The organism is Ferrovibrio sp. (genome assembly GCF_017994015.1).
In the GTDB taxonomy this organism is placed as follows: Bacteria; Pseudomonadota; Alphaproteobacteria; order Ferrovibrionales; family Ferrovibrionaceae; genus Ferrovibrio.
Genome location: NZ_JAGOLP010000013.1, coordinates 1 through 86,352 on the forward strand (window position 1 = coordinate 1; position 86,352 = coordinate 86,352).

The 86,352-nt window shown below is 62.1% G+C and carries 78 protein-coding genes, 2 tRNA genes and 1 pseudogene; 30 read left to right on the plus strand and 51 right to left on the minus strand.

Annotated features, from left to right (window positions below; genetic code table 11):
- Window positions 1-81: 81 nt before the first annotated feature.
- On the plus strand, window positions 82-819 hold the full coding sequence (locus tag KBB36_RS09020; RefSeq protein WP_290979045.1) for a response regulator transcription factor: 738 nt from the start codon (window positions 82-84) through the stop codon (window positions 817-819).
- Here KBB36_RS09020 and arfB read toward each other — a convergent pair whose 3' ends face one another.
- The 5 genes from arfB to KBB36_RS09045 form a co-directional block, all read right to left on the minus strand.
- Window positions 820-1,242, minus strand: coding sequence for an alternative ribosome rescue aminoacyl-tRNA hydrolase ArfB (gene arfB / locus KBB36_RS09025; protein ID WP_290979048.1), 423 nt, complete (start codon window positions 1,240-1,242; stop codon window positions 820-822). It lies immediately after the preceding gene.
- A 44-nt stretch (window positions 1,243-1,286) separates the two neighbouring features.
- A complete protein-coding gene (locus KBB36_RS09030) occupies window positions 1,287-2,237 on the minus strand; it encodes an MBL fold metallo-hydrolase (RefSeq protein ID WP_290979051.1) in 951 nt (316 codons plus the stop codon).
- Window positions 2,238-2,274: 37 nt separating this feature from the next.
- Window positions 2,275-3,621 carry a TRAP transporter large permease subunit gene (locus tag KBB36_RS09035; RefSeq protein ID WP_290979054.1) on the minus strand — a complete coding sequence of 449 codons (1,347 nt, stop codon included), beginning with the start codon at window positions 3,619-3,621 and terminating at the stop codon, window positions 2,275-2,277.
- Between the two features lie 3 nt (window positions 3,622-3,624).
- Window positions 3,625-4,182 carry a TRAP transporter small permease subunit gene (locus KBB36_RS09040; RefSeq protein ID WP_290979057.1) on the minus strand — a complete coding sequence of 186 codons (558 nt, stop codon included), beginning with the start codon at window positions 4,180-4,182 and terminating at the stop codon, window positions 3,625-3,627.
- Between the two features lie 96 nt (window positions 4,183-4,278).
- Window positions 4,279-5,334, minus strand: a complete 1,056-nt coding sequence (locus KBB36_RS09045; RefSeq protein ID WP_290979061.1) for a TRAP transporter substrate-binding protein — start codon at window positions 5,332-5,334, stop codon at window positions 4,279-4,281.
- 155 nt (window positions 5,335-5,489) lie between these two features.
- Here KBB36_RS09045 and KBB36_RS09050 point away from each other — a divergent pair, with 155 nt between their 5' ends.
- Both KBB36_RS09050 and KBB36_RS09055 read left to right on the plus strand, forming a co-directional pair.
- Window positions 5,490-6,275: an SDR family oxidoreductase gene (locus tag KBB36_RS09050; RefSeq protein ID WP_290979064.1), complete on the plus strand. Its 786-nt coding sequence runs from the start codon at window positions 5,490-5,492 to the stop codon at window positions 6,273-6,275.
- Window positions 6,276-6,304: 29 nt separating this feature from the next.
- Window positions 6,305-8,023, plus strand: coding sequence for an FAD-dependent oxidoreductase (locus KBB36_RS09055; protein WP_290979067.1), 1,719 nt, complete (start codon window positions 6,305-6,307; stop codon window positions 8,021-8,023).
- Window positions 8,024-8,248: 225 nt separating this feature from the next.
- Here the strand turns inward: KBB36_RS09055 and KBB36_RS09060 are convergent, their stop codons facing one another.
- Both KBB36_RS09060 and KBB36_RS09065 read right to left on the minus strand, forming a co-directional pair.
- A complete protein-coding gene (locus KBB36_RS09060; protein WP_290979070.1) occupies window positions 8,249-9,082 on the minus strand; it encodes an IclR family transcriptional regulator in 834 nt (277 codons plus the stop codon).
- A 48-nt stretch (window positions 9,083-9,130) separates the two neighbouring features.
- A complete protein-coding gene (locus tag KBB36_RS09065) occupies window positions 9,131-11,167 on the minus strand; it encodes an ATP-binding protein (protein ID WP_290979072.1) in 2,037 nt (678 codons plus the stop codon).
- 232 nt (window positions 11,168-11,399) lie between these two features.
- On the opposite strand from KBB36_RS09065, the gene KBB36_RS09070 reads away from it, so the two are divergent.
- Genes KBB36_RS09070 through KBB36_RS09080 form a run of 3 tightly spaced genes read left to right on the plus strand, consistent with a single transcriptional unit; the run spans window position 11,400 to window position 15,972 of the window.
- Window positions 11,400-12,545 (plus strand): efflux RND transporter periplasmic adaptor subunit, encoded by a 1,146-nt coding sequence (locus KBB36_RS09070; RefSeq protein WP_290979074.1) that lies wholly within the window; start codon window positions 11,400-11,402, stop codon window positions 12,543-12,545.
- A complete protein-coding gene (locus tag KBB36_RS09075) occupies window positions 12,542-14,536 on the plus strand; it encodes a MacB family efflux pump subunit (RefSeq protein WP_290979076.1) in 1,995 nt (664 codons plus the stop codon). Before KBB36_RS09070 ends, KBB36_RS09075 begins: the two co-directional genes overlap by 4 nt.
- Before the next feature lie 2 nt (window positions 14,537-14,538).
- Window positions 14,539-15,972 (plus strand): efflux transporter outer membrane subunit, encoded by a 1,434-nt coding sequence (locus KBB36_RS09080; protein WP_290979078.1) that lies wholly within the window; start codon window positions 14,539-14,541, stop codon window positions 15,970-15,972.
- A gap of 2 nt (window positions 15,973-15,974) precedes the next feature.
- Here KBB36_RS09080 and KBB36_RS09085 read toward each other — a convergent pair whose 3' ends face one another.
- From KBB36_RS09085 to KBB36_RS09115, 7 genes are all read right to left on the minus strand, one after another.
- Window positions 15,975-17,024 carry a FecR family protein gene (locus tag KBB36_RS09085; RefSeq protein ID WP_290979080.1) on the minus strand — a complete coding sequence of 350 codons (1,050 nt, stop codon included), beginning with the start codon at window positions 17,022-17,024 and terminating at the stop codon, window positions 15,975-15,977.
- 44 nt (window positions 17,025-17,068) lie between these two features.
- Window positions 17,069-18,451 carry a hypothetical protein gene (locus tag KBB36_RS09090; RefSeq protein WP_290979081.1) on the minus strand — a complete coding sequence of 461 codons (1,383 nt, stop codon included), beginning with the start codon at window positions 18,449-18,451 and terminating at the stop codon, window positions 17,069-17,071.
- Between the two features lie 114 nt (window positions 18,452-18,565).
- Window positions 18,566-19,348, minus strand: coding sequence for a sulfite exporter TauE/SafE family protein (locus KBB36_RS09095; RefSeq protein WP_290979085.1), 783 nt, complete (start codon window positions 19,346-19,348; stop codon window positions 18,566-18,568).
- Window positions 19,349-19,620: 272 nt separating this feature from the next.
- Window positions 19,621-21,030, minus strand: coding sequence for a dihydropyrimidinase (gene hydA / locus KBB36_RS09100; protein WP_290979091.1), 1,410 nt, complete (start codon window positions 21,028-21,030; stop codon window positions 19,621-19,623).
- Window positions 21,027-21,788: an aspartate/glutamate racemase family protein gene (locus KBB36_RS09105; protein WP_290979094.1), complete on the minus strand. Its 762-nt coding sequence runs from the start codon at window positions 21,786-21,788 to the stop codon at window positions 21,027-21,029. The genes hydA and KBB36_RS09105 overlap by 4 nt, the downstream gene beginning before the upstream one ends.
- Window positions 21,785-23,158, minus strand: coding sequence for an amidase (locus KBB36_RS09110; protein WP_290979096.1), 1,374 nt, complete (start codon window positions 23,156-23,158; stop codon window positions 21,785-21,787). The genes KBB36_RS09105 and KBB36_RS09110 overlap by 4 nt, the downstream gene beginning before the upstream one ends.
- Window positions 23,155-24,375: an MFS transporter gene (locus KBB36_RS09115; RefSeq protein WP_290979099.1), complete on the minus strand. Its 1,221-nt coding sequence runs from the start codon at window positions 24,373-24,375 to the stop codon at window positions 23,155-23,157. The genes KBB36_RS09110 and KBB36_RS09115 overlap by 4 nt, the downstream gene beginning before the upstream one ends.
- 46 nt (window positions 24,376-24,421) lie before the next feature.
- Here KBB36_RS09115 and KBB36_RS09120 point away from each other — a divergent pair, with 46 nt between their 5' ends.
- Window positions 24,422-24,706: a hydroxyisourate hydrolase gene (locus KBB36_RS09120; RefSeq protein WP_290979103.1), complete on the plus strand. Its 285-nt coding sequence runs from the start codon at window positions 24,422-24,424 to the stop codon at window positions 24,704-24,706.
- A gap of 3 nt (window positions 24,707-24,709) precedes the next feature.
- Here KBB36_RS09120 and KBB36_RS09125 read toward each other — a convergent pair whose 3' ends face one another.
- The 4 genes from KBB36_RS09125 to KBB36_RS09140 all read right to left on the minus strand — a co-directional run bounded on the left by KBB36_RS09125 (window position 24,710) and on the right by KBB36_RS09140 (window position 28,598).
- Window positions 24,710-25,420, minus strand: a complete 711-nt coding sequence (locus tag KBB36_RS09125) for an ABC transporter permease (protein ID WP_290979106.1) — start codon at window positions 25,418-25,420, stop codon at window positions 24,710-24,712.
- Between the two features lie 115 nt (window positions 25,421-25,535).
- The gene (locus KBB36_RS09130; RefSeq protein WP_290979110.1) at window positions 25,536-26,402 is read right to left on the minus strand and encodes an ABC transporter permease; all 867 of its coding nucleotides are present in this window, start codon (window positions 26,400-26,402) and stop codon (window positions 25,536-25,538) included.
- A 2-nt stretch (window positions 26,403-26,404) separates the two neighbouring features.
- Window positions 26,405-27,451, minus strand: a complete 1,047-nt coding sequence (locus KBB36_RS09135; RefSeq protein ID WP_290979113.1) for an ABC transporter substrate-binding protein — start codon at window positions 27,449-27,451, stop codon at window positions 26,405-26,407.
- Between the two features lie 25 nt (window positions 27,452-27,476).
- Window positions 27,477-28,598 (minus strand): ABC transporter ATP-binding protein, encoded by a 1,122-nt coding sequence (locus tag KBB36_RS09140; RefSeq protein ID WP_290979116.1) that lies wholly within the window; start codon window positions 28,596-28,598, stop codon window positions 27,477-27,479.
- A 210-nt stretch (window positions 28,599-28,808) separates the two neighbouring features.
- Between KBB36_RS09140 and KBB36_RS09145 the strand changes: the two genes are divergently transcribed.
- Both KBB36_RS09145 and KBB36_RS09150 read left to right on the plus strand, forming a co-directional pair.
- Window positions 28,809-30,182: an amidase gene (locus KBB36_RS09145; RefSeq protein ID WP_290979119.1), complete on the plus strand. Its 1,374-nt coding sequence runs from the start codon at window positions 28,809-28,811 to the stop codon at window positions 30,180-30,182.
- Window positions 30,179-30,892 carry an aspartate/glutamate racemase family protein gene (locus KBB36_RS09150; protein ID WP_290979122.1) on the plus strand — a complete coding sequence of 238 codons (714 nt, stop codon included), beginning with the start codon at window positions 30,179-30,181 and terminating at the stop codon, window positions 30,890-30,892. The genes KBB36_RS09145 and KBB36_RS09150 overlap by 4 nt, the downstream gene beginning before the upstream one ends.
- On the opposite strand, the gene KBB36_RS09155 is transcribed toward KBB36_RS09150, so the two are convergent.
- Window positions 30,882-31,592, minus strand: coding sequence for a GntR family transcriptional regulator (locus KBB36_RS09155; protein WP_290979125.1), 711 nt, complete (start codon window positions 31,590-31,592; stop codon window positions 30,882-30,884). The two genes, KBB36_RS09150 and KBB36_RS09155, sit on opposite strands and share 11 nt — an antisense overlap.
- Window positions 31,593-31,794: 202 nt before the next feature.
- Between KBB36_RS09155 and KBB36_RS09160 the strand changes: the two are divergent.
- A pseudogene (locus KBB36_RS09160) lies at window positions 31,795-32,130 on the plus strand (transposase); the annotation flags it as partial.
- A 401-nt stretch (window positions 32,131-32,531) separates the two neighbouring features.
- Here KBB36_RS09160 and KBB36_RS09165 read toward each other — a convergent pair.
- Window positions 32,532-32,608 (minus strand) — tRNA-Arg (locus tag KBB36_RS09165).
- 51 nt (window positions 32,609-32,659) lie between these two features.
- Window positions 32,660-33,595, minus strand: a complete 936-nt coding sequence (locus tag KBB36_RS09170; protein WP_290979129.1) for an ABC transporter ATP-binding protein — start codon at window positions 33,593-33,595, stop codon at window positions 32,660-32,662.
- A 102-nt stretch (window positions 33,596-33,697) separates the two neighbouring features.
- Between KBB36_RS09170 and KBB36_RS09175 the strand changes: the two genes are divergently transcribed.
- Together KBB36_RS09175 and polA are read left to right on the plus strand one after the other, a co-directional pair.
- Window positions 33,698-33,880, plus strand: coding sequence for a zinc-finger domain-containing protein (locus KBB36_RS09175; RefSeq protein WP_290979132.1), 183 nt, complete (start codon window positions 33,698-33,700; stop codon window positions 33,878-33,880).
- Between the two features lie 13 nt (window positions 33,881-33,893).
- Entirely contained in the window at window positions 33,894-36,701 is a 2,808-nt protein-coding gene (polA, locus tag KBB36_RS09180) for a DNA polymerase I (RefSeq protein WP_290979135.1), read from the plus strand.
- A gap of 75 nt (window positions 36,702-36,776) precedes the next feature.
- Here the strand turns inward: polA and KBB36_RS09185 are convergent, their stop codons facing one another.
- From KBB36_RS09185 to KBB36_RS09210, 6 genes are all read right to left on the minus strand, one after another.
- Window positions 36,777-38,048 (minus strand): MFS transporter, encoded by a 1,272-nt coding sequence (locus tag KBB36_RS09185; RefSeq protein WP_290979138.1) that lies wholly within the window; start codon window positions 38,046-38,048, stop codon window positions 36,777-36,779.
- A gap of 128 nt (window positions 38,049-38,176) precedes the next feature.
- The gene (ppdK, locus tag KBB36_RS09190) at window positions 38,177-41,026 is read right to left on the minus strand and encodes a pyruvate, phosphate dikinase (RefSeq protein WP_290979141.1); all 2,850 of its coding nucleotides are present in this window, start codon (window positions 41,024-41,026) and stop codon (window positions 38,177-38,179) included.
- Between the two features lie 7 nt (window positions 41,027-41,033).
- On the minus strand, window positions 41,034-43,103 hold the full coding sequence (glyS, locus tag KBB36_RS09195; RefSeq protein WP_290979270.1) for a glycine--tRNA ligase subunit beta: 2,070 nt from the start codon (window positions 43,101-43,103) through the stop codon (window positions 41,034-41,036).
- 3 nt (window positions 43,104-43,106) lie between these two features.
- The gene (locus KBB36_RS09200) at window positions 43,107-44,000 is read right to left on the minus strand and encodes a glycine--tRNA ligase subunit alpha (RefSeq protein ID WP_290979144.1); all 894 of its coding nucleotides are present in this window, start codon (window positions 43,998-44,000) and stop codon (window positions 43,107-43,109) included.
- Between the two features lie 129 nt (window positions 44,001-44,129).
- A complete protein-coding gene (locus KBB36_RS09205) occupies window positions 44,130-44,423 on the minus strand; it encodes a hypothetical protein (protein WP_290979147.1) in 294 nt (97 codons plus the stop codon).
- A 34-nt stretch (window positions 44,424-44,457) separates the two neighbouring features.
- Entirely contained in the window at window positions 44,458-45,219 is a 762-nt protein-coding gene (locus KBB36_RS09210; protein WP_290979150.1) for a methyltransferase, read from the minus strand.
- Between the two features lie 191 nt (window positions 45,220-45,410).
- Between KBB36_RS09210 and KBB36_RS09215 the strand changes: the two genes are divergently transcribed.
- Together KBB36_RS09215 and KBB36_RS09220 are read left to right on the plus strand one after the other, a co-directional pair.
- Window positions 45,411-46,349 (plus strand): polyprenyl synthetase family protein, encoded by a 939-nt coding sequence (locus tag KBB36_RS09215; RefSeq protein ID WP_290979274.1) that lies wholly within the window; start codon window positions 45,411-45,413, stop codon window positions 46,347-46,349.
- Between the two features lie 109 nt (window positions 46,350-46,458).
- Window positions 46,459-46,535, plus strand: a tRNA-Pro gene (locus KBB36_RS09220).
- A 50-nt stretch (window positions 46,536-46,585) separates the two neighbouring features.
- Here KBB36_RS09220 and KBB36_RS09225 read toward each other — a convergent pair.
- The 9 genes from KBB36_RS09225 to KBB36_RS09265 all read right to left on the minus strand — a co-directional run bounded on the left by KBB36_RS09225 (window position 46,586) and on the right by KBB36_RS09265 (window position 56,833).
- A complete protein-coding gene (locus KBB36_RS09225) occupies window positions 46,586-47,485 on the minus strand; it encodes a DMT family transporter (RefSeq protein ID WP_290979153.1) in 900 nt (299 codons plus the stop codon).
- Window positions 47,486-47,581: 96 nt separating this feature from the next.
- A complete protein-coding gene (locus KBB36_RS09230; RefSeq protein WP_290979158.1) occupies window positions 47,582-48,769 on the minus strand; it encodes an ABC transporter substrate-binding protein in 1,188 nt (395 codons plus the stop codon).
- A gap of 99 nt (window positions 48,770-48,868) precedes the next feature.
- Entirely contained in the window at window positions 48,869-50,056 is a 1,188-nt protein-coding gene (locus tag KBB36_RS09235) for an ABC transporter substrate-binding protein (protein WP_290979164.1), read from the minus strand.
- Between the two features lie 173 nt (window positions 50,057-50,229).
- Window positions 50,230-51,411 carry an ABC transporter substrate-binding protein gene (locus tag KBB36_RS09240; protein ID WP_290979167.1) on the minus strand — a complete coding sequence of 394 codons (1,182 nt, stop codon included), beginning with the start codon at window positions 51,409-51,411 and terminating at the stop codon, window positions 50,230-50,232.
- Between the two features lie 53 nt (window positions 51,412-51,464).
- Window positions 51,465-53,318 carry an AMP-binding protein gene (locus tag KBB36_RS09245; RefSeq protein ID WP_290979170.1) on the minus strand — a complete coding sequence of 618 codons (1,854 nt, stop codon included), beginning with the start codon at window positions 53,316-53,318 and terminating at the stop codon, window positions 51,465-51,467.
- 61 nt (window positions 53,319-53,379) lie between these two features.
- Window positions 53,380-54,156 (minus strand): ABC transporter ATP-binding protein, encoded by a 777-nt coding sequence (locus tag KBB36_RS09250; RefSeq protein WP_290979173.1) that lies wholly within the window; start codon window positions 54,154-54,156, stop codon window positions 53,380-53,382.
- 2 nt (window positions 54,157-54,158) lie between these two features.
- On the minus strand, window positions 54,159-54,917 hold the full coding sequence (locus KBB36_RS09255) for an ABC transporter ATP-binding protein (RefSeq protein ID WP_290979176.1): 759 nt from the start codon (window positions 54,915-54,917) through the stop codon (window positions 54,159-54,161).
- Window positions 54,914-55,990 (minus strand): branched-chain amino acid ABC transporter permease, encoded by a 1,077-nt coding sequence (locus KBB36_RS09260; RefSeq protein WP_290979179.1) that lies wholly within the window; start codon window positions 55,988-55,990, stop codon window positions 54,914-54,916. The genes KBB36_RS09255 and KBB36_RS09260 overlap by 4 nt, the downstream gene beginning before the upstream one ends.
- Before the next feature lie 3 nt (window positions 55,991-55,993).
- Window positions 55,994-56,833 (minus strand): branched-chain amino acid ABC transporter permease, encoded by an 840-nt coding sequence (locus KBB36_RS09265; RefSeq protein ID WP_290979182.1) that lies wholly within the window; start codon window positions 56,831-56,833, stop codon window positions 55,994-55,996.
- A 200-nt stretch (window positions 56,834-57,033) separates the two neighbouring features.
- Between KBB36_RS09265 and KBB36_RS09270 the strand changes: the two genes are divergently transcribed.
- The 3 genes from KBB36_RS09270 (at window position 57,034) to KBB36_RS09280 (ending at window position 58,870) form a co-directional block, all read left to right on the plus strand.
- Window positions 57,034-57,942 (plus strand): MBL fold metallo-hydrolase, encoded by a 909-nt coding sequence (locus KBB36_RS09270; RefSeq protein ID WP_290979185.1) that lies wholly within the window; start codon window positions 57,034-57,036, stop codon window positions 57,940-57,942.
- Window positions 57,943-58,017: 75 nt separating this feature from the next.
- Complete coding sequence (locus tag KBB36_RS09275; RefSeq protein ID WP_290979188.1) at window positions 58,018-58,569, plus strand: PAS domain-containing protein; 552 nt, start codon at window positions 58,018-58,020, stop codon at window positions 58,567-58,569.
- 25 nt (window positions 58,570-58,594) lie between these two features.
- Window positions 58,595-58,870 carry a GNAT family N-acetyltransferase gene (locus KBB36_RS09280; RefSeq protein ID WP_290979281.1) on the plus strand — a complete coding sequence of 92 codons (276 nt, stop codon included), beginning with the start codon at window positions 58,595-58,597 and terminating at the stop codon, window positions 58,868-58,870.
- 51 nt (window positions 58,871-58,921) lie between these two features.
- On the opposite strand, the gene KBB36_RS09285 is transcribed toward KBB36_RS09280, so the two are convergent.
- Window positions 58,922-60,571: a 3-(methylthio)propionyl-CoA ligase gene (locus KBB36_RS09285; protein ID WP_290979190.1), complete on the minus strand. Its 1,650-nt coding sequence runs from the start codon at window positions 60,569-60,571 to the stop codon at window positions 58,922-58,924.
- Between the two features lie 426 nt (window positions 60,572-60,997).
- Here KBB36_RS09285 and KBB36_RS09290 point away from each other — a divergent pair, with 426 nt between their 5' ends.
- Window positions 60,998-61,771 carry a TorF family putative porin gene (locus KBB36_RS09290; RefSeq protein WP_290979193.1) on the plus strand — a complete coding sequence of 258 codons (774 nt, stop codon included), beginning with the start codon at window positions 60,998-61,000 and terminating at the stop codon, window positions 61,769-61,771.
- 84 nt (window positions 61,772-61,855) lie between these two features.
- Here the strand turns inward: KBB36_RS09290 and KBB36_RS09295 are convergent, their stop codons facing one another.
- On the minus strand, window positions 61,856-62,380 hold the full coding sequence (locus tag KBB36_RS09295; RefSeq protein WP_290979197.1) for a thiamine phosphate synthase: 525 nt from the start codon (window positions 62,378-62,380) through the stop codon (window positions 61,856-61,858).
- An 86-nt stretch (window positions 62,381-62,466) separates the two neighbouring features.
- Here KBB36_RS09295 and KBB36_RS09300 point away from each other — a divergent pair, with 86 nt between their 5' ends.
- Window positions 62,467-63,126, plus strand: coding sequence for a YggS family pyridoxal phosphate-dependent enzyme (locus tag KBB36_RS09300; RefSeq protein ID WP_290979200.1), 660 nt, complete (start codon window positions 62,467-62,469; stop codon window positions 63,124-63,126).
- A 41-nt stretch (window positions 63,127-63,167) separates the two neighbouring features.
- Here the strand turns inward: KBB36_RS09300 and KBB36_RS09305 are convergent, their stop codons facing one another.
- The 4 genes from KBB36_RS09305 to KBB36_RS09320 form a co-directional block, all read right to left on the minus strand.
- Window positions 63,168-63,431 carry a hypothetical protein gene (locus KBB36_RS09305; RefSeq protein WP_290979203.1) on the minus strand — a complete coding sequence of 88 codons (264 nt, stop codon included), beginning with the start codon at window positions 63,429-63,431 and terminating at the stop codon, window positions 63,168-63,170.
- Window positions 63,432-63,472: 41 nt separating this feature from the next.
- A complete protein-coding gene (locus KBB36_RS09310; protein WP_290979206.1) occupies window positions 63,473-64,666 on the minus strand; it encodes a CoA transferase in 1,194 nt (397 codons plus the stop codon).
- A gap of 111 nt (window positions 64,667-64,777) precedes the next feature.
- On the minus strand, window positions 64,778-66,352 hold the full coding sequence (gene serA, locus KBB36_RS09315) for a phosphoglycerate dehydrogenase (RefSeq protein ID WP_290979209.1): 1,575 nt from the start codon (window positions 66,350-66,352) through the stop codon (window positions 64,778-64,780).
- A gap of 78 nt (window positions 66,353-66,430) precedes the next feature.
- The gene (locus KBB36_RS09320; protein WP_290979212.1) at window positions 66,431-67,603 is read right to left on the minus strand and encodes a phosphoserine transaminase; all 1,173 of its coding nucleotides are present in this window, start codon (window positions 67,601-67,603) and stop codon (window positions 66,431-66,433) included.
- Between the two features lie 410 nt (window positions 67,604-68,013).
- On the opposite strand from KBB36_RS09320, the gene KBB36_RS09325 reads away from it, so the two are divergent.
- A complete protein-coding gene (locus tag KBB36_RS09325; RefSeq protein WP_290979215.1) occupies window positions 68,014-69,657 on the plus strand; it encodes a methyl-accepting chemotaxis protein in 1,644 nt (547 codons plus the stop codon).
- Between the two features lie 3 nt (window positions 69,658-69,660).
- Here the strand turns inward: KBB36_RS09325 and KBB36_RS09330 are convergent, their stop codons facing one another.
- Entirely contained in the window at window positions 69,661-71,220 is a 1,560-nt protein-coding gene (locus tag KBB36_RS09330) for a UxaA family hydrolase (RefSeq protein WP_290979218.1), read from the minus strand.
- Window positions 71,221-71,308: 88 nt separating this feature from the next.
- On the opposite strand from KBB36_RS09330, the gene KBB36_RS09335 reads away from it, so the two are divergent.
- Window positions 71,309-72,349, plus strand: coding sequence for a LacI family DNA-binding transcriptional regulator (locus KBB36_RS09335; RefSeq protein ID WP_290979222.1), 1,041 nt, complete (start codon window positions 71,309-71,311; stop codon window positions 72,347-72,349).
- Here KBB36_RS09335 and KBB36_RS09340 read toward each other — a convergent pair.
- From KBB36_RS09340 to KBB36_RS09360, 5 genes are read right to left on the minus strand one after another with little or no spacing between them, the layout of a single operon-like run.
- On the minus strand, window positions 72,346-72,825 hold the full coding sequence (locus KBB36_RS09340; RefSeq protein ID WP_290979225.1) for an aromatic-ring-hydroxylating dioxygenase subunit beta: 480 nt from the start codon (window positions 72,823-72,825) through the stop codon (window positions 72,346-72,348). The genes KBB36_RS09335 and KBB36_RS09340 overlap by 4 nt on opposite strands.
- Before the next feature lie 14 nt (window positions 72,826-72,839).
- A complete protein-coding gene (locus tag KBB36_RS09345) occupies window positions 72,840-74,108 on the minus strand; it encodes a Rieske 2Fe-2S domain-containing protein (RefSeq protein ID WP_290979228.1) in 1,269 nt (422 codons plus the stop codon).
- Window positions 74,109-74,118: 10 nt separating this feature from the next.
- On the minus strand, window positions 74,119-75,219 hold the full coding sequence (locus KBB36_RS09350; RefSeq protein ID WP_290979231.1) for an ABC transporter substrate-binding protein: 1,101 nt from the start codon (window positions 75,217-75,219) through the stop codon (window positions 74,119-74,121).
- A gap of 57 nt (window positions 75,220-75,276) precedes the next feature.
- Window positions 75,277-76,065, minus strand: coding sequence for an ABC transporter permease (locus KBB36_RS09355; RefSeq protein ID WP_290979233.1), 789 nt, complete (start codon window positions 76,063-76,065; stop codon window positions 75,277-75,279).
- Window positions 76,040-76,840: an ABC transporter ATP-binding protein gene (locus KBB36_RS09360; protein WP_290979284.1), complete on the minus strand. Its 801-nt coding sequence runs from the start codon at window positions 76,838-76,840 to the stop codon at window positions 76,040-76,042. The genes KBB36_RS09355 and KBB36_RS09360 overlap by 26 nt, the downstream gene beginning before the upstream one ends.
- A 253-nt stretch (window positions 76,841-77,093) precedes the next feature.
- Here KBB36_RS09360 and KBB36_RS09365 point away from each other — a divergent pair, with 253 nt between their 5' ends.
- The 4 genes from KBB36_RS09365 to KBB36_RS09380 all read left to right on the plus strand — a co-directional run bounded on the left by KBB36_RS09365 (window position 77,094) and on the right by KBB36_RS09380 (window position 80,213).
- Complete coding sequence (locus KBB36_RS09365; RefSeq protein WP_290979236.1) at window positions 77,094-77,459, plus strand: non-heme iron oxygenase ferredoxin subunit; 366 nt, start codon at window positions 77,094-77,096, stop codon at window positions 77,457-77,459.
- 6 nt (window positions 77,460-77,465) lie between these two features.
- Complete coding sequence (locus KBB36_RS09370) at window positions 77,466-78,719, plus strand: FAD-dependent oxidoreductase (RefSeq protein WP_290979239.1); 1,254 nt, start codon at window positions 77,466-77,468, stop codon at window positions 78,717-78,719.
- 66 nt (window positions 78,720-78,785) lie between these two features.
- Window positions 78,786-79,574 carry an SDR family NAD(P)-dependent oxidoreductase gene (locus tag KBB36_RS09375; protein ID WP_290979241.1) on the plus strand — a complete coding sequence of 263 codons (789 nt, stop codon included), beginning with the start codon at window positions 78,786-78,788 and terminating at the stop codon, window positions 79,572-79,574.
- 6 nt (window positions 79,575-79,580) lie between these two features.
- Window positions 79,581-80,213: a TRIC cation channel family protein gene (locus KBB36_RS09380; RefSeq protein WP_290979243.1), complete on the plus strand. Its 633-nt coding sequence runs from the start codon at window positions 79,581-79,583 to the stop codon at window positions 80,211-80,213.
- Window positions 80,214-80,220: 7 nt separating this feature from the next.
- Here KBB36_RS09380 and KBB36_RS09385 read toward each other — a convergent pair whose 3' ends face one another.
- Window positions 80,221-80,766, minus strand: coding sequence for a hypothetical protein (locus KBB36_RS09385; RefSeq protein WP_290979246.1), 546 nt, complete (start codon window positions 80,764-80,766; stop codon window positions 80,221-80,223).
- A gap of 36 nt (window positions 80,767-80,802) precedes the next feature.
- Window positions 80,803-81,369 carry a TMEM165/GDT1 family protein gene (locus tag KBB36_RS09390; RefSeq protein ID WP_290979249.1) on the minus strand — a complete coding sequence of 189 codons (567 nt, stop codon included), beginning with the start codon at window positions 81,367-81,369 and terminating at the stop codon, window positions 80,803-80,805.
- Window positions 81,370-81,742: 373 nt separating this feature from the next.
- On the opposite strand from KBB36_RS09390, the gene KBB36_RS09395 reads away from it, so the two are divergent.
- Window positions 81,743-82,270, plus strand: a complete 528-nt coding sequence (locus KBB36_RS09395) for a helix-turn-helix transcriptional regulator (protein WP_290979252.1) — start codon at window positions 81,743-81,745, stop codon at window positions 82,268-82,270.
- A gap of 98 nt (window positions 82,271-82,368) precedes the next feature.
- Window positions 82,369-82,893, plus strand: a complete 525-nt coding sequence (locus KBB36_RS09400; RefSeq protein ID WP_290979255.1) for a hypothetical protein — start codon at window positions 82,369-82,371, stop codon at window positions 82,891-82,893.
- Between the two features lie 64 nt (window positions 82,894-82,957).
- Here the strand turns inward: KBB36_RS09400 and KBB36_RS09405 are convergent, their stop codons facing one another.
- The gene (locus KBB36_RS09405; RefSeq protein ID WP_290979258.1) at window positions 82,958-83,620 is read right to left on the minus strand and encodes a hypothetical protein; all 663 of its coding nucleotides are present in this window, start codon (window positions 83,618-83,620) and stop codon (window positions 82,958-82,960) included.
- A gap of 365 nt (window positions 83,621-83,985) precedes the next feature.
- Here KBB36_RS09405 and KBB36_RS09410 point away from each other — a divergent pair, with 365 nt between their 5' ends.
- The 3 genes from KBB36_RS09410 to KBB36_RS09420 form a co-directional block, all read left to right on the plus strand.
- Window positions 83,986-84,453 carry a helix-turn-helix transcriptional regulator gene (locus KBB36_RS09410; RefSeq protein WP_290979261.1) on the plus strand — a complete coding sequence of 156 codons (468 nt, stop codon included), beginning with the start codon at window positions 83,986-83,988 and terminating at the stop codon, window positions 84,451-84,453.
- 181 nt (window positions 84,454-84,634) lie between these two features.
- Complete coding sequence (locus KBB36_RS09415; protein WP_290979264.1) at window positions 84,635-85,162, plus strand: hypothetical protein; 528 nt, start codon at window positions 84,635-84,637, stop codon at window positions 85,160-85,162.
- A gap of 93 nt (window positions 85,163-85,255) precedes the next feature.
- The coding region (locus tag KBB36_RS09420; RefSeq protein WP_290979267.1) for a YifB family Mg chelatase-like AAA ATPase at window positions 85,256-86,352 on the plus strand (1,097 nt) is incomplete at its 3' end.

An 86,352-nucleotide genomic window follows, 5' to 3' on the forward strand; every position in this document is an offset into this window, starting at 1 on the left:
GGCCGAAAGCCCCGGGCCTGGCCAGGGCAGCATTTTCCGTATTTCACTACCAGTGCCGCCGGCCGAGCCGGCGATGGAGGCATGATGAATACCCAGACCAGCCAGAATAATGGCGTACAGAAAATCCTGGTGATCGACGACGAGGCACCGATCCGGCGTTTCCTGCGCACCGGCCTGTCGGTGCATGGCTACGAGGTGGCCGAGGCCGAATCGGGCCAGGATGGTTTGCGCCAGGCCGCCGCAGCACCACCCGACCTGGTGGTGCTGGATTTGCAGCTTGGCGATATGGACGGCCTGGATGTGCTGAACCGCCTGCGCGAATGGAGCGCCGTGCCGGTTTTCATTCTGTCGGTGCGCAACCGCGAGGTGGAGAAGGTGCGCGCCTTTGAACTCGGCGCCGATGATTACGTTGTGAAGCCGTTCGGCATGGCGGAATTTGTTGCCCGGGTGAAGGCGCTGATGCGGCGGCGCAAGGCCGATGCGGTGGCCGGCGAGCCGGTATTCAATGTTGGCGAACTGGCCATCGACATGGCGCATCGTGTGGTTTCCATGCGCGGCGAGCCGGTGCGGCTGTCGCCCAAGGAATACAAGCTGCTGAGCCAGCTCGCCCTGCATGCCGGCAAGGTGCTGACGCATGACCAGCTTCTGCGCCATGTCTGGGGCGCCGCCCATGCCGAGGACGTGCATTACCTGCGTATCTTCATGCGCAAGCTGCGCCAGAAGATCGAGCCGGACCCGACCCGGCCGCGCTACATCGCCACCGAACTCGGCGTCGGCTACCGCCTGCTCACAGCCGATCAGGGCCAGTTGGTGCGGTAACTAATCGAAGCTGGGTTTGCCCTGGCGCAGCGACTTGACGTTGCCGCGCTTGACCTTGCTGTCCATGCGGCGCTGCTGCGAACCCTTGGTGGGCTTGGTGGCGCGGCGCGGCTTGGGTTTGTGGCTGGCTTCGCGAATCAGTTCACACAGCCGCTCGATGGCCTCGGCCTTGTTACGCTCCTGGCTGCGATAAGCCTGGGCGGTGATCACCAGAACGCCGTCATTGGTCAGGCGCTGGCCGGCCAGCGCCTTCAACCGCAGGCGCACTTCCTCCGGCAGCGAGGGCGAGCCTGCCACGTCGAAGCGCAGTTGCACGGCGGTGGAGACTTTGTTGACATTCTGCCCACCCGGCCCGGAAGCACGGATGAAGCTCAACTGAATCTCGTCATCCTGCAGGGAGATGGAGCGGGTTACCGGAATCATGGCGCATTATCTGCCACGATCCCGGCGCCCTGTCAGCGAAATTCTTAGCCTTGCAGCTTCGACCACATGTCGAGATCGCGCTCGGCGGTCCAGATACGCGGATGATCCAGGCCGCTGGCCTCGTCATAGGCCCGAGCGACGTTGAACGGCTGGCAATGATCGAAGATGGCGAAATTGCCAAAGCGCGGCGCCATGGCGGCGTTGGCGCGATCAAAGGCATCCTTCAGGCTGAGACCCTTGGCGGCACTTTCCGATACCGAACCATACAGCGTGGTGAGGAAATCGCGGGTCAGTGCCAGGCCGTCACGCACCTGATCGGCATGCACCAGGGCATCACCACGGCCGGGCACGATGGCGCGGGCGTTGAATTCCCCGATTGCATCCAGGGTCTTCGGCCAATCCTTGAAATGCGCATCGCCGCAATAGCAGGCGGAATGGTATTCCACCAGATCGCCCGAGAACATCACGCCGGCATCCGGCACCCAGGCAACGATATCGCCGGCGGTGTGGCCGCGGCCAAGATGCATCAGGTCAACCCGGCGCTTGCCGAGATAAACGCTCATCTTGCGCGGAAAGGTCATGCTGGGCCAGGTCAGGCCGGGGATGGTTTCGGCGGCGCGGAACAGACGCGGGAAGCGGCCGAATTCCGAATCCCAGTCTTCCTTGCCGCGTTCCACGATCAGGCTGCGGGTGGCATCGGACGCAATCACCTGCTCGGCGCCATAGGCCTGGGCGCCCAGCACGCGCACGGCATGGTAATGTGACAGCACCACATACTTGATCGGCTTGTCGGTGACGCGGCGGATATGCTCGATCACGCTGCCGGCCATCTTCGGCGTCGCCTGCGTGTCGATCACCATCACGCCATCATCGCCCACGATCACGCCGGTATTCGGATCACCCTGGGCGGTGAAGGCATACAGCCCCTCGCCCATCTGGGTGAAGGACACCACCTTGTCTTCGGTGTCGTTGGTGGAAGCGAAGCCCTTGGCCATGGCTGGTCTCCTTGAGGATTGGGTGTAACGGGACGGGTTATTTACCGAGCAGGTTTTCCGGCAGCCAGAGCACCAGTTCGGGGAAGAAGATGCACAGCACCAGGGCCACAAGCTGGATCAGCACAAACGGGATGATGCCCTTGTAGATCATGTTGATGCTGATTTCCGGCGGCGCGATGCCGCGGATGTAAAACAGCGCATAGCCGAATGGCGGCGTCAGGAACGAGGTTTGCAGATTGACCGCGAACAGGATGGCGAACCACAGCAACACCTGTTCCTTGGGCAGACCAAAATCCAGGCCGGCAATGATCGGCGCCACAATCGGCATGACGATGAAAGTGATCTCCACCCAGTCCAGGAACATGCCCAGCACAAAGATGAAGGCCATGATGATGAACATCACCCAATAGGGATTGACCCCGGCCTCGTCGATGCCGAGCGCATCGGCGATCATGGTATCGCCGCCAAGCTTGCGGAAGATGACGCTGAACACCGTGGCGCCGATCATCACAAACATGATCATCGCTGTGGTCTTGGTGGTTTCATTCAGCACGCCGAGGAACTGCTTGAAGCTGAGTTCGCGCGACAGCAGCGCCAGCACCAGCGCACCAAGCGCACCCAGCGCTGCCGCTTCGGTGGGCGTGGCGATACCGGCGATGATCGAACCCAGCACCAGCAGGATCAATACCATTGGCGCCAGCAGGTCACGCGCCAGGTTCCAGGCCGCCTCACGAATACTGACGCGCGCCGAACGCGGCAGCGGCGGCATGCGCTGGGGCTGGAAGATGGCAACAAAAACCAGATAGACGATATAGAGGCCGCCCAGCATCAGGCCCGGGATCAGCGCGCCGGCAAACAGATCGCCCACCGAGATGCGCATGGTATCGCCAAGCACCACCAGCATGATGCTGGGCGGGATCAGGATGCCAAGCGTGCCGGTAGCGGCAATAACGCCGGTGGAAAGCTGCGGATCGTAGCGGCTTTCCTGCATCGCCGGCAAAGCCAGCATGCCCATCAGCACCACACTGGCGCCGATGATGCCGGTGGAAGCCGCCATCACGATGCCGATCACCGCCACGGCGAAGGCATAGCCGCCCGGCACCGGGCCTAGGATACCGGCCAGCGAACGCAGCAGGCGCTGCGCCACGCCGGATTTTTCCAGCATCAGGCCCATGAACACAAAGAGCGGCACGGCGATCAGCAGCCAGTTGCTCAGAATACCGGAAAAGGTGCGCGACACGCCGGTGGACAGGAACAGGATCGGCACATCGGCCAGGAAGGTGAAGATCACGCCAATGCCGGCCAGTACAAAGGCAACCGGATAACCAACAAAGATGCCGCCCAGCAGGGCGACAACCATCAGCAAGGGCCAGAAATATTCCATCACTTACGCCTCCGCCTGGCGGCCCTGGGCCAGTTCAACAATCGCCCGCAGGCTGCGCGCCACACCAAATATCGTCAGCAGGCCGAAACCGAGCGGCATCACGCCTTTGATGATCCAGGTATCCATCAGGCCGCCATAGCTGGAGCCTTCATTGCTGGTGAAGGCAGACATGGCGAAACGCCAGGCATAGAAGGTCATGATGGCGCAAAACGGGGTGAGCAGCACCACATCGCCAAACAGCCGAACCCACAGCTTGGTGCGCGGCGAAAAACGTGCGGCGAGGAAATCAACGCAGACATGGCTATCAGTGTGCATGGCATAGACGCCGCCCAGCATGGTGATGGCGGCGAACAGATGCCATTGCAGATCGATCATGCCATTCATGGTCATGCGGGGCCCAAGCAAGGGCAGTGTGACCGGCCATTCCACCAGCACATTCATGCGCAACTGCACCATCACCACAGCAATGCAGACGGCGAAGATCAGCACCAGATTGAACCAGCCAACGGCGCGGCCAAACCAGGCGCAGGCGGCTTCAATGGAACGTAGGAACTGGATCATGCGGGCCTCCCGGCGCCAGCCTATATCGGGCCTGGCATAATCGGATCAGGGAATCCGCCGATGCCAGGGAAGCCCCGGCACCGGCGGCAAGCCAGATTACTTGTTACGCGGCAGCAATTGCAGGTCGCCCCAGCGGCCGACCCGCTTGGTGTAGGCGGTCAGCGAGGCATAAGCTTCCTTGAACAGCGCGTCCTTGGTGGCTTCCTCTTCCATCACTTCAGTGGAAGCCTTCTGCAAGGCAGCCAGCACTTCATCGGGGAAACGCTGCACCTTCACGCCCGCCGCCTCGATCTTTTCGATGGCGTCGATCTGGGCGTTGATCTGGTCATACAGATTGAAGGTGATGTTGGCGTTGCAGGCTTCCACCATGATCTGCTGCTGCTTCGGGGTGAAACCCTTCCACACATTCATGTTGATGATGATCGTGTCCCAGCTTGCCGGCTGGTGCCAGCCCGGGAAGTAGTAATGCTTGGCGATCTTCTGCAAGCCGAGGCCGAGATCAAGCTGCGGCGCGGAGAATTCCGCCGCCTCGATACGACCACGCTCCAGCGAGACGAAGATTTCGCCCGCCGGCACCAGCTGCACATTGGCGCCCAGCTTGGCCATCGCCTTGGCACCCAGGCCGGCGATGCGCATGTTGAGGCCCTTGATATCGGCGACCGTCTTGATTTCCTTGTTGAACCAGCCACCAGCTTCCGGCACCACGAGATGGCAGGGGATCACCTTCACATTATGCGGATCATAGGCCTTCTGGATGATCTCCAGACCGCCGCCCTGGAACATCCAGCCCAGGAACAATTCCGGGTTGGGGCCGAACGGCATCGAGCCGACCAGGTTGGCGACCGGAATCTTGCCGGCCCAATAGCCCACCCAGTCAAAACCCATGGCGATCGAGCCATTGCTGACCGCGCCGAACACTTCAAAAGGCGGCACGAATTCGCCGGCACCATGCACCTTGATCTTGATCTGATCGTTGGTCATCAGCGCCACGCGCTCGGCCCATTTGACCGGGCTCTGGCCGATGGACGGGGTTTGCAGGCCAAACACACTCTGCAAATCGATGGACTTGGTCTGCGCCGTGGCGGCAGGCGCCAACGTGCTCAACGCGCCGAACACCGCGGCCGTGGCCGCAGCGAGAATATGCTTCCGCATGGTTTCCTCCCAAAGGTTTCCCACCCGCGCCGCAATGGACTTTGAAAAGACCATTTGCAATCTGGGCTGCGGCTAATATATGTAATAACGAAACGGTTCGCAATACACGAATTCACCTAATGTGAGTTCGACAGAACACAAGGGCGGGAACAGCAATGAACGAAACAACCTCCGGCCTGCTGGCCGGCACTGACTTGCTGAAAGGCGATGTGGCGATCATCACCGGCGCCGCGCAGGGCAATGGCCGCGCCATCGCGCTGGGCCTGGCTGCCGCGGGTGCAGCGGTGGCTCTGGGCGATGTGAATGCGGCTGGTGCCGCTGCCGTGGCCGAGGAAATCCGCGGCCAGGGTGGCCAGGCTTTTGCCGCCGGCCTGGATGTAAGCGACATCGGACAATGCGCAGCCTTTGTGGCCGCCAGCACGGCTGCGCTCGGCCCGGCCTCGATCCTGGTGAACAATGCCGGCATCATCCGTCGTGTGACACTGGACGCGGCGAGCTATGATGCCGATTGGGACGATACGCTGCGCGTCAACCTGACCGGCAGCAAAAACATGCTGCGCGCCGCCCTGCCGCAATTACGCCAGACGCGCGGCCGCGTGGTCAATCTTGGCTCGATCATGTCGTTTGTCTCGGCGCCGCGTAACAGCGCCTACAGCGCCTCAAAAGGCGCCATCCGGCAATTCACCAAGGCGCTGGCGATTGAGCTGGCGGCCGACGGCATCCGGGTCAACGCCATTGCGCCCGGCGTTATCGCCACACCGATGACCGAGGCAACCCGCAGCGACGAGGCCGCCATCAGCCGCTTCATGCAGCACACGCCGATGGGCCGTGTGGGCCAGCCCGATGAACTGGTCGGCCCGGTGCTGTTCCTGGTTTCCCGCCTATCCAGCTATGTCACCGGCACGATGCTGCCGGTGGATGGCGGCTATCTCGCCGCCTGATTTTTTCCGTATTGCAGACGAGGCCCAAGATGAGCGCGAACAAGACCCATTCCTGCGACCTGCTGGTGGTTGGCTCCGGTGCCGGCGGCATGGCTGCCGCCATTACCGCCCGGCTGCATGGCCTGGATGTGCTGGTGGTGGAAAAGGAAGCGCTCTATGGCGGCACCACGGCGCGTTCCGGCGGCTGGCTGTGGATTCCGAACAACCCGCTGGCCAAACGCGAAGGCATGCAGGATAGCCGCGAGGCCGGCCGCACCTATCTGCAACACGAGGCCGGCAATCATTTTGATGCCGCCCGGGTGGATGCCTTCCTGGATAACGGCCCGGCCATGGTGGATTTTTTCGAGAGCAAAACGGCGGTGAAATTTGTGCTCGGGCCGCAATTCTCCGATTACCACCCGAATGCGCCGGGCGCCATCGCGGGCGGCCGCTCGATCTGTGCCGAGCCGATGGATGGGCGCGAACTGGGCGCGCAGATCAAGACTTTGCGGCCGCCGCTGAAGGAGATCACCTTTGTCGGCATGATGATCGGCTCGGGCAAGGAATTGCTGCATTTCTTCAACGTGACACGCTCGGTGGTTTCCGCCGCCTATGTGGCGAAGCTTCTGGTGAAATATGGCCGCGACCTGCTCACCCATGGCCGCGCCATGCGGCTGACCAATGGCAATGCGCTGGCCGGCAGGCTGGCGAAATCAGCCGCCGACCTGGGCATTCCGCTCTGGCTTGAAGCGCCGGCGAAGCAGTTGCTCAGCGAAGCCGGCCGGGTCACCGGCGCTGTGATCGGCACCAAGGATGGCGATGTGACGGTGCTGGCCCGCAAGGGCGTGGTGCTGGCCACCGGCGGTTTCCCGCATGATGCCGAACGGCGCCGGCAGCTTTATCCGCATGCCCCAACCGGCCGCGAGCATTACACGCCCACGCCGCCCGGCAATACCGGCGACGGCATCAAGCTGGCGCGGCCCTTGGGCGCGCAGACCGCCGACGAATTGCCCAATGCCGCCGCCTGGGTGCCGATCTCGCGGGTGCCGAATGGCGACGGCAGCTTTGGCACCTTCCCGCATTTCATCGATCGCGGCAAACCCGGCGTGATCGCCGTGGCGCGCGATGGCAAGCGCTTTGTCAATGAAGGCAATTCCTATCACGATTTCTGCCAGGCTTTGGTGAAAGCCAGCAAGGATCTGCCGCGTGGCCCGGAAGGCGAAGTGGAAGCCTGGCTGATCGCCGATCATGTCACCTTGCGGCGCTATGGCCTGGGCCATGTGAAGCCCTTCCCGGTGCCGCTGGCGCATCAACTGGCGAATGGCTATCTCAAGCGCGGCCAAACCCCGGCCGAACTGGCCGCCGCCTGCGGCTTCGATGCGGATAATTTTGCCGCCACGCTGGCTGACTACAACAAACATGCCGCCAAGGGCGAAGACCCCGCCTTTGGCAAGGGCAGCACCGCCTATAACCGCTATCTGGGTGATCCGAGCGTGACGCCCAATCCCTGCATCGCGCCGGTTTCACGCGGCGCGCTGTATGCCGTGCGCGTGGTGATCGGCGATCTGGGCAGTTTTGCCGGCCTCAAGACCGATGCCCATGCCCAGGTGCTGGATGGCCAGGGCCAGCCGGTGCCGGGGCTGTATGCCGCCGGCAACGACATGGCCAGCATCATGGGCGGCAATTATCCCGGCGGCGGCATCACCCTCGGCCCGGCCATGACCTTCGGCTATATCGCCGGCCGCCATGCCGCAGGTATGGCGGAGTGATGCCTGCATTTCCCATCCCTCACTCGTCATGCCCGGGCTTGACCCGGGCATCCCGTTTTTTTGCAAAGAAAACGTCTGAATTCCCTGGAAAATGAGATGCCCGGGTCAAGCCCGGGCATGACGAGAGGGGGAGGAACCGGGTAGTCGTGGGTCAAGACAGGCGATGACGAGAGGGGGCGGGCAACCGATGCTCCGCGCATACTTTGACTTGGTATCACCTCAGCCTCAGCCGCTATAGCCAAGTTCGGCGGAGAGGCGGCGGGTGAAGGCGAGCAAAGCCTGGGCCTGGCCGCCTTCCGGGCTGACATCCACCTTGGCGGTGGGGCCGATCACGGTGATCACCTGCATGATGCGGCCGGTATGATCGAAGATCGGCGCCGCCAAAGCGCTGACGCCAGGCACCGGATTGTCCACCGTGGTGCATAAGCCGGCGCGGCGCACGCGCTCGAACTCGGCCAGCAACTCCTCTGGCGCCATGTCGCTGGTGGCACTCCAGCCCTTGCGCGAGGTGGCCAGTTCGGCGGCCAACACCGGTTCCACCAGCTTGCGCGGCAGATAGGCGGCAAACACCTTGCCGGTGGCGGTGCCGCTGACTGTGAACAAGCCGCCGGGCCGCACATTGGCGTGAATCTGGTTCGAGGATTCCTGCACCAGCACAATGGTGGGGCCGGCATGGCCCCAAACTGTAATGGTGACCATCAGTTCAAGCTGCTCAGCCAGATCAACCACGGCAGTGGCGGCAAGGCGATAGGGATCAGTGTTGCGCAAGCGGGCCAGGCCCAGATGCAGAGCAAATGGCCCGAGCCGGTAACGCCCGCTGGCGGCATCCTGCTCCACCAGGCCGAGCTTGCGGAAACTGACCAGATAGGCATGTGCCTGACCGGGCGTCAGTTCCGCCGCCTGAGCCAGATCGCGCAGCATCATCGGCTGGCTGGCCAGCACCAGGCTGTTCAACAGCCGGCCGCCGATCTCCACCGATTGCACGCCACGGCCGGCCACCGCCGGCATCGCGATAGCGGCGGCATCCTCTGGGTTATTGTCTGTTTGCGCCCGGCTCATGCGCTTATCTAGCGTGATTGCCGGTAGACTCACAACGCCTTGGTGGAATCAGGGCGAAGCGGCCTGGCGCTTGAGCCGCTGCGCCAGCGCGCCGAGCGCCTGTGCTGCTGCCGGTGCCAGGGTTGGCTTGGCCGGCGCTGCTTCGGGCCACGCCGGCTGGCGCAGATTTGCCCCGCCGGTGCTGGCCTCATCCAATGCCGCCTGCATCGCCGCAACCAGGCTGCCCACTTCAATCGGCTTGGTGACAAAGCCGTTCATGCCCGCTGCCAGGCAGCGTTCGCGGTCGCCGGCCAGCGCGTTGGCGGTAACGGCAACAATCGGCACTTTGGCGCAAGGCTCCGGCATGGCGCGGATAACGCGGGTGGCGGCCAAGCCATCCATTTCCGGCATCTGCATGTCCATCAGCACCAGATCATATTGCCCCTGACGCAGCATGGCACAGGCTTCGATGCCGTTGCTGGCGATGCTGACCTGATGGCCCAGCTGGCGCAGCATGGTGCCCAGGATCATCTGGTTGGTCGGATTATCCTCGGCCACCAGCAGGCTCAGTGCCGGCAGCGGCACCAGCACCGGGCGGCCCGGCTGCACCGGCTGGTCAATCAGGCTGGGCAGGCCCAGGCGCAAAGGCAGGCGCAGGCGGAACACACTGCCGCGCCCCGGCATGCTCTCCACGGTGATTTCACCCTGCATCAGCGCCACCAGCTGGCCACAGATCGCCAGGCCCAGGCCGGTGCCGCCATAGCGCCGGGTGATCGAGCGATCAGCCTGGGTGAAATGGCGAAACAGCAGCGGGCGGATTTCTTCGGAAATGCCGATGCCGGAATCGGCCACGCTGATTTCCAGTTGCGGCGTGCCGTCGCAGGCCACAGCCAAGCCGGCTTCCAGCCGCACCCAGCCGGCCTCGGTGAATTTCACCGCATTGCCGAGCAGATTGAACAGGATCTGCCTCAGGCGGCCAGGGTCGCCGCGCAGGCTGGCCGGCAGCTCTGGCGCCAGGCGACAATCCAGGAACAGGCCCTTGGCCTCGGCGCGACTGCGCACCGCATCGACCACGCCTTCAAGCAGCCGGCGAAGCTCAAAATTGGCGTCGTCCAGTTCAACCCGGCCGGCTTCCAGCTTGGAGAAATCCAGGATGTCGTTCAGCAGATGCAGCAGATGCTCGGCCGAGGCGCGTGCGGTATCCAGCAAAGCCCGGTCGGCCGATGTCATACTGGCACGATCCAACAAGCTGATCGAACCCAGCACACCGTTCAGCGGCGTGCGGATTTCATGGCTCATCACCGCCAGGAATTCGGATTTTGCCGTGGCCTCGGCCTCTGCCCGGCTGCGCTCGGCCAGCAGGCGATGCGCCTCGGTCATGTCGGTCCACACGCTGGTCAGACCGCCATTGCGCGACGGCATCAATTCAATCTGCACCACTCGGCCATCGCGCAGCTTGGCCAGCACCGGCGCCGGCTCGCCGGCAGACGGCCAGGAAAATGCCGCCAGTTGCAGCAAGGCGGCCCGATCATCCTCATCCGCCGCCTCGCCGGCCAGCAGTTGCAGATGGCCGGCAAAATCGGCGCCGGCATGGAAATGTTCGATCAGACGCGGGAAAAAGCTGGAAGCGCGGTTATTGGCAAAGAAAAACCGGCCATCCTGATCGTAGCACAGCAGGGCCTGCTGCAAGGTGGACAAGGCTTCCACCACCGCCGACTCGGTATGCAGCACCTCAGCGGTGACATCGGCCCAGCTTTTGATCACGCCACCATCGGGCAGCCAGTTCACCCTTGAACGCAGCCAGCGCCCGTCACGCTTCTGGAAATCCAGCGGCCCGGTTTGGCCACGATGCCGCGCCACCGCGGCCGTCACCATGTCGTCGAGTCGCGCCGGCGTCATCGTCGCGCCATGATTGACCGTAAAATAGTGCCGCAGATTCTCCAGATAATCCCAGCCGGCATGGATGGTGCCGAGATGCTCGGGAAACAGTTTGAGATATTGCTGATTCCAGCCCTGTAGCCGCTCCTGGGCATCAATATAGCAGGCGGCAACGCCGAGCGTGTCCATTTGCGCAAGCGCAAAGGCGACCGGCTCAGCGATGGGCACGGAATTGCTCATGACACAGACTAAACAGAATGACTTTGCGAATGCCAATTACTTATCGATAAGACGGCCATAAAAATTCGGAAATACAACCGGCGCGGCTACCGTTACGGAAACATCGATTGAAGGGAAATGTTACAAGATTTCCGCGATAATAGGTGGCCCGGCCTGCGAAGGATTCGCAATCCTGGCCCGTGTTAGGCTACAAGTACCCGCCCCCGGAATCAGTGAAATCATGTCCCGCTCAGCCAAATTCCTTGTTCTTGCCCTGCTTGCCGCTGCCGCTGGTGGCGGCGCCTGGTGGTATTACGCCAACCAGTCGCGCAGCATCGTGGCGCCGCGCAGCCAGACCGTGGCGCTGGGCATGGTGGAGGACACAGTTTCCGCCGTCGGCACCTTGCAGCCGCTGAATTACGTTGATGTGGGCACCCAGGTTTCCGGCCAGCTCAAGCAGATTCTGGTGGAGATCGGCGCCAGGGTGGAAAAGGGCCAATTGCTGGCCCAGATCGACCCGACGGTTTATGAGGCGCGGGTCAGCGCCGACCAGGCGCAGTTGATGAATCTGAAGGCGCAGATCGCCGAAAAGACCGTGCAGCAGGCCCTGGCGCAGAAGCAGTATGAGCGCCAGCGCCGCCTGCTGGCCGAGCGCGCCACCAGCGAGGATGCCTTTGACAGCGCGGAAGCCAATGCCAAAGCCATCACGGCGCAGATCGCGGCGCTGAATGCCCAGGTGCAGCAGACCGAATCGACGCTGAAGGGCGACCTTGCCAATCTGAGCTACACCAAGATCTATGCCCCGATGACCGGCACGGTGATCGACATCACGGCACGCCAGGGCCAGACCCTGAACGCCAATCAGCAGGCGCCGATCATCCTGCGCATCGCCGACCTGGATACGATGACGGTGCAGACCCAGGTTTCGGAAGCCGATGTGTCGCGCCTCAAACTGGGCATGCCGGCCTATTTCACCACCCTGGGCCAGCCCGGCCGGCGCCGCACCGGCAGCTTGCGCCAGATCCTGCCCACGCCGCAGGTGGTGAATAACGTGGTGCTGTATTCGGCCCTGTTCGATGTGAGCAACCCGCAGAATGACCTGCTGCCGCAGATGAGCGCGCAGGTATTCTTCATCGTGTCGCATGCCGAGAATGTGCCGGTGGTGCCGATGGCGGCGCTGAAGCAGATGCCGGGCAGCCGCAACCGCTATAGCGCCCGCGTGCTGGAAAACGGCCAGCCGGTGGAGCGTAACGTGGAAATCGGCGCCAATAACCGCATCACGGCGGAAATCCGCAGCGGCCTGAAAGTCGGCGACGAATTGCTGCTGGATCAGCCGCGCGCTGGCGGCGCACCCGGCGGCAACTGGGCGCGGACCCCACGGCTATGACCGCGATGCCGCAGATCGGCCGCGTTGAGACGGCAGCCACCAGCCAGCCGCTGATCTCACTGCGCAACATCACCAAAAGTTTCAGCCGCGGCAGCCTGAGCGTGGAAGTGCTGCATGGCATTTCGCTGGATATCCATCCCGGCGAATTTGTTGCCATCATGGGCGCTTCCGGCTCGGGCAAATCAACGCTGATGAACCTGATCGGCCTGCTCGACCGACCAACCAGCGGCAGCTACCGTTATGATGGCCGCGAAGTGGCCGAACTGGATGCCGATGGCCGCGCCCTGCTGCGCCGCGAGGCGTTTGGCTTCATCTTCCAGCAATATAACCTGCTGCCCGGTTCCAGTGCTGCCGCCAATGTGGAATTGCCGGCGATCTATGCCGGCCTGGGCCGCGAAGCACGCCACCAGCGCGCGGTGGAATTGCTGCAAATGCTGGGCCTGGGCGAGCGGCTGGAGCATAAGCCGACACAGCTTTCCGGCGGCCAGCAGCAGCGCGTTTCGATTGCCCGGGCGCTGATGAATGGCGGCCCGGTGATCCTGGCCGACGAGCCGACCGGTGCGCTTGATTCCAAAAGCGGCGCCGAGGTGATGAAGCTGCTGCGCGACCTGAACCAGCGCGGCCATACCATCCTGCTGATCACGCACGACGCCGAGGTGGCGCGCCAGGCGCGCCGCGTGGTGGAAATCCGCGATGGCGACATTGTATCCGACCAGCAGATTGAGGCCGCCGGGCCGCAGGAAGCCGCCGCCCCGCCACGCCACACGGCCACCAGGCCGCGCGCCGCCGGCGCCAATCTGCTGGAAGCCGGCCGCATGGCCTTGCAGGCTTTGCGCGGCAATCTGCTGCGCACCCTGCTCACCCTGCTTGGCATTATTATCGGTGTGGCTTCCGTGGTGGCGATGCTGGCAATCGGCGACGGCGCCCGGCAATCGGTGCTTGATCGCATCTCGGCGATGGGGACGAATCTTTTGCTGATCCGCCCCGGCGCGCCCAATATGCGGCAATCCGGCGGCGTTACCGCCACCCTGGTGCCGGCCGATGCCGAAGCGCTGAACGGCCTGGCCAACGTGACTGTGGCGGTGGGCGAATATAGCGGCCAGGTGACGGCGCGCTTTGCCAATAACGACTATCTGACCCAGGCCAATGCGGTGGGCGCCGGCTTTGCCCAGGCACGCGACTGGCCGGTGGCGGAAGGTGTGTTTTTCAGCGACGAGGATGTGCGCAATTACGTGCCGGTGGCGGTGCTGGGCCAGACCATCCTGAAAGCCCTGTTTGATCCCGGCATGCCGGCCAGCGATGCACTGGGGCGTTATGTGCTGCTCAACAACATCCCGTTCCAGGTGATCGGCGTGCTGGAAGCCAAGGGCGCCTCGCCGATGGGCACCGACATGGACGACACCATCCTGGTGCCGCTTTCCACCGGCATCCTGCGGCTCTTTGGCCAGCGTTATGTGCGCACCATCACCGTGCAGGTGAAGGATGTGACCCGCATTGATGAAACCCAGGAACTGATCCGGCAAACCCTGATCGGACGCCACAAGGCCGAGGATTTTCAGATCCGCAACATGGCGGCAATCATCCAGACCGCCACCGAGACACAGAACACCCTGACCCTGCTGCTGGGTTCCATCGCCATCATCTCGCTGCTGGTGGGCGGCATCGGCGTGATGAATATCATGCTGGTAAGCGTGACCGAGCGCACGCGCGAGATCGGTGTGCGTATGGCCACCGGCGCCCGGCGTATGGACATCCTGTTGCAATTCAATACCGAAGCCCTGGTGATCTGCATCCTGGGCGGCGCGTTGGGCGTGCTGCTTGGCCTCGGCGCCACCGCGCTTTATGCCGCCTTCGACAAGCCGGTGATCTATGCTGCCGGCCCGGTGCTGCTGGCTTTCGGCTGCGCCTTTTTCACTGGCCTCACCTTCGGCTACCTGCCGGCGCGCAAGGCCGCCGGCCTTGACCCGGTTGTCGCCCTCGCCACGGAATGACCATGCAGCAGCGTTTGTCCCCCTCGCCCAATCTGCGGCGCGTTATGCTCTGCGCCGGCCTGCTTGTTGGCCTGGCCGGCTGCGAGATCGGCGACCCGTTCAGCAAGCCGGCCATCACCGCGCCCGCCGCCTGGGATGCGGCCAGCAATACGGCTTTGGCGGAATGGCCGGATACCAGCTGGTGGCGCGGCTTTGCCAGCGCCGAACTGGATGGCCTGATGCGCCAGGCCGAAAGTAATAACCGCGACCTGGCCGCCGCGCTGGCGCGGATCCGCCAGGCCGAGGCTTCGGCCAGGATTGCCGGCGCTGCCTTGCTGCCCACATTGGGCGCCGATGGCGGTGCCGGCCGCAGCTGGTCGCCCTCAAGCAGCAGCACCAGCAGCACGCGCACGGCCAGCAGCGGCCGCGTGGTGCGCAACAGCTTTGATCTGGGCCTCACTGCCGGCTATCAGGTGGATCTGTTCGGCGGCAACCGCGCCGGCAGCGATGCCGCGCTGGAGCGCCTGGCCGCCAGCCGCTATGACCGCGAAACCGTTGCCCTCACCCTGCATGCCGACCTCGCGACGGCGTATTTTCAGCTTCTCTCGGTGCGCGACCGTATCCGGCTGGCTGAGGATACGCTGCGGAATGCCGAGGATGTGCTGGCGGTGCTGGAACGCCAGCGCCAGCTAGGCGTGGCATCCGAACTGGAAGTGGCGCAGCAGCGTAATTCCGTCGCCAGCCAGCGCGCCACGATTCCCGCCCTGCGCCAATCCGAGCGCGAGACCCTGACCGCTATCGCCTTGCTGCTTGGCCGGCCGCCGCAGGGTTTTGCCATCAGCACCACATCGCTGGATGCGCTGGCCTTGCCGGCGGTGAAAGCCGGCCTGCCTTCCGCTTTGCTGGCGCGGCGCCCGGATATCCGCAAGGCCGAGGCCGATCTGCGCGCCGCCAACCGCGATATCGCCGTGGCCCAGGCGGCACGGCTGCCCAGCCTGGATCTGACCATGGGCGCCGGGCTGCAAAGCAGCGCGCTGCACACATTGCTTCAGCCGCAAAGCGCGCTGTATTCACTGGCCGCTTCGCTGACTGCGCCGCTATTCCAGGGCGGCCGGCTGGAAGGCCAGGAAGACCTCAACCGCGCGCGTTATCAGGAACTGGCCGAAACCTACGGCAAGGCCGCCATCACCGCCTTTGGCGATGTGGAGGACGCATTGACCAGCACGGCCAATGCTGCCGAACGCTACACCTATGCCCGCGAGGCCTTTGACCAGGCGCGCGAAGCCTATCGCATCGTGGAAGCGCGCTACCGCGCCGGCACTGTGCCGTTCCTCAACCTGCTGGATGCGCAACGCACCGTGTTCCAGGCTAATGACGCGCTGGCCCAGGCATTGCTGGGCCGCTACACCGCTTTGGTTGATCTCTACAAGGCGCTGGGCGGCGGCTGGACGGAATAGCCTTACATCGGCTCCGGTTCGCGCGGGGCGATGATGGTTACCGGAACCACCACGGCTTGCGGCACGATGCTGTTAAGCGGGCTGGCAATACCGACCGTGGGATTGATCGGGGTGATCACACCGGTATTGTCAGTGAGCGACAAGCGATCCTGTGCCAGCACCGGCGGTGTGGTCGCGCCGGTATTCTGCATGGCCGTTGTTGAACTGCCCGCCGTAGTGCTGCCCCCCGTCGCGCTGCCAGTCGTCGCGCCACCTGTCGTCGAACCCTGAAGGGTCTGCGCCTGTGGTGACTGGAGTGAACGCACGGAATCAACACCGAGCGCTCTCAGGCTGCCCGTATCGGCGACGGTGTTGAGGAAGCTACTAAAATGATCAGGTGCCAGAGAGACCCCGCCATTCAGAATGTTTGTGAAATGGTCAAACAGATTCTGCGTCGACGATGTCGAATCTGACAGAGCCGAAAACCCAGACGAAGCGGCTACTATAGCCTCGGCCTGCTGGCGCGCAGCATCATCAGAAAGCATGGATGTGCCGAAGCCTGGGCGCATGATGTCCTGGGTTTCCCCGTTTGTCGATGTCACCCGCATTTGTTGACCAAACAGCATGGTGGCGTGGGTTGCCTGTTGCGCAGCCTCAACACTGGCGACGCCGCCACTGATGGCGACCTGGCCTTGTTTGGTGGTAATCAGCGTTGGTTGGACCTTGCTGTTCTTGCCGCCCACCACACGCGCCGAGCCGGCATGCAGGGTCATGGCAATGGCGCCGCCCTTGCCGTCATGGCTGAAACGATCCACCGTCAATGCGCTATTCGAACCGAGCAAAACAGCAGATTGATCGAGAAACAGCACATGCAGCCCGCCCTGCGGCCCGGTGACAAGGCGCTGGCCTACCTGCACCGGCGCGCCAGCCGCCAATGGGGCATTACGGGCGGCAGAGACCACACCGGCCTGCTGTGCCTGGGCCGGGGCTTGAGCGGCGACAAGCAAGGCCATGCCGGCGGCACTGCACAGGCAAAAGCTGCGGATCGGGTTGGATGGCCGGGTCGGTCGCATGATTGGTCTGCTCCCAGAGAAATTCTGAAAAAGGCGGCGCTGCATCAGAAATTATAGACGGCACTCATCATGCCGGTCGTGTTGTTGAAACTGTAATTGCGCAGGTTCGAGTCAACCACGGCATATTCAAGGCCGAATAGCAGGCCCCAGCTTTTGTTCAGGCCGACAAACTGCGTGGCGCCGATGCGCCAATCGCGGTCTGCGCGCGTCACGCCCGGAGCGACGCTGGCATCCGGGCCGTCATAATCGCGCAAGGCGGCGCCGATATAGAGACTGGAAAACCAGTTGGCGCCGGTATCGGCCTGCAACGGATTACGATAGCCGATGGTATAGGTGAGGCGCAGATCGGCGCCGCGATACTGGAAAAAATCACGGTCGGCGACGCGGTCGGTCAGGTTGGCCAGCAAGGCCAGGCTTTGCAGCGGCGCCAATTCCTGCTTGGCGCGCAATTGCAGCCGCCGCTCATAGCCGCTCTGGCCCTGGGCGTTGCTCACATCGGCGCGCTCGGCATAGAAATTGCGCCGAATATCATAGGTGGCGCCGACCAGCGTGGCGCCGTTGCTGAAGCGGTATTCCGCATCCATACCGCCGCCCAGGCCAACCAGATACTGGTTGCCATCCAGCAGATATTCGGTCAGCCCGAGATACGGCCGCAGCAGCAGATGCTTCAGGCCGGCCGGATCAGGCTGAAACCGGATGCCCGAGGTGAGATTGAGCGCCACCAGATCACGCGGATCGGTTTTGCTGCCGTTGCGATCATAATCCGCCGCGCTGCTGTAATGATTGGCAAACAGATTGGCAGTGCTGACCAGGGTGGCGCTATCCTGGCGCTGAAAATCCCATTCATGTTGCAGATTGGCGGCCACGAAGCCATCCAGATCGCTATCCGGGCGTGAACCGGCTGGCACGGTCTGCACCGCGCCGGCCTGCAACAGCGTGTCAGATTGAGAAGCGGCCGTGGGGTTGCTCTGCGCCCGCAGGCCTAGCGACAGGCTGCCGGATAATTTGGGGCCGGGCTGGATACGGCGCTGAATATCTTCCAGCAAGGCCGTGGCCGAGGCACGCAGGCCGGCATCCAGGCGCGGATCGGCCAGCGCCAGGCGCAGATAAAGCCCGGCCATCAGATAGGATTCGAGCCGGTAATAAAGCGAAGCCAGTTCAACCCGCAAGGCCGGCTCGGCATTGGGATCGAGCAATTGGCCTTCCAGCGTGGCAATGGCGCCCTCATAATTGCCCTGCTCCACCTGGCTGCGGGCAACGCTCTGGCGGGCTTGCAGATTGCCCGGCTGGCTCAGCAACTGGCGGAAAGCATCATTCAATTCGGGCTGATTGGCGCCGGCCTGCTGCGCCTGGGCAGTGGCAGGGTTGGCGAGAGAAGCGATGCCGGTGGCCAGCAAGACCACCGCAAACTTGCGCAAATCGCCCATCTCATCCCCACCAGCCTAGCTTGACACAAAACCGGGCCGCTCCTCGGCCAGGCACAACAACACTGCATGCCGACCCTATGGCCTTAATTTTGACCCGTCAACCCGTAGGTTGCATCACGCATGGAGCAATGATTTGGCTAGTAGATAGCCGCCCAGTGCCAACAGCCCGCCAAAAAACCAGCGCCGGAAACTGGCGGCGCTGATGCGGCTGCGCAAGGCTTGGCCCAGCAGCATGCCGCCCAAAGCCGGCAGCAAGGCCAGCAATGCCGCCGCCGCCATGCCATCGCCATAACCGCCGGCGCCGGTGGCCAGCAAAGCCAGGCCCAGCGCGATGGTGGAAACCAGGAAGGACAGGCCAAGCGCCTGCACCAGATCATCCTTTTCCAGCCGCAACGCTTGCAGATACGGCACCGCCGGAATCACAAACACGCCGGTGAGGATTGTCACCAGCCCGGTGGCCAGACCAACCAGCGGCCCGGCCCATATCTCCTGCCCGGGCTGCAATGGCAACTGACGCTGCGCCAGGCCCAGCCCGGCATAGGCCAGCAGGGCCAGGCCGAGCAACGCCGTGGCCCAGGAAAACGCACCGAGCGGAAACCATGCCGCGCCCAGAAATGTGCCCAGCACCACGCCGGCCAGCATCGGCCATAACCGGCGCAAAATGCCACGCAGATCCGGCCCGGCCAGCAATTGCCAGGCATTGGTGACCAGATTGGCCACCAGCAGCAAAGCCGCCGCCTGCACCGGCGCCATGATCAGCCCCAGCAACCCAACCGAAATGGTGGGCAGGCCGAGGCCGATCACCCCTTTGACAAAACCCGCCAGCACCAGCACGGCGGCGATGAACAGGAAAACCGGCGCGGAATAGGCGGGCAACAGGCTGAACAGATCGGTCATGGCCTCGGGTCTGGCTGAAGGAGGAAACAATACGGCAGCAGCCTATCCGAAAAGCCTGACAGAATGCTTCGATCCCGGTCGAAATGGGCGGGGGTTTCCCTCACTCGCTCCAGCACCTAGCGGATCGACATGCGTGCAGAGCATACGGCATCGGCTTCATTTCCTTTAGAAATCCAACGCAAAAGACAAGAAAAGCCCTGCCGTTTGCGACAAGCGGAGAAATGGCTCTGCTTCTGGACGGCCGATCAGTGAGCAGACAGGTATCGCTTGTTTCAGCCGCGAGATTGCGGCCGGGCGCAGGTCAGAAACTGGCCGCGGCCCGTATGACCGACAGGCTTGCCGTCATCCACGATGACTTCACCTCGCGAGATCACTGTGTCCGGCCAGGCCGATATCTCCATCCCTTCATAGGGTGTGTAGTCGACATTGTGGTGCAGCATGGCGTTGCTGATGGTCCGGCTCGTGCTGGTATCCCAGATGACAATATCGGCATCGGAACCAATGGCAATGGAGCCTTTGCGCGGGTAAAGCCCGTATAGCTTCGCGGCATTGGTGGCGGTGAGCGCAACGAATTGTTGCAGCGTGATACGCCCCTTCAGCACACCTTCCGACAGCAGCAATGCCATGCGGGTCTCCAGGCCCGGAATGCCGTTCGGAATTTTTGAGAATGAAGCACCCTCGCCGGCCACCTTCTTGCCGGTCGGCCCGTTCAGCTTAAAGGGCGCATGATCTGAAGAGACAATATCAAAAGTGCCGTTGCGCAGGCCGGCCCAGATCACCTCCTGGTTTGCCTTGTCGCGGGGCGGCGGCGAACAGATGCACATGGCGCCATCATGCCCCGGCCGGTCGAGATTCTCGGCGCTGAGGAAGAGATATTGCGGGCAGGTTTCGGCATGGATGCGCAGACCGCGCGACTGCGCCCAGCGAATCTGCTCAACCGCCTCGCGGCCCGAAACATGCACGATCAGGATCGGCACATCGACCAGTTCGGCAAAGCTGATAGCGCGATGGGTCGCTTCTCGCTCGACCAGCAGTGGTCGCGCCACTGCGTGATACTTAGGCGCGATGCGGCCGGCCAGTTCCAGCCGTTCGGTCAGCCAGGCGATGGCATCGGTATTCTCGGCATGGATCATTGCCATGGCGCCTTCGCGGCGTGCCACGTCCAGCGTCTCAAGAATCTGACGATCATTCAGCTTCAGATCGTCGTATGTCATATAGATCTTGAACGACGTATAACCCTCGCCGATCAGGGCCGGCAGTTCCTGCCCCAGCACCGAAGCCGTGGGATCGCTGACGATCAGGTGGAAGGCATAGTCGATCAGCGCCTTGCCCTCGGCACGCGCATGATAGTCGATCAGCGCCGCACGCAGCGACTGGCCCTTCATCTGGCAGGCGAAGGGAATCACCGTCGTGGTGCCACCGCAGGCCGCCGACAGGGTGCCGGAGGCGAAATCGTCGGCCATCACGGAGCCGTCGCTCATTGGCTGATCGAGATGGCAATGGGCATCAATGCCACCCGGCAGCACCAGGCGGCCAGCCGCATTGATCTCGCGCTGACCAGCGCCGAGCTCCTGTCCAAGTGCGGAAATCACGCCGTTTCGGATACCGAGATCGCAAACCATTGTATCGGCTGCTGTGGCGATGCGCGCATCGCGGATAACAAGATCAAAATTGGCGCTCATGGCGATGCCACATCCTTGCCGCTGATCAGGGTTGCCAATGCCGGCGTCACGCCGGTCACCATCTTGGGATCGGGCCGGCGGAAGCTGCCGGCAGTCGCTTTCCGCAGATTCAGTTGTGCCAGCAATTCGGCCTGTTTCACTGCCGCCGCCACGCCGTCGACAACCGGCACCGGGATGCGGTCGGCTACGATCTGCGCCAGACCGGCCAGCGGCGCCCCGGCGAGAATGACGACATCGGCACCGTCCTGCTTGATGGCGCGCTGCGCCAGATCGATCAACAGGGCTTCTTTTTCCGCCTGCACGTCGCCGATATCGCTGAACGGCCCATCCAGCAGGCTGATGCCAGCCAGTCGTCCGGTCAGGCCGTGATATTCCACGCATTCGCGATACCACGGCCCGAGTGCCGTGGCGAAAGACACGATTGCGAAACGCCGGCCCAGCATGCAGGCAGTCAGCATCGCGGCTTCGGCCAGACCAATCACCGGCACCGGCATCAACTCGCGCGCACCGCCAAGACCGGGATCGCCGAAGGCGGCGATTACCGCAGCGTCGAACTGCCCGACCTGCTCGGCCAGCATTTCCAGCGCCACGCGGCCACCAATAACGGCCTCTGCCCGTGTAGCGATATAAGGCACACCGTAGGATGCCGTAGCGAAGCTCAGCGTCGTCGCTGCTCCAGCCGCAGCCCGCGCCGCGGCGGCAATGCGATCAGTCACCGATTGCGAGGTGTTCGGGTTGATCAGCAATATCCGTGTCATGCGGTCGCTCCGGTCCACAGGCCGCATTCGGCGAAAATAGTTTCCGCTCGGGCGGCGAAATCGAGCAGGAAATTGTCGGCGAAACGCCGAGCGATTATCTGCATCCCGAATGGCAGGCCGGCAGCATCGCGGCCGCAGGGAACGGAAATCGCCGGCACACCGGCTTGATTGAAGATCGGTGTGAAAACAGCATGGTCGCGCGGCGCGGCTGGCCGGCCACCGATCTGCGCCGGGCCAAGTTGCGTCGCTGGCCAGGCCGTGCATGGGACGGTAGGGCAGAGCAGCAGATCAAAATCGCCGAAGAATCGCGCCAGAGTCTTTGCCACGGTCTCGCGCAGCAGCAGCGCGGCTGCGACATCCTGGCCCTGCAGAGTCAGACCGGCCTCGATTTGCCGCCCGATATCGGGATCGAAAAGTTCCGGATTCTGATGATAGCGCGCGCCGTAAAGCGCCGCGAGCCCGGCATATTGCAGCGGCATGAACCCAGCTTCGCCGAGGCCGTCCGGCCAGGCGGGCGATACCTGGGCAATGGACATTCCAGCCGCACGCAGCGCCTCAACAGCATTTTCCACGCCATGGCGTACACTGTCATCGATTGCGACATCGAGACCGAGGCTGGGGCTGAAAGCGATGCGGATGGGATTGCCCGCAAAAGCTGGTGGAAGCGAACAACTGGCCGGATCGCGTGGATCGAAAGCCGCCAGAACAGAGAAAGCCGACCGCAGATCGGTCATACAACGCGCCATCGGCGCGATTACACCATGGCCGAAAACCGGTTCACTGAAGCCGGGGCCGAGTGGGATGGCGCCGGCGGAGGGTTTGAAGCCGACCAATCCACAATGAGCCGCCGGCCTGCGCGCAGAACCGCCGGCATCGGTAGCAAGGGCAAAATCGCCGATCCCAACTCCCAACGCAGCGGCGGCACCGCCAGACGATCCACCTGGCGTCAGCTCCGGCGCCTGCGGGTGTCGTGTCAGGCCGTGCAGCAGATTTGTAGTCATGCCTTTGCAGGCAAATTCCGAACAATTGGTGATGCCGAGATACAGCGCCCCAGCCTGCCGTAGCCGCGCCACCGCCCATGCCTCTTCAGGTGCGATGAAATCGCGGAACAGTAATGAGCCCTGACTGATCTTCTCGCCCGCAACCCAGAGATTATCCTTCACCGTGAAAGTATGCCCATAGAGCGGCATTGGCTGCCCCGCAGCATACGCGTCTTGCAGCCTTGCGGCCTCGGCGCGCACTGCATCCGGGTTATGGCGGATTACGGCATTCAGCGTCGGATTGTGTTGCGCGATGCGCGCGATCATCTGCTCGGCAATGGCGGTGAGATCTGACGAACGAGCGTCGCTCTGAAGGATCGAGGATGTCATGGCCACACCAATTTGCGCAGGGGCCAGGTGCCGACGAGGCAGAGCAGGCCGAGGAATATGAAGGCCGCACCATAGCCGAGGCCGGAAGCGAGCAGGCCGACCAGGAGCGGCGCCAGAACCAGCCCACTATAACTTGCCAGCAGCACGGCACCTGTTGCGGCGGCGACCTGATCGGGTGGAGCATGCCGCGCCACTTCGGCAAGAAAGACACCGTTCCAGCCACTGGCGGTCAGCCCGAAGAGAAAAACCAGCGCAAACAGACCGCTGCCATGCAAATAGGGCATGACACTGCCAACCAGAATCGCACAGATGGCCATTGCCAGGCCCAGCCCAGCAATCACGGCCGCGGGACCACCGAGATACCGCGTCATCCATCCCCAGCTGAGGCGGCCGATCAGGCCACCACCCTGGGCGACCGCCAGTAAAATGCCGGCGGCGACAAAGTCGAGAGACAGTTCCAGCGTGAGGAAGCTGATCAGGAAGGTGTTGAGGCTCATCTGCATTGCGGAATAGCCGAGCGAAGCTGCGGCCAGCCTTCCCAATCCAGCATTCTGCTGCAAAAGCGCCAACCCTTCCTGCCAGCGCATCGTGCGCGCCTGCGTCGCCGCAAAACGCCGCCCAAGAGGCTGGCAGGCAATGGCCAGCAGCAGCGCTGCACTTGCTACCAGCCAGGGGCCGTGGCGCCAGTCGCCGGCCGCCAGTACAGGCAACAGCAAAGAGCCGGCCATAGCGCCGATCTGGTTGCCGGTCTGGCGCAGTGAAAATACCAGGCTGCGCTCCTGTGGCTGCGCAGCCTGCGCCAGGACAGCCGAACTGGCCGGTGTTTCCGGTCCAAAAGCCAATCCCAGCAGGATGGCCGCCAGCAGGAAGCCAATGGGCTGGCCCGCTGCCAGCAGCAGCATCGCCAACATAACGCAGCCGAGCACGGCCTGGGCCAGCCGGATTGGACCAATCCGGTTGCACAACAAGCCACCGAACAGCGAGGTGACGGCGCCAAGCCCGAAGACGATCACGCCATATAGACCAAGAAGCGCCGGCGAGAGTCCGCCCCCGAGATGTGGCGCCAGCACCGGCACGGCGAAAACGGCAAGCGCAACGCAGGCCTGCAGCGCGGTCATCGCCGCCAGCGGCGACCCAAGACGGCGCCAACGCGACATGATATTCTGTTCAACAGACATAGGGAGAGGTACGATGTCCATTAACAAGGCTGGCGGCATTTCGATTCATGCCGTCGATGTGGCAGCGGGGCGGCCAGCGGATGGCATGCGCGTCGAACTGCATCGCCTGGCGCCGCAACCGCAAAAGCTGGCAGAAGGCCGGCTCGGTGCCACTGGCGCCTTCGACCATGCCAGTATGCATGGCGAGGGCGTAATCGCCGGCCAATACGAAGTGCTGTTTCATGTCGGCGAATGGCTCGCCGGGCAGGATCGAGATAGCAAATTCCTCGGCACCGTGCCCTTCCGTTTTACGGTCGACGATGCGAGCCAGCATTTCCATCTCCCCTTTAAATTCACCCCTTGGGGCTTTTCGCTGTTCCGCGGCAGTTGAGGCTCAGCGCATGCGGCGGGACAAGCCGGCGAAGCGCTCCATCAATAGCATTAGTGCCAGGCTGAACAGGATCAGCACGCCAGACACCGCCGCGACGCGGACATCCAATGTGTTTTCCATAGTCTGCCACATGCGGATCGGGAGCATCTCGTTGCGCGCATCCGACAGGAACAGCGAGACAGGCACATTGTCAAAAGACGACATGAAGGCGATGAAGCCGCCTGCCATGATGCCGCCACTGATCAGCGGCAGTATCACGCGCCGATAGGTATAGATCCGGCTGGCGCCCAGGCTGGCCGAGCATTCGAGCAGCGACGGATCGAGCTGCGAAAGGCTGGCCAGAGTGGTGCGGAATACGTAGGGAGCGCAGACAACAACATGACCGACCACCACGGTGGTGAGCGACAGCGGAATGCCGAGCAGACTGAAATACATCAGGGCTGAAAGGCCGAAGGCCAGCGCCGGCAGCACAAGCGGCGACATGAACAGGCTTTCGAGTTGACGCGCAGCAGCGGATTTCGATCGCGCCACAGCGAAAGCGGCAGGCACTGTAAACAGTATCGAGAACAGCGTGGAGAGAACAGCCGCCTGCAGGCTATTCCAGGCCGCATCCTGGATCTGCCAGGCATCAGCCAGCGCCACGTACCAGCGAATAGAATAACCAGGCGGCGGGAATTTCAGCGAATAGCCATCAGTAAAGGAAACGATCAGCACAATGGCGGTAGGCGCGATGATGAGCAGAACTGCCGCTGCGCTCAGGATGCCCATCACCGCATTAAAGCTGATTGAATCCAGGTTTTGGCGACGCCCAACAGCCATGCTGCCCCCCTCACATTGCGGAATAGCGCCGCGTGTAGCGGCCGAGCAGATTGAACAGCGCGATGCAGAACAGCACTGCCACCATGAAGATCACTGAGATCGTGGCGGCAAACGGCCAGTTCTGCAAAGTGAGAGCCTGCTGGTAGATATACATCGGCATGTAGAGCTGCTGTCCACCGCCGACCAGGCTCTGGGTGATGAAGGCGGTGACGGCGGCCGAGAAGGTCAGCACCGATCCGGCAATGATGCCGGGGAGGCTGAGCGGCAGTACGATGCGGAAAAAGCTGCGCCAGCGGCCGGCACCAAGTGCAGCAGAAGCGGATTCCAGATTTGGATCAAGTTTCTGTAGCGCGTCGATCAGGGGCAGCACCATCAACGGCAGCTGAACCTGGGCCAGTGCGATGACCAGACCGCCATGGCTGTAGAGCAGGCGCAACGGCGTCTCAGTCAGACCGAGTTCGAGCAGTAGCGTGTTGGCGATGCCCTGCCTGCCCAGAATGACAATCCAGGCGAAGGTACGCACGATGACGCTGGTGAGCAGCGGAAGAACGGTGATCAGGATGATCACACCCTGCCAGCGCGGGCCGGCACTACGATGCAGCCAGGCCAGCGGAAAGCCGAGCAACAAGCAGAGCAGTGTCGTCTCCACACCGAGCCGCAGCGTATCAAACAGGACGCCAAGGCCGAAGCCGTCGGTCAGCGTTTTGGCATATTGGGTGAGACCCCAGGAGGTCATCTCCTTGTCTGCATGCAGGCTGACAGCGAACAGCAGGAGCAGCGGGGCGATGAAAAACAGCAGATAGAACAGCATGAGCGGGAGGGCCAGGAAGCCCTCCCCTCGTTCAGAGGCACCGTTTGTCATACGCCCCGATGCCATGATCAGACCTTGATCTCGCGGTTGAAACGGTCGATCCAGGCGGAACGATTCTCGTTGATCTTCTTCCAATCCTGGAAAACGAAGGTTTTCTGCAATTCAGTCTGGTCCTTGGCCAAAACTTTGGAGATTTCGCCCTCCATCTTGACCTTCTTGTTGGTCGGCACGATCAGGTAGGGGCTCTTCATCAGCACCGCCTGAACCTCCGGGCTCATGGCGGCATCAATCAGTGCCGCCGCCAATTTGGCATTGGGTGAGTTTTTGACGATATGGATGCTGGTCTTGAAGGCGATGGCTCCGGTCTCGGGCTTGACGAATTCGACCGGCACCCCGCGCGCGCGCAGCAGTTGGATGGCATTGAAATTGCCCGGACCGATATCAATCTGGCCCTGCTGGAAGAGGGTCGCCAATGCCCCCGGATTGGCGGCCACAGCCGCTAAGTTCGGCTGCAACGCCTTTAGTGCCTCAAAAGCCGGCTCAATATTGGCCTCGCCGCCGCCCTTCATCTTGGCCAGTTCGACCATGAAGCCGGTGCCCAGTGTGGAATTGAGGTTTGTGATGCCCACACGGCCTTTATATTCGGGCTTCCATAAGTCGTTCCAGGATTTCGGCGGTGTCTTGATCTTCTCCGGATTGTAGGTGATGCCGACCACCTGGAAGAAGATCGCCGGGCCGAGCGGATCCTGCGCCTCAGGCAGCAGATCAGCATAATTCTTGCTCTGCGCCGTGGGAAAAGGCTCGACCAGATCCTGGCCGATTGCAACCAGCGCCGGGCCGGGATCATGCAGCATCACATCAATCGGCGGGTTGCTGCGAGCGGCTGTGACCTTGGCGATCTGGTCGACAGAAAGCATCGGATCAAGCGCGATCTCGGCATTGCCGTTGGTCTTGCGGAAATATGGCACCAGCACATCCCGGTGTGCTTCCTCCCAACTGCCGGTGAAGGTGGCGAAGACGAGCTTGCGCGCCTGCGCCATGCCCATACCGGGAAAAAGCGAGACCGCAGCCGTACCCAGGGCGGTCAGCAGCGCCTCACGACGATTAAATTCCATCACACAAGCCTCCTCGTTCGTTGTTTCACTGTTTCGGTGCGGGAAAAATTTGCACGGCTTCGAGCGACGCCGGGGCAACACGGACCGGCACACCGCTGGCCAGGGGTTGGGCACCAGCAGATCGGGCGGACGAGACCTTCAGCGTCCGTCCGGAGGCCATGACGATTTCATGTACGATCGTGGTACCCAGCGGCATGCCGAGTTCCACCTTGCCGGCCAATCCTTCGCTGCCCTCGACAAAAACGAGATTGTCGGGCCGCACCGACACCACAATGGCGCTTCCTGGCGCTATTTTTTCTGCCGGCCGCGGCAGGATCAGGCGAAAGCCATCATCAAGGCGGACGGCACAGGAGGTCGTATCACTGCTTTCCAGATGGCCCGACAGCAGATTCGAGGTCCCGACGAAAGTATTGACGAACAGCGTCTCCGGCTGGTCGTAGATCTGCGACGGCGTGCCGAACTGCTCCAGCCGGCCCTGCGACAGCACCGCAATGCGGTCCGACATACTGAGCGCTTCCTCCTGGTCATGGGTAACCATCACAGCGGTTATGCCGGACATCTTCTGGATGCGCTTGATCTCGATCTGCATATCGAGCCGCAGATTCTTGTCCAGCGCCGCGAAGGGTTCGTCGAGGAGCAGAATGCGCGGCTGCACTGCCAGCGCGCGTGCCAGCGCAATACGTTGCTGCTGACCGCCCGATAGCTGCCGCGGATAGCGGTCTGCAAAACGCTGCATCTGCACCAATGCCAACATCTCGTCGACGCGGGCGCGCTGCGCCGCCCTGTCGGTGCCGCGGGCGGCCAGGCCATAGGCAATGTTGTCGGCAACGGTGAGATGGGGAAACAGGGCGTAGTTCTGGAACACGATCCCGACGGACCGCCGGTTCGGGGGCAAATCATCGATCGGGGTGCCGCCGATGATCACGCGGCCCATGGTCTGGTTGATGAAGCCGGCGACAATGCGTAACAGCGTGGTTTTGCCGCATCCTGAGGGGCCCAGCAGCGACACCAGCTCGCCGGCCCGGATATCCAGGGTCACGTCATCTACAGCCGTCGCACTACCGAAGCGATGCGTGATCGCATCCAGGGTCAACGACTGGCCTGCTTTTTGAATCGCAGGATCGGCATTAATGTCTTTAACCATCATGTCGGGCCATTGTATCCAATGTTGCGACTTATTGTTTACAAGTCATAGCAAGATGCATACCATTCCCGGGATTGCGGAACAGGCGCTTGTTTTGCTTAAAAGAATCGGTCTTTCTTGCTTTTCATCGATTTCCGTCCCCTGAAAACGACGGTGTCTTTTTAGGCAGAAAGCTAGGCTCGCGATGCATTTTGCGGCAGATTGGAGAAGCGATTGGATGCAATTTCCCTGTTAAATAATATCGCTGCCGGGCGGCAAAGCGCCGCCAGCGCCACAATCGAATGCTTGCGCCGCATTGCCGCTGGCGATCCGTTGCTGCATGCGTTTATCACGCTGTCAGGATCTGCAGGCCTGGAGGCTGAGCAACTGGATGCAGAAGGCTGGCGGGACCGCCCTTTTTTCGGCCTGCCGCTGGCGGTCAAGGACCTGATCGACACCGCCCGGCTGCGCACCACCTATGGCTCGCTGATCCATCACGACCACACCCCTTTACAGGACGACATCGTTGTGGCGCGGGCTCGCGCCGCCGGCGCAGTTATCCTGGGTAAAACCAACACACCGGAATTCGGCTTCGGCGCACTCTGTGCCAATGCACTCTGCCCCTCCACCGCCAACCCCCACGACCTGACGCTGAGTTCCGGCGGTTCGAGCGGTGGATCAGCCGCGGCTGTCGCCGCCGGTTTTGTTCCTGCTGCGCTTGGCACTGATTTTGGCGGATCGGTCCGCACCCCGGCGGCTTTCTGCGGCGTGGTAGGTTTCCGGCCCAGCGCCGGTCATCTCCCTTCGACGACGCGTCGGCTGGCCTGGGATGCGATGCCGACGGTGGGTTTTCTAACGCGCAGCGTTCGCGATGCGGCCCTTCTGTATGAAAATCTCGCCGGACCGGATGCGCTTGATCCAGCCTCGTTACGCTTGCCATCAGGCACAACGGCACCCATGCGACGCATTGCCTGCTCTAAAGATCTGGGTACAGCGCCCATATCGCAGGCGATGGGTGAACGTTTCGATGCCGCTTGTGCGGCGATGCAACAGGCCGGCCGGCCGCTGATCCCAGCGCATCCCGATTGTACCGGCGCAATGGCGAGTTTCGCGACGCTGCGCGCAGCCCATATCCACAGTAACCTGGCTCCGCTGCGCGAGCGCCACGGCGACCTGCTGTCACCGACCGTGCGCTGGAATATCGGCCGCGGCGACGGCCTGAGCGCCGCGGCCTATTTGCAGGCCGAAGCCGATCGGGCTGTTCTCTACCGGCGCTTCATCGCCTTCTTCGACACATTCGATATCCTGATCACGCCCAGCACTGCCATATTGCCCTTTGCAGTTGATGCTGACGAAATCCGCGAGATTGATGGTCGCTCGCTCGACAGCGTGATCGACTATCTGGCGATCACCGCCATTGTCACGCTGACCGGTTGCCCGGCCCTCTCGCTGCCCTACTGGCCGCCGGGCGAAACGCTGCCCATCGGCCTGCAACTGATCGCCGCTCCGGGTCGCGACCAAAGCCTTCTTACATTCGCCGCCGAAATCGAAAGCCACGCGGCATTCGGCTTCCGCCCCCCACCCCTTTTTATGGACAATTTCCAATGATCCGTCTCGGCATGCTGACGCCATCCTCGAATACGGCGCTGGAACCGGCCACTGCGGCGTTGACAGCGCAGCTACCGAATCTTACGGCGCATTTCTCGCGCTTTCCGGTCACCGAGATTGCCCTTTCCGACGCCGCACTGGGCCAGTTTGATACTGGGCCGATCCTGCAGGCAGCAGACCTGCTGGCGCATGCTCGCGTGGATGCCATCGCCTGGAATGGCACATCGGCGAGTTGGCTCGGCTTTGAGCGCGACGTTGCGCTGGCCGCTGAGATCCGGCGCCGCACTGGAATCTCCGCCACCACAGCTATCCTGGCGCTGAATATGCTTTTGCAACGGCTGCAGGCCCGGCGCATCGCCATCGTGACCCCCTATACCGATGATGTGCAGACAAGAATCATCGACAATTACCGCAGCCAGGGCCTCGACTGTATCGCCGAACGTCATGCGGGCCTGCGAGACAATTTCTCGTTTTCGGCCTTGCCGGCAGAGACACTGAAGGATTGGCTGCTCGCCGTCGCCGCCGACAAGCCGGATGCGATTGCAGTGATCTGCACGAATATGGATTCCACCCGTCTTGCGCCAATCATCGAAGCGCAAACCGGCATTCCCGTGCTTGATTCCATTGCCTGCACGTTGTGGGGCACGTTGGAATTGCTGCGGATCGACAAGACGCCACTGCGCAACAGCGGCAGGATGTTCAGCCTTTAGCGGCGCTGCTCTTGCGTGGCCGGATACCCAGTGCCTCGGCCAGGTCGACACTACGTGCAACCGGTTCACTGAGATCCATCTCTGCCTCGACATGATCAAGATGCTTCAGCATCAGAGCGGCACCCTGCTTGCCCTCGCCGGCAATGATGGCGGCGACGATCTGGCTATGCTCATCGGGGGGGCAGGCTTCGTGTTCGCCCCTGGCATAAAGCAGGATCGCCAAGCAGGTCAGCGCCTGCAGTTCGGTGAGCAACCGGACCAGCACTTTATTCTGTGTCAGCTCGCCCAGCAGCAGATGGAATTCGCCGGTCAGCCGCACCAGCGTCGGCCGGTCGCCGGTCTTGCGGGCAGCATTCTCGGCCGCCAAATGGTCACGCAAGCGACTGACATCCGGCGCATTCAGCCTGCCGGCGAGCTGCGTCACGATGGCAGGCTCGACCATACGGCGCACGGCCAGGAACTGGCGTGTTTCCGAACGGGTCGGCGCCGCCACAGTCGCACCGTGATTTCGCCGCTGGACCACGATCCCGTCCTGGGCCAGGCGGGCGAGCGCATGACGCACGATCGTGCGGCTGACACTGAACAGCTCAGCGAGCCGCTCCTCGGTCAGCTTCTCACCGGGCGGCAGGCGCCGTTCGAAGATGGCTTGAAGGATACGGTGGCGGATCGTGGCGTCAGCTGCGGGATCGACGGTCGACATTTGTATGCAACATATAATGAAATTGGATGCAATATATCATCGCCACCAATGATTTTCCACAGCGGATCAGGGCCTTATATGATCCGGCAGATAGCACTGGCCGGCCACACGGTTTCAACAGCATGCCTGGTGTGGCGAGCGACCTACCATTGATTATTTCGTCCATTTTAAATTAAGTCCGAACCTTATGGGGAACGGACCTATGAAGCGCAGTCGATTAACGGAAGAACAGATTATTGCGGTTTGTCAGCGGCAAGAGGCAGGCGCGAAGACGGCGGATATCTGCCGCAAGCATGGGCTTTCGGAGGCAACGTTTCACGCCTGAAAGGCCAAGTATGGCGGAATGGACATATCCGATGCCCGCCGGCAGCAAACGCTGGAGGAGGAGAACGGCAAGCTGAAGCGGCTGCTTGCCGAGACCCGGGCCAATGCCCGCTGGCCGCTGGACTTCGTGCATGACCAGATGGCGAATGGGCTCAGCTTTCGCATTTTCAACGTGGTCGATGACGTGACGTGGGAATGCTTGGCATCAACACCTGGGTCGCCGACGACAATACCATCCGGCCACATAATGCGCTGGCTTACCGAACCCAGGCTGGCTTTGCAGCCGCACTGACCGCAACTCGGCCGCCTGCTCCGCGATGGATCGGCTCCGCAGACCACGCCGTTGCTCAACCCGCGTCAATCGGCGCAAACATTGTCCAGATTCCGGTCATATCCGGCAGCAGGCCACACTTTGCTTGGCAGGCAAACATTAGCCAAGTCCACTCTGATCAAGAACGCATCTATAAATGCCAGCTTTAGCCACGAGCCGGGCCTTGCGATGGACGTTGTGTTCCAGGTGTCAGGGGCGTGTTAATTGGCCGGGCCGTTTAGGCTGAAATGGACCCATGCCCAAGTCTTGCCTTGGCGAAAAAATGTTTATTTTTTTGAAAAAAATGGCGCACCCGACAAGATTCGAACTTGTGACCTCTGCCTTCGGAGGGCAGCGCTCTATCCAGCTGAGCTACGGGTGCCTGGGATCGGAAACCGAACCGGGCGGACCATAGCCGAGGCCCCGGCCCGGATCAAGCCGCCGGGCGCCGGGTCAGTTCCAGGAACAGGTCTTCCAGATCGGCTTCCTGGGTGGAGAGATCGCGGATCAGCAGCCCGGCTGCGGCGCAGCGCGCCATCACGGCATGAAACGGCATCTGGCTGGGGCGGTAATGCAGCCGCAGCCGCGCCGGTTCGAGCAATTCGGCGCCCAGATCGGCGAGGCCCGGCGGCGGGGCGGCGAGCGGCGCCTCCAGGGTGAGGATGACATCCTTGCGATCCAGCTGGCCGATCAGCGCCGGGGTGCGATCACAAGCCACCACCTGGCCATGATTGATGATGGCGATGCGGTCGCACAACGCCTCGGCTTCTTCCAGGTAATGCGTGGTCAGCACCACCGTGGTGCCGGCGGCATTGAGCCGCTTCACATAGGCCCAGAGCTGCTGGCGCAATTCGATATCCACACCGGCGGTGGGTTCATCCAGCACCAGCACCGGCGGCGCATGCATCAGCGCCTTGGCCACCAGCAGGCGGCGCCGCATGCCGCCCGAGAGGGTGCGGGCATAGGCATCGGCCTTATCGGTGAGGCCAACCGCCGCCAGGATGGCATCGGTCTGGCGTTCGGCCTTTGGCACACCATATAGCCCGGCCTGGAATTCCATCGCCTCGCGCGGGGTGAAAAACGGATCGAGATTCAGTTCCTGCGGCACCACGCCGATGGCGGCGCGGGCGCGGCGCGGATCGGTATCGATATCATGGCCCCAGATCGCGGCGCGGCCGCCGCTTTTGCGCACCAGCCCGGCCAGGATGTTGATCAGGGTGGATTTGCCGGCGCCATTCGGCCCGAGCAGGCCGAAGAAACTGCCGCGCGGAATTTCCAGATCAATGCCCTGCAAGGCCAGTTTGGCGCGTGGGCCGCTGCCATAGGTCTTGGTGAGCCCTTGCAGGTGGATGGCGGGAAAGTCCGACATAGGGTGAAAACCGGAACAAAATGGAGGCTGACCCTGGCATCTTGCCAAGGGTTGAGCTAGGTATCACCCCATAAGCCTGCGGTCAAATCACGGGGTTCCGCCATGCAGCCGGTTGAAACCAAAGAAGTAGACAGCACCACCGTTGCCTGCGACGGCGATGGCGGCGCGCTGGGCCATCCGCGCGTCTATCTCAACATGGGTGAGAAAACCGCGGTGGACTGCCCCTATTGCGGCCGCCATTATGTGCTGAAGGCTGACGCTGCCGCGCACGCCCACGCGCATTAACCGGCCCAGCAGCATGGCCGGCGCGCCGCATCGCCTCTATCTGGTCGACGGCTCGGGCTATATCTTCCGCGCCTATCACGCCCTGCCGCCGCTGACGCGCAAGAGCGACGGCATGCCGGTGGGCGCCGTATCCGGCTTCTGCACCATGCTGGCCACCTTGCGCGAGCGTGCCGAGGCCGATGGCGCGCTAAGCCATATGGCGGTGATCTTCGATGCCGGCCGCTACACCTTCCGCAATGAAATCTACCCCCAATACAAGGCCAACCGCAGCGAAACGCCGGAAGACCTGATCCCGCAATTCGCCCCGATCCGCGATGCCGTGCGCGCCTTCTCGCTGGCCTGCATTGAGATGGATGGCTTCGAGGCCGACGACCTGATCGCCACCTATGCCCGCCAGGCCGTTGAACAGGGCATGGAAGTGGTGGTGGTTTCGTCTGACAAGGATCTGATGCAGCTGGTGCGCCCCGGCGTGTCGCTGTTTGATCCGATGAAGAACAAAGCCATCGGTGCTGCCGAGGTGATGGAGAAATTCGGCGTGGCGCCGGATCGTGTGGTGGATGTGCAGGCCCTGGCCGGCGACAGCACCGACAATGTGCCCGGCGTGCCCGGCATCGGCATCAAGACCGCCGCCGAACTGATCAACACATTCGGCGACCTGGACAGCCTGCTTGCGCGGGCCGGCGAGATCAAGCAGCCGAAGCGGCGCGAAAACCTGCTCGGCAATGCCGAGAAGGCGCGTATCAGCCGCCAGCTGGTGCTGCTGAAGGATGACGTGCCGGTGCAGGAAACCCTGGCGGATTTTGCCATCCGGCCGGTGCATTGGGAAACCCTGGATGCGTTTCTGGCCAGCATGGAATTCCGCACCCTGCGCGGCCGGCTGGAAGCCCGGGTCAAGGGTCTGGTGCCGCCAAACCGGGCGCAGCTGACCGATCCGGATCACGCTGCCGCTGCCACGCCCATTGCCGAAGCCGAAGCCGCAACGCCGGCCGAAGCGCAATACGAGCTGGTGCAGGATATGGATCGCCTGCTGGCCTGGATCGCGCGCGCCGAACGCGCCGGCATCGTGGCGGTGGATACCGAAACCACCGATCTTTCCGCCACCAAGGCCGAGCTGGTGGGCATTTCGCTCAGCACCGCGCCGGGCCTGGCCTGCTATATCCCGCTGGGCCATAGCGCGCCGAATGGCGACGGGCTTGATCTGGGCGGCGGCGGCCGGCCGAAGCAGATCGCGCTTCAGGATGCGGTGGCGGCGCTGAAGCCGATGCTGGCCGATCCGGCCGTGCTGAAAATCGGCCAGAATATCAAATACGACATGGTGGTGCTGGCCGCCCATGGCCTGACCGTGGCGCCCTATGACGACACCATGCTGCTGTCCTACAGCCTGGATGCCGGCAAGCATAACCACAATATGGACGAGCTGGCCGAGCGCCATCTTGGCCATACCACGGTGAAATTCGACGAAGTGACCGGCACCGGCAAGGCGCGCATCACCTTTGACCGCGTGGCGCTGGACAAGGCGCTGGCCTATGCCGCCGAGGATGCCGATGTCACGCTGCGGCTGCATCGCCAGCTCAAGCCGCGCCTGCTGGCCGAGAAGCAGACCACATTGTATGAAACCATCGAGCGGCCGATGCCGGCGGTGGTGGCGGCGATGGAACTGGCCGGCATCAAGGTGGACAAAGCGGAACTCAACCGCCTGAGCGCCGATTTCGCCAACCGCATGGCGGCGCTGGAACGCGAGGCGCATGATCTGGCCGAGGAGAGCTTCAACCTCGCCTCGCCCAAGCAGCTTGGCGAAATCCTGTTCGACAAGATGAGCCTGCCCGGCGGCAAAAAAGGCAAAACCGGCGCCTATGGCACCGGCGCCGATGTGCTGGAGGAACTGGCCAGCCAGGGCCACAAGCTGCCGCAGGTGGTGCTGGATTGGCGCCAGTTGCAGAAGCTGAAAGGCACCTACACCGATGCCTTGCAGGAGCAGATCGGCAAGGATGGCCGGGTGCATACCTCCTTCTCGCTGGCCGCCACCAGCACCGGGCGCTTCGCCTCGTCTGATCCGAATTTGCAGAATATCCCGATCCGCACCGAGGAAGGCCGCAAGATCCGCCGCGCCTTTGTGGCCGAGCCGGGCCACAAGCTGATCTCGGCAGATTATTCGCAGATCGAATTGCGCATCCTGGCGCATATCGCCGATATCGGCGCGCTGAAACAGGCATTCCGCGATGGCGTGGATATCCATGCCCTCACCGCCAGCCAAGTGTTCAACGTGCCGCTGGAAGGCATGGACCCAACCGTGCGGCGCTCGGCCAAGGCGATCAATTTCGGCATCATCTATGGCATGAGCGCCTTTGGCCTGGCGGCCCAGCTCGGCATTCCGCAGCGCGAGGCGGCGGCCTATATCGATGCCTATTTCAAGCGCTATCCCGGCATCCGCGATTACATGGACCGCACCAAAAAGCAGGCGCATGAACTCGGCTTTGTCAGCACCGAATTCGGCCGCCGCGTGCATCTGCCCAATATCAATTCCAAGAATCCCTCGGAACGCGCCTTCCTGGAACGCGCCGCCATCAATGCACCGATCCAGGGCAGCGCCGCTGATATCATCAAACGCGCCATGGCCCGCCTGCCGGCAGCTTTGGCCGCCGAAGGATTGCAGGCGCGTATGCTGCTCCAGGTGCATGACGAACTGGTATTCGAAGCCCCGGAAGCCGAACTGGAAGCCACAGTGAAAGTGGCCAAGCGCATCATGGAAGGCGCCGCCCAGCTCAGCGTGCCCTTGGTGGTGGAAGCCGGCATCGGCAACAATTGGGACGACGCGCATTAAGCGCGCTGGTGGGATGACCCGAATCAAGCGCAGACCGCCGGGTCAAGCCCGGCGGTGACGCAACTGCCAAAGTCCCTACACCATCGTCACCCCCGGGCCTGACCCGGGGGGTCTCTGCCGCCCGCGCAGAAAACAGCCGATAGCCGCCAACTGGATCACCAATGCAGCGCTGAAAAACAGCGCGGTTTGATCTGTCGAGGCTTCGCGCAGCAAGCCAAAGGCCGCCGGCGCAAAGGCATAGCCAGCCTGGCCCAAGGCCACGATCAAGGCCACCACACGCAAAGCCGTCTGGCGCGCAAACTCAGCCTGAGCGATCAGCGGTGGCAATGACGTGACATTGCCGATGCCAAGGCCAAACAGCACCACACCAGCCAGCAGCAGCGCCACGTTGCCGCCACCGGCCAGGATGAAAGCCAGTGAGCCAGCGGCCTGCACCAGCAGGCTGAGACTGGCAGCCAGGCGGCGATCCGCGCCGACCGGCAGCAGCCAGCCCACGGCCGAGCGGCCGGCAATGGCGCAGGCGGTGGCAAGGCCGGCGGCAAAACCGGCCCATTGCGCGCCAAAGGCCGGCACCAGCAGCGAAAACAGATGTGCGATCAGGCCGATTTGGGCAAACAGGCTGAGCGCCATGGCGGCAGCAAGGGTCAGGAAATGCCGGTTCCGCCACAGCGCCCGGCCGGCAAGAGCCGGCGGCTCAGCCGCTGCCGGCGCAGCATTCCTGGCCGGATCACCATCTGGCATATCGCCATCCGGCAGTTGGCCCAGCCGGGCCGGTGTGACAGCCAGCGGACCACAGACCAGCCAGAGCATCACCGGCAGCATCACCGCGCAGATCGCCAGCGCCGCGCCGGTGAAATCAAGCCGCGTTATCAATGCTACCCAGAGCGGCGAAAACACCACGCCACCGATACTGGCGCCGTTATAGGCCATGGCCAGGGCCGCCGGCCGCCGGCGGCTGAACCATGGCGCGATGATGGCGTTGATCGCCGCCGCCCCCATGGTGACCCAGCCGATGCCGCTGGCCAGCGCTGCCAGGAATAGCTGCCACGGCGCCAGCGCCAGGCTCCAGCCCAGCAGACCCAGTGCCAGCACCACGCTGCCGGCCAGTGTGATGCGCGGCAGGCCGAAGCGGCGATAAAGCTGCGGCAGCATCGCCACCACGGCGGCGCCGCAGAGAAAATGCAGTGTGACGGCGGCTGAAACCAGCCCAACCGGCCAGCCGGTGCGCAGCACCACCGCATGCAGGAAAACCGGCGGGCCATAGAATCCCAAACCCCAGCCGAACATCGCCACAACAAAAGCCGCCACGACCACGCGCCAGCCGTAAAAACCCGTCACGCCCTGCATCACACCATCCTTGCTGTTACGGATGCAGTTTAGGCAAACGGCAGGGCCGGATGTTTCGATGCCGGTCGAAACGAAAAACGGCGCCGGGTGTTTCCGGCGCCGTTCGATAAAGCGATATCGCTTTTTTCTTACGCTTCGCTGGCCTTCTCTTCCGAGATTGCGGCTTGGGCGGCGGCAAGCCGTGCGATCGGCACGCGATAGGGCGAGCAGGAGACATAATCCAGCCCGGCCTTGTGGAAGAAGCGCACCGAAGACGGGTCGCCGCCATGTTCGCCGCAGATGCCGAGCTTGATATTCGGGCGGCTCTGGCGGCCACGCTCAACCGCAATGCGCACCAGTTCACCCACACCGCTCTGGTCGATGCTGACAAACGGATCACGCTCGAAGATGCCGTTCTTCAGGTAATCGTCCATGAACAGCGCCGAATCGTCGCGGCTGATGCCCAGCGTGGTCTGGGTCAGGTCGTTGGTGCCAAACGAGAAGAATTCGGCATGCTCGGCAATCTCGGCGGCGCGCAAGGCGGCGCGCGGCAATTCGATCATGGTGCCGACCAGGTATTTCAGCTTCTTGCCGGTTTCCTTGGCCACCGCCACCGCCACGGCATCGACGCGGCGCTTCAGGATGTCGATTTCCGCCTTGGTGGCCACCAGCGGGATCATCACTTCCGGCTCCACCGCCTTGCCGCCGCCCTTGGAGGCTTCCACCGCTGCCTCGAAGATGGCGCGGGCCTGCATCTCATAGATTTCCGGGAAGGAAATGCCGAGACGGCAGCCGCGATGGCCCAGCATCGGGTTGGTTTCTTCCAGCGCCTTCTTACGCTCCTTGAGCGCGGCGGCGCTGAGCCCGGTGGCCTTCGACACCGCCTCAAAATCCGCATCGGTATGCGGCAGGAATTCATGCAGCGGCGGATCGAGCAGGCGGATGGTGACCGGGCGACCGGCCATGATCTTGAACAGCTGCACAAAGTCGTTGCGCTGCATCGGCAGGATCTTGGCCAGCGCCTTACGGCGGCCATCAACCGACGACGACAGGATCATTTCGCGCACCGCCGTGATGCGGTCGGCATCGAAGAACATATGCTCGGTGCGGCACAGGCCAATGCCTTCGCAGCCGAACTTCACCGCCGCAGCGGCATCGGCGGGCGTCTCGGCATTGGTGCGCACCTTGAGGCGGCGCAGCTTGTCGGCCCAGGCCATCAGCGTGGCGAAATCGCCCGACAGGGCCGGCTCGATGGTGGGCACGCGGCCCAGGATCACTTCGCCGGTGGAACCGTCGATGGTGATCACATCGCCCTTGTTCACCACGGTATCGCCCACGGTCATCTTGCCGGCAGCATAATCAATGCGGATCGTACCGGCGCCGGAAACGCAGGGCCGGCCCATGCCGCGCGCCACCACGGCGGCATGGCTGGTGGTGCCGCCGCGCGCGGTGAGAATGCCCTTGGCGGCATGCATGCCGTGAATGTCTTCCGGCGAGGTTTCCACCCGCACCAGGATCACCGCTTCGCCAGCTGCCGCCATCTTCTCGGCTTCATCGGCATTAAACACCGCCTTGCCGCTGGCAGCGCCCGGCGAAGCCGCCAGGCCCTTGGCGATCACGGTGCGCGGCGCCTTGGGGTCTGGCGTCGGATGCAGCAACTGGTCCAGCGAAGCCGGATCGATGCGGGTGACCGCTTCGGCCTGGCCGATCAGCTTTTCCTTCACCATATCCACCGCAATCTTCAGCGCGGCCTTGGCGGTGCGCTTGCCCGAACGGGTTTGCAGCATCCACAGCTTGCCCTGCTGTACGGTGAACTCGATATCCTGCATGTCGCGGTAATGCTTCTCCAGCTTCTGGAACACATCCGTCAGCTGCTTGAAGGTGGCCGGCATGGTTTCCTGCATCGAGGGCATCTCATTGCCCACCTTGAGCCGCGCCACCTTGGTGAGCTGCTGCGGCGTGCGGATACCGGCCACCACATCCTCGCCCTGGGCGTTGATCAGATATTCGCCGTAGAACGCCTTCTCCCCGGTGGCAGGATCGCGGGTGAAGGCCACGCCGGTGCAGGAGGTTTCGCCCATATTGCCGAACACCATGGCCTGCACGTTCACCGCAGTGCCCCAGCTTTCCGGGATATGGTTGAGCGTGCGGTAGGTGATGGCGCGGTTGTTCATCCAGCTGGAGAACACGGCACCGATGGCGCCCCAGAGCTGGTCATGCACATCCTGCGGGAAAGGCTTGCCCAGTTCTTCCTTCACCTTGGCCTTGTAGGCCACCACCAGCGCCTTCCAATCCTCGGCGGAAAGCTCGGTATCCAGCACCAGGCCCTTGTCTTCCTTGTGCATTTCGAGCAGTTCCTCGAAATGCTCGTGGCCCACATCCAGCACCACGTTGGAATACATCTGGATGAAGCGGCGATAGCTGTCCCAGGCGAAACGCTCGTTGCCTGACTGCTTGGCCAGCGCCGCCACGGTAACATCGTTGAGGCCGAGATTGAGCACGGTGTCCATCATGCCCGGCATTGAGGCGCGGGCGCCCGAGCGCACCGAAACCAGCAGCGGCATGGTGGCATCGCCAAACTTGGCGCCAACCAGCTTTTCAATCCGCGCCAGCGCGGTATCAACCTGGGCCTTCAATTCGGCGGGATACTTGCGGCCATTCTTGTAGAAGGCGGTGCAGACTTCGGTGGTGATGGTGAAGCCCGGCGGCACCGGCAGGCCAAGATTGCTCATCTCGGCCAGGTTGGCGCCCTTGCCGCCCAGCAATTCACGCATCTCGGAACGGCCATCGGCGCGACCATCGCCAAAGGAATAGACCAGCTTGAGCTTGGCCGGGGCGCTGGCTTTGCGGGCCGGAGCGGCCTTCTTCACAGCAGCCTTCTTGGCAGCAGCCTGCTTGACCGGCGCTTTCTTGACGGCGGCCTGCTTCTTCACGGCAACCTGCTTGATCGGCGCCTTCTTGGCGGTCTTGGACTTGGTCTTGGTCTTCAGCTTGGCCATGACAAAATCATCCTTCGATTTGCGAAAAGTCGGCGACACGGTCCATGCTGCCGGCAACGGCGGCGAGCAGGCTTAAACGATTGCGGCGCAAGGCCGCGTCTTCGGCATTCACGGTGACACGCTCAAAAAACATATCCACCGGCTGGCGCATCAGCGCCAGAGCAGCAAGATATTTGGCGAAGCCGGCGGCATCACCGGCGGCATTCTGCTCGGCGCGGCCAATCTCGGCCAGGATCGCCGCCACCGCCTTTTCCTCGATCTGATCCAGGAAACCTTCGGCCACTTCGCCCAGCGGCAGATCGGGGGTCTTTTTCAATTCGGCGCGCACGATGTTGTTGGCGCGGCGATAGGCGGTCAGCAGGTTGCCGCCATCCTGCGAGGCCAGGAAGGCGCCCAGGGCTTCGGCCTTGGCCACCACGCGCAGCAGATCGTCGTCGCCGCCCTTGGCAAACACGGCGCTGATCACATCGTGGCGCACGCCCTTTTCGCGCAGGAACACCTTCAGGCGATCAACAAAGAAACGCAGCAATTCATCGGCCACATCGCGGCCCGGCTCAGCCTGCACAGAATGCAGCGACAAGGCCGAGACAAAAAGCGGCTTCAGCGCCAGTGCCAGCTTGTTTTCCAGGATGATGCGGATCACACCCAAAGCCGCGCGGCGCAGCGCAAACGGGTCTTTCGAGCCGGTCGGCTTCTCATCGATGGCGAAAAAGCCGGTCAGGATGTCGATCTTGTCGGCCAAAGCCACGCTGATCGCCACCGGGTCGCTCGGGCAGCGGTCAGCCGGCCCCTGCGGCGAATAATGCTGCGCAATGGCCTCGGCCACCGCCGCAGGCTCGCCATCATGCTGCGCATAATAACGCCCCATGATGCCCTGCAATTCGGGGAATTCGCCCACCAGGCCGGTCAGCAGGTCGGCCTTGGCCAATTCGGCGCCACGACGCGCCTGTTTGGTATCGGCGCCGATCAGCCCGGCAATCTCAAAAGCCAGCCGTTCAATGCGCGTCACCTTCTCGGCCAGGGTGCCGAGCTTGGCATGGAACACGATGTCCTTCAGGCCCGGCAGGCGGCTATCCAGGCGCTGCTTGCGATCCTGGTCCCAGAAGAATTTTGCATCCGAGAGCCGCGCCGCCAGCACACGCTCGTTGCCGGCCACCACCTGGCGGCCACCATCATTGGTCAGCGTGTTGGCGACAATGACAAAACGCGGCGCTAGATTGCCGGCCGGATCATTGAGCGCAAAATATTTCTGATGCGTACGCATCGCCGTGGTCAGCACTTCGCGCGGCACATCCATGAAGGCCAAAGGAATCGCGCCCAGCAGCACCACCGGCTGCTCCACCAGGCCAGCCACTTCATCGGCCAGGCCGGCATCCTCAATCAGCGCCAAGCCTTCATTGCCGGCGGCAAAGGCGGCATCCTTCAGGATCATCTCGCGCCGCACAGCGAAATCCGGCTCAACATAGGCGCCGCGCAAAGAGCGCAGCCAATCATTGGCATCGCGCACGGCAAAGCGTTTCGGCGCCATGAAACGATGGCCGCAGGTGCTGTCGCCGGCCTTGAGATGGCCAAAGTCTAACGGCACCACCTGGCCTTCAAACAGGCACAGGATACTGTGCAGCGGGCGCACCCAGCGCATGGTGTGATCGGCCCAGCGCATCGATTTGGGCCAGGGCAAAGCCGCCAGCGCGGCGGGCAGCAGGTCGAGCAGCACCTCGGCCGTGGGCCGGCCCTGCTTCTCGATCACGGCGAACCAGAATTCGCCCTTGCCGGTATCGCGCTTTTCGCATTGCTCCAGGCTGTCCAGCCCGGCCGAACGCAGGAAACCCTGCACGGCAGCTTCCGGCGCGCCGACACGCGGGCCTTTTTTCTCATCGCGCAGATCGGCCTGGGCGCGCGGCAACCCCTTCACCACCAAAGCCAGGCGGCGCGGCGTGCAATAGGCCCGTGCCTCGGTGAAACCCAGACCGGCCTGTTTCAGCCCCTCGCCCACCAGCCGCTGCAAATCCTCGGCGGCGCGCTGCTGCATGCGGGCCGGAATCTCCTCGCTATGCAGTTCCAGCAGCAATTCGCCCAGCATCTACAGGCTCCCTTCCGGCAGATGGCCGCGCGAGCGCAGCCATTGTGTGCAGCAGGCTTTGGCCAGGGCGCGCACACGGCCGATATAGGCGGCGCGCTCGGTGACACTGATCACGCCACGCGCATCCAGCAGATTGAAGGTGTGGCTGGCCTTCATGCACTGGTCATAGGCCGGCAAAGCCAAGCCCTTTTCCACCAGCGCGATGCATTCCTTTTCCACATCGTTGAAACGGCGGAAAAGCTGCTCGGTATCGGCATGTTCAAAATTATAGGCGGAGAATTCCTGCTCGGCTTGCAGGAACACATCGCCATAGCTGACACCACGGCCGTTGAAATCCAGGTCGTATACCCGGTCCTTGCCCTGGATATACATGGCCAGGCGTTCAAGGCCATAGGTGATCTCGGCTGCCACTGGCGAGCAATCATAGCCGCCGACCTGCTGGAAATAGGTGAACTGCGTCACCTCCATGCCGTCGCACCAGACTTCCCAGCCCAGGCCCCAGGCGCCCAGCGTCGGGCTTTCCCAATCATCCTCAACAAAGCGGATATCATGCCGCTTGTGATCGATGCCCAGCACCGCCAGCGAATCGAGATACAGCTCCAGCACATTGGCCGGGCTGGGCTTCAGGATCACCTGAAACTGGTAGTAATGCTGCAAGCGATTGGGATTCTCGCCATAGCGGCCATCCTTGGGCCGCCGCGAGGGCTGCACATAGGCGGCATTCCAGGGTTCCGGCCCAAGCGCCCGCAACGTGGTGGCGGGGTGGAAAGTGCCGGCCCCAACCTCCATGTCGTAAGGCTGCAAGATGGTGCAGCCCTGGCGCGCCCAATAGGTCTGCAACGCCAGAATCAGGTCTTGAAAAGCATGTGAGGTGGGCTGTCCGGTGGGCGCCATTATGCTGCCGTCCGTGCCTGAGGTGGCTGAACCAAGGGTGGCGGAAAATCGGGCGGACCTTAATGGCCGCCTCGCCCCCGGTCAAGCACCCCGGCCGCGCCAGTTATGGCGCCGTATCGGCTGGTAATTTCACAGCTTGGCGCCAGTGCATCCGGGCGTGTCGCACGGCCCCTTGGCGCCAACCGGGCGATAGGTGCCGCAGCCCGGGCAGGCCACCATGTCCTCGCCGCCCATTTCCGCCGCCTGGCTGGCTGGCTGGGGATCAGCGGCGGGGGCCGCCTGCTGGCGCAGGCGCTGCGCCTCGGCCTCGGCGGCGGCCTTCTGCTTGTCGCGTTCAGCCTGCGCCGCTTCCCAGCGCCCGTAATACTTGTAGCCATAATACGCTGCGGCGATGACGCCGATCAGCAGCAGGAATTTCAGCATCGCCCAGCTACACCCAAAAGGAATTGACGCCCTATTATATGGGCAGTGCCGCGCCTTCGCGCAATACGGCATCGATTTCCGGGAAATAACTGCCATCCGGCTGGTGCAGCACCAGGCCGGGGTGCAGCACCAGCGGCGCCTTGCCGCCCTTCACGGCACGCAGGATCAGCCGCTTGGCCGGCTGGCCCGGCTTGGAAAACAGCGGCACCAGTTCGATACTGCCGGCCTTGGGCGCCAAGGCAGCCAGCAGGGCGCCAAGCTGCTCCACGCGCTGGATCAGGGTGAGCCGGCCGCCCGGCTTGCAATGGCGCAGCAAAGCCGCCACCCAGGCGGCGCTATCGGCCCCCTGGCGCGCCAGGGCGCGGCCGGGATCGGCGGCGGCGCGATGCGCACCCGGCGCAAAATACGGCGGATTGGCAAAAACCTGATCGTAGCTATTGGGCGCGATACCTGGAATCCGTTCGCGGATATCGCCCGGCAGCACCCGCAGGCTGGCTTCCTGGCCATTGGCGGCGATGTTGCGTCCCGCCAGGGCAACCAGATCGGGCTGGATTTCCACACCATCAATGCCAAGCCCGGGCAGCCGCGCCGCCAGGCACAGCATGGCCACGCCAGTGCCGCAACCCAGTTCCAGCACACGCTGGCCGCGCCGCGCCGGCACGGCAGCCGCCAGCATCACCGCATCGGCACTGGCGCGCTGGCCCTGGCGCGGCTGGGTCAGCATCACCCGGCCGCCCAGCAGCGCATCGCGGGTGGTGGCGGTGGAAGCCGGCTCAACCATGGGCTCCGCCGGCATGAACCGCCCAATGCTTGACCGAAAAGCCCATCCAACTATGCTTCTGGCAACGCAGTGTTTTTCTTGCCACAGGATTATCCGCTTTGTCGCAACCGGCCCAGATCATTCAGCAAAGCCCGGCTCCGGTTCCCAACTCGGTGCCCAGCCCGGTGCCCAGCATAGAGCCGCTGCGCCAGCTTGTCGCGGCGGAGATGGACGCGGTGAACCGCGAAATCCTGCTGCGCATGGAAAGCGACGTGCAGCTTATCCCGCAACTGGCCCGGCATCTGATCGCCAGCGGCGGCAAACGTATCCGGCCCCTGCTCACGCTGGGCGCCGCCCAGCTTTGCGGCTATCAGGGCGACAAGCAAATCCTGCTGGCCGCCTGTGTGGAATTCATCCACACCGCCACCCTTTTGCATGACGATGTTGTGGACGAATCCGAGCGCCGGCGCGGCGCCGACACCGCCAATGTGGTGTGGGGCAACCAGGCTTCCGTTCTGGTGGGCGATTTCCTGTTCAGCCGCGCCTTCCAGCTCATGGTGGAATCCGGCTCGCTGGAAGTGCTGCGCATCCTGGCCGGCGCCTCGGCGGTGATCGCCGAGGGCGAAGTGCTGCAATTGATGACCGCCAATGACATGGATTCCACCGAGGCGGATTATCTCAAAGTGATCGAATCAAAAACCGCCGCGCTGTTTGCCGCCGCCTGCCGGGTGGGCGCCGTGGTGGCCGGGCGGCCTGAGGCCGAGGCCGAGGCGCTGGATGGTTATGGCCGCGATCTCGGCATTGCCTTCCAGCTGATCGACGATGCGCTGGATTACGGCGCCGATGGCGCCACGCTGGGCAAGAATACCGGCGACGATTTCCGCGAAGGCAAAGTGACCCTGCCGGTGGTGCTGGCGTTTAATCGTGGCACGGAAGCCGAGCGCGCATTCTGGCGCCGGGTGATTGAACAGCCCGAGCAGCAACAGCCCGAGGATTTTGCCGAAGCCCTGCGCCTGATGCGCCAGCATGGCACGCTGGCCGAAACCCTGGACCGCGCCCGGCGCTATGGCGCCACCGCCAAGGCCCGGCTGGCCGGCTTCCCTGCCGGCGCAATGCGCGAGGCACTCGCCGAGGCGGTGGATTTCGCAATCCACAGAGCGCTTTAGGCACCCAGCCGAGCATCCGGCCCCGGCCCGGACTTTAGCGGCGATTTCCGCCGCCCACCGCTTGAACCCCAGCCGGCAAGGCGCTATACAGTCGCCCGCAACCGCCGGACGGAGTGTAGCTCAGCCTGGTAGAGCACTAGCTTCGGGAGCTAGGGGCCGGAGGTTCGAATCCTCTCACTCCGACCAGGCGGTTGCTTACTTCCCCCTTACAATCTGGCTGGCTTTCTGCGCAGGGTTCAGACCTGCCCGCGCCGCATGGTTTCGCGGTAGAGGATGTAGAGCCCGCTGGCGACCACGATGGCGGCACCGATCCAGGTTTGCGCATCCGGGAAATCGCCGAACAGATACCAGCCGAACAGCACCGACCACAGCAGGTGGGTGTAATCAAACGGCGCCACCACGGAAGCCGGGGCGCGGGCGAAGGCGCGGGTCATGCAAAGCTGCGCCATGCCGCCAAGCAGGCCGACCGCGATCAGCAACGGCAGATCGGCCAGGCTGGGCGTGACCCAGAACCACGGCAGCGCCAGGCCGGTATAGAGCGTGCAGAAAGCCGTGAAATAGAAGGCGGTGCCATTGGTGGTTTCAGTGGCGGAGAGTTTGCGGATCTGGATCATCGCCAGCGCATAAAGCAGCGTGGCCAGCACCACCAGCAGCGAACCGCCCTGCATGAAGCCCTGCTCCGCCCCCTGGCCGATGCCCTGCCCCGGCCGCAGGATCACCAGCATGCCGATAAAGCCGACCACAATGGCCGACCAGCGATGCAGCCCGACCCGTTCGCCGAGCAGCCAGACCGACAACACGGCGATGAAAATCGGCGCCGAGAAGGCGATGGCGGTGACTTCCGCCAGCGGCATGCTGCGATAGGCATAGAAAAAGCACAGCATGGCGAGGCAGCCATAAACCGAGCGCAGGCCATGGCCGGCAATGCGCCGGGTGTGCAGATCGGCCCAGCCGCGCCCGCCGCGCCAGATCATGAACAGGATCGGCGGAAAGGCGAACAGGCTGCGGAAAAACATGATCTGCGGCGTGGGATAACGCGGCGACAGCCATTTCACCACGGCATCCATCAGGCCAAAGATGGCCGCCGCCAGCACCATGAAGCCGATACCAATCGCTATACTGCGCTGCGCTGACATGCCACCCGACATTGCCGGTGATTAAAATAAAAAAAGGCCCGGCATGGTTTTGCCATGCCGGGCCGGGCTTTGCACCCCTTGCGGGGCCGTGCTGGCTCAACTTAATGAATCGGTCACCCGCACCCAGCGGCCATTACGCACCTGCACCATGAACACCGCATCGGTGCCGTGGCGCTTGTTGCTGCCGAAGGTCATCACCGGGCCGCCGAAAATATCCTTGTAACCCTGGATCGATTCCATCGCCTTGAGGAAACTCTCGGTGGTGAGATCCTTGCCGGCGCGATCCAGCCCCATCACGATCAGATCGGCTGCCACATAGGAGAATTGCGCCGCCGGATTGGGGTCGGTGTTGAACTTGGCGCGATAACGCTCCACCCATTGCTGGATCGCCGGATTGGGCGAGTCACGATAGGGCGCTTCAATCTGGGTCATGGTGTAAAGCCCCTCCGTGGCGCCGCCCGGCGCGCTGGAGACATTGAGATCAAAGGTGGCGGTGGTGCCCACCATATCCACATCCCAGCCCATCTTCTTGGCCGTGGAGGGGGCGCCGATGGAATCGCGGATGATGGCGCCGAGCACGATCAGATCACATTGCGCCGCACGCAGCTTGGTCAATTGCGCGGTGAAATCGGTATCGGTCGGCTTGTGGGTGGCGGTTTCCACCAGTTTGATATTCATCGCCGCTGTTTGGTCGCGCGCGCCTTCAAACACTTCACGGCCATAATCGGTGTCCTGATACAGCGCGCAAACCGCCTTCTTGCCCTTCTGTTCGACAAAATACTTCACCGCGCCGCGCATCTGCGCATAGTAGGACGCGCCGGAAGCCCATTTCAGCGGATGGAACGGTTCGTAAAGCTGGCGCGCCCAGGAAAGCGGAAACATGTTCGGCACACCGGCCTTGATCGCATCCGGGATCACCGCATTGTTCATCGGCGTGCCGGCGCCAAGCAGCAGCAGGAACACCTTGTCGCGGTTGAGCAGCTTGTTGCCAGCCTGCACCGCACGCGGCACCTGATACTGGCTGTCCTCCACCACATATTTGATCTTGCGGCCATGAATGCCGCCGGCCGCATTCACTTCGTCAAAACGCATCCGCGCGGCATTGGAGGAATGCACGCCGAAAGCGGCGGCAACACCGGACAGATCGGTATGGCTGCCAATCACGACCTCGGTTTTGCTGACGCCCTGAGCCTTGGGCTGGGCCGCAACCGGCGCGGCAAGGCCAAAGCCGATAGCCGTGGCGCAGAGAATGGCTGATGCAATGGTGGTGTTAAATCCCGACATGATGCCTCCCCAGGCAATGGATATGTTTTATTGACGCAAACAACGCAACGCGCAGCAGATTGGCGGCGGGCATTGCTGGCCCGCCGCCAACTGAAAGGCCTAGCTGCCGTAATTCACCGGACCATCGATCATCACAAAGCGGCCCTTCTGCACCTGGAACAGGAAGGCTTCATCCGAGCCCTGGCGCTTCTCCGGGCCGAAATTGACCACCGGGCCGCCGAAGATATCGCGGTAGCCCTTGATCGAATCCATGCCGGCGATGAACTTGTCGAGCGTCAGATCCTTGCCGGCGCGATCAATGCCCTGCACCACCAGATCCATCAGCGAATAGCCATAGACCGCGCCGATATTCACATCGGTGTTATACTTGGCCTTGTATTTGTCCATCCAGGCGGCGAGATGCGCCGGGGCGGTATCGCGATACGGCAGGATAGTGCCGGCCATGGTGTAGAAGCCTTCAGTGGCGCCGCCCGGCGCCGAGGCCACGATCTGATCATAGGATGCCGACTGGCCGATGAAATCCACATCCATCCAGCCCATCTTGCGGGCGGTGGCGTATGGCACGATGGCATCGCGCACGATGGAACCGGAAGCAATCAGGTCGCAACCGGCACCACGCAGCTTGCTGATCTGCGCGGTGAAATCGGTATCGGCCGGCTTGTTGGTGGCGGTTTCCACCAGCGCGATTTTCATCGCCTGGGTCTGGTCGCGCGCCGCCTCGAAGATTTCCTTGCCAAAATCAGTGTCCTGATACAGCGAGCAAATCTTCTTCTTGCCCTTCTTCTCCACCATCCATTTGATGCCGGCACGCATCTGATCGTAATAGCTGGAGCCGGCAGCATATTTCAGCTTGTTGTAGGGCGCATACATCTGCCGCGCCGCTGTGAGCGGGAACATGTTCGGCACGCCGGCCTTGAGCTGATCGGCCATCACCGCATTATTCATCGGCGTGCCAAGCGACCCCGCCATCAGGAAGATGTTGTCGCGGTTGATCAGCTTGTTCACTGCCTGCACCGCGCGCGGCACCTGATACTGATTGTCTTCCACGATCAGTTTCAGCTTGCGGCCATAAATGCCGCCGGCCTCGTTGATCTCGTCGATACGCATGCGCATCGCATTGGATGAATGCACGCCATAGCTCGCCGCCGGCCCGGACAGGTCGGTATGCATGCCGATGACAATTTCATTTTTGCTGACACCGCGCACCTTAGCGCTCTGCGCTGTGGCGGCAAAAGGAACGGACAAGGCCAGAACCGCAGCCCAGCCGACAAACGTGACTCTGCTCATGTGGTTTTCCTCCCGGTTTTATAATTGTTATGGGGAGAGTGTAGCTTGCCGCCAGAACCGCGCCAGCCCCTATTTTTACCTGGGCCGCAATCTCGCATCTGCGAAAAGAAAACGCCCGCGAGCGTGGTTCTCGCGGGCGTTGCATCGGCCAAAGGGCCGAAAGGCTGAGGCTATCAGTAGACCAGCGGGCCATCCACAAGCTGGAAGCGGGCCGACTTGATCTGGAACAGATAAGCCGCCGTGGAACCCTGGTGCTTGGTCTTGCTGTAGGAAATCACCGGGCCGCCGAAGATATCGCGATAGCCATCAATGCTTTCCAGCGCAGCCAGGAACTTCTCGGTGGTCAGATCTTTGCCGGCCTTTTCCAGCGCCGTGATCATGAGATCGCCCATGACCTGGCCATAGACCGAACCGATATTCGGGTCGCTGCCATACTTGGCCTTGTAGGCATCCCACCACTGGCCGACCACCGCCGGAGCCGTGTCACGATACGGCATCATGGTGCCGGCACCGACATAGAGCCCTTCAGTGACTCCACCCGGCGCCGAAGCCACGATCTGGTCGAAGCTGGCCGACTGGGCAACAAAATCCACATCCATCCAGCCCATCTTGCGCGCGGTGGCATAGGGCAGAATGGCATCACGCACGATCGAGCCAAGGCCGATCAGGTCGCAGCCGGCGCTGCGCAGCTTGGTGATCTGCGCCGAGAAATCGGTGTCGGTCGGCTTGTTGGTGGCGGTTTCCAGCACCGGCATGTTGAGCGCCTTGGCCTGGTCGTTCACCGCATCGAGGATTTCCTTGCCGAAATCCGTATCCTGATACAGCGTGCAGAGCTTCTTCTTACCCTTCTTCTCGACCAGATACTTGATGCCGATACGGGTCTGGTCGTAGTAGGACGAATAGCTGGTGAATTTCAGCGGGTGGAACGGCTCGGCCATCGAACGCGCCGCCGTCAGCGGGCTGAGATTGGGCACGCCGGCCTTGAACTGATCGGCAAACACCGCGTTGTTCATCGGCGTGCCGAGCGCGCCGGCCATCAGGAAAATCTTGTCGCGGTTGATCAGCTTGTTGGCCGCCTGCACAGCACGCGGCACCTGATACTGGTGATCTTCCACGATCAGCTTCAGCTTGCGGCCATGCACGCCGCCCTGGGCGTTGATTTCATCGAAGCGCAGGCGCAGGCCGTTTGACGAGCTGACGCCATAGCTGGCTGCCGGACCCGAAAGGTCGGTATGCATGCCAACAACGATCTCGTTCTTGGTGACGCCGCGCACGGACTGGGCCTGGCCGGCACCGGCGATCAGCGCCAGCGAAGCGGCAAGGGCGCCGCCGTAAGCTAGGGTACGAATTCGCATGTTGTTCCTTCTCCTGGTTTGGCTATTGACGTTTCTCACCCAAAACGACGGCGTTATTCGCCGCCGCGATACATTTCCTCAATCATGTCCTTGTACTTCTCGTTCACGAATTTGCGCTTCAACTTCATCGTCGGCGTCAATTCGTCATCCTCGGCGGTGAGCTGCTGCTCAATCAGCCGGAATTTTTTGATCGTCTCCACGCGAGCGAAATTCTTGTTCACCTTCTCGATTTCCTGCCAGATCAGATCCTGCACTTCCTTGGTGCGGCAGAGCGAGGCGAAATTGGTGAAAGGCACATTCAGGTCCTGGGCGTATTTCACCACATTGTCATGATCGATCATGATCAGGCAGGACAGGAATTTACGGCGCTCGCCGATCACCACGGCATCGGAGATATAGGGGCTGAATTTGAGCTGATTCTCGATTTCCGACGGCGTGATATTCTTGCCGCCGGCGGTGATGATGATGTCCTTCATCCGGTCGGTGATCTTGACCCAGCCTTCATTATCGATCAGTCCAACATCGCCGGTGTAAAGCCAGCCATCCTTTACCGTTTCGGCCGTTTTGCTCGGGTTGTTGAGATAGCCGAGGAAAACATGCGGGCCGCGCAGGATGATCTCACCCTCCGGGCTGAGCGCCACTTCGGTATTCGGCACGGCCTTGCCCACCGTGCCGAGTTTGAGCCGGCCATCCTGCGGTGCGGTGGCAAGGCCAACATTCTCGGTCTGGCCGTAAACCTCGCGCATATCCATGCCAATGGCGAGATACCATTTGATCAGATCGGGCGAGATCGGCGCAGCACCCGTGGCGAGCCAGCGACAACGATGGATGCCGATGATGCGCTTGATATTCTTCAGCACCAGATGATCGGCCAGCCAGAAGGCGGCCTTGAGCAACGGCGACGGCTCGCGCCCTTCCAGCTTGGCCTCGGCCATCATGTAGCCGATGCCCAGCGCATTTTTGTAGGCCCATTTGCCGAAGCCGGTGGCATCCTTCATGCGGATGGCGATGGCGGAGAAAAACTTCTCCCACAAGCGCGGCACGGCGAAGAACAGCGTCGGCTGCACTTCCTGCAAATTCTGCGGCACGGTGTCCGGGCTTTCGGCAAAATTCACCGTGGAGCCGGATTTCAGCGGCCAGAGCACGGTGAAGCCGCGTTCGGCGATATGGCACAAGGGCAGGAAGGAAAGCTGTTCGTCGTCGGGATACTGCTCCATCAGCCGGTAGCTGTTCTCAAGCTGGAACAGCAGATTGGCATGGCTGATCATGGCGCCCTTGGGCGCGCCGGTGGTGCCGGAGGTGTAGATCAGGATCGCCAGATCGCCCGGCTTGCCCTTTTCCAGCTCGGCTTCCCAATAGCCCGGATGCTGCTGCTCGAAGGCACGGCCCTGGGCCAGCAATTCATCGAAGCTGATCACCATCGGATCGCGGAAGTCCTTCAGGCCTTCCATGTCGATCACCACGATCTTCTTCAAAGACGGTACGCGGTCGCGCACCTCCAGCACCTTGTCGAGCTGTTCGTCATTCTCCGCGATGTAAACCACGGTGCGGCTGTCGTTGAGAATGTAATCCACCTGCTTGGCGGAATCGGTGGTGTAGATGCCGTTGGTGACGCCGCCGATGCCCTGAATGCCCATATCGGCATAGAGCCATTGCGGATTGCCTTCGGAAATGATCGACACCACATCGCCGCGCCGCACGCCGCAGGCCGCCAGACCCAGGCCGGTATATTTGGCATTCTCGCCATATTGCGCCCAGGTGATGGCATTCCAGATGCCGAATTCCTTTTCGCGCATGGCGATGGCGCTGCCGCGCTCGGCGCAGCGGCGCCAGAAATAGCGCGGAATCGTATCGCGCTCGATGATTTCAAGAATTTCCTTGTCGACCGCCACGTTCATTGCCGTCATGACGCCCTCCCCGGGCCTGCCGCCCATTTGCCTGTCGCCCGCATGCCTAGCGCCCAAATACCTAGCGCCATGTCTTGCGCTTCTTCCAGCGGCGTTTGCCACGCACGCCTTCTTCCTTCTGGCCGAGATAGAATTCCTTGATGTCGTCCTTCTCGAGCAGGCGCTCGCAGGTATCTTCCATCACGATGCGGCCCACTTCCAGCACATAGCCGAAATGCGCGGTGTGCAGCGCCACATTGGCATTCTGCTCCACCAGCAGAATGGTGGTACCCTGCTCCTTGTTGATACGCACCACGATCTCGAAGATATCCTTCACCAGCTTGGGCGACAGGCCGAGCGACGGCTCGTCCAGCAGCAAAAGCTTGGGCCGCCCCATCAGCGCCCGGCCGATGGCCAGCATCTGCTGCTCACCACCCGACATCGAACCGACCGGCTGCGCCTCGCGCTCCTTAAGGCGCGGGAAATAATCGAATACCAGGTCGATATCCTTGGCGATGCCGTCGCGGTCGCGCCGCGTATAGGCACCCATCATCAGATTCTCGCGCACGGTGAGGAAGGGGAAAGTCTCGCGCCCCTCCGGCACATGGCCGATGCCAAGCCGCATCACCTTGTCGGGGTCCATCTTCTGGATTTCACGGCCTTCGAAAATCACGCTGCCCTTCTGCGGGTCCATCACACCGCAGATGGTTTTCAGGATCGTGGTCTTGCCGGCGCCATTGGCGCCCAGCACGGTGACGATGGCACCTTCCGGCACTTCCAGGCTGACGCCGCGGATCGCCATGATCGGACCATAATAGGTCTCGATATTGAGCAGTTTGAGGATCGGTTCCTGCGCCATGCTCAGCCCCCCAGATACGCCTTGACCACTTCAGGGTGGCTTTGCACTTCCCGCGCCGTGCCGGTGGCCAGCACGCGGCCGTAATTCAGCGCCAGCACACGGTCGGAAACCTCGTTCACCAGGCTCATATCGTGTTCCACCATCAGCACGGTGATGCCGAGGTCGTTCTTGATATCCTGAATCCACCAGGCCATGTCCTCGGTCTCCTCGGTATTGAGGCCGGAGGATGGCTCGTCGAGCAACAGCAGTTTCGGCTCGGTGCAGAGCGCACGGGCCAGTTCCACCACTTTGCGCGCGCCATAGGGCAGGTTCACGATCAGTGTGTCGCGATATTGTTGCAGGTCGAGGAAGTCGATCACATCCTCGGCCTTCTTGCGATGTTCCACTTCCATGCGACGCACACTGGGCAGGAACAGCAATTCGGTGAGCAGGTTTGAGCCGCGATGCGCATGGCGCCCGAGCAGCAGGTTCTGCAACACGGTGGCATGTTCAAACAGCTCGATATTCTGGAAAGTGCGGGCGATGCCAAGGCCGGCAATGTCATGCGGCGGCAGCTTGGTGATGTCCTGATCCTGGAAGATCAGGCGGCCCTCGGTGGGATTATAGATGCGGCTGATCAGGTTGAACACCGTGGTCTTGCCGGCACCATTGGGGCCGATGATGGTGAACACGGTGCCGGGCGCGATCTCAAAATCCACCCCGTCGACCGCCTTGATGCCACCGAAGTTGATGGCGATATTCTCGGCTTTGAAGAAGGTCACCGGTTGCGCTCCGACTTGGTGTAGGTTTTCTGCTTCTTGAAAGTGGCCTTCTTGTACATCGGGAAGAGCGAGAAATAGAGCTTCACCTTGAGCCAGCGGCCATAGATGCCGTAGGGCTCAAACAGGATGAAGAAAACCAGGATCAGGCCGAACAGGCCGGGTTCCAGGCCGGGCTGGCGCGAAATCGCCTGCGGCAGATAATCACGCCCAATCGCGATAAGCTGCGGCAGCGAGCCGACAAAAGCCGCGCCGTAGATGGCGCCATGGATCGAACCCAGGCCGCCCACCACCACCATCAGCAGCAACTGGATCGAGAGCAGGATGTTGAAGGCATCCGGCGCCAGATAGCCGATCTTGTGGGCAAACAGCGCGCCGCCGAAACCGGTGAAGCCGGCCGAGACGGCAAAGGCCATGGTCTTGTAGCGCGCCAGATTGACACCCATCGACTGCGCTGCAATCTCGCTGTCGCGGATGGCGATGAAGGCGCGGCCGGTGGGTGAACGCAGGATGTTCAGCGCCGCCAGCACCGCCAGCACCAGGCAGAAGAAGGTGAGGTAATAGAACGGCACATCATCGGTGATGGTGATGCCGAAATATTCCGGGCGATCCACCGGGAAGCCCTTGAAGCCGCCGGTGACACTTTCCCACTTGATCAGCACATGCTCGATGATGAAGGCGAAGGCCAGCGTGGCAATCGAGAGATAGATGCCGGTGAGCCGCAACACGCGCGAGCCGATGATCATGCCGATCAGCGCCGAAAGCAGGGTGGCGGCAACGATGGCGACGATGAACGGTGCGCCATGCGAGAGCAACACGGCATGGGTGTAGCCGCCGATACCAAGGAAGGCAGCATGGCCGAGCGAGACCTGCCCGGTATAACCGGTGAGCAGCATCAGGCCGATGCCGACGATGGACAGGATGAAGACGTAGGAGATTTCGCCGAGCCAGAAATCCTCCAGCACAAAAGGCGCCAGCGCCAGTACAAGCAGCAGCAGCCCGTACCAGAAGCGGTCGACCTTGTCGCGCGTCAGGTTGATATCCTGGTTATAGTCGGTCTTGAAGAAAAAACGCATGGCTTACACCCGCTTGCGACCGATATTGCCGAGCAGCCCCTGCGGTCGCAGGAACAGCACCAGCAGAATGACGATGTAGGCCGCCACGTCCTTCAACCCTTCCTCCAGATAAACTCCGGAGAATTGCTCAATCACGCCGATCAGCAGGCCACCCACCACCGCGCCCGGGATCGAGCCGAAGCCGCCCAGCACCGCAGCGGCAAAGGCCTTGAGCCCGAGCAGGCCCATGGTGATATCAATCAGCGCCACCGGCGCCAGCAGCAAACCGGCCACGGCGGCAACGCCGGCAGAAATCGCCCAGATCAGCGAGAAGATCATCTTCACCGGGATGCCCATGTAATAGGCGGCAAGCTGGTTCTGCGAAGCGGCCTGCATCGCCACACCGATCCGGGTGTAGCGGAAGAAACCATAAAGCGCGGCGCAGAGGATGGCGGTGCCGGCGATGATCGAGAGATTGACATTGGCGATCACCAATTCACCCACCCGGGTGACGCCGCCGGTAAACGGCGTCTCGAAGGCGCGTGTCTCGGTGCCCCAGATCATCGAGGCGGCGGCGCGGAACACAAAGCCGAGGCCGATGGTGAGCATCACCACGGCGAATTGCGGCTGGCCCAGCACCTGGCGTAGGATGGTGGCATCCAGGATATAGCCGAACACGGCCATGAACAGCACGGCGGTGACAAAGGCGATCCAGTAATTGTAGCCCAGGCTCTCAATCACCGTGAAGGCGATGAAGGCACCGAGCATCATCAGGTCGCCTTGGGCGAAGTTCACCATCTCGGTGGCTTTGTAGATCAGCACAAAACCGAGCGCGACGAGGCCATAGATACAGCCAGAAGCCATGCCGTTCAAAAGCAACTGTACGATCTCAGACAGCTTAGCCTCCTCCCCTGTCGGCGCTTTTCGCGCCTGACGATTCTGTGCTTATAGTTTGGCCGTCAGGGAACGAACATTATGTAAGCGCGTGTTGCGGGTCAATCCGTTTCCCGCTCACATGAAGCCTAATCACTTGACGTTACGTCAATTTTCGGGAGCCGCCGGGCATGAGTATTCCCTTCGTGAAGGACCTGGATTTCGCCTATGGCCATGTTGCCGAGATCAGCCCGCTGGTGCGCCGGGTGGTGGCAAAAAACCCTTCGGCCTTCACCTTCCATGGCACTGGCACCTATATTATCGGGCGCGGCCGGGTGGCGGTGATTGATCCCGGGCCGGACGATCCAGCGCATATTGAGGCTTTGCTGGCCGGCTTGGCTGGCGAAACCGTCAGCCATATCCTGATTACCCATACCCATCGCGACCATTCGCCGGGAGCCGCATTGTTGCAACAACGCACGGGCGCCCCGACCTATGCCTTTGGGCCGCATCCGGTGCCGCGTGGCGGCCTGGCGGTGGAAGAAGGCGGCGACCATGATTTTCGTCCGGATTTCCTGCTTTCGGATGGAGAAAGTGTCGGCGGCGCGGGCTGGACTATGACCGCGCTGCACACGCCGGGCCATATCTCCAACCACCTGTGCTTTGCGCTGGAGGAAGAAGCCGCGCTGTTTTCGGGCGACCACGTGATGGGCTGGTCCACCACGGTGATCTCGCCGCCCGATGGCAACATGACGGATTATTATGCCAGCCTGACCAAGCTGCTACCGCGCAGCGAGCGGGTGTATTACCCAACCCATGGCGCAGCGATCAACGCCAGCAACACGGGTATCGCGCCACAGGAATTCGTGCAGCGGCTGATCCGGCATCGTGAGGCGCGCGAGGCGCAAATCCTGGCCTGCCTGGCCGCCGGGCCGCAAAGCATCCCGGCCATGGTTGAAAACATGTATGCCGAAGTGCCGCGCTATCTGCATGGCGCTGCTGGGCGTTCGGTACTGGCGCATCTGATCCATATGGTGGCGGATGGCCGCGTGCGGGCCGATCCGGCACCACATGAGGGCGCGCTCTACCGGAAGGCCTAGCCAGATGGTTCAGTTGCCGTCATCCTGCTATGGCGGCTGTCGGGTTTCGGCTGGCTGCAAGCAGCGAGGGAGTGGGTGAGCAGCATATTGGATGACGAGATCGGCAGATCGTCCTATCCCCGGATCGTGGGTTTGGCGTTCCTGGATCATTGCTCGCCGAAAATCCGCCGCATGTGGGAATACTGGAATGCCCTGCGCGGCGACCGGCTGATGCCGGCGCGCCAGGATATTGATCCGCTCGACATGCCGCGCGACCTGCTCTCGGGCATTCTGCTTACCGAAGTGCTGGCCGAGGAACCCTGGCTGCGCTATCGCCTGGTTGGCACCGCCCAGGCCGCCTTGCGCGGCCGCGATCCCACCGGGCAGCCGGTGCAGGGCAATTACATGGGCGCGCATCTCGGCATTCCCGGCAATGATGTGATGCTGAATTACCGCATCGTCGTGGAAAAGCGCACCCTGGTTTATACCTACAATCCGATCATCGGCGCCCGCCCCGATGGCAGTTCGATGCGCCAGATGCCGTGGCGCGCCAGCAGTTCGCTTTTGATGCCGCTGTCCAGTGACGGCGAAAATGTGGATATGGTGTTCTGCTTCAGCGATCTGGACAAGGATGGCCCGAACCGCTGAGCGCAATGAGATGGAGTTGGTGACGATGAATACCCCGGAAGCGGCACCGTCAGGCAGCGTGACCGACAACACCGCCCGCAGCCAGTATGAGATGGATGTGGCCGGCCAGACCGTGTTCGCGCGGTATCGCCGCCAGGATGACACCACGCTGATCCTGCATGTGGAAGCGCCCCCCAGCTTGCGCGGCACCGGCGCCGCCGACCGTTTCATGCAAGGCCTAGTGGCGCTGGCCGCCCAGCAGGGCACCAAGCTGGTGCCGCTCTGCTCCTATGCCGTGGCCTGGATGAAGCGGCATCCATAAAAAAACGGCCGGGCTTATGGCCCGGCCGCTGTGTCGTGGTTTTATTGCAGATCACGCGCCCGGGGTGGGCAGCTTGTGATCCTTGAACTGCTCGCGCAGCTTGGTCTTGAGCAGCTTGCCGGTGGCGGTGTGCGGCAATTCAGTGACGAACACCACATCATCCGGCATCCACCATTTGGCAATCTTGCTCTCCAGGAAGCTGAGCAATTCATCCTTGCTCACCTCCTGGCCGGGCTTCTTGATCACCAGCAGCAACGGGCGTTCCTGCCACTTGGCATGGAACACGCCGATCACCGCCGCTTCCTGCACTGCCGGATGGCCCACGGCGGCATTCTCAAGATCGATGGAGGAAATCCACTCGCCGCCGGATTTGATCACATCCTTGGCGCGGTCGGTGATCTGCATATAGCCATCGCCATCCAGCGTCGCCACGTCGCCGGTGGTGAAATAGCCGTCAGCATCCAGCACACTGCCGCCTTCGCTCTTGAAATAGCCCGCCGTGATCCACGGGCCACGCACCTTCACATTGCCGAAGGCAACGCCATCGCGCGGCAATTCGCGGCCTTCGTCATCGGTGATCTTGATATCAACACCATACACCGTGCGGCCCTGCTTGGACTGCACATCGACGCGCTTGTCGACCGGCAGGTCGGCATGTTTCTTCAGCAGGTTGCCGGTGGTGCCGAGCGGCGACATCTCGGTCATGCCCCAGGCATGGATGACAAAACAGCCAAACTGCTTGGCGAAACGCTCGATCATGGCGCGCGGCGCCGCCGAGCCGCCGATCACGCAGCGCTCCAGCTTGATATCCGCCTTGGTATCCAGCGCCGGATTGGCATCAACATACTGGAAGAAGGCGAGCCACACGGTGGGCACACCGAGCGAGAAATTGCACTTCTCGTCGCGCAGCAATTCGTAGACGCTCTTGCCATCCAGTGCCGGGCCGGGGAAAACCAGCTTGGCGCCGCACATCGCCGCGCCATAGGGCACGCCCCAGGCATTGGCATGGAACAGCGGCACAATCACCAGGGCGCTGTCGCCCGAGCCGAGATTGAGGCCGTCGCGCTGGCACACGGCATAGGAATGCAGCACGGTGGAACGGTGCGAATAAAGCACGCCCTTGGGGTTGCCGGTGGTGCCGGAGGTGTAGCAAAGCGACGAGGCGGTGCGTTCGTCAAATTCCGGCCAGGCAAATTCCGTGCTCTCAGCGCCGATCAGTTCCTCGTAGCAGATCAGGTTCGGGATGCTGCTTTCCTTGGGCATATGCGCCCGGTCGGTGAGCAGCACAAAGCCCTTCACGGTCTTGAGCTGGCCGGCAAGCTTTTCCACCAGCGGCAGGAAGGTCAGATCGAAGAACAGGTAGCTGTCTTCGGCATGGTTGACGATATAGTCGATCTGCTCCGGGAACAGGCGCGGATTGACGGTGTGCAGCACCGCGCCCATGCCGGACACGCCGTAATAGAGTTCAAAATGGCGATAGGTGTTCCAGGCCAGCGTGCCGATGCGGTCGCCGAGCTTGACGCCGAGCCGGGTCAGCGCATTGGCGAGCTGCTTCGAGCGGTTGGCCAGGTCGCGATAGGTGTAGCGGTGGACCGGCCCTTCGACACTGCGACTGACGATCTCGGTTTTGCCATGGTACAGTGCCGCGAACTCGATCAGCGACGAAATCAGCAGAGGACGATCCTGCATCAAACCAAGCATGCGTTTTCTCCCAGAAACCGACTGATATTGAATGGTGGCGCAGTGTATGATTCAGCCCTGCCAACCGCAACTATCGCGCGCCTTTTTGCCCGGCGCAGACTGACGCAGGGCGGCGGCCCCAACCCTAGCGAGACTTGCAAACCATAAGACGAGTCGAAGCGGCCGGTTGTTTCCCGATGGCCGGCAACGTCCCGCTGCATACAATAATGGCCAATTTGGCACTATTTGACTTAATTTTTTGCAGTCGAATAAACCTGATCCCGGCCATTTCTGCCCATAAATTATACATGTTGACTAGTTCTTTACAGGACCGTGACTTTCGCGCCACAGGTTTCGGCGCAGTCCCATACAACTCAACGCAAGTATTTGTTATGTGAAACGGAATTTGCTTATCTCGGCCCGGGAAAAGTTATTGGAGGTCTCCTTATGAAGACGAAGTTTCTTGGCGCCGTGCTCGCCGCCGCCTTGCTTGCCGGTCCGGCCCTGGCGCAGGAAAAGCCGAATGACAAGCTGACATTCACCGCGAATGTCACGGGTGTGTCGGAATATTCCTTCCGTGGCATCAGCCAGACGGATAACAACCCGGCGCTTCAGGGCAGCCTGGAAGCCGCCATCGCTATCACCCCGTCGGTTACCGGCTATATCAGCCTGTGGGGCAGCAACGTGCATTTTGTGCCGGAAGTCGCCAATGGCGGCGCTTCGGCTGAAGCCGACTTCACCGTCGGTTTCCGCGGCACCATCGACAGCTTCGGCTGGGATGTGAAGTACATCTACTACGCCTATCCGGGCGCCACCAGCACCCTGAATTATGACTTCCAGGAAGTCGCCGCCGCCGTCAATTATGACTTCGGCTTTGTGATCCCCACCGTGGGCATCAACTATACCAACCAGTTCTTCGGCGACAGCGGCAAGGCCACTTATGTCTATGGTGGCGTGAAGGTGCCGATTCCGTTCACCGAATTCAGCCCGCGCGTGGTCGCCAATGTCGGCCGCCAGAAGGTTCAGGCCAACGCCACCTATGGTGTGCCTGATTACACCGATTGGAATATCGGCCTGTTCGCCACCTTCTTCGGCGCGCTGGATGTGGGCATCCAGTATGTCGACACCAACATCAAGTCTCGCCAGTGCGTTGCCGCCACGCTCGACGACCTTTGCGATGGTCGTGTGATCGGCTCGATCGGCTACACCCTGACTTTCTAAGTCAAACGATTTTCAGCCTCACCGGGCTGGTTTCGGAAGCCGCCGTTCCCTCTGGGAGCGGCGGTTTCTTTTTGTGCCGTATAATCAGCCGAGATAGCGGCCGATGCCGCCATAACCATCGGGCTTGAGCGGCGCCAGCCGCCTTTGCGCCCGGCTATCAATACCACCCAGGGCATAAACCTTGAGGCCATAACGGCGCGCCAGCCGCAGCAAAACAGCAAAACGCAGCATTCCAAGGCCCGGAGCGCCGGGATGGCTGGCCGTGGCAAAAACCGGTGAAATGAATACCGCCCCGGCGCCGGCACGCCAGGCCGCCACAATGGCGGCAGCGCCATGCGCCGCCGCGGTTTCCGGGCGCCACAGTGCGCGGCGCAAAAGGTTTTCCGGCAGATGCAGCCCATCCGCCCCCAAGCGCTGGGCCATCGCGCCATCACCGGCCAGCAGCAGACAGAGGCCGTGCCGCCGCGCCAGATGCACCATCGTCTGTGCCAGAGCTTCGCGCCCGGGGCTGCCATACTGCCGCAAAACCACACCGCTGCCTGCCGGCAGTCGCTGCATCGCCGCCAAGGGTTCCGCCAGGCGCTGCGCATCGGTGAACAGGAACGCCATCGGCTGCCGACCTGGCGGCCGGCAAGGCTTTCGCTGCTGCCTGGGTCTTGTTAGCGTGCGGCGTCGTTTCATTTCCGGATCATGCCATGTCCGCCGCCAGCCCTGCCAGTATAGCCGACGCTATCCAGACCATTCGCGCCGAGTTGCCGGCCAGCACCACGCTGATCGCCGTGGCCAAGACCTTTCCGGCCAGCGCCGTGGCCGAAGCCCTGGCCGCCGGGCAGCGTCATTTTGGCGAAAACCGCGTGCAGGAAGGCATGGAGAAATACCCAGCCCTGCGGCAAACCCATCCCGATCTGGTGCTGCATCTGATCGGCCCGCTGCAAACCAACAAGGTGAAGCAGGCAGTGGCGCATTTTGACGTGATCCACACGCTCGACCGGCCCAAACTGGCCGAGGAACTGGCGCGGGAATTCGAGAAAACCGGCCGCCGCCTGCCCTGCTTCATCCAGGTGAATACCGGCGAGGAACCGCAAAAGGCTGGCGTGGCGCCGCTGGAGGCCGACGCATTCATCCACGATTGCTGCGAGCGGCTTGGCCTGCCGGTAGTGGGCCTGATGTGCATCCCGCCTGCCGACGAGGAACCGTCGCCGCATTTTGCCCTGCTGCGCCGCATCGCCCAACGTAACGGCCTGGAGCAGCTCAGCATGGGCATGAGCGGCGATTACAGCATCGCGGTGCAATTCGGCGCCACCCATGTGCGGGTCGGCAGCGCCATTTTCGGCGGGCGGACTTATCCGGCTTGAACTAGGGTGCGGACCCATTATTAGCGGGTCCGCACCCTAGCTTATTTCTTCGTGCCGCCGGTGGTGAGCGCCACCTTGTCACCGGTGATGGTGAAGGTGACCTGGCCGTCCTTGGTCTTGTAGGTCCATTGTTCCAGCGGGCCGAGCTTGGAAATATCGGTCGGCCGGCCGAGGGCCTTTTCCAGTTCGGTCTTGGTGCCGGCCTTCTCCGCCTTCTTGATCACTTCTTCGCTGCTATCGGGACCGCAGGCGGCCAGGGCCAGCGGCAGCATGAGCAGAAGGGCGTAGCGGGCAAAGCGGATCATGGCGGTTTCTCCGTGATTGGTTCGCCGCCAGTAAACACCGCCTAGCCCTGGATTGCCACCCGCCGCGCCAGCAGCCCGGCAATCTCTTCTTCGCTCAGGCCGGCTTCGCGCAGCAAAGCCTGGCTATGCTCGCCCAGCCGAGGCGCCTGGCGCCGCACGTCGCCCGGGCTGGCGGTGAAGCGAACCGGGATGCCCAGATTGAGAATCGGCCCTTCGCTGGGATGCTCGACCGGGTGGAAAAAATCCACCGCCTTAAGATGCGGGTCGTCAAACAGGTCATCGAGCGTATTCACCTGCGCCGCCGGGATCGAATGCGCGGCGCAATAATCCAGCCATTCCTGCGTTGTGTGACGCTGCGACACGTCCGCCTTGATGGCGTAAAGCTCGCGGATATGTTCGGTGCGGCTGCCGATGGTGGCAAAGCGCGGCTCGCCAACCAGATCCTCGCGGCCGGCGAAGCGGAAAAAATCATCCCAATTCTCGGTGCTGTAGGGCATCAGCGCCACCCAGCCATCGCTGGTGCGGTTCGGCCGGCGCTCCGGCGCCAGCACGCGGTCATAGCCGGTGCCGCCCAAAGGCGGCACAAAACTGCGGCCCCAGAGATGCTCGCTCATGGTGAAAGCCACCATGGTTTCAAACATCGGCACTTCGATGAACTGGCCCTCACCGGTGCGTAATTTGTGGATCAGCCCGGCCAGCGTGGCATAAACCAGGGTGAGGCCGCTGGTCTTGTCGGCCAGCACGGTGGGGGCATAACGCGGCCCATCGCCGGTCAGCCCCATGAGATGCGACAGGCCAGACACACTCTGGATCACATCGTCGAAAGCCGGCCGGCTGGCATAGGGGCCTTTGGCACCATAGCCATAGGCGCCGCAATAGACGATATCCGGTTTCACCGCGCGCAGGTCGTCATAGGTCAGGCGCAATGCCGCCATGGCCTGCGGCCGCATGTTATGCAGCACCGCATCGGCGCCTTCGACCAACTTGAGGAGGGCATCTCGCCCATCGGGCTGCTTGAGGTCCAGCACGATGGAGCGTTTGTTGCGGTTATAGGCCAGATGCATCGGCCCCATGCCGGGATTGCGGCCCGGCCCGATGCCGCGCAGCATGTCGCCCTCGGGCGCCTCGATCTTCACGATATCGGCGCCCAGATCGCCCAAGGTCATGGTGGCGAAAGGCCCCAGCACCACACTGGTGAGATCAAGAATGCGCAATCCATGCAATGGCCCCGGCATGGTGTCCCTCCCTGGTTTTGGGAAAGACTAGCGGAAACTGCGCAGCAGGCCAAAAACAAACCGGGGCCCCGTTGGAACGGGACCCCGGCGAAACCTTGGCTGCAACAGGGTTTAGAATTGCAGCGGGGTGGCCTGGCGCACGCCGGGAATGGCCTTGACCTTGGCGGCCACTTCAGCCGGGATCGGGCCGTCCACTTCCACCAGGCAGATGGCTTCCTGGCCCTTGGCGGCGCGGCCAAGGTGGAAAGTGGCGATATTGATGCCGGCATCGCCCAGCACAGTGCCAAGCCGGCCGATAAAGCCCGGCGCATCCTCGTTGGTGACATAGAGCATGTTCGGGCCAAGCTCGGCGTCGATATCGATGCCCTTGATCTCCACCACGCGCGGATTCTTGTTGGCAAACAGGGTGCCGGAGAGATGGCGCACCTTGTCGGCATGGATGGTGACGCGCATCAGGGTCTGGTAATCGCCCTCGCGGTCATGCTTGACCTCGGAGACTTCAATATTGCGCTCCTTGGCCACCAGCGGCGCGTTGACCATATTCACGCTGCTGAGCTGGCGGCGCAACAGGCCCTCCAGCACAATGGCCGTCAGCGGCCGGGTATTCAGCCCGGCGACATGGCCTTCATACTCAATCATCACCTTGGTGAGATTGGCTTCGGCAAGCTGGCCAACAAAGCTGCCAAGCTGTTCCGCCAGCTTCATATAAGGCCGCAGCTTGGGCGCATCCTCGGCCGACACGCTGGGCATGTTCAGCGCGTTGGTGACGGCGCCGGTCAGCAGATAGTCGCTGATCTGCTCGGCCACCTGCAAGGCCACATTCTCCTGCGCCTCATTGGTGGAGGCGCCGAGATGCGGCGTGGCGATGAAACGATCATGGCCAAACAGCGCATTTTCCTTGGCCGGTTCGGTGACGAACACGTCAAACGCTGCGCCGGCCACCTGGCCGCTATCCAGCGCTTCCTTGAGCGCGGCTTCATCCACCAGCCCGCCACGGGCGCAGTTGACAATGCGCACGCCCTTCTTGGCCTTGGCCAGCGCCTTGGCATCCAGGATATTCTTGGTCTGCTCGGTCAGCGGCGTGTGCAGGGTGATGAAATCGGCCCGCGCCAGCAATTCATCCAGTTCCACTTTCTCGATGCCCAGGCTCTGGGCGCGCTCCGGGGTCAGGAACGGATCAAAGCCAACCACCTTCATCTTCAGGCCCTGGGCGCGGTCGGCCACGATGGAGCCGATATTGCCGCAGCCGATCAGGCCCAGCGTCTTGCCATACAGCTCAACGCCCATGAAGCGGTTCTTCTCCCACTTGCCGGCCTGGGTGGAGCGGTCGGCGAGCGGAATTTCACGCGCCAGCGCCATCATCATGGCAATGGCATGTTCGGCAGTGGTGATCGAATTGCCGAACGGGGTGTTCATGACGCAGACGCCGCGCGCCGTGGCAGCCGGGATGTCCACGTTGTCCACACCGATGCCGGCACGGCCCACCACTTTCAGATTGGTGGCGGCTTCCAGCACCTTGGCAGTGACCTTGGTGGCGGAGCGGATCGCCAGGCCGTCATACTGGCCGATGATGGCCAGCAATTCATCCGGCTTCAGGCCGGTCTTGATATCAACCTCGACGCCGCGATTCTTGAAAATCTCAACAGCGGCCGGGCTCAATTCGTCGGAAATGAGAACCTTCACCATGGGGTGTTCCTCACAGGGATAGCAATTGGGGGATAGGATGAAGCGGCGGGCGCGTCCGGCGCCCGCCGAAAATTCAGCTCAGGCAGCGGCCGGCTTGAAGCTGGCCTTGACCTGGGCAAAGGCCCAATCGAGCCAGGGCGCCAGCGCAGCCGTGTCGCTCGGCTCGACGGTGGCGCCGCCCCAGATGCGCAGGCCCGGCGGGGCATCGCGATAGGCGCCGATATCCAGCGCCACGCCTTCCTTTTCCAGCACGGCGGCAATCTGCTTGGCCGCCGCATCCTGATCCTTCGGCGCCAGGGCCGTGAACCAGGGATCAACCACCTTGAGGCAGATCGAGGTGTTGGAGCGGATCGCCTTGTCGGCACACAGGAAGGCCGCCCAATCGGACTGCGCCACCCAGGCTTCCAAAGCCGCCAGATTGGCTTCCGACCGCGCCTTCATGCCGGCCAGGCCACCGATCGACTGGCCCCATTTCAGGGCGTCGATGATGTCTTCCACGCAGAGCATCGACGGCGTGTTGATGGTTTCGCCCTTGAAGATGCCTTCAATCAGCTTGCCATCCTTGGCCATGCGGAAAATCTTCGGCAGCGGCCAGGCCGGGCTGTAGGTTTCCAGGCGCTGCACGGCGCGCGGGCTGAGCACGATCATGCCATGCGCGGCCTCGCCGCCCGTCGCCTTCTGCCACGACCAAGTGGTGACATCCAGCTTGTCCCACGGCAGGTCCATGGCGAATACAGCGGAAGTGGCGTCGCAGATCGACAGGCCCTCGCGGTCAGCCTTGATCCAGTCGCCATTCGGCACGCGCACGCCCGAAGTGGTGCCATTCCAGGTGAACACCACGTCGCGGTTCCAGTCGACCTTGGCCAGATCAACGATCTCGCCATAGCCGGCCTTCAGGCTGCGCACATCGGTGAGCTTGAGTTCCTTGGTGATATCGGAAGCCCAGCCGGAGCCGAAGCTCTCCCAGCCGAGCACATCGATGCCACGTGGCCCAAGCAGCGACCACAGGGCCATTTCAACCGCGCCGGTATCCGATGCCGGCACGATGCCGATGCGGTAATCCGCCGGGATGCCGAGGATCTGGCGATGCAGTTCGATGGCTTCCACCAGACGCGCCTTGCCCTCTTTCGAGCGGTGCGAACGGCCAACCAGGGCGTTTTTGAGATTTTCAGGGTTCCAGCCGGGGCGCTTGGCGCAGGGACCGGAGGAAAAATGCGCCACAGCAGGACGCAGGGACGGCTTACTCGTCATTTGTCTCTATCCTTCCAGATAGTAGCACTCCGTTGGGGGAGCGTGGCCCGCCGCCCTTATAGGCCCAAGCCGGCGATGCCGCAATGGCGAAAAGCGGATTTTTCGCTGGGGATATTCAGCGGCTGCGCGGCCGACCCATTTCACTACGACAGAATAAAAGCTATATACACCATTTAAGATTGGTATTTTCCGGCCCGATAAGCCGTATGCAGCGAGCATTAACATTCGCATATAAATTTTTACAAGTAATTGAATTTATTATAAAAATAAACCTTGTCGCGCGTTATTTCACTCTATCTTACAGGAATGATCCGTTGCCCAGATCATAACGGCAGCTTGGCAGCCATACTCATTAGTTCAGCAGGTGCCTCTTGTTTGCGATCTTTACTTCAACTGCACGTCGCCGCGACATGCAGGCCCAAATTGACGCCATCAATCGCGTGCAGGCGGTGATCGAATTCAGCCTGGATGGCCGCGTTCTGACGGCTAATGAGAATTTCCTGCACACTATGGGCTATGGCCTGGAGGAAGTGCAGAACCGGCCTCACGAAATCTTTGTTGAGCCGGCCTATCGCAGCAGCGCCGAATACCGTGCCTTCTGGGCCAAGCTGGGACGCGGCGAATATGATGCCGGCCAGTACAAGCGCCTCACCAAGGATGGCCGCGAAGTCTGGCTTCAGGCCAGCTACAATCCGATCCTGGATGCCAGCGGGCAGCCCTACAAGGTGGTGAAATTCGCCACCGACATCACGGCGCAAAAGGCCCGGGATGCTGATTACCAGGGTCAGCTTGCCGCCATCAACAAGGCCCAAGCGGTGATCGAATTCAGCCTGGATGGCCGCATCCTCAAAGCCAACGATAATTTCCTGCGCACCATGGGTTATGACCTTGCGGAAGTGCAGAACCGGCATCATGAAGTCTTTGTTGAGCCGGCCTATCGCAGCAGCGCCGAGTATCGCGCCTTCTGGGCCAAGCTGGGGCGCGGCGAATATGATGCCGGCCAGTATAAGCGCATCACCAAGGATGGCCGCGAAGTGTGGATTCAGGCCAGCTACAATCCGATCCTGGACGCCAGCGGGCGGCCCTACAAGGTGGTGAAATTCGCCACCGATATCACGGCGCAGGTTGAAAGCAGCCAGATGATGCAGCAGGCCGTGCTGGAAGTGCAGGATGTGGTGAATGCCGCCAAGGCAAGCGACCTCACGCATCGCATCGACATGACTGCAAAGAAGGGCGAAATCCGCAGCCTGTGCAGCGGGGTCAACGACCTGATCAGCACCATGGCCGAGATCATCGGCCAGTTGCGCGGTGCCTCGGCGGCGATTGCCACGGCTGCGGCTGAAATCTCCGCCGGCAGCGAGGATTTGGCGCATCGCACTGAAAGCCAGGCCGCCAGCATCGAGGAAACCGCCGCGTCGAGCCAGCAGGCCACCGCCACGGTGAAGCAGAATGCCGCCAATGCGCAAACCGCCAACCGGCTGGCCAGCCTGGCGCGCGACAATGCCGATAAGGGCGGCGGGGTGGTGCGCGAAGCCGTGGCCGCGGTCAGCCAGATTGAGGAAAGTTCACGCAAGATCGGCGATATTGTTGGCCTGATTGACGAGATCGCGTTTCAGACCAACCTGCTGGCGCTGAATGCCAGTGTGGAAGCGGCCCGTGCCGGCGAAGCTGGCAAAGGCTTTGCCGTTGTGGCGCAGGAAGTGCGCAGCCTGGCGCAGCGCTCGGCCAGCGCTTCGAAGGATATCAAGGCGCTGATTCAATCTTCCAACGCCCAGGTCAAGACCGGCGCCACCCTGGTGAATGATACCGGCGCCGCCCTGACCGATATTGTTGGTGCCATCAAGCAGGTTTCAGACCTGATCGCACAGATCGCCACCGCATCGGCCGAACAGGCGGTTGGGCTGGAGCAGATCAACATTGCAATCAACAGCATGGACGAGATGACGCAGCGCAATGGCAGCCTGGCGGAACAGACATCCTCCGCCTCGCGCAACCTGTCCGCCCAGGCACGCGACCTGGCCGAACTGGTGCAGCGCTACCGGATCGATGGCTGAATGTCAGCCCACGATGCCGATCTGCCAGGGCACGAATTCATGATCGCCGACGCCAAGCAGCTCGCTCTTGGTCTTTTCGCCTGAAGCGGTGCGCAGGATTTGCTCAAAAATCTCCTGCCCCATTTCCTGCATCGATTTGGTGCCGTCGAGGATCTGGCCGCAATTGATATCCATATCCTCTTCCAGCCGGCGATACATCGGCGAATTGGTGGCGAGCTTCAAGGATGGCGCCGGCTTGGCACCGAAGGCTGAGCCGCGCCCGGTGGTGAAGGCGATGATATTGGCGCCGCCGGCAATCTGACCGGTGGCCGAGCACGGGTCGTAGCCCGGCGTGTCCATGAACACCAAACCCTTGGCTTGTACCGGCTCGGCATATTTGTACACTTCCATCAGCGGCCCGGTGCCGCCCTTCATGGATGAACCGAGCGACTTCTCGAAGATATTGGCCAGGCCGCCGGCCTGATTGCCGGGGCTGACCACGCCGTTGATCTGCACGTCGCGGCCAACGGCATACACATCCTTCCACCAGCGGATACGCTCCACCAGTTTCTCGCCCACCTCGGTGCTCACTGCGCGCTGGGTCAGGGTATGTTCCACGCCATAGATTTCCGGGGTTTCGGAAAGGATGGCGGTGCCGCCATGGCGCACCAGGATATCCATCGCCGCGCCCAAAGCCGGATTGGCGGTGATCGACGAGAAACCATCCGAGCCGCCGCATTGCAGGCCCACGGTGATATGGCTGGCCGGCACCGTGCTGCGCACCACATTATTGGCGCTGGGCAGAATCTTCTTCACGGCTTCGATGCCGGCTTCGATGGTTTTGCGCGTGCCGCCGGTTTCCTGCATCACAAAGGTGACCAGATTGTCGCTGGCCTTGAGGCCCTGTTCGGCCATCATGCCGCCAAGCTGATTGCGCTCGCAGCCCAGGCCAATCACCAGCACCGCCGCCAGATTGGCATGGCGCACATAGCCGCCCAAGGTGCGGCGCAGCAAGGCCATCGCCTCGCCTGTCATTTCCATGCCGCAGCCGAGCGCGTGGCTAAACGCCACCACGCCATCCACATTGGGATATTCCGCCAGGCGTTCCTCGGTGAAATGCCGCGCGATGGCATGCACCACGGTGGCCGAGCAATTCACCGTGGAGACAATGCCAACATAGTTGCGCGTGCCGACACGGCCATCGGGCCGCAGGATACCCTGGAAGGTGGCGCGTTCGGCTTCCGGCAGCATCTGCACCGGCTTGTAATTACGGCCATGGGCATAATCGCGGTCGAATTCACGAAAATCGGTATTGTGGCTGTGCAGCATGGTGCCGGCCGGCAGGTCGGCGGCGGCAAAGCCCACGGTGACATTGTATTTCAGGATCGGCTCGCCCTGCTTCAGATCGCGTGCGGCAATCTTGTAGCCGGCCAGCACCTTGTCACGGATGACAAAGCCGGCATGGCGGTTATCGCCCTCCACCGGCAGGCCGGGCACCACATCAATGCGGGCCACAACCACATTGTCGTCTGGGTGCAGGCGGATGACAGGGCCGATCAGGCGCTTGGCATGCAGGTCGATCATCGGGGCAATCTCGCTGGTGGGGAAAATGTTACCGGTAACATCGGCCGTGAACCTACCCTGGAAAATCGGTTCTGGCTATACTGCAATTGTGAAGCAACCCGCCAAAATCCGTGCTGCATCTGCGAAGACGCCAACCCTGGCGGATATCGCAGCCGAGCTTGGCGTGACCAAGATCACGGTTTCCCGCGCCCTCAACACACCTGACCGGGTATCGCCGCAGACCCTGGAAAAAGTGCGCCAGGCGGTGCGCCGCCTGGGCTACACGCCCAACCTGCTGGCCGGCTCGCTTTCCTCCAGCCGCAGCCGCCTGATCGTGGCGCTGGTGCCCAGCATCAGCGGCGCCATGTTCACCGCCACCATGCAGCAGGTGGCGCAGCATCTGCGCCAGCATGGCTATCAATTGCTGATCGGCCAGGGCGGCTATGACGAAGCCAGCGAGGCGGCTTTGCTCAGTGCCATTATCGGCCGGCGCCCCGATGGCATCATCCTGACCGGCATCGTGCATTCGCCCGAGGTACGCCGACAATTGCAGGCCGCACAGATACCCGTGGTGGAAACCTGGGATCTGACGCCAAAGCCGATTGACATGCTGGTTGGGTTTTCGCATCCCGCCATCGGCCGGGCTGCGGCCAGGCATCTATATGCGCGCGGCTGCCGACGACCGGCAATCATTTCGCCTGATGACCGCCGCGCCGGACTGCGCGCTACAGCCTTCATTGAACAATTCCGCAAGCTGGCCGGCAAGGCCATCGACATCCCGGTGCATGAAGCCGAGGCGCCGACACCGATGGGCGCCGGCCGCACCGGACTGGCCACCCTGCTGGCCCGGCTGCCCGACATTGACGGCGTATTCTGCGGCTCGGACAATCTGGCATTGGGCGCTTTGATCGAGGCCCGGCATCGCCAGATCGTTATACCCGACAAACTGGCAGTGATCGGCTATGGCGATCAAAGCTTTGGCGAGGATGCCGATCCGCCGCTGACCAGCCTGCGTATCGACGGCGCCGAAATCGGCCGTGTTGCCGCCGAGATGCTGGTGGCCCGGGTGGAAGGCAAGCTACAACCCGGCAAGGACAAGGCCCGCATCGTTGATGTGGGCTTCGCCCTGGTACAGCGCAAAAGTGCCTAGATCGGGATCACCAGCAGCGAGTCAATCCGGGTGGAATCGCACACGACGAGGCGCTCGCGAAACAGCCATTCGCCATCCTGCTGTATGATGGTGTCGCGATAGACACCGGTGCTGAACAGCTCAAAGCTGCCGCCTTCCATGATGCGGGTGACATAATAGTTGGTGGCGACATGCAGCGTGCCATCCGCATCCAACGCCTCGATCAACGTGGCGCTGACCATATGACGATACCGATGCGGTTCGAAGATATTGGCGCGGCGCATTGAGGCGATACGGTCGCGGAGCATCGCGCGGCTGTCACATTGCAGGATGCCGATCACCTGGCCCTGTTCATGGCTGCGCCGCGAGATGATACGATAGGAAGCCTGCTCAACGAATAGATCGGGCAATGCTTCCAGCTTGTCGTCATCCACCAGATGCACATAACGATGGATCAGATCCTGCACCGCAGGCAGGTAGCTATTCTTGTCGGCCATGAGCGCCGCACTCCTCAAATCTGCATAATGCCGCGATAAGCCTTCCAGAAGCCGCGCACGGATGCCTCGCTGACGCGGGATTTCTGGTTCTCGACGCTGCGCCCCCCCATTTGCAACACCGTACTTGCCTCGCCTTCGCGGCGCACGGCGCGCTGCACCAGGCTACCGATGATACCGTCTTCCATCGAAACCAGGCCGGCCGGGCCAACCAGATTACTCTGCCGCACACGCATCTGGCGCTTATCGGCATCGTCATCGGCATAGCCGAGCAGAATCCAATACAATTCGCATTCATCCACCGCACGCGGCACCAGAATGCGCACGGCCAATGAATTCTGAATCTGCTGCACAATTAGATTCGGAAAGATACCCTGGATGGCGTGAGTGATGCCGTCGTCGAATTCCGGGAAGGTTTTCAGCAGGGCGCGGTCATGCAGATCAAAGTCATTCTTCTGCGCCCGCAATTCGGCATTGTCGTAGGTCTTGTCGTTGGCATCCTCACTGGCCACTTTGGAAAAGCTGATATGGTGGCCGCCGGTTTCATCCAGCACCAGGCCGCCTTCCATGGTCAGGCGGTTGAGCTTGAAGGTGGTGAAGAAGGTGTGCAGCAGGCTCGCATGATACGAGTCCTTCACATTCTCCATATAGAGCTTCCAGTTGTTTTTCATATACTGGGAATAGGTGCCCAGGATCTGCATCGGCCGATTGAAGATGCGGTGCATGTGCCGGATCATCACCTCGCCGAGATACTCCTCCAAGGCCGGTGCTTCTGCCGAGAAGCTGGCAAAGACCAGTTCTGCCACCTGACCAACCCGCAACCGGGTGAGACCATGATCGCCCATGCAGAAATCCTGCGGCAAACCACCCTGGCGCCGGATGCCATGCTGGAAGGCAACGCTTTTGAGATTGCCCTGCAGGTCGAAGCACCAATTATGGTAGACGCAGGATAGCACCTTGCGATTGCCTGAAGGCTCGTAGCACAACGTGGTGCCGCGATGAGCACAGCGGTTGATGAAGGCATTGAGCTGGCCGGCTTCATCGCGGATCAGCAGAATTGGCGTATCACCGATCCAGGTGGTCTTGAAATCGCCCGGATTGGGCACTTCCATCGCCAGCCCAAGCGGATGCCAGACCGGGCCGCGGAACAGCTTGGTCTGTTCGGCTTCATAAATCGCCGGATCGAGGTAGACCTGATATGGCACAGCGGCATATTCCCCGGCCGGCCAGTTCAGTTCCGGCAGGGGCTGCGCCCCCTGCCGGGTTTCGGAAGATATTGCCTGCATAACGATTGCCTTACTTGATGGAAGCCGGATCGACCGTCTTGGCCGAAGCGATCAAGGCAGCGCGATCATATTTGTTGATCGCCGGGATCATTTCGTTGGTGAAGATGCGGGTCGGCTTCACCTTCTCGGTCATCAGGCGCTGCTGGATCATGAAATCCACCAGGCGCATCCAGTCTTCCTCGATGAACAGGCCATTCTGGCCGTTGGTTTTGGGCGAGGACCAGATTGCCATGCGGCGCTGATTCACCTTGATGCCCTCTTCCATCGCCGCCGCCGGGGTTTCCGCCTTGGGCCGTGCCGCCGGATAGTATTTCCAGGTGATCGCGACGGCTGCGGCCGGATTGGCCATGGTAAAATCGTAGCCCTTGGAAACAGCACGGGCGAAGCCCTCAAGCTGCTTGGCCTTGGCCTTCAGCCGGTCGGGCTGCACGATCAGCGACACATCCGGCAGGGTGAGCAAATCAGGATCAACCGGCAGGTCGCGGGTCTTCATGCCGTTGACCTCGAATTTGGCCAGGGCCGCATCCCAGAACACCATTGCATCCACCGCACCCTGGCGCAGCGAGGTCATGGCCTGGGCGCCCGCGCCAATGGCGAGGAAATTGGCATCGCTATCCGGGTTCAGGCCCGCCTTGGCAAGAAAGGCGCGGCCGAAAGTGAGGCCGGCACTGCCCAGCGAGGCAACACCAAGCTTCTTGCCCTTCAATTCTGTAACTGACTTGATCGGGCTTTCCGGCAGCACCGAAATCGACCAGATGTTCTGGTAATAGAGATTGTAGTAATACTGCACCGGCATGTTGAAACCGGACTGCATGCCGATCAGCGCCTGACCCGGCGAAGCGGCGCCGACATCGCCATTGCCGGCGGCAATCTGGATGGCCACTTCGTTGGAACCACCCGCCGCGAGCAATTCCACATCCAGCCCCTCGGCCTCGAAATAGCCCATATGCTTGGCAACAACGAAGGGCGAGAAGGCTTCGTCAATCAGGCGCACCGGAATCAGCGCGCGCAATTTTTCCAGATCAGCAGCCAGCGCCGGCTGCGCGGCAGTGGCAAACCAGGTGGCGCAGATGGCAGCACCGAGCAAAAGACTACGACGGGTCGACTTCATGGCGTTGTTCCTTTTCTTGCGGCTGTTTGGGGAATGGCTGTACTGAGGAAAAAAACTTTAATGCGGAGCGACGCCCGTGGCCGGGCGACTTTCATTGCGTGTCCAGAAAACCAGGGTGCGGCCGAGATACTTGGCGCAGCCATGCACGGTGATGCCGATGCTGGACAGAACGATCAGCACGGCGAATACGCCTGGCACATCCAGGTTGAAGTTCATGCTGGTGATCAGATAACCCAGCCCGGCCTGGGCGCCGACGAACTCGCCCACCACAGCACCGATCACGGCCATCACCGAGGCTATCTCGATACCGGCGAACAGCATCGGCAAAGCGGCGAACAGGCGCAGGTGCAGGAAGGACTGCCAGCGCGAAGCACCGAACAGATACATCATGTCGATCTGGTCACGATCCGCGCTGCGCAAACCGGCAATCACTGCCACCAGCACCGGGAAGAAGCTGATCAGCGCCGCCACCACGATCTTGGAAGCGATGCCATAACCGAACCACAGCACAAAGAGCGGCGCGATGGCGATCTTGGGCACTGTCTGCAATGCAACGATATAGGGATAAATCAACCGCTCCACCGCCGGCAGCACGCCAACCAGGGCACCGAAGCCCAGCCCCGCCATGATGCCAATGCCCAGGCCAGACAGGATGGTGATCGTGGTGGTGAAGAGATGTGGCCAGATCAGGCCGTCGCGGATCACTTCAACCAGGCGCAGCAGGATGGCCGAGGGTGCCGGCATGACATAGGGCGCGATGCCGGCAAGGCGGATGGTGCCTTCCCACAGCACCAGAATCACCAGCAGAACGCTGAGCACTTCAAAACGAGAGCGAAGCTGGCGCATTTTCGGAAGCCTCCTGAGCTGCCTGGCTATGGGCGTGTTCATCAAACAGGGCGCGGATCTCTTCACAGATGCGGCCGAAAGCAGGATCCATCATGGTCTGGCGGCTGCGCGGACGCGGCAGCGGTACATCGATGATGCGGGCAATACGGCCCGGACGCGGCGTCATCACCAGCACACGATCGCCAAGAAACACCGCTTCGGGGATCGAATGGGTGATGAACACTGCCGTGGCCTGCTGCCGCTGCCAGATTTTCAGCAGTTCCACATTCATGGTTTCGCGCGTCATGGCATCAAGCGCGCCGAATGGTTCATCCATCAGCAGGATTTTCGGATTGCACAACAGCGCACGGCAGATTGAAACGCGCTGCTGCATGCCGCCGGAAAGCTCGAACGGATACTTATTCTCAAAGCCATGCAGCCCGGCCATGCCAAGCAGGTCGCGCGCCTGCTGCTCGGTATCGGCGCGCATGGTCTTCCGCAACTGGCGCGGCAGCAACACGTTCTGCATCACCGTGCGCCAGGGCAGCAGCGTGGCCTGCTGGAACACCATGCTGACATCCGGACGTGGCCCGGCCGCCTGAACTCCATCAATCAGCAGGGCACCGCTGGTGTGATCCTCCAGCCCGGCCAGGATGCGCATCAGCGTGGTCTTGCCGCAGCCACTCGGCCCCACCACGGTAAGGAATTCGCTGCGGCCGATATCCAGATCGACATTGGAAAGCGCATTCACCGGCTCGCCGGCACGGGTGCGGTATTGCTTACCCAGGCCACGCATACGCACCAGCGGGCCTCCCGATTTAGCCGGCTCCCGGCTTTCATTCGCGTCCATCACACCCCTCACCCGGAAATGTATATCGTATACGATTAAGCTATTACTAAATTTTGGGCACATTTGTAAACGGTTAAATTATAAGCAATTGGCTTATATTTATCCATTTTCTTGTAAGTATAAAAAATGGGCAAATTATGGCTTTTCAAAAATTCCATATCGTATTACGTATACGATTAGCTTTTGCCGGCAGTCTCTGGTGCTGCTGCAGCACATCAACCCGTCGCCCAAAACCGCATGGATTTCTTCTATGGTATGGAAATGTATTGCTAAATTGCCCTCCCTCAGCGAGGAGGACATGCTCGCCGCAAAACTCGACGGCAAGGACATTGCGGTGTTCAAGCTGGGCGACCGCTATTACGCGACCTCGAATATCTGCTCGCATCAATATGCCCTGCTGACTGACGGCTATCTGGATGGCGACGTGATCGAATGCCCCCTGCATCAGGGCCGCTTTCATATTCCCAGCGGCAAAGCGCTGGGCGATCCGGTGACCGAGGATCTGGCGGTCTATCCGGTGCGTGTGGAAAATGACGAAATCCAGGTCGAATGGCCGGAAGCCTGAACCACCATGCGCAATCTGCTGATCATCGGCGGCGGCCAGGCGGCGATCCGCACCGCTCTGAGCTTGCGTGAAATTGGCTACGGCGAGGCCATAACGCTGGTTGGCGACGAGCCGCATGCACCTTATGAGCGACCGCCGCTCTCCAAGGAGGTTTTGCTAGGCAAGACCACACCGGAAGCCTGCGCCATTGCCAATCCCAACCGCTTGGCCGAAGCCGGGCTGCGGTTGCATCTGGGCCAGAGCGTGGTGGAAATTGAGCCGGCGCCCGGTGCGGCAAGGCTTTCCGATGGCCGCAGCCTGGCTTTCGATAGTCTACTTCTAGCCACCGGCGCTAAGCCGCGCCGGCTTGGCCTGCCCGGCACCGAGGCTGCCGGCATCTTCACCTTGCGCAGCCTGGATGATGCCGTGGCATTGCGCCTGGCCGCCGAAGCGGCCCAAGCCGGTCGCTGCGACAGCCCGGTGGTTATTCTCGGCGGCGGTTTTCTGGGCCTGGAGGCTGCTGCCAGCCTGCGCAGCCTGGGCCTGGCCGTCACCGTACTGGAAAGCGCGCCCCAGCTTCTGCATGGCCGCCTGCCGGCCGCGATTGCCGCATGGTTGCAGCAATGGCATGAGCGCCACGGCGTGACGATCCGCACCAATGCTCAACCACTGGCCTATGAAATAACCGATGATGGCCACGTCGCCGGGCTGCTCCTCGCCGATGGCGAACGCCTGCCTTGCCGCCTGGTGCTGGAAGCTGTTGGCGCGGTGCCAAACACCGATCTGGGCGCCAGTCTGGGCCTGGATTGCATCGGCGGCATTCTGGCCGATGCCCAAGGCCGCACCGCCTTGCCGCGCATCTTCACCGCTGGCGACGTGGCGCGCTGGCTTCACCCGCGTTACGACCGACCATTGCGGCTTGAATCTTGGCAGGCGGCGCAGTTACAGGGTGCCGCGGTGGCCAAGGCGATGTTGGGTGTTGAGGCACCTTTTGATGCTGTGCCGTGGTTCTGGTCCGGCCAGCATGATGCGATGATCCACATCGCCGGCCTGCTGGAAGATGGCCTCACCCTGGTGCAGCGTGGCAACCTGGATGGCAACGGGCCACTGGGCTGGTTTGGCCTGAAACAGGGCCGCTTGCGACTGGCGGTAACCGTCAATGCCATGGCCGATGCGCGGGTGGGGCAAAACTTGATCGAGCGCGGCTTCCAGCACGGCCTGGAGCTCGACCCCGCTCGCCTGGCTGATCCGGGACAGAGATTGCGTAGCCTGGCAGCCTGACGCGGCTGCGGGAATTGTGCTCTATTCACGCCCCGAACCAGACAAGGACAAAGGGTGGAACGCGACATGAGCGAAGCAGATAGCAAGGTAGCGCTGATCACCGGCGCGGCGCGCGGCATCGGTCTGGCGGCGGCGAAGAAATTCCTCGCCGAAGGCTGGCGCGTCGCCCTGCTTGATATCCTGGCCGATGAATTGCAGGCAAGCATCGCGGCGCTGGCGCAGCCAGATCGCACCCTGGCGCTTGTTGTCGATCTGTCGGATGCCGCCGCCATAGCCGGGGCCGTGCAGCGCGCCCATGCGCATTTTGGCCGGCTGGATGCGCTGGTGAACAATGCCGGCATCGCAGTGTTCAAGCCGATGCTGGAGGTGACGCTGGCCGATTGGAATCGCGTGCTGGCCGTGAACCTGACCGCGCCCTTCCTGGCCACCCAGGCGGCGGCGGCGCTGATGCGCGACCAGGGCGGCGGCGCCGTGGTCAACATCACCTCGATCTCCGGCCTGCGCGCTTCCACCCTGCGCGTTGCCTATGGCACCAGCAAGGCGGCTTTGGCGCATCTGACCAAACAGCAGGCGGCGGAACTGGGCGAATATGGCATCAGGGTTAATGCCGTGGCGCCGGGGCCGGTGGAAACCGCCATGGCCAAGGCCGTGCACACGCCGGAAATCCGCGCCGATTATCACGACCATATCCCGCTTAACCGCTATGGCCTGGAAACCGAACTGGCCAATGCGATTTACTTCCTGTGCAGCAGTGAAGCCAGCTACATCACCGGCCAGGTGCTGGCAGTGGATGGCGGCTTTGATGCCACCGGCATCGGCCTGCCCACCCTGCGCGGCCAGCGCCGCAATAGCTGATCGGCCATGGTGACCACGCCATTGCTGCGGCTGGTGTTTTTCGCCGATCTGGCCGGCACCTTCCTGTTTGCGCTGCAAGGCGCCTTGATCGCGGTGCGCGCCGGGCTTGATCCGGTCGGCATGCTGGTGCTGGCCTTTTCCACCGCTTTGGTTGGCGGCCTGATTCGCGATGTGCTGATCGGGGCGCTGCCGCCGGTGGCAATCAAGGATTGGCGCCTGGCCAGCACCGCCTTCCTGGCCGCCGCGCTGGTTTATCTGTTGGGCTCACATGCCCTGCGGCTGCCGATGCTGCCGATCATCGTGCTGGATGCAGCGGCGCTGGGGCTGTTTGCCGTGGCCGGCACGATCAAGGCGCATGGCGCCGGCGTGAATGGCCTGGCGGCTGCCCTGCTCGGCACCGTCACCGGCGTGGGCGGCGGCGTGGTGCGCGACATGCTGCTGGCCCGTGTGCCGCTGATCCTGCATTCGGAAATCTATGCCACCGCCGCCTTTGCCGGCGCCGTGCTGGTGGTGATCGGCCTGCGGCTGCGGCTGCGGCTGCCACTGGCGCTGGTGGCCCTGGCCGGCGGCACGCTGTGTTTTGTGATCCGCCTGCTGGCAGTGTGGCAGGGCTGGAGCCTGCCGAAAGTGCCGTATTGATCGCGACCTATTTCTTCAGCAGTTCGCGGCCCTGCAATTCGGCCATTTCCAGCAGGCGCGGCGCACGCTGCGCCACATCGCCCAGGATTGTCTCGGCCACCAGCAGGCGTTTGCGGGCATCGGCATCCAGCAGATGGCTCATCTGCGCGCGATCAATATGCGCCACGGTTTCCTTCATCTCCCACAATGTGGCGAGAAACACCTTCTGCGCCCCCATCGGCAGGCTGGCCGCCACTTCCAGTGCCGGAAACACCCGCAGGATCACATCGATCTTCATGCGCAGCAGGTTGGCAATCAGCTTGGCGTGATAATCGGCCAGCTGGGCCAGGGCGCGCTCGTCGGCATTGGCCATGCGATCCTCGATCAGCACGATCACACCTTCCAGCTCCAGCAGCGATTCGCGGTATTCGTAATAAGGCTCAAAAGCCAGCCGCGAAATGCGGTCGATGGCAGCGTCGGCCTTTTTGGCGGCGCGACGGGTCTGCTTCTCCAACGCCTCCAGCAGGGTTTTAATTTCCGCTGCTGAATAGGTTTTTTGTCCGATCCGCGCCATCGCACCGCCATTTCTACGGGTGCATCTTAACCATACCTACCAACCAATCAAGGTGACGACACCGATAATCAAAAAGGCGGCGGCAGCCAGCTTACGCACCAGATCCAGCGGCAGCACCCGCATGATGCGCTCTCCCAGCAAAACCACCGGCGCATTGACGGCGAACAACCCCAGGGTGGAAGCCGCGGTCACCACCAGCACTTCGCCATAGCGCGCCGCCAGCGCCGTGGTGGCCACCTGGGTCTTGTCGCCGATTTCGGCCAGGAAAAACGCCAGCAGCGTGCCGAGGAAAGCGCCGAAACGGCCAGCCTTCACCGGCGCTTCGTCCTCGCCAAGCTGATCCGGTTTCAGGGTCCATACCGCCATGGCAATGAACGAAGCGCCCAGCGCCCAGCGCAAATAGTGTGGTTCCACCAGTTGATCCAGCCACACGCCGGCCCAGGCGGCCAGGGCATGGTTGGCAACAGTAGCCAGCAGGATACCGGCCAGGATCGGCCAGGGGCGGCGGAACTTCGCCGCCAGCAAGAGTGAGAGTAGCTGTGTCTTGTCGCCGATTTCGGCGATGGCAACCAGGCCGGTGACGGTGAGGAAAGCTTCTGGCATGTGGGGCATACACAGGGGTCGGACGCTACAAGGCCAATGGCTCATCCGCCGCGCCCAACCCCGGGAACAGCGTATGAAGCCAAAGGTCTCGCCAAGCCGAACCGGCCGGAAGCGCCAAGGCGGTACGGCAAGCCGCAACACCTAGTCTGTTGACGCCACCCCCGCTCGCGACACGCCGTTTCCGTTGCTGGAAATGCTGGCGGCTGCCGGGCGGGAGGCTACTCCCCAATGGAACGCGCTCCGTATACCGCCAATGGTAACGGTTTTCCAGTCTTACTGATGGGTTCAATCAGAACAATTTTTCCACTTTGGACAAGATTGGTAAATTCCATGTAAAATGTTATTGTGTGCCGTCCTAATAGAGATTGTCCGCATGTCGACCCCGCCGAACCACCTGAAACTGTGGCGCCAGTTCTGCAATTTGACCCTGACCGAGGCGGCTGATCGGATCAGTTGCACGGCTTCGGCGCTGAGCAAGCTGGAAAATGGTCGTCTGCGGGTGACGGATCGCTGGCTGCATCGACTGGCGACCGCCTATGGCCGCAGCCCGGCCGCCTTGCTCAGCCCGCCGGGCCAGCATGCAGACATTCAGATTGTGCCGGGCGAGACCAGCGCCGAGGATAGCGCCGCCATGGCCAAGCTGTGGCAGGCCGTGCCGGCCCGATTCCGCCCGCATTTGTTGGCGGTTATGGAAGGCGCTGCCACCGGCGATACCGAGCAACGGGCGTTTCTGGATGCCGATATCCATGCCCATGAGGTTGCTGCAACCCTTGATATCGGCCTGAATGCCGTGCAACGCGCCCATCTGATCGAGCGCAGCCTGAAACAACAGGCCGAACAGCAGGCTACCCGGGATCGGCCGGGCGTTGTGGTGGAACAGGGTCTGCCCGAAAACTACTAGAAATTCATCCTATAACTGCAAAAAATGCTACCGGCACAAGTTAAAAGTCGGTACTATCGGACTCGGGACGTCAAAATTTCGGGTCGGTAGACAGGGCCATGCTCACTTCGAGTAAGCGTCATACGATCCGCGGCGCGGACAAATCCGTGGTGCAGATCGACTATACCGAAATACGCGAAGCCGCTGCCGCTGACGGAAAAACCTCGTTGGCGCTGGCGATCTATGAGCGGTTCGGCAAGCGCAGCACGGACGCACCGGCTTTTCTGAAGCGGGCGCGCTGGGTGTTTGCGCCCGATCCCGCGCATATGGTGGATACCTCGGCCGAGGCGGTTGAGGAATATGTCATGGTGGACCAGGAACTGCACAGCTTTGTCATGGATGGCGAGCATTATGTAGGCCGGCCGATTGGCGTGATCGAATCAGGCCCGGCCAAACAAGTGGCGATGCACACCTATTCCCAGGTCAAGCAGCTTGGCCTGCCGGCCTTCTACACCGTGTCGATGCCCGAGCGCGTTTATCAGCGCATCATGTTTCCCTTTATCACCGCCGGCAAGGTTACCCATGTGGTGACGCTGGTGCATCCTTTGCTCAGCCGCCGCCGGCTCAGCGAAGTGCTGCATTGATCCGATAGAGCAGACTGCTTGAAAAAACGGCGCGGCTGGCCTTTTGCCGCGCCGTTTTTTTGTATCAGGCAGCGCGGCCCTGCTTGAGCAGCGCAGCCGGCGCTTTCACCTGCGGCAGTTGCGGCCCGGCGGCAATCTGCTTCAGCATGCCGGCGCGCGAGATATAAGTGGTGTAAAGCCGCGATTGCTGGCCAACGGTTTGCAGGAAACCTTCCATCGACAGGTCAAGCCGCTCATAGGCATAGCCATCCGGGCGCAGCGGCAGGCCGGAATCCTTCAGCCCCTCAAACACCACGCCGCAATGATGGTCGACATTGTAATATTGTAGCGAGCGCGCCCGCACCAGATGGGTCAGGTAGAAGTTCAGATGCTGGCCACGATGCTCGGGATGCACCCACAGGCCGCCATGATGGCCAATGCGGCCGACATAATCCCGGCTGGTGGGGTGCACCACCCGGGGATAGGATAGCGGCGCCAGATATTGCGACCACAGCCGGCCCGAACGCAGGAAGCTGATCCAGCCGCCTGGCAGGTCGAACATGCGATAGGCAATGCAGGCAACCGGCTTGTCAGCCTGCATCACCCGCAACCAATACAGGTCATCGCCGGGCTTGAGGTCATGATGCTGCGGGTTGAAGGTGGCATTCAGGCCGATTGTAGCCGGCTGTCCCTTCAGGAAGCTGGCCCAGTCACGCAAGTCAGGCTCTAGAAATACGGTGTATTTCATAGCCTGAAGCTGCTCAAGAATGCCGTCTATATACGTTTGGGATGTATAAGGTGTTTTCCGCATGCTGCTATCCCCTCTCTGGTAGCCGCCTGAATCATGCCGCCCCGTCTGAGCAGTTGCATTCAGACCGGCAAATTTCTAATGAGGTGATGGTTAATGCGGGGTTTAATCTGGCACAGAACGAGCAGTGCACGGCCTAATGCCGCAATATTTGTGCAGACAGAGCCAAAGAAAGTTTCCATAAACGACATTTCTCCTTGCAAAATTTTCCACTTTGGACAATTCTGAGTCACATCCTTACTGGACATGCGTCAGCCTTCGGCGGACGCACATTTGGTCAGCGTTCAACGTCTGGAGATACAACCGTGTCGAAGCCGCCGAAAACCCATCCGAATCCGCATGACATCCTGGTTGGCGCCCGCCTGCGTGAAGCCCGCACCCTGGCCGGCATGAGCCAGACCGTGCTGGGCCAGGCCGTCGGCATCACGTTTCAGCAGATCCAGAAATACGAGAAAGGCCTCAACCGCATCGGCGCCAGCCGCTTGATGCAGTTCTCCACCATTCTCAATGTCACCCCGTCCTTCTTCTTCGAGGATATCAAGGCCAACACGCCGCTGGGCGCCGAGGATAACGGCGAGCAGAGCGAAACCCGCTTTGATTACGGCGATGCCTCGCGCCGCCAGGCGCTGGAGCTGGTGCGCTACTTTGGCCGCATCCCGAGCCAGGACCTGCGCTCCACCATCTTCGAGCTGGTGAAGACCGCCGCCAAGAACATGCACCCGACCGGCAACAATGCCGATATCGGCAGCGAGAAGATCGCCGCCAACGCGTAAGGTAAATCCGAGCTTTCAGCAGCCGGCCCTGGCAACGGGGCCGGCTGTTTTTGTTTTATAACCACAACCAACTGCTATTTTTGCTGGCAAAAACCACCCAGCATCGTCTAGTGATTGTTGTTATGGGGCGCCGGTTTAACCCGGCGGTTTTAAAGCATCAGCCGGGATCACTGCACACGGTATGGCCTTTGAGGTTGCCTACGAATTCACCGAATTATGGGTGCCGGCCAGGAGCACACCGGTCTACCTGCCTTTCCTGGTGCTGTTCGGGCTGATTGGCTGTGCGAGCCTGCTTTGGCTGGGCAATCGCGATCAGTGGTTTGAGCCTGAACGCAGCCCCGGCGCGTTCTTGGCAGGTTTACTCTCCTATTCCACGATTTTGCTGAGCTTCGGCCTGGTGATCAGTGGCGGCATGGTGTTGCTGGAAAGCCGCCCCAGCATGGCGCAGGCCGACCTGCTGGATAAGGTGAGGCAGGGCAAGGGCGAGCAGATCGAGGGCTATATCTGGCTGCGACCCGAATTGCGCGATGCCGATGATCGCATTGTGCAGCATCACACTTTCCTGATCGGCAGAATCCGGTTTCCGCATCAGCAGGCCGCTGCCAGCTTCACCCACCTCTTGCAGGAGGGCCGCGTGCTGCAAAACGGCCAATATGCCCGCGTCACGCATGTGAAAGGCAATGTCGTGAAAGTGGAAATCCGGCGCTGACGGCCCGGCCTGCATCGCGAGATTGGCAAGGGCATGGCGCTTGGCTATCATCATGGCATGTATAATGCCCCCTTTATTGCCGCAAAACGCTAAATGGTCGCCCGCATCCAGAGCGTGGCCTTCCAGGGCATCGAGGTGTTGCCGGTGGATGTGCAGGTGCAGGTCAGCGCCGGCCTGCCGGCCTTCACCATCGTCGGCCTGGCCGACAAGGCGGTGGCGGAAAGCCGCGAACGGGTGCGCGCCGCTCTGGGCGCCATCGGCCTGGGCCTGCCGCCGAAGCGCATCACCGTCAACCTCGCGCCCGCCGACCTGCCCAAGGAAGGCAGCCATTTTGACCTGCCGATTGCGCTGGCCCTGCTCGGCGCCATGGGGGTGCTGCCGCTGGATGCATTGGACGAGCATGTGGCCCTGGGCGAACTGGCGCTGGATGGCGCCATCGGCGCGGTGGCTGGCGTGCTGCCGGCCGCCATCGCCGCCAACGGCATGGGCAAGGGCCTGATCTGCCCCGGCAGCCAGGGCAGCGAGGCGGCCTGGGCCGGCGCTACGCATGAAAGCAGCGGCGGCGTGCTGGCGGCGCCCAGCCTGCTGGCGCTGGTGAACCATTTCAAGGGCAGCCAGGCTTTGCCCTTGCCACGCGCCGAAGCCGCGCTGGAGCCTGTGGCGCGGCTTGATCTGCGCGATATCAAGGGCCAGGAAAGCGCCAAGCGCGCCCTGGAAGTGGCGGCGGCGGGTGGCCATAACCTGCTGCTGATCGGCCCGCCCGGGGCCGGCAAATCCATGCTGGCGCAGCGCCTGCCAGGCCTGCTGCCGCCGCTTGAAACCGCAGAAATCCTGGAAGTGAGCATGATCGCCTCGCTGGCCGGCCAGCTTGAGAATGGCCGGCTGACGCGGCAGCGGCCGTTTCGCAATCCGCATCATTCCGCGTCGATGGCGGCGCTGATCGGCGGCGGCCACCGCGCCCGCCCGGGCGAAGTGAGCCTGGCGCATCTGGGCGTGTTGTTCCTGGATGAATTGCCGGAATTCGGCCGCACCGTACTCGACTCGCTGCGCCAGCCGCTGGAAAGCGGCCGTGCCGTGGTGGCCCGCGCCAATGCCCATGTCAGCTATCCGGCCCGGGTGCAGCTGGTGGCGGCGATGAATCCCTGCCGCTGCGGCTATCTGGCCGATCCGGCCCAGGCTTGCAGCAAGGC

Bases quoted from the DNA above. Each gene is read 5' to 3' on its own strand.
- KBB36_RS09345 (WP_290979228.1), bottom strand. From the start codon at position 74,108: ATGCAGGCAATATCTTCCGAAACCCGGCAGGGGGCGCAGCCCCTGCCG.
- KBB36_RS09140 (WP_290979116.1), bottom strand. From the start codon at position 28,598: ATGATGGTTAAAGACATTAATGCCGATCCTGCGATTCAAAAAGCAGGC.
- KBB36_RS09085 (WP_290979080.1), bottom strand. From the start codon at position 17,024: ATGCGACCGACCCGGCCATCCAACCCGATCCGCAGCTTTTGCCTGTGC.
- KBB36_RS09360 (WP_290979284.1), bottom strand. From the start codon at position 76,840: ATGCGTGGCCTGGGTAAGCAATACCGCACCCGTGCCGGCGAGCCGGTG.
- KBB36_RS09070 (WP_290979074.1), top strand. From the start codon at position 11,400: ATGTCCCGCTCAGCCAAATTCCTTGTTCTTGCCCTGCTTGCCGCTGCC.
- KBB36_RS09020 (WP_290979045.1), top strand. From the start codon at position 82: ATGATGAATACCCAGACCAGCCAGAATAATGGCGTACAGAAAATCCTG.
- KBB36_RS09135 (WP_290979113.1), bottom strand. From the start codon at position 27,451: ATGGAATTTAATCGTCGTGAGGCGCTGCTGACCGCCCTGGGTACGGCT.
- KBB36_RS09185 (WP_290979138.1), bottom strand. From the start codon at position 38,048: ATGCAGGGCGTGACGGGTTTTTACGGCTGGCGCGTGGTCGTGGCGGCT.
- KBB36_RS09090 (WP_290979081.1), bottom strand. From the start codon at position 18,451: ATGGGCGATTTGCGCAAGTTTGCGGTGGTCTTGCTGGCCACCGGCATC.
- KBB36_RS09325 (WP_290979215.1), top strand. From the start codon at position 68,014: ATGCAGGCCCAAATTGACGCCATCAATCGCGTGCAGGCGGTGATCGAA.
- KBB36_RS09150 (WP_290979122.1), top strand. From the start codon at position 30,179: ATGATCCGTCTCGGCATGCTGACGCCATCCTCGAATACGGCGCTGGAA.
- KBB36_RS09375 (WP_290979241.1), top strand. From the start codon at position 78,786: ATGAGCGAAGCAGATAGCAAGGTAGCGCTGATCACCGGCGCGGCGCGC.
- KBB36_RS09395 (WP_290979252.1), top strand. From the start codon at position 81,743: ATGTCGACCCCGCCGAACCACCTGAAACTGTGGCGCCAGTTCTGCAAT.
- KBB36_RS09030 (WP_290979051.1), bottom strand. From the start codon at position 2,237: ATGGCCAAGGGCTTCGCTTCCACCAACGACACCGAAGACAAGGTGGTG.
- KBB36_RS09295 (WP_290979197.1), bottom strand. From the start codon at position 62,380: ATGGCGTTCCTGTTCACCGATGCGCAGCGCCTGGCGGAACCCTTGGCG.
- KBB36_RS09105 (WP_290979094.1), bottom strand. From the start codon at position 21,788: ATGACACGGATATTGCTGATCAACCCGAACACCTCGCAATCGGTGACT.
- KBB36_RS09380 (WP_290979243.1), top strand. From the start codon at position 79,581: ATGGTGACCACGCCATTGCTGCGGCTGGTGTTTTTCGCCGATCTGGCC.
- KBB36_RS09285 (WP_290979190.1), bottom strand. From the start codon at position 60,571: ATGCTTGGTTTGATGCAGGATCGTCCTCTGCTGATTTCGTCGCTGATC.
- KBB36_RS09075 (WP_290979076.1), top strand. From the start codon at position 12,542: ATGACCGCGATGCCGCAGATCGGCCGCGTTGAGACGGCAGCCACCAGC.
- KBB36_RS09155 (WP_290979125.1), bottom strand. From the start codon at position 31,592: ATGTCGACCGTCGATCCCGCAGCTGACGCCACGATCCGCCACCGTATC.
- KBB36_RS09405 (WP_290979258.1), bottom strand. From the start codon at position 83,620: ATGAAATACACCGTATTTCTAGAGCCTGACTTGCGTGACTGGGCCAGC.
- serA (WP_290979209.1), bottom strand. From the start codon at position 66,352: ATGGTGAAGGTTCTCATTTCCGACGAATTGAGCCCGGCCGCTGTTGAG.
- KBB36_RS09095 (WP_290979085.1), bottom strand. From the start codon at position 19,348: ATGACCGATCTGTTCAGCCTGTTGCCCGCCTATTCCGCGCCGGTTTTC.
- KBB36_RS09235 (WP_290979164.1), bottom strand. From the start codon at position 50,056: ATGAGCAGAGTCACGTTTGTCGGCTGGGCTGCGGTTCTGGCCTTGTCC.
- polA (WP_290979135.1), top strand. From the start codon at position 33,894: ATGGCCGGCGCGCCGCATCGCCTCTATCTGGTCGACGGCTCGGGCTAT.
- KBB36_RS09055 (WP_290979067.1), top strand. From the start codon at position 6,305: ATGAGCGCGAACAAGACCCATTCCTGCGACCTGCTGGTGGTTGGCTCC.
- KBB36_RS09290 (WP_290979193.1), top strand. From the start codon at position 60,998: ATGAAGACGAAGTTTCTTGGCGCCGTGCTCGCCGCCGCCTTGCTTGCC.
- KBB36_RS09170 (WP_290979129.1), bottom strand. From the start codon at position 33,595: ATGTCGGACTTTCCCGCCATCCACCTGCAAGGGCTCACCAAGACCTAT.
- KBB36_RS09205 (WP_290979147.1), bottom strand. From the start codon at position 44,423: ATGCTGAAATTCCTGCTGCTGATCGGCGTCATCGCCGCAGCGTATTAT.
- KBB36_RS09250 (WP_290979173.1), bottom strand. From the start codon at position 54,156: ATGGCGCAGGAACCGATCCTCAAACTGCTCAATATCGAGACCTATTAT.
- KBB36_RS09385 (WP_290979246.1), bottom strand. From the start codon at position 80,766: ATGGCGCGGATCGGACAAAAAACCTATTCAGCAGCGGAAATTAAAACC.
- KBB36_RS09390 (WP_290979249.1), bottom strand. From the start codon at position 81,369: ATGCCAGAAGCTTTCCTCACCGTCACCGGCCTGGTTGCCATCGCCGAA.
- KBB36_RS09215 (WP_290979274.1), top strand. From the start codon at position 45,411: ATGGACGCGGTGAACCGCGAAATCCTGCTGCGCATGGAAAGCGACGTG.
- KBB36_RS09280 (WP_290979281.1), top strand. From the start codon at position 58,595: ATGAATACCCCGGAAGCGGCACCGTCAGGCAGCGTGACCGACAACACC.
- KBB36_RS09230 (WP_290979158.1), bottom strand. From the start codon at position 48,769: ATGTCGGGATTTAACACCACCATTGCATCAGCCATTCTCTGCGCCACG.
- KBB36_RS09400 (WP_290979255.1), top strand. From the start codon at position 82,369: ATGCTCACTTCGAGTAAGCGTCATACGATCCGCGGCGCGGACAAATCC.
- KBB36_RS09245 (WP_290979170.1), bottom strand. From the start codon at position 53,318: ATGACGGCAATGAACGTGGCGGTCGACAAGGAAATTCTTGAAATCATC.
- KBB36_RS09370 (WP_290979239.1), top strand. From the start codon at position 77,466: ATGCGCAATCTGCTGATCATCGGCGGCGGCCAGGCGGCGATCCGCACC.
- KBB36_RS09040 (WP_290979057.1), bottom strand. From the start codon at position 4,182: ATGATCCAGTTCCTACGTTCCATTGAAGCCGCCTGCGCCTGGTTTGGC.
- KBB36_RS09265 (WP_290979182.1), bottom strand. From the start codon at position 56,833: ATGGCTTCTGGCTGTATCTATGGCCTCGTCGCGCTCGGTTTTGTGCTG.
- KBB36_RS09110 (WP_290979096.1), bottom strand. From the start codon at position 23,158: ATGACATCCTCGATCCTTCAGAGCGACGCTCGTTCGTCAGATCTCACC.
- KBB36_RS09300 (WP_290979200.1), top strand. From the start codon at position 62,467: ATGTCCGCCGCCAGCCCTGCCAGTATAGCCGACGCTATCCAGACCATT.
- KBB36_RS09175 (WP_290979132.1), top strand. From the start codon at position 33,698: ATGCAGCCGGTTGAAACCAAAGAAGTAGACAGCACCACCGTTGCCTGC.
- KBB36_RS09200 (WP_290979144.1), bottom strand. From the start codon at position 44,000: ATGGCGCCCACCGGACAGCCCACCTCACATGCTTTTCAAGACCTGATT.
- KBB36_RS09340 (WP_290979225.1), bottom strand. From the start codon at position 72,825: ATGGCCGACAAGAATAGCTACCTGCCTGCGGTGCAGGATCTGATCCAT.
- KBB36_RS09320 (WP_290979212.1), bottom strand. From the start codon at position 67,603: ATGACGAGTAAGCCGTCCCTGCGTCCTGCTGTGGCGCATTTTTCCTCC.
- KBB36_RS09260 (WP_290979179.1), bottom strand. From the start codon at position 55,990: ATGCGTTTTTTCTTCAAGACCGACTATAACCAGGATATCAACCTGACG.
- KBB36_RS09210 (WP_290979150.1), bottom strand. From the start codon at position 45,219: ATGCCGGCGGAGCCCATGGTTGAGCCGGCTTCCACCGCCACCACCCGC.
- hydA (WP_290979091.1), bottom strand. From the start codon at position 21,030: ATGAGCGCCAATTTTGATCTTGTTATCCGCGATGCGCGCATCGCCACA.
- KBB36_RS09350 (WP_290979231.1), bottom strand. From the start codon at position 75,219: ATGAAGTCGACCCGTCGTAGTCTTTTGCTCGGTGCTGCCATCTGCGCC.
- KBB36_RS09080 (WP_290979078.1), top strand. From the start codon at position 14,539: ATGCAGCAGCGTTTGTCCCCCTCGCCCAATCTGCGGCGCGTTATGCTC.
- KBB36_RS09130 (WP_290979110.1), bottom strand. From the start codon at position 26,402: ATGGCATCGGGGCGTATGACAAACGGTGCCTCTGAACGAGGGGAGGGC.
- KBB36_RS09240 (WP_290979167.1), bottom strand. From the start codon at position 51,411: ATGCGAATTCGTACCCTAGCTTACGGCGGCGCCCTTGCCGCTTCGCTG.
- KBB36_RS09060 (WP_290979070.1), bottom strand. From the start codon at position 9,082: ATGAGCCGGGCGCAAACAGACAATAACCCAGAGGATGCCGCCGCTATC.
- KBB36_RS09330 (WP_290979218.1), bottom strand. From the start codon at position 71,220: ATGATCGACCTGCATGCCAAGCGCCTGATCGGCCCTGTCATCCGCCTG.
- KBB36_RS09115 (WP_290979099.1), bottom strand. From the start codon at position 24,375: ATGCCGCCAGCCTTGTTAATGGACATCGTACCTCTCCCTATGTCTGTT.
- KBB36_RS09225 (WP_290979153.1), bottom strand. From the start codon at position 47,485: ATGTCAGCGCAGCGCAGTATAGCGATTGGTATCGGCTTCATGGTGCTG.
- KBB36_RS09270 (WP_290979185.1), top strand. From the start codon at position 57,034: ATGAGTATTCCCTTCGTGAAGGACCTGGATTTCGCCTATGGCCATGTT.
- KBB36_RS09120 (WP_290979103.1), top strand. From the start codon at position 24,422: ATGCGCGTCGAACTGCATCGCCTGGCGCCGCAACCGCAAAAGCTGGCA.
- KBB36_RS09045 (WP_290979061.1), bottom strand. From the start codon at position 5,334: ATGCGGAAGCATATTCTCGCTGCGGCCACGGCCGCGGTGTTCGGCGCG.
- KBB36_RS09415 (WP_290979264.1), top strand. From the start codon at position 84,635: ATGGCCTTTGAGGTTGCCTACGAATTCACCGAATTATGGGTGCCGGCC.
- KBB36_RS09355 (WP_290979233.1), bottom strand. From the start codon at position 76,065: ATGCGCCAGCTTCGCTCTCGTTTTGAAGTGCTCAGCGTTCTGCTGGTG.
- KBB36_RS09305 (WP_290979203.1), bottom strand. From the start codon at position 63,431: ATGATCCGCTTTGCCCGCTACGCCCTTCTGCTCATGCTGCCGCTGGCC.
- ppdK (WP_290979141.1), bottom strand. From the start codon at position 41,026: ATGGCCAAGCTGAAGACCAAGACCAAGTCCAAGACCGCCAAGAAGGCG.
- KBB36_RS09035 (WP_290979054.1), bottom strand. From the start codon at position 3,621: ATGGAATATTTCTGGCCCTTGCTGATGGTTGTCGCCCTGCTGGGCGGC.
- KBB36_RS09050 (WP_290979064.1), top strand. From the start codon at position 5,490: ATGAACGAAACAACCTCCGGCCTGCTGGCCGGCACTGACTTGCTGAAA.
- KBB36_RS09310 (WP_290979206.1), bottom strand. From the start codon at position 64,666: ATGCCGGGGCCATTGCATGGATTGCGCATTCTTGATCTCACCAGTGTG.
- arfB (WP_290979048.1), bottom strand. From the start codon at position 1,242: ATGATTCCGGTAACCCGCTCCATCTCCCTGCAGGATGACGAGATTCAG.